General features: G+C 42.8%; 99 protein-coding genes and 3 tRNA genes (2 of these 102 cut by a window edge). 35 read left to right on the top strand and 67 right to left on the bottom strand.

Annotated elements, in window-relative coordinates; all coding sequences use genetic code 11:
- Window positions 1-495 carry the 5' portion of an FhaA domain-containing protein gene (locus QP420_RS00990; protein WP_060786997.1) on the bottom strand. It extends 198 nt beyond the left edge of the window, so the window shows 495 of its 693 coding nt (coding positions 1-495); it begins with the start codon at window positions 493-495; its stop codon lies beyond the left edge, outside the window.
- Window positions 496-714: 219 nt separating this feature from the next.
- On the opposite strand from QP420_RS00990, the gene QP420_RS00985 reads away from it, so the two are divergent.
- Complete coding sequence (locus QP420_RS00985; RefSeq protein ID WP_481616315.1) at window positions 715-1,407, top strand: phosphatase PAP2 family protein; 693 nt, start codon at window positions 715-717, stop codon at window positions 1,405-1,407.
- A gap of 11 nt (window positions 1,408-1,418) precedes the next feature.
- Window positions 1,419-1,829: a large conductance mechanosensitive channel protein MscL gene (gene mscL, locus QP420_RS00980; protein WP_060786999.1), complete on the top strand. Its 411-nt coding sequence runs from the start codon at window positions 1,419-1,421 to the stop codon at window positions 1,827-1,829.
- A 130-nt stretch (window positions 1,830-1,959) separates the two neighbouring features.
- Here the strand turns inward: mscL and QP420_RS00975 are convergent, their stop codons facing one another.
- The 7 genes from QP420_RS00975 to dnaA form a co-directional block, all read right to left on the bottom strand.
- Window positions 1,960-2,451, bottom strand: a complete 492-nt coding sequence (locus QP420_RS00975; protein WP_060787000.1) for a DUF3566 domain-containing protein — start codon at window positions 2,449-2,451, stop codon at window positions 1,960-1,962.
- Window positions 2,444-5,083: a DNA gyrase subunit A gene (gene gyrA / locus QP420_RS00970; protein WP_481616314.1), complete on the bottom strand. Its 2,640-nt coding sequence runs from the start codon at window positions 5,081-5,083 to the stop codon at window positions 2,444-2,446. The genes QP420_RS00975 and gyrA overlap by 8 nt, the downstream gene beginning before the upstream one ends.
- Window positions 5,084-5,154: 71 nt before the next feature.
- Window positions 5,155-7,230, bottom strand: coding sequence for a DNA topoisomerase (ATP-hydrolyzing) subunit B (gene gyrB / locus QP420_RS00965; RefSeq protein ID WP_415688626.1), 2,076 nt, complete (start codon window positions 7,228-7,230; stop codon window positions 5,155-5,157).
- Between the two features lie 150 nt (window positions 7,231-7,380).
- The gene (locus QP420_RS00960; RefSeq protein ID WP_060787003.1) at window positions 7,381-7,872 is read right to left on the bottom strand and encodes a DciA family protein; all 492 of its coding nucleotides are present in this window, start codon (window positions 7,870-7,872) and stop codon (window positions 7,381-7,383) included.
- Window positions 7,869-9,218 (bottom strand): DNA replication/repair protein RecF, encoded by a 1,350-nt coding sequence (gene recF, locus QP420_RS00955; RefSeq protein ID WP_481616313.1) that lies wholly within the window; start codon window positions 9,216-9,218, stop codon window positions 7,869-7,871. The genes QP420_RS00960 and recF overlap by 4 nt, the downstream gene beginning before the upstream one ends.
- A gap of 9 nt (window positions 9,219-9,227) precedes the next feature.
- The gene (gene dnaN, locus QP420_RS00950) at window positions 9,228-10,346 is read right to left on the bottom strand and encodes a DNA polymerase III subunit beta (protein ID WP_060787005.1); all 1,119 of its coding nucleotides are present in this window, start codon (window positions 10,344-10,346) and stop codon (window positions 9,228-9,230) included.
- 418 nt (window positions 10,347-10,764) lie between these two features.
- Entirely contained in the window at window positions 10,765-12,435 is a 1,671-nt protein-coding gene (dnaA, locus tag QP420_RS00945; RefSeq protein ID WP_415695426.1) for a chromosomal replication initiator protein DnaA, read from the bottom strand.
- 417 nt (window positions 12,436-12,852) lie between these two features.
- Here dnaA and rpmH point away from each other — a divergent pair, with 417 nt between their 5' ends.
- The 8 genes from rpmH to QP420_RS00905 all read left to right on the top strand — a co-directional run bounded on the left by rpmH (window position 12,853) and on the right by QP420_RS00905 (window position 19,006).
- Window positions 12,853-12,987, top strand: a complete 135-nt coding sequence (rpmH, locus tag QP420_RS00940; protein ID WP_004114029.1) for a 50S ribosomal protein L34 — start codon at window positions 12,853-12,855, stop codon at window positions 12,985-12,987.
- 20 nt (window positions 12,988-13,007) lie between these two features.
- A complete protein-coding gene (gene rnpA, locus QP420_RS00935; protein WP_464405832.1) occupies window positions 13,008-13,547 on the top strand; it encodes a ribonuclease P protein component in 540 nt (179 codons plus the stop codon).
- Between the two features lie 30 nt (window positions 13,548-13,577).
- A complete protein-coding gene (gene yidD / locus QP420_RS00930; RefSeq protein WP_081090953.1) occupies window positions 13,578-13,898 on the top strand; it encodes a membrane protein insertion efficiency factor YidD in 321 nt (106 codons plus the stop codon).
- Entirely contained in the window at window positions 13,898-14,908 is a 1,011-nt protein-coding gene (gene yidC, locus QP420_RS00925; protein WP_060787008.1) for a membrane protein insertase YidC, read from the top strand. Before yidD ends, yidC begins: the two co-directional genes overlap by 1 nt.
- Window positions 14,909-15,038: 130 nt before the next feature.
- On the top strand, window positions 15,039-15,608 hold the full coding sequence (locus QP420_RS00920; protein ID WP_415688802.1) for a Jag family protein: 570 nt from the start codon (window positions 15,039-15,041) through the stop codon (window positions 15,606-15,608).
- A gap of 78 nt (window positions 15,609-15,686) precedes the next feature.
- Window positions 15,687-16,397 (top strand): 16S rRNA (guanine(527)-N(7))-methyltransferase RsmG, encoded by a 711-nt coding sequence (gene rsmG / locus QP420_RS00915; RefSeq protein ID WP_415688803.1) that lies wholly within the window; start codon window positions 15,687-15,689, stop codon window positions 16,395-16,397.
- Window positions 16,398-16,700: 303 nt separating this feature from the next.
- Window positions 16,701-17,651, top strand: a complete 951-nt coding sequence (locus QP420_RS00910) for a ParA family protein (protein ID WP_415688804.1) — start codon at window positions 16,701-16,703, stop codon at window positions 17,649-17,651.
- Window positions 17,651-19,006, top strand: a complete 1,356-nt coding sequence (locus tag QP420_RS00905) for a ParB/RepB/Spo0J family partition protein (RefSeq protein WP_481616312.1) — start codon at window positions 17,651-17,653, stop codon at window positions 19,004-19,006. Before QP420_RS00910 ends, QP420_RS00905 begins: the two co-directional genes overlap by 1 nt.
- A 97-nt stretch (window positions 19,007-19,103) precedes the next feature.
- Here QP420_RS00905 and trxB read toward each other — a convergent pair whose 3' ends face one another.
- The 5 genes from trxB to QP420_RS00880 form a co-directional block, all read right to left on the bottom strand.
- Window positions 19,104-20,045 carry a thioredoxin-disulfide reductase gene (trxB, locus tag QP420_RS00900; protein WP_060787012.1) on the bottom strand — a complete coding sequence of 314 codons (942 nt, stop codon included), beginning with the start codon at window positions 20,043-20,045 and terminating at the stop codon, window positions 19,104-19,106.
- A 68-nt stretch (window positions 20,046-20,113) separates the two neighbouring features.
- Entirely contained in the window at window positions 20,114-22,654 is a 2,541-nt protein-coding gene (locus QP420_RS00895; RefSeq protein ID WP_481616311.1) for a protein kinase family protein, read from the bottom strand.
- A 211-nt stretch (window positions 22,655-22,865) separates the two neighbouring features.
- Window positions 22,866-24,644, bottom strand: a complete 1,779-nt coding sequence (gene murJ, locus QP420_RS00890) for a murein biosynthesis integral membrane protein MurJ (protein WP_464405845.1) — start codon at window positions 24,642-24,644, stop codon at window positions 22,866-22,868.
- Window positions 24,641-27,073, bottom strand: coding sequence for a DUF6049 family protein (locus QP420_RS00885; RefSeq protein ID WP_481616310.1), 2,433 nt, complete (start codon window positions 27,071-27,073; stop codon window positions 24,641-24,643). Before QP420_RS00885 ends, murJ begins: the two co-directional genes overlap by 4 nt.
- Window positions 27,036-27,800 carry an NUDIX hydrolase gene (locus QP420_RS00880; protein WP_060787016.1) on the bottom strand — a complete coding sequence of 255 codons (765 nt, stop codon included), beginning with the start codon at window positions 27,798-27,800 and terminating at the stop codon, window positions 27,036-27,038. Before QP420_RS00880 ends, QP420_RS00885 begins: the two co-directional genes overlap by 38 nt.
- Before the next feature lie 42 nt (window positions 27,801-27,842).
- Here QP420_RS00880 and QP420_RS00875 point away from each other — a divergent pair, with 42 nt between their 5' ends.
- The gene (locus QP420_RS00875; protein WP_464405847.1) at window positions 27,843-29,312 is read left to right on the top strand and encodes a CCA tRNA nucleotidyltransferase; all 1,470 of its coding nucleotides are present in this window, start codon (window positions 27,843-27,845) and stop codon (window positions 29,310-29,312) included.
- An 11-nt stretch (window positions 29,313-29,323) separates the two neighbouring features.
- Here QP420_RS00875 and QP420_RS00870 read toward each other — a convergent pair whose 3' ends face one another.
- The 6 genes from QP420_RS00870 to QP420_RS00845 all read right to left on the bottom strand — a co-directional run bounded on the left by QP420_RS00870 (window position 29,324) and on the right by QP420_RS00845 (window position 35,874).
- Window positions 29,324-29,947, bottom strand: coding sequence for a LytR C-terminal domain-containing protein (locus QP420_RS00870; RefSeq protein WP_464405849.1), 624 nt, complete (start codon window positions 29,945-29,947; stop codon window positions 29,324-29,326).
- Window positions 29,948-30,061: 114 nt separating this feature from the next.
- Entirely contained in the window at window positions 30,062-30,952 is an 891-nt protein-coding gene (gene rsmA, locus QP420_RS00865) for a 16S rRNA (adenine(1518)-N(6)/adenine(1519)-N(6))-dimethyltransferase RsmA (protein ID WP_060787019.1), read from the bottom strand.
- Window positions 30,953-30,955: 3 nt separating this feature from the next.
- On the bottom strand, window positions 30,956-32,458 hold the full coding sequence (locus QP420_RS00860; protein WP_481616309.1) for an aggregation-promoting factor C-terminal-like domain-containing protein: 1,503 nt from the start codon (window positions 32,456-32,458) through the stop codon (window positions 30,956-30,958).
- A gap of 463 nt (window positions 32,459-32,921) precedes the next feature.
- Window positions 32,922-32,998 (bottom strand) — tRNA-Thr (locus QP420_RS00855).
- A gap of 157 nt (window positions 32,999-33,155) precedes the next feature.
- On the bottom strand, window positions 33,156-34,094 hold the full coding sequence (locus tag QP420_RS00850) for a DsbA family protein (RefSeq protein WP_415688813.1): 939 nt from the start codon (window positions 34,092-34,094) through the stop codon (window positions 33,156-33,158).
- 82 nt (window positions 34,095-34,176) lie between these two features.
- Window positions 34,177-35,874 carry a serine/threonine-protein kinase gene (locus QP420_RS00845; RefSeq protein ID WP_481616308.1) on the bottom strand — a complete coding sequence of 566 codons (1,698 nt, stop codon included), beginning with the start codon at window positions 35,872-35,874 and terminating at the stop codon, window positions 34,177-34,179.
- 347 nt (window positions 35,875-36,221) lie between these two features.
- On the opposite strand from QP420_RS00845, the gene QP420_RS00840 reads away from it, so the two are divergent.
- The 3 genes from QP420_RS00840 (at window position 36,222) to QP420_RS00830 (ending at window position 39,587) form a co-directional block, all read left to right on the top strand.
- Entirely contained in the window at window positions 36,222-37,349 is a 1,128-nt protein-coding gene (locus tag QP420_RS00840; protein WP_004131128.1) for an ABC transporter ATP-binding protein, read from the top strand.
- Between the two features lie 180 nt (window positions 37,350-37,529).
- Window positions 37,530-38,951, top strand: coding sequence for a DUF4032 domain-containing protein (locus tag QP420_RS00835; RefSeq protein WP_481616307.1), 1,422 nt, complete (start codon window positions 37,530-37,532; stop codon window positions 38,949-38,951).
- A gap of 189 nt (window positions 38,952-39,140) precedes the next feature.
- Window positions 39,141-39,587, top strand: a complete 447-nt coding sequence (locus tag QP420_RS00830) for an RbsD/FucU family protein (protein WP_004131125.1) — start codon at window positions 39,141-39,143, stop codon at window positions 39,585-39,587.
- A 165-nt stretch (window positions 39,588-39,752) separates the two neighbouring features.
- On the opposite strand, the gene QP420_RS00825 is transcribed toward QP420_RS00830, so the two are convergent.
- A tRNA-Lys gene (locus QP420_RS00825) sits at window positions 39,753-39,825 on the bottom strand.
- A 59-nt stretch (window positions 39,826-39,884) separates the two neighbouring features.
- Complete coding sequence (locus QP420_RS00820; RefSeq protein ID WP_060787025.1) at window positions 39,885-40,148, bottom strand: mycoredoxin; 264 nt, start codon at window positions 40,146-40,148, stop codon at window positions 39,885-39,887.
- 194 nt (window positions 40,149-40,342) lie between these two features.
- Here QP420_RS00820 and ftsY point away from each other — a divergent pair, with 194 nt between their 5' ends.
- The 6 genes from ftsY to QP420_RS00790 all read left to right on the top strand — a co-directional run bounded on the left by ftsY (window position 40,343) and on the right by QP420_RS00790 (window position 48,824).
- On the top strand, window positions 40,343-41,482 hold the full coding sequence (gene ftsY / locus QP420_RS00815) for a signal recognition particle-docking protein FtsY (protein ID WP_415695438.1): 1,140 nt from the start codon (window positions 40,343-40,345) through the stop codon (window positions 41,480-41,482).
- Between the two features lie 176 nt (window positions 41,483-41,658).
- Complete coding sequence (locus tag QP420_RS00810; RefSeq protein ID WP_481616306.1) at window positions 41,659-43,398, top strand: ammonium transporter; 1,740 nt, start codon at window positions 41,659-41,661, stop codon at window positions 43,396-43,398.
- Between the two features lie 323 nt (window positions 43,399-43,721).
- Window positions 43,722-45,077, top strand: a complete 1,356-nt coding sequence (locus tag QP420_RS00805) for an MATE family efflux transporter (RefSeq protein WP_415695440.1) — start codon at window positions 43,722-43,724, stop codon at window positions 45,075-45,077.
- 102 nt (window positions 45,078-45,179) lie between these two features.
- Window positions 45,180-46,643 carry a replicative DNA helicase gene (dnaB, locus tag QP420_RS00800; RefSeq protein ID WP_060787028.1) on the top strand — a complete coding sequence of 488 codons (1,464 nt, stop codon included), beginning with the start codon at window positions 45,180-45,182 and terminating at the stop codon, window positions 46,641-46,643.
- Window positions 46,627-48,003: a DUF1727 domain-containing protein gene (locus QP420_RS00795; RefSeq protein ID WP_464405981.1), complete on the top strand. Its 1,377-nt coding sequence runs from the start codon at window positions 46,627-46,629 to the stop codon at window positions 48,001-48,003. Before dnaB ends, QP420_RS00795 begins: the two co-directional genes overlap by 17 nt.
- 14 nt (window positions 48,004-48,017) lie before the next feature.
- Window positions 48,018-48,824 (top strand): type 1 glutamine amidotransferase, encoded by an 807-nt coding sequence (locus QP420_RS00790; protein ID WP_481616305.1) that lies wholly within the window; start codon window positions 48,018-48,020, stop codon window positions 48,822-48,824.
- Between the two features lie 132 nt (window positions 48,825-48,956).
- On the opposite strand, the gene upp is transcribed toward QP420_RS00790, so the two are convergent.
- The 3 genes from upp to QP420_RS00775 all read right to left on the bottom strand — a co-directional run bounded on the left by upp (window position 48,957) and on the right by QP420_RS00775 (window position 51,754).
- Complete coding sequence (upp, locus tag QP420_RS00785; protein WP_004120306.1) at window positions 48,957-49,595, bottom strand: uracil phosphoribosyltransferase; 639 nt, start codon at window positions 49,593-49,595, stop codon at window positions 48,957-48,959.
- A 262-nt stretch (window positions 49,596-49,857) separates the two neighbouring features.
- Complete coding sequence (locus tag QP420_RS00780; protein ID WP_481616347.1) at window positions 49,858-50,520, bottom strand: thymidine phosphorylase; 663 nt, start codon at window positions 50,518-50,520, stop codon at window positions 49,858-49,860.
- 46 nt (window positions 50,521-50,566) lie between these two features.
- Window positions 50,567-51,754 carry an NUDIX hydrolase gene (locus QP420_RS00775; protein ID WP_481616304.1) on the bottom strand — a complete coding sequence of 396 codons (1,188 nt, stop codon included), beginning with the start codon at window positions 51,752-51,754 and terminating at the stop codon, window positions 50,567-50,569.
- A gap of 272 nt (window positions 51,755-52,026) precedes the next feature.
- Between QP420_RS00775 and QP420_RS00770 the strand changes: the two genes are divergently transcribed.
- Window positions 52,027-53,394, top strand: coding sequence for an ATP-binding protein (locus QP420_RS00770; protein ID WP_060787034.1), 1,368 nt, complete (start codon window positions 52,027-52,029; stop codon window positions 53,392-53,394).
- A 77-nt stretch (window positions 53,395-53,471) separates the two neighbouring features.
- Here the strand turns inward: QP420_RS00770 and QP420_RS00765 are convergent, their stop codons facing one another.
- The 38 genes from QP420_RS00765 to clpB all read right to left on the bottom strand — a co-directional run bounded on the left by QP420_RS00765 (window position 53,472) and on the right by clpB (window position 95,751).
- Window positions 53,472-55,106 carry an ATP-binding protein gene (locus QP420_RS00765; RefSeq protein ID WP_481616303.1) on the bottom strand — a complete coding sequence of 545 codons (1,635 nt, stop codon included), beginning with the start codon at window positions 55,104-55,106 and terminating at the stop codon, window positions 53,472-53,474.
- 290 nt (window positions 55,107-55,396) lie between these two features.
- Window positions 55,397-56,161, bottom strand: a complete 765-nt coding sequence (gene nucS, locus QP420_RS00760) for an endonuclease NucS (RefSeq protein ID WP_481616302.1) — start codon at window positions 56,159-56,161, stop codon at window positions 55,397-55,399.
- Window positions 56,162-56,203: 42 nt separating this feature from the next.
- Complete coding sequence (locus QP420_RS00755) at window positions 56,204-57,676, bottom strand: amino acid permease (protein WP_060787037.1); 1,473 nt, start codon at window positions 57,674-57,676, stop codon at window positions 56,204-56,206.
- A 65-nt stretch (window positions 57,677-57,741) separates the two neighbouring features.
- Window positions 57,742-60,492: an ABC transporter permease gene (locus QP420_RS00750; protein WP_481616301.1), complete on the bottom strand. Its 2,751-nt coding sequence runs from the start codon at window positions 60,490-60,492 to the stop codon at window positions 57,742-57,744.
- Window positions 60,493-60,511: 19 nt separating this feature from the next.
- Window positions 60,512-61,213, bottom strand: a complete 702-nt coding sequence (locus QP420_RS00745) for an ABC transporter ATP-binding protein (protein WP_481616300.1) — start codon at window positions 61,211-61,213, stop codon at window positions 60,512-60,514.
- 100 nt (window positions 61,214-61,313) lie between these two features.
- A complete protein-coding gene (locus QP420_RS00740) occupies window positions 61,314-61,934 on the bottom strand; it encodes a DUF5701 family protein (protein WP_060787040.1) in 621 nt (206 codons plus the stop codon).
- A gap of 51 nt (window positions 61,935-61,985) precedes the next feature.
- Entirely contained in the window at window positions 61,986-63,056 is a 1,071-nt protein-coding gene (locus QP420_RS00735; protein ID WP_060787041.1) for an aspartate-semialdehyde dehydrogenase, read from the bottom strand.
- Between the two features lie 85 nt (window positions 63,057-63,141).
- Window positions 63,142-63,723, bottom strand: a complete 582-nt coding sequence (locus tag QP420_RS00730; RefSeq protein WP_081090960.1) for an ACT domain-containing protein — start codon at window positions 63,721-63,723, stop codon at window positions 63,142-63,144.
- An 82-nt stretch (window positions 63,724-63,805) separates the two neighbouring features.
- Entirely contained in the window at window positions 63,806-64,570 is a 765-nt protein-coding gene (locus QP420_RS00725) for an aspartate kinase (protein WP_415688826.1), read from the bottom strand.
- A 168-nt stretch (window positions 64,571-64,738) separates the two neighbouring features.
- Window positions 64,739-65,347, bottom strand: a complete 609-nt coding sequence (recR, locus tag QP420_RS00720; RefSeq protein ID WP_415695451.1) for a recombination mediator RecR — start codon at window positions 65,345-65,347, stop codon at window positions 64,739-64,741.
- Window positions 65,348-65,350: 3 nt separating this feature from the next.
- Complete coding sequence (locus tag QP420_RS00715) at window positions 65,351-67,612, bottom strand: DNA polymerase III subunit gamma and tau (RefSeq protein WP_464405878.1); 2,262 nt, start codon at window positions 67,610-67,612, stop codon at window positions 65,351-65,353.
- A 129-nt stretch (window positions 67,613-67,741) separates the two neighbouring features.
- Window positions 67,742-68,146 carry an Rv3654c family TadE-like protein gene (locus QP420_RS00710; protein ID WP_060787045.1) on the bottom strand — a complete coding sequence of 135 codons (405 nt, stop codon included), beginning with the start codon at window positions 68,144-68,146 and terminating at the stop codon, window positions 67,742-67,744.
- A complete protein-coding gene (locus QP420_RS00705) occupies window positions 68,143-68,517 on the bottom strand; it encodes a TadE family protein (protein WP_060787132.1) in 375 nt (124 codons plus the stop codon). The genes QP420_RS00710 and QP420_RS00705 overlap by 4 nt, the downstream gene beginning before the upstream one ends.
- A gap of 235 nt (window positions 68,518-68,752) precedes the next feature.
- Complete coding sequence (locus QP420_RS00700) at window positions 68,753-69,028, bottom strand: DUF4244 domain-containing protein (RefSeq protein WP_060787046.1); 276 nt, start codon at window positions 69,026-69,028, stop codon at window positions 68,753-68,755.
- A gap of 118 nt (window positions 69,029-69,146) precedes the next feature.
- Window positions 69,147-69,764 (bottom strand): type II secretion system F family protein, encoded by a 618-nt coding sequence (locus tag QP420_RS00695; RefSeq protein WP_481616299.1) that lies wholly within the window; start codon window positions 69,762-69,764, stop codon window positions 69,147-69,149.
- 71 nt (window positions 69,765-69,835) lie between these two features.
- The gene (locus QP420_RS00690) at window positions 69,836-70,462 is read right to left on the bottom strand and encodes a type II secretion system F family protein (RefSeq protein ID WP_481616298.1); all 627 of its coding nucleotides are present in this window, start codon (window positions 70,460-70,462) and stop codon (window positions 69,836-69,838) included.
- A 28-nt stretch (window positions 70,463-70,490) separates the two neighbouring features.
- Window positions 70,491-71,525: a TadA family conjugal transfer-associated ATPase gene (locus QP420_RS00685; RefSeq protein WP_060787133.1), complete on the bottom strand. Its 1,035-nt coding sequence runs from the start codon at window positions 71,523-71,525 to the stop codon at window positions 70,491-70,493.
- The gene (locus QP420_RS00680) at window positions 71,506-72,711 is read right to left on the bottom strand and encodes a CpaE/TadZ family protein (RefSeq protein ID WP_481616297.1); all 1,206 of its coding nucleotides are present in this window, start codon (window positions 72,709-72,711) and stop codon (window positions 71,506-71,508) included. The genes QP420_RS00685 and QP420_RS00680 overlap by 20 nt, the downstream gene beginning before the upstream one ends.
- A gap of 132 nt (window positions 72,712-72,843) precedes the next feature.
- Window positions 72,844-74,202 (bottom strand): ClC family H(+)/Cl(-) exchange transporter, encoded by a 1,359-nt coding sequence (locus QP420_RS00675; RefSeq protein WP_481616296.1) that lies wholly within the window; start codon window positions 74,200-74,202, stop codon window positions 72,844-72,846.
- Window positions 74,203-74,313: 111 nt separating this feature from the next.
- The gene (locus tag QP420_RS00670; RefSeq protein ID WP_415695456.1) at window positions 74,314-74,733 is read right to left on the bottom strand and encodes a fluoride efflux transporter FluC; all 420 of its coding nucleotides are present in this window, start codon (window positions 74,731-74,733) and stop codon (window positions 74,314-74,316) included.
- Window positions 74,730-75,287, bottom strand: a complete 558-nt coding sequence (locus QP420_RS00665) for a fluoride efflux transporter FluC (protein WP_481616295.1) — start codon at window positions 75,285-75,287, stop codon at window positions 74,730-74,732. Before QP420_RS00665 ends, QP420_RS00670 begins: the two co-directional genes overlap by 4 nt.
- Before the next feature lie 73 nt (window positions 75,288-75,360).
- Window positions 75,361-76,662, bottom strand: a complete 1,302-nt coding sequence (locus QP420_RS00660) for an adenylosuccinate synthase (RefSeq protein WP_464405887.1) — start codon at window positions 76,660-76,662, stop codon at window positions 75,361-75,363.
- Window positions 76,663-76,793: 131 nt separating this feature from the next.
- Window positions 76,794-77,849 (bottom strand): class II fructose-bisphosphate aldolase, encoded by a 1,056-nt coding sequence (gene fbaA / locus QP420_RS00655; RefSeq protein ID WP_415695459.1) that lies wholly within the window; start codon window positions 77,847-77,849, stop codon window positions 76,794-76,796.
- A 35-nt stretch (window positions 77,850-77,884) separates the two neighbouring features.
- A complete protein-coding gene (locus QP420_RS00650; protein WP_481616346.1) occupies window positions 77,885-78,244 on the bottom strand; it encodes a chorismate mutase in 360 nt (119 codons plus the stop codon).
- 31 nt (window positions 78,245-78,275) lie between these two features.
- On the bottom strand, window positions 78,276-78,773 hold the full coding sequence (locus QP420_RS00645) for an Lrp/AsnC family transcriptional regulator (protein ID WP_481616294.1): 498 nt from the start codon (window positions 78,771-78,773) through the stop codon (window positions 78,276-78,278).
- Window positions 78,774-79,034: 261 nt separating this feature from the next.
- Window positions 79,035-80,918, bottom strand: coding sequence for a transcription termination factor Rho (gene rho / locus QP420_RS00640; RefSeq protein WP_481616293.1), 1,884 nt, complete (start codon window positions 80,916-80,918; stop codon window positions 79,035-79,037).
- A gap of 174 nt (window positions 80,919-81,092) precedes the next feature.
- Window positions 81,093-82,712 carry an NAD(P)/FAD-dependent oxidoreductase gene (locus QP420_RS00635; protein ID WP_464405894.1) on the bottom strand — a complete coding sequence of 540 codons (1,620 nt, stop codon included), beginning with the start codon at window positions 82,710-82,712 and terminating at the stop codon, window positions 81,093-81,095.
- 120 nt (window positions 82,713-82,832) lie between these two features.
- Complete coding sequence (locus tag QP420_RS00630; protein WP_004105898.1) at window positions 82,833-83,147, bottom strand: DUF2469 domain-containing protein; 315 nt, start codon at window positions 83,145-83,147, stop codon at window positions 82,833-82,835.
- A complete protein-coding gene (locus QP420_RS00625; RefSeq protein ID WP_481616292.1) occupies window positions 83,144-84,109 on the bottom strand; it encodes a GNAT family N-acetyltransferase in 966 nt (321 codons plus the stop codon). Before QP420_RS00625 ends, QP420_RS00630 begins: the two co-directional genes overlap by 4 nt.
- Window positions 84,110-84,287: 178 nt before the next feature.
- Entirely contained in the window at window positions 84,288-85,787 is a 1,500-nt protein-coding gene (gatB, locus tag QP420_RS00620) for an Asp-tRNA(Asn)/Glu-tRNA(Gln) amidotransferase subunit GatB (RefSeq protein ID WP_060787060.1), read from the bottom strand.
- A gap of 32 nt (window positions 85,788-85,819) precedes the next feature.
- Window positions 85,820-87,361: an Asp-tRNA(Asn)/Glu-tRNA(Gln) amidotransferase subunit GatA gene (gene gatA / locus QP420_RS00615; RefSeq protein WP_481616291.1), complete on the bottom strand. Its 1,542-nt coding sequence runs from the start codon at window positions 87,359-87,361 to the stop codon at window positions 85,820-85,822.
- Between the two features lie 2 nt (window positions 87,362-87,363).
- Entirely contained in the window at window positions 87,364-87,660 is a 297-nt protein-coding gene (gene gatC / locus QP420_RS00610) for an Asp-tRNA(Asn)/Glu-tRNA(Gln) amidotransferase subunit GatC (protein ID WP_004114131.1), read from the bottom strand.
- 144 nt (window positions 87,661-87,804) lie between these two features.
- A complete protein-coding gene (locus QP420_RS00605; RefSeq protein ID WP_481616290.1) occupies window positions 87,805-88,794 on the bottom strand; it encodes an ABC transporter permease subunit in 990 nt (329 codons plus the stop codon).
- A complete protein-coding gene (locus tag QP420_RS00600) occupies window positions 88,791-89,810 on the bottom strand; it encodes an ATP-binding cassette domain-containing protein (RefSeq protein WP_481616289.1) in 1,020 nt (339 codons plus the stop codon). The genes QP420_RS00605 and QP420_RS00600 overlap by 4 nt, the downstream gene beginning before the upstream one ends.
- A gap of 110 nt (window positions 89,811-89,920) precedes the next feature.
- The gene (locus QP420_RS00595; RefSeq protein WP_481616288.1) at window positions 89,921-90,727 is read right to left on the bottom strand and encodes a TrmH family RNA methyltransferase; all 807 of its coding nucleotides are present in this window, start codon (window positions 90,725-90,727) and stop codon (window positions 89,921-89,923) included.
- A 57-nt stretch (window positions 90,728-90,784) separates the two neighbouring features.
- Window positions 90,785-91,552 (bottom strand): hypothetical protein, encoded by a 768-nt coding sequence (locus tag QP420_RS00590; RefSeq protein WP_481616287.1) that lies wholly within the window; start codon window positions 91,550-91,552, stop codon window positions 90,785-90,787.
- 57 nt (window positions 91,553-91,609) lie between these two features.
- Window positions 91,610-92,950 carry a DNA recombination protein RmuC gene (locus QP420_RS00585; RefSeq protein WP_004105862.1) on the bottom strand — a complete coding sequence of 447 codons (1,341 nt, stop codon included), beginning with the start codon at window positions 92,948-92,950 and terminating at the stop codon, window positions 91,610-91,612.
- 206 nt (window positions 92,951-93,156) lie between these two features.
- Window positions 93,157-95,751 carry an ATP-dependent chaperone ClpB gene (gene clpB, locus QP420_RS00580; RefSeq protein WP_481616286.1) on the bottom strand — a complete coding sequence of 865 codons (2,595 nt, stop codon included), beginning with the start codon at window positions 95,749-95,751 and terminating at the stop codon, window positions 93,157-93,159.
- 231 nt (window positions 95,752-95,982) lie between these two features.
- On the opposite strand from clpB, the gene QP420_RS00575 reads away from it, so the two are divergent.
- A complete protein-coding gene (locus QP420_RS00575; RefSeq protein WP_060787065.1) occupies window positions 95,983-96,798 on the top strand; it encodes a fumarylacetoacetate hydrolase family protein in 816 nt (271 codons plus the stop codon).
- Between the two features lie 23 nt (window positions 96,799-96,821).
- Here the strand turns inward: QP420_RS00575 and QP420_RS00570 are convergent, their stop codons facing one another.
- Genes QP420_RS00570 through QP420_RS00560 form a run of 3 tightly spaced genes read right to left on the bottom strand, consistent with a single transcriptional unit; the run spans window position 96,822 to window position 99,466 of the window.
- Window positions 96,822-97,634 carry a YggS family pyridoxal phosphate-dependent enzyme gene (locus QP420_RS00570; protein ID WP_481616285.1) on the bottom strand — a complete coding sequence of 271 codons (813 nt, stop codon included), beginning with the start codon at window positions 97,632-97,634 and terminating at the stop codon, window positions 96,822-96,824.
- Window positions 97,635-97,668: 34 nt separating this feature from the next.
- Complete coding sequence (locus QP420_RS00565; RefSeq protein ID WP_481616284.1) at window positions 97,669-98,703, bottom strand: glutamyl-Q tRNA(Asp) synthetase; 1,035 nt, start codon at window positions 98,701-98,703, stop codon at window positions 97,669-97,671.
- Window positions 98,704-98,734: 31 nt separating this feature from the next.
- Window positions 98,735-99,466, bottom strand: a complete 732-nt coding sequence (locus QP420_RS00560) for an MIP/aquaporin family protein (RefSeq protein ID WP_060787068.1) — start codon at window positions 99,464-99,466, stop codon at window positions 98,735-98,737.
- 619 nt (window positions 99,467-100,085) lie between these two features.
- Here QP420_RS00560 and QP420_RS00555 point away from each other — a divergent pair.
- Together QP420_RS00555 and QP420_RS00550 are read left to right on the top strand one after the other, a co-directional pair.
- A complete protein-coding gene (locus QP420_RS00555; protein ID WP_415688847.1) occupies window positions 100,086-102,323 on the top strand; it encodes an RNA degradosome polyphosphate kinase in 2,238 nt (745 codons plus the stop codon).
- A gap of 275 nt (window positions 102,324-102,598) precedes the next feature.
- Window positions 102,599-104,020, top strand: coding sequence for a hypothetical protein (locus tag QP420_RS00550; RefSeq protein ID WP_481616283.1), 1,422 nt, complete (start codon window positions 102,599-102,601; stop codon window positions 104,018-104,020).
- A 103-nt stretch (window positions 104,021-104,123) separates the two neighbouring features.
- Here QP420_RS00550 and QP420_RS00545 read toward each other — a convergent pair whose 3' ends face one another.
- The gene (locus QP420_RS00545; RefSeq protein WP_481616282.1) at window positions 104,124-105,119 is read right to left on the bottom strand and encodes an FKBP-type peptidyl-prolyl cis-trans isomerase; all 996 of its coding nucleotides are present in this window, start codon (window positions 105,117-105,119) and stop codon (window positions 104,124-104,126) included.
- Window positions 105,120-105,322: 203 nt separating this feature from the next.
- Between QP420_RS00545 and QP420_RS00540 the strand changes: the two genes are divergently transcribed.
- From QP420_RS00540 to QP420_RS00520, 5 genes are all read left to right on the top strand, one after another.
- The gene (locus tag QP420_RS00540) at window positions 105,323-106,957 is read left to right on the top strand and encodes a hypothetical protein (RefSeq protein ID WP_481616281.1); all 1,635 of its coding nucleotides are present in this window, start codon (window positions 105,323-105,325) and stop codon (window positions 106,955-106,957) included.
- 16 nt (window positions 106,958-106,973) lie between these two features.
- On the top strand, window positions 106,974-107,999 hold the full coding sequence (locus tag QP420_RS00535; protein ID WP_415689262.1) for a DUF8094 domain-containing protein: 1,026 nt from the start codon (window positions 106,974-106,976) through the stop codon (window positions 107,997-107,999).
- A 55-nt stretch (window positions 108,000-108,054) separates the two neighbouring features.
- Window positions 108,055-109,095 (top strand): tetratricopeptide repeat protein, encoded by a 1,041-nt coding sequence (locus QP420_RS00530; RefSeq protein WP_481616280.1) that lies wholly within the window; start codon window positions 108,055-108,057, stop codon window positions 109,093-109,095.
- 95 nt (window positions 109,096-109,190) lie between these two features.
- Window positions 109,191-109,445 carry a hypothetical protein gene (locus QP420_RS00525; protein ID WP_060787074.1) on the top strand — a complete coding sequence of 85 codons (255 nt, stop codon included), beginning with the start codon at window positions 109,191-109,193 and terminating at the stop codon, window positions 109,443-109,445.
- Window positions 109,446-109,447: 2 nt separating this feature from the next.
- Window positions 109,448-109,720: a CopG family transcriptional regulator gene (locus QP420_RS00520; protein ID WP_060787075.1), complete on the top strand. Its 273-nt coding sequence runs from the start codon at window positions 109,448-109,450 to the stop codon at window positions 109,718-109,720.
- Window positions 109,721-109,771: 51 nt separating this feature from the next.
- Here the strand turns inward: QP420_RS00520 and QP420_RS00515 are convergent.
- A tRNA-Met gene (locus QP420_RS00515) sits at window positions 109,772-109,845 on the bottom strand.
- Between the two features lie 361 nt (window positions 109,846-110,206).
- On the opposite strand from QP420_RS00515, the gene atpB reads away from it, so the two are divergent.
- The 6 genes from atpB to QP420_RS00485 form a co-directional block, all read left to right on the top strand.
- On the top strand, window positions 110,207-111,061 hold the full coding sequence (gene atpB, locus QP420_RS00510; protein WP_060787076.1) for a F0F1 ATP synthase subunit A: 855 nt from the start codon (window positions 110,207-110,209) through the stop codon (window positions 111,059-111,061).
- 76 nt (window positions 111,062-111,137) lie between these two features.
- Window positions 111,138-111,371, top strand: coding sequence for an ATP synthase F0 subunit C (gene atpE, locus QP420_RS00505; RefSeq protein WP_004126223.1), 234 nt, complete (start codon window positions 111,138-111,140; stop codon window positions 111,369-111,371).
- A 64-nt stretch (window positions 111,372-111,435) separates the two neighbouring features.
- Entirely contained in the window at window positions 111,436-111,978 is a 543-nt protein-coding gene (locus QP420_RS00500; protein WP_415688854.1) for a F0F1 ATP synthase subunit B, read from the top strand.
- Between the two features lie 107 nt (window positions 111,979-112,085).
- Window positions 112,086-112,667 carry a F0F1 ATP synthase subunit delta gene (locus tag QP420_RS00495; RefSeq protein ID WP_060787078.1) on the top strand — a complete coding sequence of 194 codons (582 nt, stop codon included), beginning with the start codon at window positions 112,086-112,088 and terminating at the stop codon, window positions 112,665-112,667.
- A 16-nt stretch (window positions 112,668-112,683) separates the two neighbouring features.
- On the top strand, window positions 112,684-114,360 hold the full coding sequence (gene atpA, locus QP420_RS00490) for a F0F1 ATP synthase subunit alpha (protein WP_060787079.1): 1,677 nt from the start codon (window positions 112,684-112,686) through the stop codon (window positions 114,358-114,360).
- 3 nt (window positions 114,361-114,363) lie between these two features.
- Window positions 114,364-115,343, top strand: partial view of a F0F1 ATP synthase subunit gamma gene (locus QP420_RS00485; RefSeq protein WP_060787080.1) — the 5' portion only. The gene runs 25 nt beyond the window's last position; only the first 980 of its 1,005 coding nucleotides appear in the window; it begins with the start codon at window positions 114,364-114,366; the stop codon falls past the right edge of the window.

Here is a 115,343-nt window from a genome sequence, read left to right as displayed (position 1 = left end):
AATAACAATATCGCAGCCAGAACCTCTGCCCAATATTGTGCGATCCTTTGTTAACAAATACCTATTTCCATTAATCTCAAGCATTGGATGATTTTCTGACTGCTCTTGAGTTGTTACAGGAACAGCATTCCCTGGAACAGAATCAGAAGTCAAATTAAAGTTACCTTTTGTAAGTTCGGTATCTTCTTCAAAAATAACAGCAACAGGTCCAACAAACGCATAATGCTGACTTTTTGCATATTGTGTAAGATTATCCGCAAGCTCGTTAGCTAACGCTTCACTACCAAGCTGATCAAAATCTGGAGTACTTAGTTTAAAGTGATACTCGTTTGGGGCAACTGTACGATCTCGATCAATTGGCATAGATTGGTTATCAATCTCTCGCTCTAATGCACTGGAAAGATCAACAGGTTGCAAGTCTTTAGATCCGAATTTTGCGAAGACCCCGTTCATTGCACCTTCAACGCTCTTCTCAAGTCGGTCAAGCACGCTCATTGTAAACCCTTTCTATCTTTTCCTCATACTACTCGTCACCTCGTACGGTGTACAACTTACAACTAAATACCAAATACGTGTTTATCTAAATACGTGTTTATCTAAATTCATTTATATACTACATTTTTACAAAATTATGCAAAATAAACAAATAAGCACTTATAAACATTCATTTATAATACACTTTTATTATATATTTCTACGTGTAATCTTTAACATATGGATCAAAAAAATAAATTCTACGACTTTTTGGAAAAAATAAAATTCCAAATAACAAATAATAAAAAGTCTTCTATTGTTATACTTCTTGCGATTTTAATTCCGCTAATAGGTAAAGTTTTGCTTGTTAATAAGGCAGAAAGATTTTTTGAAGCAGGAATAGTGGCATTTTTCCATAACTATTCTCCATCTTTTATAATGGCTTTTTCTAAACTTCTTGCAATAGTTTTTTCTACAAAATCTTGCATTGTTATACTTTGCATTTTGGCAATTGTTTCTTATTTTATTAAACGCGATTGGCGCATAACTCTAGTACAACTGGTAACTTGCCTTCTACCAATGATTTATATTTTTGCAGTTAAATTTATAGTTCATCGTCCTAGACCGTTTATTGGAATAAAAATTAAAGTTCCACCAGACCCAAGTTTTCCAAGTGGTCACACTGCAGCAGCTGTAGCTATTTGTGCAATGGCTCTTATGATTATTTATACAGCCAATAAAGCCTTCTTAAGACTTGGATTAATCATTAGCATTATTGTTGTTATTGTTGTTGCACTTTCTAGACTTATTGTTGCAGCACACTTCCCTACCGATGTTTTAACCTCTGCAATAATGTATCCAATATTAGTTATGTATATTCTTGATTTCTTTAAAAACAATAGTTTTATTAATAATAAAATACTAAAAAGGTAGATTGAAATAAAATGCTTAACGGTTTCAAAAAATTTATTGCACGAGGCAGTGTAATAGACATGGCAGTTGGTGTTGTTATGGGCAGCGCCGTAACTTCTGTTGTTACTTCAATTGTTAAAAATATTATTAATCCGCTTATAGCAATAATTTGCGGAAAGCCAGATCTTGATGGCGTTTTAACAATAACCATAAACGGTGCAACAATTTCGTTTGGAGCTGTTCTTGGAGCAGTCTTAAACTTCCTTATTGTTGCCGCAGCCGTTTATTTTTGCATTGTTCTTCCTATTAACAAATTAAGGGAGATTGGTCTTCCTTTCTTGCAGGTTGAAAAAGAAAAGACCGAGGAAGAAAAACGCAAAGATCGCGAAGAAAAAATGATTAAAATCTTGGAAGATATTCGAGATTTATCTTCTAAAAAATAGTTTTTAACTTATAAATCATTTTTTAAATATCAATCCCCATAAATAATAATCCCCACTAATTCACTTTATGAGTTTAGTGGGGATTAATTATGTTTAATCTTATTTACTTAATTCTAGTTATCGCTTAATTCTAGTCATCACCAAGAGTTAAGTGAATTCCTCCAACTAAGGATCCAACAACGTTATAAAGCAAAGATCCAATCGCAGATAGCAGTGTTATTATCACTATTTCTACAACCGAAAGTATTATTACAGCACTTAAAACAGTTGGCAAAGAAAACACGTCTGCAAGATTAAAACCGTTGCTATCTAAACCTGTTGATGAAACAATCTGAGTTACCTGATCAAATACACCAACCATGTTTAAGAATAGCCACACTAATCCAGCTGCAATAACCTGTATTATTCCTCCAGCAACACTGAGTAAAAATGTTACTTTTGCAACAGACCATGCGTCCACTCTAACTAGCGAAAGGCTCATTCTTCTAGCTCTAGGCTGAGCTGGCTTTCTAAAAGAATATCCATTAGAAGAAGATGAGGCTGTTGCACCTACTGTTCTTGGAGAACTAGTGCTAGATTCACCATTAACTTTGTTATTGGATGTTTCAAAATCCTCACTCATCTAAGTTCCTTTCACTAGTATTTTCTGCTGACTGTTCATTTTGAGATTCATCTTCATCATCTCTTTCTTCATTTCGAGCAATAGAGATGATTTCATCACCCTTGTCTGGCTTAGCAAGAGTTACACCTTGAGTGGTTCTACCCGTGCGCTTAACCTCGTTAACATCGGAACGAATCACTTTACCAGACTTCATAATGGCCATTACTTGATCGGTTTCTTCTACAATCAAGGCACCAACCAAAGAACCGCGTCCTTCTGCAAGCTGTACTGCCTTAACACCGTAGCCGTTTCTGCCTTGCAAGCGATATTCTTCAATAGCGGTACGCTTGGCAAATCCTTCGTTTGTAACAACAAGAAGATCTTTGCTTGTGTCTACAGATACAACATCCATATCCAGCAATTCATCGCCATCTCTAAATCGCATGCCTTGAACGCCTGCAGTCTGGCGACCCATTGGTCGAAGCTGCTCATCATCTGCCCTAAACTTAAGGCTCATACCAAGCTTAGAAACAAGAATAATGTCATCTTCTGGGTTGCACAAAGCTGCACCAATCAGCTCGTCTATTGGCTCTCCAGTTTCTTCATTTGCCATTAGTCGTACAGCAATCAAACCACCTTGACGTGGAGAATCATACTCTTGCAAAGCAGTTTTCTTAACTTTTCCAGAACGAGTTGCCAATACCAAATACTTTGCTACATCATAATTTTGAATTGACAATACCGTCTGAATTGTTTCTCCAGGAGTGAACTGAAGAAGATTTGCAACATGCTGGCCCTTAGAATCTCTTGATCCTTCTGGAAGCTCATATGCTTTAATTCTGTAAACGCGTCCGCGATTAGTAAAGAACAAAAGCCAATTGTGAGTAGACGTTAAGAAGAAGTGATCTACAACATCATCTTCACGAAGCTTTGCTCCCTTAATACCTTTACCACCGCGGTGTTGTGCTCGATATTCATCTGCCTTCGTGCGCTTAATGTAGCCTGCGCGAGTAACTGTTACAACAACGTTTTCTTCGGCAATAAGATCTTCAACATTCATTTCTCCCGAGAATGGAAGAATCTTAGTTCTGCGATCATCGCCATATTTGGCTACGATTTCATCAAGCTCATCGCCAACAATCTTGCGCTGACGTTCTGGGCTTGCAAGAATATCATTATAATCTTCAATCTTGCGCATCAATTCTTCGTGTTCATCAAGAATCTTCTGTCGCTCCAAAGCTGCAAGTCTACGAAGCTGCATTGCAAGAATGGCATCTGCTTGAACTTCGTCAACGTCTAACAAATTCATCAATCCCGAACGGGCAGAATCAACATCTTTAGAAGACCTAATTAATGCCACAACTTCGTCAATCATATCCAAAGCTTTTAAGTAGCCTTGCAAAATATGATCTCGCTCTTCGGCTTCTCGCTTTAAGTAGCGTGTACGCCTATCAATAACTTCAAGCTGGTGGCTTACCCAATGACGAATAAAAGCATCCAAACTCAAAGTTCTAGGAACACCATCAACCAGCGCAAGCATATTTGCACCAAATGTTTGCTGCAATTGCGAATGCTTATAAAGATTGTTAAGAACAACTTTTGGAACAGCATCTCGCTTAAGAACAAGCACTAAACGCTGACCAGTACGACCAGACGTTTCATCGCGCATATCTGCAATGCCCTGAATCTTACCATCTCGCACAGCTTCTCTAATAGAAGCAGCCAAGCGATCAGGATTCACCTGATATGGAAGCTCAGTAACAACCAGGCACATACGACCCTTAATTTCCTCGGTATTAACAACAGCGCGCATTGTAATTAAGCCACGACCTGTACGGTACGCTTGCTCAATTCCCTTATGACCTAAGATTGTTGCACCAGTAGGAAAATCTGGACCTTTAATTCGCTGAATTAATGCCTCAAGAAGCTCGGAATTGCTGGCATCTGGGTGATCCAAAGCCCAGTGAACACCATCTGCAACCTCACGCATATTGTGAGGTGGAATATTGGTTGCCATACCAACAGCAATACCTGCAGAACCATTAACTAAAAGATTTGGAAAACGAGATGGCAAAACCGTTGGCTCTTGTGTTTTTCCATCGTAGTTTGGCAAGAAATCAACAGTATCTTTGTCAATATCTCGAACCATTTCCATAGCAAGAGGTGCCATACGGCATTCTGTATAACGCATTGCTGCTGCAGGATCATCACCTGGGGAACCAAAGTTTCCTTGACCATCTACAAGCAAATATCTCATTGACCAAGATTGAGCCATACGAACCAAAGTGTAGTAAATAGCAGAATCACCGTGTGGGTGATATTTACCCATAACATCGCCAACAACGCGAGAGCACTTGTTGTAACCACGATCAGGCCTATAACCGCCATCGTACATTGCATAAATAACGCGACGATGTACTGGCTTTAAACCATCTCTAACATCTGGCAAAGCGCGCTCAACAATAACAGAAAGTGCATAAGCAAGGTAAGATTCACGCATTTCTTGCTGCAAATCCATGTGCTTTACGCGCGCACCCTTCATTAATCCATAATCGGTGCTATCTGATTCTTGCGGACTTTGTGGTTCCATTGAACCGTCAGGCAGCTGATCTGGCTCTTCGCTATTATTAGCGGCATTTATTTCGTCTACCACTGCAATTCCTTCTTATTTAGCTTTTAAAGTTTATTACCTTAATCTGTTTAATCTACTAACGATTAATATTTTTAAGCGTCAATAAATCTTGCATCGTGAGCATTACGCTGAATAAATAGCCTACGAGGTTCCACTTCGTCTCCCATAAGCATTGAGAATGTTTCATCTGCTCGAGCAGCATCTTCAATATGAATTTGCTTTAAGATTCTATGCTCAGGATCCATTGTTGTTTCCCACAACTCCTGATAGCTCATCTCACCCAAGCCCTTGTATCGCTGAATGCCTTCGCCCTTAGGAAGTTGCCTACCTGCGGCTTTACCTTCTGCCAAAACTCTATCTCGCTCAGCATCTGTATACACAAAGTCATGTGCACCCTTGCTCCACTTTAAACGGTACAAAGGTGGCATAGCAACGTAAACATATCCAGCGGTAATCATAGGACGCATATAGCGGAAGAACAGTGTTAAGTTCAATGTTGCAATATGAGCGCCATCAACATCAGCATCTGCCATAATAATGACTTTGTGATAACGAACTTTGCTTAAATCGAAGTCTTCGCCATAACCGCCGCCAACAGCAGTAATTAAGGATTCAATAGTTTCCGACTTCATCATTCTATCGATTGAAGCACGCTCAGTATTCAAAATCTTACCGCGCAATGGCAAAATTGCCTGCGTAATAGGATCTCGTCCTTGAATTGCGGAGCCGCCTGCAGAATCACCCTCCACTATAAACAGCTCGCACTCTTCTGGATTATTAGACTGGCAATCCTTCAATTTATCTGGCATTCCAGCTGTTTCAAATATTGACTTTCTACGCGTGTTTTCGCGAGCTTTCTTAGCTGCAAGACGCGCACGCGATGCTTCAATAGCTTTTTGAATAATATTCTTTGCTTCACTTGGATGAGCGTCGAACCAATCTCCAAGCTTTTCGGTCATAACTCGCTGAACGAAGGTCTTAGCTTCGGAATTTCCAAGCTTTGTTTTAGTCTGACCTTCAAACTGAGGAGTTGTAAGCTTTACGGAAACAACTGCAGTTAAACCTTCGCGAACATCATCACCAGAAAGATTAGTATCTTTTTCTTTTAATATGTTCTTTTCTCGAGCATAACGATTTACCAAAGATGTTAATGCAGCACGGAATCCTTCTTCGTGAGTACCACCTTCGGTTGTAGAAATAGTATTTGCAAAAGTGTGAACAGCTTCCGAATAAGCAACAGTCCACTGCATAGCAATTTCTGCAGATATACCAATTTCAAGATCTTCTGCTTCAAAATCAATAACATCTGGCTCTACTGGAACAGATTTACGTGATTTAACCAAATAATCAACGTAATCTTTAATTCCGTGATCATATTTGTAGCTAACACTCTGATGCTTTTCTTCGCTAGCTAATTCAGATTCTCCAGTAACTTCATCTCCTGCCTCATCAGGCTTACGCAAATCTGTTAGAGAAATCTTTAATCCCTTATTTAGAAAAGCCATCTGCTGGAATCTAGAGCGCAAAGTTTCAAAATCATAAACAGTTGTTTCAAAAATTGCACCATCTGGCCAGAATGTTACAGAAGTACCAGTAGATTCACCATCTTCCATTGGCTTACCTTTTGCCAATGGAGCCGTTGGATGCTGATTTACATACGTTTGAGTCCAGTGGAATCCCTGGCGACGAACCTCAATTTCTACACGCGTAGAAAGTGCATTTACAACAGATATACCAACGCCGTGCAAACCACCAGAAACAGCGTATCCACCGCCGCCAAACTTTCCACCAGCGTGAAGCTTTGTCATAACTGTTTCAACACCAGAAACACCTTCGCCTGGCACTTCATCAACTGGAATACCTCTACCATCATCAACAACTTTTATAGCATTGTCTGGCAAAATCGTCACTTCAATGTGAGAAGCATAACCAGCCAAAGCCTCATCAACCGAATTATCCACAATCTCATATACAAGGTGATGCAAGCCTCTAGGTCCAGTTGAACCAATATACATACCTGGTCTAATTCGAACCGCTTCCAAACCTTCAAGAACTCGAAGATCGCTAGCATCATAATGTTCAGGAGAAAGTGAATCGTCGAGCTGAGCATCATCGAGCTTATGTTCTTCAACAGAATTTTCCATTGAATTATCTTCAGTGTTTAACACTTTAGATCCCTTCCCGTATTACCTCATGCCGAGAGGCATTTACGAGGTCGATACACGCTAGAAAGCACAAAAACGGGGTTTCTAGCGATTTAACTACATTACATGACATTCTACACACACATAATGACCGCTCTTTATTAAGAGCCTTTATTAGTAATTCTTAATATTAAACCTTCTATTAATTGATTTTTTGCCCATTTTTTGCAAAGAAGGTCCAACTATTTTAACTTCTTTAATTTTTATATCTTTTGAATATTCAAATATTTTTTTCTCAAGCATAGGTTTGCAATAAGTAAGTTGCGTATACCAAACATTTGATTTTGTTCTAACTATTAAAATGCCATCTTTTATTGTGTCAATATAACAATTTAAAGATGCACTTTTTCCAACTATTTTCCACCAATCTTCTCTCATTTTTGCTATAGCAAGTGGTTCATTCCAGTTATTTTGATTGGCATAATTACCCAATAAAGAATAAATATTTTGAGGATCTCTACCTGGTTTTCCAAAACTTTCCCAAGCTTTATAAGCATTTTGTTCATTAACTACTTTTTTTATTGCCTTCTTTTTAATAGGCATAAAAATAAGTTCTGGAAGCTTTCTTGTGTCTAATTTTAATATTTTATTTACGGGAATTTTCATTTAATATCCCCCAAATTATTGGATTCATTTTTAGAATCATCAACATAATCAACGCTATAATCAACGCTATCTTTACGACTATTAATAATATTTTCCAACAAATTTTTATGATTAATATCAATATTATTTTCTAACGATTTATTTTCATTTAACTTTTGATCTTTTGCTATTTTAGAAACATCAATAATAGAGTTTTCTAGCACACTTTTATCTTGTGGTATATCACTTAAAGAAGCAGCAGTAATAAAAACTTGATCCTGATTTTTTGCAAACTCTAAAATTTGCTTTCTTCTAAACTCATCTAGTTGTGCAAAAACATCATCTAAAATAACAATAGGTTTTTTACCATTCTTTTTTTCTAATGACTTAAATAAAGCCATTTTTAAAGCTAATGCAAGAGTCCAGGATTCACCATTGGAAGCAAATTCTTTTGCAGAATAATTATTAATTAATATATTAAAATCATCTCTGTGAGGTCCTATTAGGTTATATCCTCTTGCAACTTCTCCAGTGTAGATTCTTTGAAAATGTTCACTAATTGAAAGTCGAATAGAATCATCATTATTTTCGTTAGAATCAACCTCTTTAAAAGAAGGATCGTATTCTATTAACGCAAAATTAGATGAGTTAGAGAGTTGTTCAACAATATTTGAAAAAACTTCGTTAATTAATTCTATTATTTGTTTGCGTAATTTTGTGAGTATTATTCCAGCTTCTATAAACTTAGCAGTCCATACTTCTAAATCAGAAATTTTATTGTAATTACCTGCATTGTAATTATCCATTGAATTTAATGAATAATTATTAGATAAATTTTTTAAAAGTGCAGATCTTTGCTTTGCAATGTGATTATATTCTTGCAAAACAGGCAAATAGTTTGGTATTAATAATGCTCCAGCTTGATCTAAAAATGTTCTTCTAACAGTAGGATCTGAAACAATCAAATTTTGATCTCTTGGAGTAAAAGAAACACAAGGAATTAAACCGACTATATCTTTCATATATAAAGATTTTTTACCGTTAATTCTTGCTCTATTAGCACCTTTTAAATTAAGACTTAATTCAAAAGTTGTTTCATATAAATTATTCTCACTATTATTTATTGAAGTATTATTAAAATCCTTAACATTTGCTCGTATAGTAGCACAATTATAGCTACGCTCTATTAGTGGCATTAAAGAAGATACTCTGTGACTTGTTCCCGTTGAAATAACTTCTAAAGATTCAACAATATTAGTTTTACCTAAGCCATTTGAACCAATTAAAATATTAATTTTTGGGGAAAAGTTGAGTACACAACTATTCCAAGAGCGAAAATTATCTAATGCAAGTTTTGAAACATACATTTATTCAGCTTAAGGATGCATTGGAACAACAAGATACCTATAATTCATAGATTCATCACCATCTGCTTCTTGTTGACCATTAAATTCAACAGGCTTAATAGCAGAAGTGATTTTTGCATGAATAAAAGGCTCACTAATAGCACTTAATCCTTCAATCAAATAATTAGGATTAAATGCAACAATAATATCTTGCCCATCCATGTCTATATCAATAGTTTCTTTTGCTTTAGATTCAGAATCGTTTCCCGCACTTAAAGTAAGTTCATCTGAAGTAAAAGACATGTAAATTGGAGCATCTTTTTCTGCAACAATAGATACACGCTTTATTGCATTAATTAGCATTTGTCGATTAATAATTGCATGAATAGGATATTCATCAACAAATAAGCGGTCTACAGAAGGAAATTCTCCATCAATAAGTTGAGAAGTACTAACTCTTCCAGAATTTTCAAATCCTAGAATAGAAGGTTCATCACTGTTTAAATTAATAATAATATTTTGATGTTCATCAACTGAGCGAGAAATATCTTTAAGAATGTTTCCCTTAATAAGGGTAGAAACGTTTATATCACTGTGATCTGGAGTCCACTTAAAAGTTGATCGAGCAAGGCGATATCTATCTGTAGCTGTAAAAGTAACAGTATCATCTTCAAAGTGTGCATGAATCCCCGTTAAAACAGGTCTATCTTCTTCTCTAGAAACTGCTACAGAAGCTTGATTTACTGCTTGAACAAAAGTAGGTGCATCAACTTGACCTAGTTTTGAAGGAATTTCTGGTAAATCTGGATATTCACCCTCTGGCATTAATTGCAAGGTAAAGGTTGATTTTCCAGAAGTAATTGTAAGAGTTGTTTCGTTAGAAGATAAATAAGTTTTTTCTGCTGGCAAAGATTTTGTTATATCTGCAAGTAATCTACCTAAAACAAGTACACTACCTGCTTCATCTACACCAGCTTCAATATGATGACGACTAGAAAGTTGATAGTTAAAAGCACAAAGTTGTAGAGTTCCATCTTTTGCTTCTAGTTTTAATCCTGCAAGAATAGGATTAGACGGACGATTATCTATAACTCGAGTAGTCCAAGATAGTGCGTCTGCAAAAGAAGCGGAATTAACTTCAACTTTCATATTTCCTCATTTCTTGTAAAACTATGTTTATTCTATCTCATGGTCTAATGAAAATCTAATTTGTTTAAAAGGCATATTTTAAGAGAAATTATTATTGTTATTTAAAAAATAAAAGTAATAGTAATAATAAAGCTTGTGTAAATGTTGATATGTGCTTAGAAGCGTTTAATTAGAGCCATTATTAACATAAGAAAAATGTGGATAAAATATGCATATTTATGTGCAAAACTAAGTAAGTTATCCACAACAAAAGCTATTTTTTTGAATATCCACATTTTTAAAGCTTTTATAAACAACTTATTCACGATTTTTTCGGCGTTTTCCACCGCTTATTCGCAGGATTTGACCACATTTGTGACTAACTGTGTGGATAACTTTTTTTAAATTAATTCACAGAGTTGTATAGATTTGTGTAAAACTACTTTTTATTTGATGGGTTTTGCTTTAATCTAACAGTCAACTCCATAACGTAGTTATAAATTTCCTGCTTTTCTTGCATCTCACCGCTGATTCGCGTATAAGCATGCATAACCGTTGTGTGATCACGGCCTCCAAAAACTTCACCAATATCAACAAGACTCATACTCGTCATTTCTCGAGCTAAATACATTGCAATTTGACGGGCCAAAGCAACATTCTTAGTTCTAGATCTGCCAACAATCTCGTCAAATGTCATATGGAAATATTTAGCAACTTGGCCAATAATATCCGTTGGGCGAATTTCAATATCGGAAGCAAAGAAATCTTGTAAAGCCTGCTCAGCCAATGCTTTGCTAACAGGTTGATTACTTAAAGATGCAACAGCAGTAACTCTAGTTAAAGCACCTTCGAGTTCGCGAATATTTTCTGTAAAACGCTCCGCAATAAGATCTAAAACATCGCTAGGAACGTTAGAATTGTTCATCGATGCCATCATTCTTAGAATTGCGATTCGCGTTTCTAAATCAGGTGGCTTAATATCAACAGTTAAACCAGATTCAAATCTAGAAATAAGTCTTGCTTCAAATCCTCTAAGATTTTTAGGAGCAACATCCGAAGCAATAACAATTCTTTTACTTGCTTGGTAAAGAGCATTAAATGTGTGGAAGAACTGTTCCAGTGTTGCTTCTTTTCCACCCAAAAACTGAATGTCGTCAATTAAAAGAACATCAACTTCGCGGAATTTTCTGTTAAAGTTAGCGATTTGACCCTGATTTTGACTCGTATTTTGTAAAGCTTCAATAAATTCGTTAGTAAATTCCTCACTGGTAATATAACGAACCTTAAGAGATGAATCTTTAACAAGAGCATAGTTGCCAATAGCATTAAGCAAATGTGTTTTGCCTAAGCCAGATCCGCCGTAAATACATAAAGGATTAAAGTCTTTTCCAGATCCTTCTGCAACAGCTAAAGCAACTGTGCGTGCAAAACGATTAGAATCTCCAGGAACAAAAGTGTCAAAAGTTGCGCAAGTGTTTAAGTGAGTAACAGGGTCCCTTTTTATTGAAGAAGGGATTTTTGCTTGTTGCCCATTAATATCCGAAGCCGCCAAACCAGTGTTTTGCATGGTATTTAGGCCAGTTGCGTAGTCAAAATCTTTTTGAATAGGAGATGAGCTAGAAGATGATAAGTTTTCAACATTGTTAGAAATGTTAGAAATGCTATTTTCCTCATCAAAATCAGATTTTATATTATTTGAAAAATCAGATGAAGAATCAGAAGATTGATTAGATTCTTCTAGAGAAGATGAAAAAGTATTAGATGAATCTTGTGTATTTTTATTAAAATTACTTAAATTAGATTCGCTAGAAGAGCTTTCACTGCTAGTTTCTGTTGTAGGAACAATCTTGAAGGCTGGAAACATGTCTTTTCCAGTGCAAATTTTTAATGATGTAAGCAAAGCAGAACTAAGCTCATTTTGCAAAGCCTGCTGTGTTTCTATGTTAGAAACGCAAAGAACGATTGTTGTTCCAAAAATAGATTCAGGTTTTACGCTTTCAAACCAGCTTTTATCACGGTTGCTTAGAAGAGCATTATGACGTAACACGGCAAGAGTATTTGACCATACAATAGTGGCCTGTGCATTTGGGTCACTAAAGGAATCTGTCATGTTACACCCCCTAAAATCTGGCAGAAACATTTTATGGCTTCTTTACATCTTGCTGAGTGGAAAATATATATTCACACGCGCGCGTAAAGAGTGCTAGTAGAATATGTTTACTCCGACCCTAAGAAGTTATCCACAGCCTCGCGTGTTGAAAATACTCAATTGTGAATAACATGTGTGTAATTTGTGGATAAGATAAAAGCTGTTAATCCACATTTTCCAAGGCTTTTATAAGAGGCTTATATGGCAAAAACAACACAGAAAATTTTAAAGTACAATAAATTTTGACTTTTAAAAACATGCTTTTAAACACGTTTGTAAAAAGATTTTTTGACTATTGGTGAGGGGTAATAGTAATTTAGTATAGCTTGACTCATACGGAGCCGTGCTTTTGCATGGCCAAATACAGGAGCGTTAGTTATGAAGAGGACATTCCAGCCTAACAACCGTCGTCGTCACATGAAGCACGGCTTCCGCGTTCGCATGCGTACGCGTGCTGGCCGCGCCGTGATTAATCGTCGTCGTGCCAAGGGCCGTAAGACACTATCTGCCTGAGATGGGGCGCGTCGTAAAGCATGGATAGGCTGAAAAGCCATCGTGATTTTGTTGCGGTACTCAAAAAACGACGCAAAGTGTGTTCACGGGATATCGTCGCGCATTACAGTATGCGTGGCGATATAGCCGTGTTAAACGCGCTTAACGAAGGCGAAGAAACAAGTCTGAATAAGATTGCCACGGGTTGTAAAGATGATACACTCGCGGCATTTTGTGATACCTTAAAGCAACATCAAAAAAATGGCGTTGCTTTAAGGCTCGGGCTTGCTGTATCTAAAAATGTAGGTAAAGCTGTTGTTAGAAATAAAGTAAAAAGACGCTTTAGAGCAATAGCAAAAGAACATCAATCGTTACTTCCAAATGGTTGTGACGTAGTTCTAAGAGCCAAACCTACTGCAGCTAGTGCTTCGTTTGAATCGTTGAATGAGCAGATTAAAAAGATTTTTGGAAAAATAGCAAGAAATCAAGATAAAAATCAAGAATCCGCAGAAATAAATCACAAATTAAATCAAGCAGCAGAACCGCTTTTAATCAGCGAAAACAACAATAAGTTGATTTAATAAGTTGATTTAAGGAATAGTGATACGGCTATGAGTGGTAGAAAAAGTGTTGTAGCGAATTGGATTATAAAATCCATTCGTTGGTATCAGCGCGCAATTTCTGCCAATAGACCAGCCTGCTGCAGATACTATCCAACGTGCTCAAGATACGCTATAGAAGCCGTTAGCCGCTATGGGGCGTTTAAAGGTGGTATTCTGGCCGTTTTACGGCTGTTGCGCTGTAGACCATGGACTAGCTGCAGTATTGACGATGTACCACGCAAATATTCAATTTTTTATCGTTGCGCTTGGTCTAAAGCGCATGAAGAGCCTCGGTTAACTCCCTTGGCTGAACAAGACAAGGAAAACTAATGTTTAATCAAGATCATTTCTTACTTGATAGCGGATTCTGGGGATGGTTCTATAAGATCCTCACGCCAGTTGAGTGGCTTATGACTCAAGTAATGGCGTTTTTCCACAAGCTATTTGTTCTTATTGGAATGAATGAAATTGGGTTCTCCTGGGTTCTTTCAATTGTCTTTCTTGTGCTTGTTGTGCACGCGTGCATATTCCCTGCCTTCCTTAAAAGCATTAAGGGCATGCGCAATATGCAAGCAATCGCTCCTAAAATGAAGAAAATTCAGCAAAAGTACAAGGGCAAAAACGATTCTGCTAGCAAAGAAGCCATGCAGCGAGAAATGATGAAGCTGTATCAGGAGAATAACGCAAATCCTGCTGGAAGCTGCCTGCCAATGATGATTCAAGGCCCAGCATTTATGAGTATTTGGTATACGCTTTCCGTTATTCCATTTATTGCTAGAGGAAAGCATGCTTCTTTGGGTGCTTTTGATATTGCTACAGCGCAGCAATTCGTTAAAACGCACGTATTTGGCGTTGGTGTTTCCGACACGTTTATGACGGTTCAAGCAGGCGGAAAAGTTGTTATTGTAATCTTTGTTATTTTGATGTGTGCTGCAATGTGGTACATGCAATTTAACAATATTCGTAAGAATCTTCCACCAGAATCTAAGCAAGGCAGCCAGTACACTATGCAGAAGCTTATGATGTGGGGATTCCCGCTTATTTACGTTTTCTCTGCATTTGCTCTTCCATTTGCAATGCTTGTTTACTGGCTTGTAAACAACATTATTAATATGCTTCGCTCTATTTGGCAGGTTTATGCCTTCCCAACTCCTGGTTCTCCAGCTGCGGAAGAAAAAGAAAAGCGAGATTATAAGAAAGAATCTGAGCGTCGCCAGCGTGAAGGTTTGCCTTCTATTGAAGAAGAAAAGCTTCAGCAGGCTCGAGAAGTTGCTAAGCGTAGAGAATCCGAAGGATTCCAGCGTAAGCAGCCTAATCGTAAGCGAAAAACAAGTAAATAACGTTAATACGAAGTAAATATGAATTTATTTATTAGATTTATTAAAATAATTTATAAATTTGGATTTATCTTCAGTTAAACTGTACACAGATTGTGATTCTTGACATTTATTGAAATTAAGGAGTATGTAAATGGCACAAGACGAGACCAGAAGCATTGACCAGCTCAATGAGGAAGCTGATATAGCTGCCGACTATTTAGAAGGACTTCTAGATATTGCCGATTACGAAGGTGATATTGAGATGGGTGTTCGCAACAATAGGCCAATGATTCAGATTGTTGCGGATGATGATTCCGATATTAAGCATTTGATTGGCCGAGATGGAGAGGTTGTTGATGCTTTGCAACAGTTGAGCCGTCTTGCGGTTCAGCAAAAAACTGGCGAAAGATCTCACTTAATTGTAGATGTTGATGGATTCCTTAAGCGTAAGCGCCAATATTTGCGTGATCTTGCGTTGGACGCAGTTGATGAGGTTCGTGAAACCGGCGATCCTGTTGATTTGAAGCCAATGAACTCGTTTGAGCGCAAGGTTGTTCACGATACTGTTAGAGAAGAAGGCTTAAGGTCTAGATCTCACGGAGAAGAACCACATCGCTATGTTAGCGTTTATATGCCAGCAAGCGCTGTAGAAGATGAAGATCTTGATGATGACGTTGACGTAGATGTAGACGTTGACGTAGACGAAGAATACGCTGAATAGTAATTAGCTTGAACAAAAGTAACACAACGGAACAAAAATGTTTTGTTGTGTTACTTTTTATTTGATGATCTTAGTTGTATGGAAGAGATTTTAGGTATGGAACAGGCTGATAATTCACAAAATATAGTGGATGAATTAGATGAATCCCCTTTGCTTGGTGAAGTTTTGGGCGAAGCTCTTGATAAATGCAAGATGTTTCACGTGAAACTTGAGCAAGAAGGGCTTGTTCGAGGTCTTGTTGGCCCTAGAGATATGAGTATTCTTTGGGAAAGACATATTCTAAATTCTGCTGCTGTTGTTCCATTTGTTAAAGAAGTCGTTGAAAAGTCAAATAAAAAGTCGATTGCAGATGTTGGAAGCGGCGGTGGCTTCCCTGGTATTGTTGTGGCTGCTTGTTTGCCAGATTGTAAAGTAACATTAATTGAGCCAATGGAAAGACGAGTTCTTTGGTTAAACGAATGTGTAGAGCTTATGGGCTTAAAAAATGTTACAGTTTTTCACGGAAGATCAGACGAAGTTATTGCTAAAGTTAAGTCTCACGAAATTCCAGCTTTTGATGTAGTTACGTGTAGAGCTGTTGCCCCTATGACAAAATTAGCTGGATGGACTATTCCACTACTAAACAAGAATGGCAAGTTAATTGCTTTAAAGGGAAAGTCTGCACAAGCGGAGATTGATAAAGCCGCAAAGATGATTAAAAAAGTAAAAGGATTAAATCCCCGAGTTGTTGATGCTCCTGTTGCAAAAGGACTTCAATCAACAAGCGTTGTTATAGTTGATAAAGGTTGATTTTGACTACTTGACTATGTCTTTTTTAAAATCAATTATTTATTATTGGTCGTGAATTTTGAAAAGTGTTTCATGTGAAACATCGTAAAACGTTATAAAAAGTGTCATAAAATATGCAGTAAAAAGCGTCATAAACGTCGTAAAATATAGTGTTTCACGTGAAACGGCGAGTTGTTTTTGTAGTGTTTTTGCGGGTCTTATTATGGTGTTTTATGTCCATAGAAGAAAGGAAACTTGAAAATACTACGGTTAAATTGGTTAAAGTTATGGTAATTTCCCATAGGTGGGCAGGGGTGGTATGTAATGGTGGAATCAGCAGAAGATACGATTAGGCGTATTTTTGGTGACTCTGGATCTTCGTTAGGAAGCGAGTTGGCAAATATAACCAGTCGCTTTCATGCCATTGATGGCGTGATTTTCCCTAAGCCAAAAGAAACGCGTTTTATTGCGGTTGCAAATCAAAAAGGTGGAGTTGGAAAAACAAGTTCTGCCGTAAATTTATCAGCTGCAATGGCTGTTGGCGGATCGAAAGTTTTACTTATTGATATGGATCCGCAAGGCAATGCTTCTACAGCAATGAATATTCCCCATTCTTCTGCAGATCTTTCTATTTATGATGTTATAGAAGGAAGAAAAACTATTGCAGAAGTTAAACAAAGCTGTCCAGATATTGCAGGATTAGATGTTGTTCCTGCCTCAATTGAGTTAAGCGGCGCAGAACTTGAAGTTGCTCAAATGGACGACAGAAATAATCTTCTTAAAAATGCTATTGATGATTTCTTGCGTTCTAGCGAAGAACATTACGATTATGTGTTTATTGACTGCCCGCCTTCGCTTGGTCTTTTAGTAATTAATGCAATGTGTGCAGTGCACGAAATGCTTATACCAATTCAAGCAGAATACTATGCGCTAGAAGGATTAGGTCAGCTAATTAGAACTATTGGCTTAGTTCAAAAACACTATAATCCTTCGCTTTTTGTTTCTACAATGCTTGTAACAATGTTTGATAAGCGAACTCTTTTGGGAAGAGAAGTTTTTCAAGAAGTTAAAAAACATTATCCAAATATTGTTCTTAATACCACTATTCCGCGAACTGTTAAGATTCCAGAAGCGCCAAGCTTTAATCAAAGTGTTATAACATATGATCCTCATGGAACTGGTGCGGTATCTTATAGAGAGGCTGCGCTTGAAATAGCTAATAGGTCTGATGCAATTTTGTCTGTTATTGATTCAAAAAGAGAGGGTAACGCATAATGAGCGCAAGTAAATCTCGTTTGGGAAAAGGATTAGGAGCTTTATTCCCTACTCTTCCTGGGGAAGATGATTTTAATGGTTCGGCAACAAAAAAGATTGAAAGTGTTTCACATGAAACAAATGAAAAGAAAGATGAACCTTTAAACGCTGTTTCACGTGAAACTAATGGTGAAATTGTAAAGAAAGATATCCAAGAAAGTGTTCCACGTGAAACTAAATCACCAGCTAAAGTACCTAGCGTAGATAATGCAATTTCCCCGCATTTAAGCCAAAAACAGGGCAAAAATGCTGGTGTTTCACGTGAAACAGTGCCATCAATCGCAAGCAAAAACAAGCATTCAGCAAAGCGAACTTCTATGCCATCAATTGATGACGTTACAAGGCCAATTGACTTTTTCTTTGGTGATTCTGCATCTAAGTCATTTGTCTCTTCAAAGCAAATAGACGAAGAGAACAGCAAAAACAGCGCTGTAGAAAATGATGTAAAAGATAAAAAATCAGGTCAAACGCAAGAGCTTAAGCCTATTGAAGGCGGTTATTTAGAATACTTGGATCCAAGTGATATTGTTCCAAATGCTCATCAGCCACGTACCATTTTTGATGAAGAAGAGCTTCAAGAATTGTCTGCTTCAATCAAGGAAGTTGGCGTTTTGCAGCCTATTGTTGTGCGAAAAATCAAGGATGCTGGTCAAGGTGATCTACAAAAGGCTCATTATGAATTAATAATGGGTGAGCGAAGGTGGAGAGCAACTCAGCTAGCGGGTCTTAAGAAGATTCCAGCGATTGTTAGAACAACCTCCGACGAAAATATGCTTCGAGATGCGCTTTTGGAGAATTTGCACAGAGTTGCATTAAATCCGCTTGAAGAAGCTGCAGCATATGCCCAAATGATTGATGATTTTGGACTAACGCAAATCCAGCTTTCTAAATCTGTTTCTAAGTCTCGCCCTCAAATCGCAAACACCTTGCGACTTTTGAACTTGCCAGCCAGCGTTCAAAAGCATATTGCTTCTGGAGTTCTTTCTGCAGGTCATGCTCGCGCTCTTCTTGCATTAGCTTCCCCAGAAGAAATGGAAGCTCTTGCAAAGCGTATTATTGCAGAAGGATTATCGGTTCGCAGCACGGAAGAGATTGTTTCTATTAAAGTAGATAATGGCGATGATTCTTCTAAGAGAAATAGGGTTAAAAGAAACAACAAGTGGGCATCTTCTCTTGTTAGAAAGCAGCTAGAAGAGCGATTTGCCACAAAAGTTGCCATTAAGGGTACGGAAAATCACGGAAGAATTGAGATTGTGTTTTCGTCGCCAGAAGAAATGCAGAGAATAATCGGCATTTTAGTAAATAAAAACAGCTGATACAGCTGATACATCTGATACGGAAATATATCTAAAATAAAACCCCAATGAGTTGTTAAATCAACCATTGGGGTTTGTTTCACGTGGAACAAAACTATTATTCGTTCAAATCATTTAGATATGCCTGTGCATCAAGAGCGGCTCGGCAGCCCATTCCAGCGGCAGATATTGCCTGGCGATACACGCTATCTACAACGTCTCCAGCTGCAAATACTCCAGGAACCGACGTTTTGGTAGACGCGCCTTGAACAGCAATAGTGCCATCTTCGTTAAGCTTTAAAGCGCCATTTAAGAAGCCAGTAGATGGGGAGTGGCCGATTGCAACAAAAATACCCGATGCGTCAATAGTTTTAACTTCGCCCGTTTTAACATTTTTAACAGTTACGGATTGCGCATCTTCTTCTGATCCGTTTACAGAGCACACAACAGAATCTAAAACAAAATTGATTTTGCTGTTTTCGCGCGCGCGGTCAACCATAATTTTGGATGCGCGGAATGAATCACGCCTATGAATAAGTGTTACAGAAGAACCAAAACGTGTTAAGAAAAGTGCCTCTTCGAAAGCAGAATCTCCTCCGCCTACAACAACAATAGGTTTTTCTCTAAAGAAGAAGCCATCACAAGTTGCACAATAAGAAACTCCACGGCCCGAGTACTCCTGCTCGCCTGGAACACCCAATTTACGCACTTGTGAGCCTGTAGAAACGATTACAGCCTTAGATGTGTAAGTTACGCCGTCGTCTGTTGTAACCGCTTTTAAATCGCCATTAAAGTCTACGGAAACAACATCGTTAAGCAAAATTTGAGCGCCAAATTTTTCAGCTTGCTTTTGCATTGCTTCCATTAAGTCTGGGCCTAAAATGCCGTCCACAAATCCTGGATAATTTTCCACTTCTGTAGTGTTCATAAGTTGGCCGCCTGGAGTTAAGGCGCCAGCAATAACCAGAGGATTATAGCCTGCTCGTGCCAAATATAAAGCAGAAGTATATCCAGCAGGTCCCGAACCAATAATAATTACGTTCTTTTGCATTGCTTCCATAAAATATTCCTAATAATCCTAATATCTTTAATAAATATTCCTAGTAATTTCAATAATCTCAATAAAAGTTAATAAATTTTAACATAGTTTATGTATAGCCCGTTTTGAGGTATAGACCCTTCTGGCACCCACAAGATAAAATCTTGTGCGGTTATAGGCTTCTTAAACTTTACGTCAGTTACGCCGCTTGCATCAAAAGTAAAGTCCGCAACCTTATCTCCAGCGCTTGGGTCATTCTTGGAGTTTGCAATCACATATCCATGGCCGCCCGAAGATCGAATTGAAACAACAAATCGGTACGCTTCTTGCGGTTGTGTTAAGTGCATGTAGTAACCGTACCCGCGCTGATTGCCTGTATTCTCCAAGAATTGCTGAATATCTATAGGGTAAGGCGTGTTGTTAGTAGGCATTTTAGGCTTTGGAACCTGCTTTACCTTTTTGTGTTTATTAAGCTTTTGATGCTTGTTTTTAAGGCTTTTGTTACTTTTATTGTTTTTGTTGTTTTCGCCTGTTTTATTTGCATCCGTTTTGGCGGACTGCTTCTTTTTAGCAGAATCGCTTTTATCTTCTGGAAGAACACCTTGACTTCCAAATGGTACGTTTTCAACGCTTTGCGAATCCCAAGTATTAGATTTTGCAAAGTTAGATGGTGCTTCGTGAGAGTTAAAAAGACTGTGCAAAGATATAGCAAAAACAACAATCATCAATATTGCAACAACGCCGATTGCCAGAACTTTTGTTGAAATTCCGCCAAAAATCTTAGCGTCTGCAATGTCTGTAACGTTTTGCCCAGAACCCTTATTTGCTTTCAATTTTTCTTTATGCTCATGCGGTTGGAAGCTAGGAGGCATGGATGAATAAGACGATAATACAGAAGTTTCGCTGCCATATTCGCCATATGCCTCATTTTCAAGCTCTTCTTGGCGCAACGCTCTAGCGGATTCTTCGCCAGGAGCAACAAAACGCCCATTGCTGTCTACAACTGGAACTCTTCCTGTTGACTCTGCTTCCAACGGAAAGTTTTGTGGTCTAGAAAGCAGTTCGGTATGCTTTGTGTTGTCGCTTAGAAGGTCTTCAAAGTCAAATCTTCTAGGCATTAATGGAGAAGATAAGTCGTTTTTTTGTGAATAATCGTCGCTTGAATTTAATGAATCTAACGAGTTTAGAGCATTTTTGCTACTGTTTTCGTTTGTGTAAGTGTTAGCAGAAGATTCGCTAGCCTCTTTAGACTCACCATTCTTACTAGATTCATCCGCCTCACTCGATTTGCCTGATTTTTTAGACTCATCAGACTTATCTGATTCCTTGGTTTGGTAAGCTTCCCCACTAGAAGATTTACCAGTTGTGTAGCTAGGGAAACTTGTATACGTTGAAGACAAATTGTGGAAAATGGAATCATCGGCATCTAACTCGGTTGGAGCTAAGATATTTGCCATTTCTGCTGCCGCAATATCGTGGAAGTCGTAGTCTGTTCCAGTTGAGTCAGATTCTGGCGTGGAATCAAGATTTTTTGCAGAATTATTGCCATTTCTTTTTAGTAAAGCACTTAAAGCGCCAATGGTTTTACTGGCATTTTTAAGTCCAGTATTTTTACCGTTTTTACCTGACTTTTTGGAGTTTACTTCTTCATCTTTAGCAGTTAAGTCAATCGAATCTAAAACTCCACTAACTTCTTGACTAGATAATTGATTCTCAAGCAAATCTTCGTTCTTAGATAATCCTTCTGGAAAATCAACAAGATCCTCGTCTTTGCAAGGTAAAAGTAATGCTTTTTGAATAGAAGCTTCGCTTGATTTTGCATCGAAAATAATATCTTTTTCGCCAAGATTTTTAACAGGAGTATATGTTCCTAAAAGCGCTAAAAGTTCTCCAATAGATGCCATTGGAATAATATCTGAATTATCTGAATTATCTGCGCAAGAAAGCCCTCTTTTGCAAATCATAACGAATTCACTAGGAACGCCATCTGTAAGTCTTGAAATGTTAAAAACGGCATTATTTTGCGTGTAGCTGGTGCGTGTAAGAAGAGCATATAGAAGTGCAGAAAGCTGATGAGTTGCAATATTTTCTATGCTTTTAGGCAAATTTTGCGCTTGTTCTTTAGCTTGATTTTGCGAAGTGTTTTTAGCTGTAACGTCTTTTAGCAGAGGACTTATTGGTGCGCAAGCTAGTTCTACGCCATTTTTGGTGATTCTTACCGTGTTGGTGGAAATAGCATAATGTGTTACGCCAGAAGAAAGCAGCTTGTTAAGCGCATTTGCAGATTCGGCAACAATAGAGCGTATAGCTTCGTAACTCAATGTAGAGCTATGTGATTTTATGTAGTCGTTTAGCGTTACTCCAGAATCCAATTCGGTTATAATAACTGCAACGTCGTCTACATTGTGAATCTTTAAAACTGGCGTAAATTTGCGGATTCTAGATAGTGCAAGAGTGGAAGATATAGTGTTTACTTCGGGAAGGAATCTGCGATCGCGCACAATAAAAAGCTGACAATCTCTAGCAAGTATGCGGTCGCTAGCTTTCCAAGCTTGAATTCCCGCTTCTTCTCGTAAAGGCGATACTAGAGCGTAGCGATCAAGTATAATGTCTCCCAACTGAGGTTTCATCTACTCCCCATCTTCCTAATGAGCAATGAATATGCGTAAATAATAAATTCCACCAATTATTGTAATCGCAGAATTTAGTAAACGCTCTGCATTTTGCATTTATTGTTATTTAGTTGTTGTTTAGTTGTTTCGATTTAATTATCACTCACTGTATTGATTTATTTTGATTTAATTTTGGTACGTATTTTGCTTATTTAAAATCGTTTTAAAATTATTTTGAGCGAACAATTCGAGATGATTTGTTTTTGTTGGCAGTTTTGCTGCTGCTATTGTTGCTGCCGATATTGCTGCTGTTGTTGGCACTATTCGCGCGTTCAATATTTAGCAAAAATGGCCATTTTATACCGATTTTTTTAAGAACTGGATTAATAATGCTTGCCAATTCGCCTGTTTTTAAAAGCAACAAAGTAGATATGTAAACAACCGCCAAAACAATGGTTATAACTGCGCAGACAAAAATCGCAAGCAGCCATCTGTTAACACCACGAAGGCTTGGTGAATCTAAAGAAATCCATTTGTAAATAAATTCTCTAGCCAAAATTCCAACAACAATCGAAACAACGGAAGCTACAAGCACTTTTAAGTGTGTAACAACAAGTTGCTTATCGTCTAAATTGTTGTTAAATCGAGATCGAATCATTTTAACAAGTGCAGGGAAGGTAAGAATATAGCTAACCGACGCAGCTGCAGCAAGAGCGCCAACCCAATAATTTGCAGGGAGGAACTGTATGCAAGAGAATACAATAAAAAGTTCCACAAGTAGTTGCGCTGCACAAAACATAAACGGATGCTTTCCGTCTTCAAAAGCGTAGAAAGTGCGTTGAATAATCAAGTATGCGCTAGATAATGGCAGTCCAAGCGAAAGCATCATAAGTGGATCTGCCATAAGATATGCCTCTTTTATGCTGATTGAAGGCAGCAGAGCCAAAGAGATAGGCATTGGAATAACAATAAAAGCAACGCTAAAAAAGCACATTAAAATGCTAACGCTTCTAAGACAAGAGCTTAGGTCGGCACGCACTGTTGCTAAATCGTGATTTGTTATGGCTCTAGAAATCTTAGGGAAAACGGCGGTTGCAACCGATACAGCTATAAGCGAGTAGGGAAGAATAAACATTGTGTACGCGTTTTGAAAAGTGGCGTTTCCAGCAACATCAAATTGGCTTAATCCCAATGTTTCTTCGGCTATAGAAGGTGCGCTTGTAGTTATGTGAGTGGTTGCCATTGTAGAAAGCTGACTAACAGCCACTATTGCAAAACTCCAGCCCGCAACAGGCCCCATTGAGCGCAGGCCAATACCGCTAATGCCAAAGCTTGGCCTGTATTTTAATCCGATTTTTTTAAGAGGAATAAACAAAACAAGCGCTTGAGCTGCAACGCCTAAAGTCCAAAAGCCTGCAGTTAGAAGCATTGTAGTGTTGTTCCAAAAATGTGCTGGCTGCCTGCTTGCTCTTCCAAAAATCGCAATAAAAACGCCAAATCCAGTGCAGCTAACAATGTTTGCAGCAACAGAGCTCCAAGCATACATTGCAAATTTGCCTTTAGCGGCTAGAACCTGCCCAAGTACTGTATAAAGTCCATAGAAGAATATTTGAGGCATACACCACAGCGTAAAAGCGTTTGTAAGGGCAATCATGGCTGGATTTGTTCCAACATAGAGCCATGTTAAAACAGGTGTGGCAATTGCCATTAAAACAGTTACGCCTAAAAGCAGAATAATGGCAAATGTTATTAGCTTATTTAGTCTATTTTTTGCATCTTGTTTTTCTAATGTTTTAACAATTTGTGGAACCAGAACAGCGTTAAAAATGCCGCCAGAAACAAGAGTGTAAATAAGCTGTGGAATCATGGATCCAGCCTGGTAGGCATTTGCTGCCAGGCCAGTTGTACCAAGGGCTGCGGCTAGCAGAATGGTTCTAATTTGGCCAGTTATTCTAGAAGCAGCCGTGCCGCTTGCCATTATGATTGAGTTGCGGCCTACTGAATTCATTCGTCTGGATCCTTTTTACGATTAAACTGCCTAAAAAGCCCCAAGGCTCCAAGTGCAAAAGCAAATATTATAATAATCGTACCGCTTTTATCGCTGATTTGCAGTGTGCTTGTAATTGTTGTTTCTTTAGTGCTGCCAAAAACATTACGGTTTCTATCTTCTAAAGCAAAGGTAGCTTTAACTTTGCTAGATGTTGTAGATCTAAGCGGTAAAATCACCTGAGATTCGCTATTTGCTGCGATTTTAACAGGTGTTTTTCTGCGAGCTACTATTTCCATTGAGTTGGTATATGCGGTTAAATATACACTCACTGGGTATGGGTTAGTGTTGCTAATTGTAATAGGCATGGTTGCCGTTTCGCTTACAAGAGTAACGTCTTTTGGAGGAATAATGTGGATTCCAGAAATAAGCATTTTAGCCAAAACGTGAGTGCCGTCTTTATATTGCGACTGATCTTTAACTTCGCTGCTCGATTCACGCAAAGTGCTTGTGTTTGTGGCGCTTGTAGTGTTTGTTGTGTTTGCAGCGCTTGTAGCATTGTTTAGCTCTCTTTGAGCCATAGCATCAAAGAGCTTAAGAAGATTTTCGCTCCAAATTTTGCTATTTTGATTAATCTTTAATTTTGCATTTTGCTTAGCAAGAGATTGAGCGTCTGATTCGTTAGTTTTATGGTTATTAAGTTCATTTTGATCAAGAATGCTATTTATAAATTGATTTACAAGCATTCTATCGGCCACAAGTTTGCCAATCTTTTCTTTGCTGGCGATTGTGGCTTTTCCTTCGATTCCACTTTCTTTAGGAACAGGATTGTACCCAAGGTATTCCTTAGAAATTGGCTTTGATTGCGTTAAAGACTTTAAGTCTAAAAGAGAAATCCAAGGCGATTTTTCTAGCATGCTTACAACGGATTCAATTAATGAAATTGGAGAATCTTGGTTAAACATTATTAGCAAATGCCTTGGAGTGTACGGTTGCTCCATTTGATAGAAAGCGCTTTGAGCTGCAAGTCTGTTAAGAAGACCTGCACTTGTGTACTCTGCAACAGATTGACTGCTTGTAGAACGTCCATTTGCCAAATCGCTAAGTATTTCTTGGCAAGAAAGAACTTTTACGCTTCCCAAAGACGTTTGAACTTCGTAAACGCCGTTTTTTATTGCAAAACGGTTGGCTAGAGCGTCAAATCCGCTAGTGGCCACTACTGTTTTGTATCCATTTGCCGCAGCCTGTTCTAGGGCGCGTAGAGTCCATTTTCCGCCCGTTTGTAGGGCATAGGTATCTAGATTTAGCGGTTTGGTTGTGGAATTTTCTAATATAGACGATTTTTTACTCCAAGAATCCAAGCCAATTCCAGCCAATTTGTAGTAAACATGATTATTGGATTCTGCATAATGACTTATGTCAAAACCATTATTCTGCATAAAAACAGAAGGTGTAAAAGTTGGATTAGCAAACTTAAGAGTGTTTGAGTCTGCTATTGTTTGCAAACTTGGATGTTTTTGAACAAGACTTGTTAAAGCATTAAAGCGCTTTATGCTATCTTTGCTAAGTCTAATTTTTTTATTTGATGTGCTGTTTGCTAAGTTTGATGTGCCGCTTGCAGCGTTTGTTGCAGTATTGTATAAATCTTCCAAAGGGGCATTAATGGCGTTAACAGAAGGCGAAATATTCTGCTTGTTAATTGTGTAACGCCAATCGGAAGATTTAGCGATTATTGGCATTAGCAAAGTCACATTAATTGGCGGAGTTTGAACGTTTTTAACGCCAATATTGGCTCTAGTTACAAACGATTTAACAGAATAATAGTGTTTAAAATCTAAAGAAGAATACGTTATTGAAACGGGCTTTGGGCCCCAATAAAGAATGTTGGAAAGATTTGGATTATTTGCATCAACATCGATTTGTGCGTTATAAGATTTGCCGCGTGCAAGAGCTGGAACGCTAACTTCGCCGATTAGTTGAGGGGTTGGAATTCTAGATTCAGCTTGGCTCCATTTTTGCAGGTCGGTTCTAGACATAAAGGTGTACCAAGGGTTAAAAGTAACCTGAATTTTGCCTTCGGGAAAATCTTTAGAACCGCTGTTTTTAAGCAGAAGACTAATGTGGTATCCGCTTTTATCGGTAAGAATCGAAGTTGACTTTACGATTTTTAGCGAAATTCCTTTGGATTTTGAATTATAAGAATTGTATGTGTTAAATGAATATTTAGCCTCAATAGGATTGTTGAGCGTATTTGAATCGCTTTGGTTAGCGGCCGCCATTTTTGGGGCAAATAAAAACGGAAAAGTCGCAAGTAAAAGTGACATTAAAACGATTGTTACGCAGAGCCTAAAACAAGCATTTTTTTGCGACTTACGCAACTGGTTTTTTGAAAAATCAATCACATTAATCACATTATTCACGGTTTTGCCGCCTATTCGCCTTTTTAGCATACATCCATGCTATTTTTCGCTCGTTTGGGTAACTCAAAATGTCGTTAAGTTCTTTAAAATCAACCCAAATTGCGTCTTCTGCCTCGTGGTCTGGGTCTCCAAGAACAGACAATTCGCCGCTAACATATCTAAGTGCAAAATGGTGAACAAGTTTATGAACTCGCTGGCTTGTTCCAGTAAACCAGTAGTCGATGGTTGCAATTGAGTCAACAACTTCGCCAAGAATGCCCGTTTCTTCGTGAATTTCCCTAACGGCTGTTTGCTGCGGAGTTTCGCCTTTTTCAATATGGCCTTTAGGCAAGCACCATTCCATGTGGCCACTTCGTGAATGTCGAGCTATAACCGCGACACGCCCAAGGGAGTCAAAAACTAATCCGCCAGCAGAATATTCTCGAACAATAGGCAAATCCTGAGCGTCTAAAGAAGCAAAAGTTTTAGGTCCATCGTTAGCTCTTCGCTGAGGCATTAAGGCTGGAGATGGGGTGTCGATTGAAGATATTTGCTGCCTGGATTCAGTTATGTCAACATGAATATTTTCAACAGTGTAGTCGCCAGAAAACCCCGAAATATCAACAAAAATAGACTCGTCTTCTTCAGTTTGTTGAGGCTGTATTTTGCTTTTCATTCTAGCAACATCAAGTGGAGTAACTTGAATGCTTGGAGCGTTTTGGGTATGGCTATCCGAGGCTCTGGCGAGCATGCGTCTTAAGTCTTCTGGAGTAACCATACACTCCACCTTACTCAATCCGCTGTGCATTGGGGTAACGGTATGCTGGAATATAGTTTGATTTTTGCTGAAAGGGTGTTTCTAAGCGTGTCTGTGAATTTTGAAGTTTGGCCAGAAGCCATAGAGCTGGGTAAATTATTTGCTGAACACAATTACGAGCTGGCTCTTGTTGGCGGGCCTGTGCGAGACATGCTTTTGCATAGAGTTTCGCACGATCTTGACTTTTGCACATCTGCTAAGCCAGAAGAGTTTGAGCCAATTCTTAGATCTTGGAGTCATGACGGATTTTGGGATATGGGCCGAAAATTTGGCACTCTTGGCGCGTTGAAGCGCAGAAAAGACGGAACCGAAGTAAAAGTTGAAATAACAACATACAGGTGCGATGCTTACAATCCAGATTCTAGAAAGCCAGAAGTAAAATATGGCGATACTTTGGAAGGTGACTTATCTAGGCGCGATTTTACTGTAAATGCAATGGCTTTGCGCGTGCCAAGTCTAGAATTTGTGGATCCTTTTGGCGGCGCAGGCGACTTATCTAAAGGTATTTTGCGAACTCCAGTAGATCCACGTCAATCTTTTGACGACGATCCTTTAAGAATGATGCGTGCTGTTCGCTTTGTAGCTCAACTTGGATTTAGCATTGAAGCAAACACGGCCGAGGCTATTTTGAACATGGTTTCTAGGCTAGATATTGTTTCTGCGGAGCGCGTTCGAGACGAAATAACAAAGATGCTTCTTTCGGCGAATCCGCGTGCTGGAATTGAGGCTATGGTTGAGTCTGGTATTGCGGATAGGGTTTTGCCAGAAATCCCCGCTTTGCGCTTAGAGATTGACGAGCATCACAGGCATAAGGACGTTTTTGAACATACAATGATGGTTCTTGAGCGAGCTATTGCCTTGGAGACGGACGAGCTTGGAGCGGTTCCTGGGCCTGATCTAACTTTGCGACTTGCAGCTCTTTTGCACGATATTGGCAAGCCGCGTACTAGAAAGTTTGAAGAAGGCGGAAAAGTTAGCTTCCACCATCACGATGTTGTTGGAGCTAAGATGACTCGCAAACGCATGAAGGCTTTGCATTTTGATCATCACATTATTGATGATGTTAGCGAGCTTGTGAATTTGCATTTGCGATTCCACGGTTACGTTGACGAGCCTTGGACGGATTCTGCAGTTAGAAGATACGTTAAGGATTCTGGCCATTTATACGAGCGGCTAAATCGCCTTACTCGCGCAGATGCCACTACTCAAAACAAACGCAAGTCGCTTATGTTTGAGCACGCTATGGACGAGATGGAAGATCGCGTACGCGAATTAAAAAAGCAGGAAGATTTTAACGCAATTCGCCCAGACTTGGATGGCAATGAAATCATGCAATTGCTTGGATTAGAGCCTGGTCCTATTGTTGGTAAAGCGTATAAGCATATGCTGGAATACCGCTTGGATAATGGCCCTGTAGAGCACAGTGTTGCTGTTGAAGAGCTTAAAAACTGGTACGCTAATCAACTTAGCTAAAAGCTAAAATTTTAATTAATAGGCTTGTGATTTGCAGCTTTTGGAAGATCTTTCATATCTTTACTAGCTAGGCAGCCGTTTATTTCCGTAATTGCAGCGCCTGCGGCTGGAACATCGGTTTTAGGGCGAAGATTGCTAAATGTGGCTCCTAAAACAACGTCAATAAGCTTGTCTTGACGATCATCCATTCGCAAAATAGCGTCTTTAAAATTGGTTACTAGCGTATAGGCTTCATTAATTGACTTTTTGCCAAAATAGATTGTTGTTCTTTTAACGCTTGTTTCGCTGTTTCCAACTTCGATTAAGTTAAAACCGCGATTTCTAAGGCCTTCTCCAACAGCGCGCGCAAATCCACGGAATTTTGTTCCGTTTAGAACGCGTATTGAAACAGCGCGATTGTCTATATATGGCGCCTTATTTTCATCTTTATTTTTTACAGGGCACGGTGCTTGTATGCCGTAATTTGGATCTACCTCTGGAGTTTTTGGGGCAGCAATACCAAAAAGATGACATTGCACAATAAGAGCAAGAACAAATGCGATTCCAACGCCTATAGCAACAGACGAAAGTACAAATCGTTTTCTTTGATACATGAACTCTCTTCGAGCTAGTCGCTCGTCGTAAAACTGCGTCATGCTAACTTCCGATCTGTTCTGTGTGCTTGTATTGTGCGCCTTGTGTGCATATATGCGTATGCATAAGTGTTAGCTATTTTACTTACTATGCATGACGGTTTGCAGCAGTGCGCTTTAATCTTCAAAAGCTTTAGAAAGAGCTAAAAACTCGTTGCAAGTTAAAGTTTCGCCTCGTCTAGTTGAATCAATCTTAGAAAGTTCGTAAGCTTCTTTAGGAACAATGCCCTTTAGTGCTGCGTTTAGAGTTTTTCTTCGCTGCTGAAATGCTGCGTCAATAATCTTAAACACTTTTTCTTTTTCTTGCTCGCTGCCTTTTGGATTATCGTTTCTTTTAAAATACACGAGTGCAGAATCAACGTTTGGAGCAGGCCAAAATACGTTCCTGCCAATCAATCCAGCTTTTTGAGCAGTACCGTACCAAGCCAACTTTACGCTTGGAGTGCCGTATGTTTTACTGCCAGGCTGTGCGCATAGGCGATCGGCCACCTCTTTTTGAACCATTACAAGAAAACTTGTAAGGTTGCTGAATTTTTCTAAAAGAGTAAGAATAATCGGAGTTGCAACATTGTATGGAAGATTTGCAACAAGAGTAAAATGTGGAGCTTTTGCTAAATCTGGGACGTCTTGAGCGTTTACTTCTAGTGCGTCTTTAAGAATCACATTAAAGCGCTCTAAGGCATTAGGCATAAATTCTTTAATGGTAATTGGTAAACGCTTAGCAAGCGGAGGATCTATTTCTACAGATGTAAGATTTGCGCCAGTTTGCAAAATCGCAAGTGTAAGCGAGCCAAGGCCAGGGCCTACTTCCATAACAAAATCGCCTGAATTAATCTTTGATGCAGCAACTATTTTTTTAACTGTTCCTGGGTCAATAACAAAATTTTGACCAAACTTTTTTGTAGGCTTAATCCCCTCTTGTGCTGCAATCGCGCGAATATCGGCCGCTCCAAGAAGGCATCCTTCTTGATTGGCAATATTTTCTTTAGTCAATTTAATACCATCCAAACTCTAATACCATCTAAACTTTTCTGAATGCTTCCAAGCTTCGCTAGGGTTACCGTATTTGCTTTTAATGTAACTAAGACCCCAAGTTATTTGTATTGATGCGTCTTCGTGCCAATTTGCTCCTGCGCTTGCCATTTTATTTGCTGGAAGTGATTGTGGTATTCCGTATGCGCCAGAGCTTTTATTTTCCGCATTCCAACGCCAATTCGATTCTCTGTTCCACAATTTAACAAGATCTTCCCACATTTCACCTGTCCATTTAAGTTGAGCGCATGCTGCTTGAGCATAGAGTTTTGCTTGTTCTGGAGTTGCGTGAACCATGCTGTTTGCGTTATCGGCTGGAGCTGGGGCTGGAGGGGCTGGAGCTTGGTTTGCAGCAGGTTCTTGTGCAGGTGCTGGAGCAGGAGCAGGTGCTGGAGCTTGTGCTTTATCTGCACCTTGCGCAGGTTTTGCATCTTTCGAAGAATTTTGCTGATTAGCGTTTTTATCTTGTTGTGCGTTTTTATTTTGCGCGTTTGGCTGCTGGCTTGGCTGATTTGAGCCATTTTGTTGAGGATTGTTTTTCTGCGATTGATTTTGATTATTTGGTTTTTTGTTTTCTTCTGCCTTTTTTATGCTCTTGTTTGCTTTAGGCGCATTTTGCGTTTTAGGTGCAGATTTTGCCCCAATTGCAACAATTTTATCAATCGACGGCTTAATAATTGACTGTTTTATTAGCGTTGCGCTTGTAGCTTTGCCATCTACATAAGTTACGTTATATAAATCTACGCGCTCGCCATTTACGCCCTCTTGCCTAATGGCACTTGCTCCCGCTGCAAGATTTGGGTCGTTTACAGTTCTAGTACTAAATGGAATAACAACGTTTCTAGATTCTTTTCCGTGAGTTACTCTAAGAATGCGAAGCAATGTTTTTCCATCTTCTTCGCTAACAGTAACCTTGTCTTCTTTGCCTAAAACTATTCCTAGAGAATCAAGAATAGAGCTTGCTGGCAGAGTTCCGTCTGGAACTACTCTAGATTTGTTATCGCAAATAACGGTGACTGGCCCTTTTTTGTTTATAGACAATCCGCCTGTAAGCTTGTTGTAAATGTTTTGCAGATTAACGGTGATTTTTGCAGCGTGATCTGCATTTGCTTGGAAGAATCCAATTAATTGATCAACGCTTGTTGCAACAGTCCAAAATGGTATTGTTACACCGTCTACTGTAATAGAAGTTTGATATGCGCTTCTAACTGTAATTGTTGAGTGATTTGCAAGAATTTCACCAGAAGTACTAATTACTTGGTCGTGAGTTTTAACTGGTATTTTTTGCTCTTGTAGAAGTTTTTGGGTGGTAGATGCATAAGTTGTAACAATTCTTGTTTTACCATTTACAATTAGGGCTACAGATTTTCGCGCAGAAAATGCAAAAATCCCAACGCTAGAAATAACAAGAGCTAAAACGCATATAAAGATACGTATTCGTCTCATTACTACAAACCGCTGAGGCGTCCATCTGCGAGTCATTCACCCTCACTTTCAATGCAAAACCAAGTTTTAATTATAGCAATGATTGTAATTAGCCAAAAGAAGACTGTATTTTGCCAAATTTTGCTAATTAAGTTAAAACTTGTGCAAGTTTTACAGCAACTCTAAGCGATAAGTCAAAATATAAGTTAAAAAGTGGGGGCAGGGAAGAAGGGGATTTTTCCTGCCCCCATTGAGGAGGAGCTGGTTGGGGGACGCTCCATCCTCTCACTCGGGAACCCTGAGTTGGGGGAAGGCTCCCGAGAACTTACTCAAGCAAAGTAATCAGCATAAAGTGTTTTTGTAAGCTTTACGGTTCATCATACAATAAACCTACTTATAACCTACTATCTTATTGTTGTTATTGTAAATTTACTAAAAACTTCTTTACATGCCTATAACTCATAATATTCATACAAGTGGATTTTTATAATTCAGACTGTTTCTAGGCCATAAACATAAATGGAGCCTCCTGCCGGGATCGAACCGGCGACCTGCCGCTTACAAGGCGGCCGCTCTGGCCATCTGAGCTAAGGAGGCGAGTTCTTGTGCGTAATTAAATAACTTGCGCGCAAAACATTGATTAGTGTATCAGCACCCGCTGCCAAGTGCAACTTTTCGGCGCCAACACACTAATCATAGTTTTAATTGATGTTCAACCAATAAAATTTCTAGTCAAAATTTCTAGTCAAAATACCTAGTTAATAGGATTTGGCTGATCTTTATCGGTTACCTTTGGCATAACACCTTCAACGCCAACCTTAGATTTGTCTAATCCAATAGATTTAAGAATTGCGTCTGGAGTGCTAAGATTCCTATCGCTTACAGCGTTCATGTCTAGCAACTTGCCATTAATCGTTGTTGTAGGAGTTGTCATAGCGCCCTTGTTTTTGCCGCTAACATTCCACAAAGCTTCGCGATTTGGAGTATCGGCGTTAATTGCCTTTTGCCAAGCAAGATAATTCCTATCGAACGCCTTGCTTGCCACTTCCGTGCTTACACCAGCGTTTACAGCTTGCTCAATAAGCTTTTCGTTACTAACTGGCTTGTAATCCTGGCCTTCTTCTGGCTGGAAGGTTTCGGCAAAAATGTTGTTAATAAACTGAAGCAAGTGCAAAGGATTGTCGTCGTTAGACGAAATATACGCGATTGCGCCAGTTACGCGAGTTGAGTAGTGGTCGCTAGAAACCTCATCCAAGAACGACATTGGGTGAAGCTCAAGGTTAATCTGACCTGCCTTCATCATTGCAATAAGCATTTGATCGGCGTCGCGATTAAAATTGCCACAACCAGGGCACAGTGGATCCGCATAAACAGCTATTGTTGGGGCATTTGGAGCCGTTGTGTTGTAGCCATTTTTGCTGATTAAAATTCCGCCCATCTCGTTTGCGTACTTAGGTTTTTGATTAGCCGTGAGCCTTTGAACGGCTCTTCTTGACTGCTGAGCTTGTTCGGCCTTCTTTTGATTTTCCGCATTAGTGGCGTTAAGGGCTGTAATTCCGATTGCTGCAATCATGCCAATCAAAATAGCAACAACAACTATTCCAACAATGGCCTGCTGCCTTAGCTCTTTGGCTTTGCTTGCGCGCAGCTCCTGATTTTGTTGATTTTGCCCGCTTGCGCTGGTGTTAGGCATGCTAATCCTTTCCCCTGCTTTTATAAATAACAGTTATAAGTAAATTTCTAAAAGAATAGTCTAGTTTACGGTATCAACGGGATTAATCGATGCTAGAAACTTGCGATTTTCCCGCGCCGCAAATGGCCCCTAAACCTACTCTAAAAATTTTCGTTCGTCCTAATGCAAAAGAAATAATCCACCCAAGAATAATTCCAATAATGTATCCAATCGAAGTTGGAGAACAAACGTCTGGAGCATAAGTTGGCAAAAATAGTTTAAAGTTTAATATTTTAAATGCAATTAATTGGTTTGAAGCGTTAATCAAAATTGGATATACGTATGCGCCAATAACGCCTGTTATTAAAATTGTAAGCAATCTTGGTATTGAGTATAAAATTGCGCGTATAAAATGCCATGGAATGCTTGCGATTCTTATTAACAAGTCTTTTCCGCCGATTGAATCGTTTGCGGATTTTCGCCGCAGATTTGCGCAAACGTTATACCCAATCGTTGCAGTTAAAAGCATAAAAACAAGGTTTATAGCAATTGCGTCTACAACGGAGAGTGCTGCAACTAAAGAAGAAAGCACTGCAAATATTACAAATGCGATTGTTCCGCGGAACAGATATTTTCTTGTTGTTTGATGCGGATTATTCTCTTGGACTGATTCTTCTTGGTAATCCTGATTTTGCAAATCATTTTGATTCTGTAAATCATCTTGATTCTGCAAATCTACATCTTGCTGATTAAGTTGATTAATAACCTTTGTTGAGCTAACAGAATCTGGTTCAAACTGAGTTGTGTTAATACTAGAATCGCTAGGAAGCCACATTTTTCTAGGATTTTCTGGCATAATCCTAGTGCGTAAAAGCTGATTGGGTACAGTTGTGCCATCGTCTTTATAATCAAAAGGGTAGTCAGATTCCTGTAAAGCCAGAGGATTCAAAGCATCTTGGTAAATAGCTTGCTCTAGTTGTTCTGGAGTGCAGCGCTCGCTTTTTTTAGGATTTAACGCGGATTTAAACGCTTGCATTGTTTTTATAGGAAGTCCATTAAGATTTGCGTTTCCCGAAGCGGCTCTTTCTAGAACTGCCATTATTGGTTTAGTTCCAAAAACGGGCTTTCCTGTGGCTGCAAAAGCAAGAACGGCTGCAACGCTCCACCAATCAGTAGCTTCACTAGACTCGCCGCCTTCAATAATTTCTGGAGCAATAAAACCAGGAGTTCCCATTACAAGGCCAGTTCGCGTAACATGCGACTCCCCCTGGCCCATAGATATTCCAAAATCAACCAAAACGGGGCCAGTAGTGGAAACCATAATATTTGTTGGCTTAATATCTCGATGAATTATGCCTGCGTTATGAACTGCCTTAACGGCGTCGATTAGCTTGTGTGCAAGTCGCTCTAAATCGCCTGCAACGTATGGGCCGTTAAGCTCAACATCTTCTTTAAGATTGTGCCCATCAATAAGTTCGGTAACTATAAATGCGATTGAAGCATCAAGCTCCATGTCTACTATCGAGCACACGCCTTCGTGGTGAATCTTTTTTAAAGCCAGCGCTTCTCGCTTAAGCCTAAGTCTTGCCTGTTCTTGCGGATTGCTAATTTGTGTGGAATCTAAATTATTGTCTTCGTTTTCTAGCATCGATGCGCGCAAAATCTTCATTGCATAAAAATGGCCTCCGTCGTCGCGAACGCGCCAAACTGAGCCCATAGCGCCGCCGCCTAATCGTTCTATTAGCGTGTATCCGCCAATGTTTTGGCCAGAGCGCAAGTCAAACATGCTCACATCTTCCATAATGCATTATGTTAGTGGGCGGCTATGCCAATTTATCTTTTGACAGTAAACACGCGATTTTATAAACAAATGTTTAGATATTTGGATTAAATCAATCGCATTTATTGACCTTTGTTTATGCGCGATTTTTATACCCGACACGCCGAGATGTTAGAAAATACTGTGATTTTGCTGTTTTTACAGGATAAACATGATATATTGAATCATGGCTCAACGAAGAGAACCTTCAATGAACCATGTAAGTAAATGTGGACGATTGACGCCGCCGATGTAGGACTTGGGGTCTTGAGTGCACACCCTTCACAACGGATCGTTCGGCACGTACCTGCCGATGAAAGGAAAATATCATGGCAGAAGTTGTATTTGATCATGTTACTCGAATCTACCCAGGCAACGATAAGCCATCGGTTGATGATTTGAACATGACTATTAAGGATGGCGAGTTCCTTGTACTCGTTGGTCCATCTGGTTGCGGTAAGTCCACAACTCTACGAATGTTGGCTGGTTTGGAAGAGGTTAACAAAGGTCGCATTCTTATTGGTGGTCAAGATGTTACTACAATGCAGCCAAAAGATCGCGATATTGCAATGGTGTTCCAGAACTACGCACTGTATCCACATATGACTGTTGCAGACAACATGGGCTTTGCTCTTAAGATTGCAGGCGTAAACAAGGAAGAAATCCGCAAGCGCGTTGAAAAAGCTGCTGAGGTTTTGGATTTGACCGAGTACTTGGATCGTAAGCCAAAGGCTTTGTCTGGTGGTCAGCGTCAGCGTGTTGCAATGGGTCGCGCAATTGTTCGTGAACCAAAGGTCTTCCTTATGGATGAGCCTCTTTCCAACCTCGACGCAAAGCTCCGCGTACAGACTCGTACGCAGATTGCAGCATTGCAGCGTCAGCTTGGTGTTACTACCCTGTACGTTACACACGATCAGACCGAAGCTTTGACCATGGGTGACCGCATTGCTGTTATTAAGCTTGGTATTTTGCAGCAGGTTGGTGCTCCAACCGAGCTTTATGACCGCCCAGCAAACGTGTTCGTGGCAGGCTTTATTGGCTCCCCATCTATGAACATTAACCAGCATCCAGTGGTTGACGGCAAGGCTCAGATTGGCGAAGATTCTATTACTCTTCCAGCAGAAGCTGTTGATAAGCTTACCGAGGAAGATAAGGGTCAGATTATTGTTGGCTTCCGTCCAGAAGATGCAAGCTTGGCAACTTCCGACGATCCAAACGCCTTCTCCTTAAAGGTTGTAAATGTGGAAGATCTTGGCTCCGACGGTTACATCTACGGAAACATCATCACCGATGGCTCTCCAGAAGAGGCATCTACAATGATGAGCGACCAGAACAAGCTCACAACGATTCGCGTGAATCCTCGTGCGCTTCCAAAGGTTGGTGACGTTGTAAAGATTAAGATTGATCCATCCAAGATGCACCTGTTTGCACCTTCTACGGAGTTGCGTTTGAACTAATGCGTTTTCTTGAGCGCTTGCTTCTTGCTTAAGCGCTCAAGATTTCTGTATAAGGGTATGGCGGGGTTCGCTAGGCGAGCCCCGTTTTTGCATGATTTAGTCGTTTTTAATTTATATTTATATTTAATTTATATTTATATTTGATTATTTGCGTTCAGCTTTACGGGTAGACTAGATTTTATGGAATGGAATGATACTCCTTCAATGGATCCACGTGCTGTAAAAGCAACATCGGTATCTGCACAAGACGAGACCATATCTTCTGCAGAGCCGCAAGCGTTGAAGATTACTGCTGCAAGCTCTAATCCTCAAATGTTTATGCTTCCTTGGGAGCTGCCACTTTCTCAATGGCCTACAAATCTTTTTGTTAATCTTCCACGAGGCATATCTAGGCACGTTGTGCGATTTGTACACGTAGGCGACGAAGTGTACGCAATGAAGGAAATCACTCGTCAAGTAGCAGAGCGCGAATATGAGCTTTTAAGGCGTTTGCGCAAGTTGGAACTTCCAACAGTTAAGCCTATAGCGGTTGTGGCTGGTAGAAAAGATAAAAATGGTGAGCCGCTTGAAGCAATGCTTGTTACTCGCCATCTTAAATTCTCACTGCCGTACCGTGCGCTATTTGCTAGAACTCTGCGTCCAGACACAGCGGAACGCTTGATTGATGCTCTTGCTGTTCTTATGGTTCGCTTGCATCTTTCGGGATTCTATTGGGGAGATGTTTCGCTTTCTAACGTTCTGTTTTTGCGAGATGCAGATGCGTTTACAGCATTTTTGGTAGATGCGGAAACTGGTGATTTGCACGGAAGCCTTACCGAAGGCCAGCGCGAATACGATATTGATTTAGCGCGCACAAATATAATCGGCGAGCTAATGGACTTAAGTTCTGGTCAGCTTTTGCCTGGAGAAGTTGACGAAATTAGCATTGGAAACAGGCTTGTAGACCGATACCATTCGCTTTGGAGCACGCTTACAGACGTAGATAAGTTTAGCCCAGACGAAATGTGGCGTATTGAGCGCCGCGTGAATCGCCTTAACGAGCTTGGCTTTGATGTAGACGAGCTTGAGATGAAGACTTCCGAAGATGGTCGAAGAGTTTTGGTTCGTCCACGAGTGGTGGATGCTGGATATGCTTCGCGCAAGCTTCTTCGACTAACTGGTTTAGATGTGCAAGAAAATCAGGCTCGTAGGTTGCTTAATGATTTAGACGCTTATCGTACGTCTACATGGCGCCAAGGCGAAGAGCTGGAGATTGTTGCTACAGACTGGATGCGAGAAGTATTTGAACCTACTGTTCGCATGATTCCACCTGAGTTTAGGTCGCAGATTCAGCCAGCGCAGTTCTTCCACGAAGTTTTGGATCACCGTTGGTTTATGGCAGAGCGCGTTGGCCATGATGTTTCTATGCAAGATGCAGTAACAAGCTACATTAAGAACGTTTTGCCGCAATACAAGATGGATAAGCGCGTTTTGGCTGCGATTAATGCGGATGCGGATTCTGGCGTTGTAGACGACGAATACACGTATTCCACTCCTGCGCCTGCTGCTGCCGCAAGTGACGATGACGAGTACGATCAAGACGCAAGCGTTTGGGCAAGCTGAGTATTTTTGCATCTGCTTTACTTTTGTTTAGTGAAGTGTGGAATTATTCTCTTTGAAATGTGGAATAATTCGTATTTATTTTAGGAATTTTGTTAATTTCTTTTGTGAATGGTGATAGAATTTTCTTGTTAGTTGTCAACGATTGCCAACTAATCATAGTTATTTATCAATTAATCAAGGGAGATTATTATGTTAAAAGGTGTAGATTCTATAATTCCTCCAGCATTGCTGAAGGTTCTTTGCGAAATGGGCCATGGAGATGTTTTAGTATTGGCCGATGGAAATTTTCCAACTGAATCTGTAGGAAAAGACGCTATAGTTGTACGCTGCGATGGTCATGGAACTTCGGAATTGCTAACTGCAATCTTAAAGTTGATGCCACTTGATCAATACACCGATAAGCCAGCTACACTTATGGAAGTTGTTCCAGGAGACCCTTGCGAAACTCCAATCTGGAAAGAATATGAAGATATTATTGCTAAATACGATAAGCGTGGAGCCAGCACTTTAGGCACTCTTGAAAGATTTGCGTTCTACGATGAGGCAAAGAAGGCATATTGTGTTGTTGCCACGGGCGAGCGTGCTCAATACGCTAACATTATGCTGCGTAAGGGCGTGGTGTTTGCTGGAGAGTAGCGTAAATAGGTAAATAAGTTTATATTTATATGCTATTTATCTGTTATTTATTTGTTATCTGTTTGTAGAGATATAAAAAATTTAAGTGTTATAGCATAAAAGCACTGCATGCAACAAGATGATTTGGAATTTAAGAACCATCTGCTACGTGCAGTGCTTATTTTGTGCCCCCTGTGGGACTCGAACCCACAACCCAAGACTTAAAAGGACTCTGCTCTGCCAATTGAGCTAAAGGGGCAACAAATGCCTAGTGTACTACATTTTGGAGACTAATCCAACACGTTGAATATTGGCGTGTTAATCTGCAAGTTGGCCTAATTGAATAAGCTTATTTTTGATTTGACTTGCGGATGGCTCAACCATAAAGCTGCCGTCGCTAAAAGTTACAACTGGAATATGCTTTTGGCCGCTAATTTCAACAGCCTTTTGAGCAGCTCCGTCTTCGGATTCAATATTGTGCCAAGTAAAAGCAACATTAAACTGGTTTAGTGCAGCTTTTGCGCGAATGCAGTCGCCACACCAATCGGCTCCGTAAACATTGACCAATGGCAGATTTTCCATAAATAAACACCCCAATTCAGTTTGATTTTAAAGTGGCCTATAAAGCTACACTTAAAGCGCTAAATATCGGCTTGTAAAATTATTGTATTAGAACACCAATATTTGCGTGATTTTTACTAAGTGATCAACAATTTTGACTATAATTTAAGAAAATTCCCTTTAATGTGTCCCTTTAATTTCATAGGCTTATTTATATGAACATGGTTATGGACTTAAATTTGATTATGTGGTTTGCTATTGGCGCGGTTGTTTTAGCTGTTGCTTTAGTGGCTGTAGCTGTTGTTTTGCGAATTGTTAGCAAATCGCGAGGCCCTGTAATACCTACTAGCAAAGAAGACCCATTAACTAGTAGCGCCGAAAATAATAGTAGCGCCGAAAACAATGTTAACTCTAGTGTGCAATTGCCAGAAAACGCAACATCTAGAATGGCTAGGCTTAGGGGCAAGCTTGCCAATAGTCAAAATCCTTTTGGTCGTGCTCTATTCAACATTTTAAGCAAAGATAATCTTAGTGAAGATGATTGGCAAGATGTAGAAGACACGCTTTTAATGGCAGATGTTGGCACTCAGGCAAGCGAAGAACTTGTTAATGCACTTAAAAAAGACGCTAAGATTTCTGCGGCTGCAGACGCTCAAGAAGTTCGTGAAACGCTTCGCACAAAACTGTTGGATATTGTTGGCAGCAAAACCGATAGAAGCCTAAAAGCAGATTTGCAAGATGCAAATAAGCCAAGCGTAATAATGATGGTTGGTGTAAATGGCACTGGAAAAACCACTACTGCTGGCAAGCTTGCGCGACTAATGGTTGCTAAAAAACGTTCGGTAATTCTTGCTGCTGCAGATACTTTCCGCGCGGCTGCTGCCGATCAGCTTGAAACTTGGGCAAATGCCGCAGGCGTTAAAATTGTTCGCAGCCAAAAAGACGGTGCAGACCCAGCGTCTGTAGCTTTTGACGGGGCTACAGCTGCCAAAGAAGCAAATGCAGATGTTTTGATTGTAGACACGGCTGGAAGGTTGCAAAATAAGGCAAATCTTATGGATGAGCTTGGCAAAATTCGCCGTGTGATTGAAAAAACCGTTCCAGTAGACGAAGTTCTTTTAGTTCTTGATGCTACAACTGGGCAAAATGGCATGGTGCAGGCAAAAGTTTTTGCTCAGGCAATTGGAATTACTGGCGTAGTGTTAACAAAGCTAGACGGCTCTGCAAAGGGCGGAATCGTGATTTCTGTTCAGCGCGAGCTTGGAGTTCCAGTAAAGCTTGTTGGTTTAGGAGAAGGCCCAGACGATCTTGCGCCGTTTGATCCAGAAAGCTTTGTAGACGGCATTTTGGCTTGAGTTGATTTTGGTTTTGGCCGATTTTAGTCGGTTTTGGTCGATTTTAGCTTGAGTCTATTAGAATATAAACAGATATTAGTTTATTAGTTCGCAGATTTTAGTCTGCAGAATTAGTTTGCATTGGTTTGCATATGTTAGTTCGCAACCACCGATGGCTGCGTATTGTGAGGTGAAACATGACCGCAATGGATCCGCAATGGGCATTACTGGCTGCTGCCTTAGTGTTTATAATTACGCCAGGAATCGCGCTGTTTTACGGCGGCCGCGAGCGCGCAACATCAATGGTTAATATGATGATGCTTTCCGCTGGCGCAATTGCGGTAACAACTATAGTTTGGACGCTTTGGGGCTGGTCAATGGCCTTTGCTGGCAAAGACATGATTGGCGGAGTTGTTGGCGACCCAGTAAGTGGTTTACTGTTGCGCGATTCAATGGTTGCCGATCACGGCATTTTTACCTCAATGGATGCAAACACGGGCCTTGCTGGTGGCATTCCAGCGGCGTTTAGACTTGCGTGCGCGGTTGTTGCTGTGGCTCTTATAACTGGCGCTCTTGCTGGCCGTGTGCGCTACGCGATTTGGCTAATCTTTGTAGCCGTTTGGGTAACTCTTGTGTTTGCACCTCTTGCTCATATGGTTTGCGGAGGCGGATTGCTTTCGCCAAATGGCGCTATATCTCAGGCTCTTGGAATTCAAGTTCACGATTTTGCAGGCGGATCTTTGCTGCATGTAGCCGCGGCTGTTTCGGCGTTGTCGATTGTGCTTATTATTGGCGGTCACGCACATTTTCCGCTAAAAAAGTTCGTTTTAAGCACTAAATCTTTAACAGCTTTGGGCGTTGGCAATATTGAGCATAAGGGCAATTTGGTTCGCGCGCTTTGGTCGGAAGTTGCAAAGTCTAATAAGACCAATAATGCGGCAGATTCTAGCGCAGACTTTAAAACTAAGGGCGATTCTTCTTTAAGCAATGCTGGAGAATCGGCGGTTAGTGGCCATTTGCCAGCAGCTTCTTCGCGCGCCCCGCACAACGTTCCATTTGTTGTTCTTGGAATTTTCATCATCTGGTTTGGCTGGCTTGGATTAATGATTGGCTCTTCTGCAGGTCTTCCAGGAGTTGCTGGCTATGCGTGGGTTAGCTCAACTATTACAGCATCGGCATCTATGCTTGCTTGGGGCGTTACCGAACGCCTGCGCTCGGGGTGCTTTAGCGCTGTTGGTGCGGCTAGTGGAATCATGGCTGGTTTGGCAGCTAGCGCGGCCGCTGCAGACGTCATCGCGCCTTTGTGGGCGGTTATACTGGGTGTGATTGTTGGTGTTGCTACATGCCTTGCTACACATTCTGAGACTTTTTCTCGCTACGATGGCGCTCTCCATGTTGTGAGCGTAAATGGCATTGCTGCGTTTATTGGAATTTTAGCAGTTGGATTATTTGCGGATGCAAGTGGATTGCTTTCTACTGGCGATTGGCATCAGCTTATTGCGCAAATCTGCCTTCTTGCAATCACCATTCTTTACGCGGGAGCTGTTAGCGCGTTGCTGGCGTTTGGTTTAGAGAAGCTTTTTGGGTGGAGAATATCGGAAGCTAAAGAGCGTAAGGGCGTTGATTTAGCAGATCAAGGTGAACGTGCGTATGACTTTTCTAGCATTGCTCAGGCTAGAGCTGGGTCTGTTGCGGAAGCTGTGGAGGCTGTGGAAGCGGCTGAAGCGGCTGAGGCTGCTGAGGCGGCGGATTCTAATGTTGAATTAAGCGAAGAGCAAATCGAAGCTGTTCAAGAGGCCATTAATGCTCAAGAAGAATCTGATTTGAATGTTAAAGACGAGTCTAAAGAAGATACTGGCGAGTCTGATGATTCTAGCGATGATTCTAGCGATGATTCTAGCGATAAACCTAAAGATGAATCCAAAAAATCTAACTGAAAGAGTCAAAACAGAATATTCTTTGAAAGTTATGCACAATTAGTATAAAAATTATGCTTTTATTTGCGTAAATTGACGAAGATATGACACACACGGATTGCGCAATGTGGATAAAACTTTTAGTTATCCACATTTTAGGCGTGTTGCTGTGTATATCTATAAAAGTTATACACAAATGGGGGATAACTTTGTGGATATCCTGCGGATAACTTTTTTGAAATCAAATCTAGTTTGCAATTCAAAAAAATTTATGATAGCAGATTATAAGCAATCAGCATAAGAAGATTTGAATAATCCAAGATGGAGCAGAACGGGTTACTAATATGAGCAATCAGAGCGAAGATGTTGATAAAAAAGACCTACTAAAACATATATTTTCGCTAGCAATTCCAACATTCGGTCAGCTGATTGCAGAGCCAGCGTTTGTTTTAATAGACACGGCAATAGTTGGGCATTTAGGTAAAACGCAGCTTGCGGGACTTTCAATAGGTTCAACCGTGCTTTTAACAACAACGGGATTATGCCTGTTTTTGGCGTACAACACAACAAGCCAAGTGGCAAGGCTTTTGGGAGCTGGCAAAAATCGCCAAGGTTTAAGCGTTGGAATGGATGGATTGTGGCTGGCACTTGGGCTGGGTATTGTTTTAACGCTTGCATTAATGGTGTTTGCGCGCCCACTTTGCCAAAGCTTTGGTGCAAGCGGGGAAACGCTTAGAAATGCTGTAATCTACACTCAAACTGTTATGCCAGGCTTGCCTGCAATGCTGCTAATTTACGCGGCAAATGGCATTTTTAGAGGTCTTAGCAAAGTAAGAATCACACTTTTTGCAGCAGTGAGTGGGGCTGTAGTAAATACGATTTTAGATATTCTATTTGTGTTTGGAATGAACCTTGGCATTGCTGGGTCGGGAATTGCCACAATGCTAGCACAGTGGTATATGGGTGTTGTTTTAACGGTGCCAGCGATTTTTTGGGCGGCTCGAGAAAAAGCGCGGCTTAGCCCGCGTGCGCGTAGCATACTTAAAAGCGCTGGAAGTGGAATTCCGCTGTTTATACGCACACTGGCGTTGCGTGCGTGCATGGTGGCAACCGTTGCGGCGGCTGCACGTCTTGGAACAAACACGCTAGCTGCATATCAGGTTGCAAATTCTTGCTGGAATTTTGTTATGAATATATTAGACGCTATAGGGATTGCGGCTCAAACAATAGTCGCCTCTGCGCTTGGAGCTGGATTAGTAAAACGCGCTAATGTAATAACAAAAATTTGTGCGCAGGTAGGTGCGTTAAGTAGCGTAATTGTTGGAATTCTAATGATACTTGCAGGTTGGTTATGTTCGCCGCTGTTTAGCCCAAATGCCGAAGTTCAGCTTTTGGTTTCAATAGGAATGACGATTCTTGGAATTTTCTTGCCGCTATCTGGGTTTATGTGGGCGCTAGACGGAGTGTTAATCGGAGCTGGAGATCACAAATATTTGGCTAAATCGTGCTCTATTACGGCGGTTGTGTATCTTCTTGTAATTAGCGCGGTTTGTGTGGTAAATGTGGCGCTTTTTGCGGGAGATGTTACTAAAACAATATCGCTTTGGGCTTCTCTTAATGTTGTTTATATTGGCGGGCGAGCTCTTGGAAATTCGCTTAGAGTTAAAACGGACGATTGGATGAAGTGCGCAACCTTGTGATTTGCGTAAACTACAGTTTGTGCATTGCGGCTTGTGTTGACTTATGTTGTCTAATATCAACTTGTGTTGGCATGCTCCGTGCAGGCGTTTATACTCGATTTTATGGCAGATAATGATATGTGGCAGTCAAGTAGAAATGACGCGAACCGATTAAACAACGCTAATGGGAATGTTAGCTTGTTTGACAAGGTTCCACCTCATGACGAAGACGCGGAAATGGCCGTTTTAGGCGGAATGCTAATGAGCAAAGATGCCATTGGCGAAGTTTCGCAAATTCTAGAAACTTCCGACTTTTACGTTCCAAAGCATCAGACGATTTACGATGCGATTATAAATTTGTTCTCGGGGTCGCAGCCGGTAGACGTTGTTCTAGTTGCAAATGAGCTTCTAAAAGACGAAAACTTAGAGAAGATTGGTGGAGCAGACTATTTGCACAGCCTAGTGGCCTGCGTGCCGACGGCTGCAAATGCGCTATATTACGCGGATATTGTGCATAAAAACGCGATTTTGCGAAACGTGATTGCTGCTGGAACAAAGATTGCGCAAATGGGCTATTCGGCCACTGGAGATCAAGCGGAAGACGTGGTAAATCTTGCGCAATCCGAGGTTTACGAGATGAGTTCTGGCAAGGTTCATCAGGATTATTCCGCTATTGGACCTGTTGTTCAAGACGCTCTCGAGCAGTTAGACAAGTTGCAAAGCAACGAGATTGAAAAAGGCGTTCCAACAGGATTTAGGGATATTGACGACATGACGCAAGGCTTGCAGCCTGGGCAGATGGTAGTGGTAGCTGGTAGGCCTGCAATGGGAAAGTCAACTCTTGGAATTGACTTTGCGCGTTCTGCTGCGCTGCATCACAATATGACAACAATCGTGTTCTCGCTAGAAATGAACAAGCTGGAGCTTGCGCAAAGAATAATCGCAGCCGAAACAGATATTCCAATGACGGCAATGCATCGCGGAACTCCAGAAGACATTACAACCGATAGGTGGACTAAGCTAAACGCGTTTTGGTCAAAAATGAAGGACGCGCCGCTGTTTATAGACGATAGCCCAAATATGAGTCTTATGGAAATCCGCGCAAAATGCAGGAGACTAAAGCAGACGAACGACCTAAAGCTAGTTGTAATCGATTACTTGCAACTTATGACTTCGGGTAAAAGGGTTGAATCGAGGCAGCAAGAGGTCTCCGAGTTTTCTCGCGCGTTAAAGCTGCTAGCAAAAGAGCTAGAAGTGCCAGTTGTTGCGCTAAGCCAGCTGAACCGCGGCCCAGAAATGCGAAATGATAAAAAGCCGCAGCTTTCGGATTTGCGCGAATCGGGTTCTATTGAGCAAGATGCAGACGTTGTGTTTCTTGTGCACAGGCCTGATTTTTACAACAAAGAAGATCGCCCTGGCGAAGCAGACATTATTATGGCAAAGCATCGTAATGGCCCTACGGAAACGTTTAATTTAGCTTTTCTTGGAGCAACGTCTAAGTTTAAAGATATGCCGCAAGGCTACCAACCGCAGTCGTATGCGCAGGGTAACGATACTGTTGGAGGCTATGATGGCCCTTCTGCTTGATGCGTTGATGCCAGCCGTAGGAAAGCTGGTTCGGGCGGTTTCTAGGGCTTTGCATCATGGCGGAAGCGCTTTGCCGGGCAAAGTTGTAGAAACACTAGACCCAGGGTTTTTAGCAAGAACGCTGGGAAAATTGCCTTATGGTGTTGTGCTAATTTCTGGAACCAATGGCAAAACCACTACAACGCGTATGGTTTCCTCTATGCTTAGAGACGCTGGATTGCGCGTGTTTACAAATCCTACGGGGTCTAATTTTACGCGCGGAGTTGTGGCGGCGCTTGTGCAGAAAATGCCAGTTTTTGGCGCAAAGTTAGATGCAGATATAGCTGTTTTAGAGCTTGACGAAGCCTATGCGGTGCATTTTGTAAAACAGATAAGTCCGCGCTACTCGCTGCTTTTAAACGTTATGCGAGATCAGTTAGATAGATTTGGCGAGATTGATACTACGGCTAAATTGTTGAGCAATGTGGCTCGTGCAACTAAGCGAGTGGTTGTGCTAAACCGCGAAGATCCAAGAATTTTGGCTTTAGCAGATGTAATTTCTTCGGGCGCTAGCGTGCGCTATTTTGGTTTGGATGATTCGCTAAAAAGCATGTTCCCAACCGACGACGATTTGCACAATGATTTGTCTGGCGATTTTAATGGCGATTCGCGTAGTGATTCGCGTAGTGATTCGCGCAATCTTCCACAAGCAGATGTTGTTTTGGCAAAAGTTGATGGCAATAAAGCCGATTTTTTGATTGATGGGAATAGAAAAACCACCAGCGTTAAGTTGCGAGGCGTGTACAACGTTTTTAATGCGGCCGCTGCCGCTACAGTTGTTCGCGCTATTTTGTCGGATGCTGCTAAAAAAGATGCGTCGCTTACAAAATTTAATGACGATGCGCTTATGGAAGCGATTTCTCGCGTAACGCCAGCGTTTGGGCGAGGCGAGATAATCGAAGTTAACGGAGCTGCCGTGGAGCTTGTTTTAGTGAAAAATCCTATTGGATTTAGACTTGCGCTTGCTTCGGATAATGTGCAAAATCACGACACAATGATTGCGATTTGCGACGAATACGCGGACGGGCGAGACATGAGCTGGCTGTGGGACGTTGATTTTACGTGCTTTAGCGGCACTGGAGTTGCTTGCGTTTCTGGCACTCGTGCATGGGATATGGCTTTGCGTTTGCAATACGACAAAGTTGCTTCTAGAAATGTGAACACTAACTTAGAAGAAGACGCTAAAGCCTTTGTAAATGGCGATTTTAGTAGCAATGCTAAAAACGCAAAACGCATATATTGCACATACACTGCCATGCTTCGCGTGCGAGCTATGTTGGGGCAAATCGCAAGCGTTAAAGACGTTGGTGTTGGAAAGTAAAGAAAGTAGCCGTTATGAATAATATGAGTGATGTTAATGATATTAGTCAAGCGGATGTTACTAATAAAGACGCAAACCGCGTGCTAGATATTGTGTCGCTGTATCCAAAAGACATGAATATTTACGGCGACTACGGCAATGTGCTTACGATTATGCGCCGAGCGGAATTGTACGGCTACAAGCCCGTGTTGCACGAGTATAACGTTGGAGATGCTTGGCCAAAGCGAGTAGATATGATTCTTGGCGGCGGCGGACAAGATCATGGTCAAAGCAGAGTTACTGAGGATTTGTTTACGCGTGCAGACGCGATTCGCGAGCTTGCAAAAAATGGCGTTCCAATGCTTATGATTTGCGGGCTTTACCAGCTTTTTGGAGAGTACTTTGAGACTATTGAGGGGCAAAAGCTTAAAGGCATAGGTGTACTCGGCGAGCATACGATTGGCCAAGATGTGCGCATGATTGGAAATCTAGTAGAGCATAGCGCCGATTTTGGCGATATTGTTGGCTACGAGAATCATTCTGGGCGCACAAGCTTGCAAGATGGCACTCAGCCGCTTGGATTGGTTGATGGCGAAGATTGCGGGAATAATGGTAAAGACCGCACGGAAGGCGCTAGAAAATACAACGTTATTGGCACTTATATGCACGGTTCGGTTTTGCCAAAAAATCCGCGTTTGGCTGACTTTTTGATCCGCACTGCTGCGCAAAATCGTTATGGAGAATTTGAGCCAAAGCAAACAGACGCCCAGCGCGCGGAGCTTGCCAAATTAGACGAATTAGCAGATTGCGCTCGCAAAATCGCCATAACTCGTCCGCGGTAAGAGATTTATCTGCGCTAAATTTGTCAACGCTAAATACAAAAGCCTGCTGAAATCGCAAAGTGTTGCAAAATCAGCAGGCTTTTTGTTGTCTAGCTTTTGATTCTAGTTTTCGTTTGATTTAGCTAGTGACTATTAGTCAATCAAGCCGTACAAGCGATCGCCAGCGTCGCCAAGACCTGGAACAATATAAGCTTTGTCGTTCAGATGCTCATCTACAGCGCAAACAACAACCTTAAAGTCAATAGAAGGATCAATCTCCTTCTCAATGCGCTCCAAGCCTTCTGGCGCTGCCAAAATGTTAATAGCGGTAACATCTTTAGCGCCGCGCTCTGCCAAATAATGCGTAGCGGCAATAAGAGTGCCGCCAGTAGCAAGCATTGGGTCAAGAAGGAAGCATTGACGACCAGTCAAATCTTCTGGCAAACGGTTAGCATAAGTGACGATGTCGAGCGTCTGCTCGTCTCGCTTCATGCCAAGGAATCCAACCTCAGCGGTTGGAAGAAGGCGAGTCATGCCGTCGAGCATACCAAGACCAGCGCGCAAAACCGGCACAACCATTGGGCGTGGGCGGTTTAAATGCTTGCCAGTCATCTTGCAAATAGGAGTTTCAATCTCTCGATCGCTAACTTCTAGATTGCGGGTTGCTTCGTATGCTTCGAGTGTTACCAATTCGGAAACTAACTCGCGGAAAATGTTAGATGGTGTATTCTTATCTCGCAAAACGGTGAGCTTGTGGTCCACCAGCGGATGATGTAAAACATGAAGATCCATACCTTCTAGATTAGTGCAAGCATTGCACGTTAAGCTAGCGGCGTGCCGTGAATATTTAGAAAAAATATAAACAAGTGTTAATGAAGGTTGAATTTTGTGAATTGCTGGAGAATATTAAATATTTTAAAAACGCTGACTTGCGAAAGCGCCTGTCGGCGCAAACGCCGCTCGCAGCGGCAAAAAATGGAGCCCGGGGCTTAAGCACAAGCCAGCGTCACTCCCGAGTATACATGCTTTTCGATTTCAGCGCGCCGCGAATAATCTAATCAAGCTTGCCTGCCTGCCATAATTTTGCGCCGCTAGCAAAGTCTAAAGAAAGCGCGTGCATGTTAGCGCAGGTGTGTAAAATGTTGGCAATTTTTTGCGCGTTGTTGCTGCTAGAGTCTTGCGCATTTTGGCTTAGTTTTTTTGCGTACGCACGCATTCCTCGCGAAATAATCGCGCTAAATGCACAAGCTCTGTATAGCGCAACAGCAAAATCGCCAGTAAACGCGCCAGAAAGAATCGAGTCTGCAAGTCGCGCAATATCTTCTCCTGTAGGAGCCTCGTCAACTCCAGTAATTGCCGAAGCACTAGTGGCTTCTGGCTCGCCAAGACGCCAATATGCAGCGTAGGCATCGCCATTCTTGCGCAGCGATGTTCGAAGCAAATACAGCCTCCAAAGCATTCCAGGAAGAGACTGAGCTTCTGCTTTACTCCACAAATCCGCAATAATCTCAATGCCTTCGTTTTCTACCAAGTTGAGCACGCGCTCAACAATCTCGGGAGTCTGCGTTTTATGAACGCGATTTAGCAAAACAGCTGCCGACGTGCGGCTAATTTCGTTTACAATTTGTGGGTCTGTGCCGCCTTCAATTTGCGCGAGCATTGCTGGATCCATTTGCGCTGGCCTGCTAGGGCGATTGGAGCCTATTGGGCTTGGCATAAACGCGGACCTGCTAGAGTGAATTGAACCCGATTGCGAATTAATATTAGTAGACAATTGGCAAAACCTTTTCTATGTTTACAATTTTAGGGCCTTTTTCGGTGCTTACAATGTGCAAAATCACTGCGCTTCCTGTAGGCATGTATGGCGATTTTTGGCTGAGTATGCGTTTATTTGCTTTTGGCTTAGAAATATCCCTTAAATGCGCAAAAAATGTTCCAATAATTGGGCGATGCAAGCACATAACTGTTGTTGTTGCGGTTGTTGTTTCTGTTGTGTTGCCATCGTTAGTTGTATCTATAAGATTTTTGATTTCACTTGTTAGCACGTTTAGAGTTGATTTTGGATTTTTGTCGTGAAAATCTTCTGTAAGTTCCGCCACTTTTTCTATGTTGATTGAAGAGTTTTTTGCAAAAGCGTCTACAGTTTCCAAGCATCGCTTCCAAGGAGAAGAAATGATTTTGTCTGGCGCGTAGCAAGCAAGTTCGCGGCCAAGCGCGTAGGATGCTGCAGAACCAAGTGGTGTGATTGGGCGAGTGGCCTCGCTGCCTTGCCAAGCTTTTCTCGATTCCGCTTTGCCGTGTCGTACAAGAATCAACGTTTTATAATTTGCTTGCCCAGACTTGATTCGCTCAAGGAATGCGTCTAAAACAAGTTGATCACTATCGTGCGTAAGTTTTTTGCGCGCTTTTTCAGGCGTGAGCCAAATAACATTGCCGATTTCCGTAGGCTTTGCTGGTTTTATTGGACCAAATGCTGGTAAGCGTTTTAATGCTGCACTTTCGCTTATTTCTTGCATCATCCAGTAGTGGATTCGCTTAATTACTTCTGGCTGACTGTTGTTTTGTGCGCTGCTTTTTGCTGACGATTTTTTGCCTTCGTTTTCGAGCGGATACTCGATTTGTGCAATATGTGGTCCAAGTGTAACTGCGTAGCCAGTCTCTTCGCCAACTTCGCGCACAGCAGTGTGACGATGCGATTCATTCGCCTCGTTCTTGCCTTTTGGCCAGCTCCAATCGTTGTATTTTGGGCGGTAAACAAGGCAAAGTTCTATGTTGCTTTCGTTTAACACTTGATTACAAGCGTTGGATTCGCTGCCAACATTACCGAAATCTTTATTTGGATTTGTGCTGTTCGGATTGCTTGACTTGCTTTCTTTGCTAGCAGTTTTGCGCAAGCGGTAGATGATTCCGCCAGCTGCTTCAACATATCTCTTCGCTACTGTTGCACTCATATTCACTATCTTAGCGTTTTTCTTTTGTAACTTTTAGTTGTGCTTTAATGTTTTATATTTTTAATGTTTTATATCTTGTACACAGTCATTACTTGTATAAACGTGCGAAGCAAAAGTGCTGTTATTGTTTGCCAATACTCCAATTCTCCCAAAACTGGCAAATTATGGCGTAAAAAACATCCTAAAACTGGCAAATTATTATTCAAAAAACATCCTAAAACTGGCAAATAATGCTATAATCGTTGTAATATCAACATTAAAAAGAGTAAGCCATGGAACGACTAGCATTACAAAAATTAATTGCCTGGAATAGCAAGCCGAATCGTAAGCCGCTAATTATATGGGGTGCGCGTCAGGTTGGCAAAACGTATCTAGTAAAAGAACTTTTTGCGGAAAAATATTATAAAAATAGTTATATTTACATCGATCTTAAAAAAGAAGATGAGGTTCGTAACTTTTGCGAAAGCACAGCAAACGCAGAAAAGATTATAGAATACTTGTCTTTGCGATTTTCCAAGGCTATAGATGAAGGCACTTTGCTGATTTTTGACGAGATCCAAGAATGCCCAAATATTATTTCGTCGCTTAAATATTTTTGCCAAGATTTTAGAAGAATTCACGTAATTGCAACGGGTTCAATGGTGCGAATCAAATTGCATCGCGAAGCTCACAAGCAAAATTCGTCTAAATCAGCAGTTGGCCAATTCCTCTTTCCAGTAGGCAAAATTGACCAGATAACAATCTATCCAATGACTTTTGGTGAGTTCCTACTAAACAATAACAGTCTTCTATATTCAAAGGTGCGCGAAGCATATGATTCTAAGCAAGCGCTGCCTACAGAAATTCACAATCTTGCGTTAAATGAAGTGTATAAATATTTGCTGATTGGGGGTATGCCAGAAGCAGTAGGAGCATATATTGAGCGCAAAGATTTACTAGAATCGCGTGAGGTTTTGCGCTCGCTTTATGACAATTATCTTGCAGATATGGAGTTGTATCAAGCAAGTAGCGAATCGATTTTAAGATCTCGACTTTTATTTGAGAATATTTTTAGAGAGCTTAACAAGGAATCAAAAAACTTTTCAGCTGGTCTTATTAAAAAAGATAGTAGAACTAGAGATTTTGCGACATCCATTCAATGGCTGCTTATGACTCATATTGTTAATCAGTCGTTCCAGCTTAAAGAGCATATAACTATGCCACTTATGCAAGAGAATGAAAGCAATTTCCGACTATTTTTGTGCGATATTGGCATGTTCTCGTATCAAAGCGGAGTTAATGCAGCATCTTTTATTTCAAACGAAAGAGACAATACGCTATCTGGTATTTTCTTCGAAAATTACGTTGCAAACGAACTTAGCGCAAATGGTTTAAAACTGTTTTATTGGCGCGGGAAATCAGATTCAGAATTGGAATTTATAATTGAATCAAATAATAAGCTTTTCCCGATTGATGTTAAAAAAGGCAGAGGAACTCTTAATTCTTTAAATAAGTTTGCAATGCACAACAAGTTTGAGTTTGCAATAAAAGTTTCTAAAAATAATTATGGCTATGATGCAAATCAGAAAATCGCGACTATGCCATTTTATTTTATGACGTTCGTGGCTAGCGATTTGGCTGCTGGAACGCTTGAGATTTAGTGTAAACAAGTGTCACGTACGGGAGTGTCACGTGCGGGAGTGCGGCTGCGCGGAGTTTAGTATTGGCTCATAGCAAATCAGTTGCCAGTTTTCATATATTTACGCTGTCTACTTGTTATTTTTCCTAGTGCTTTTACTTTATTTTCTGCAATTAGCTTGCGCAAATGTCGTCTGACTGTTTCTGGAGACTTTTGAGTCAGTTCAGCTAATTCTGGAGTCGTTATTGTAGAGTCAACAGGTATAAGTGCTAGCAAAATATCGTCATTTAATAGATTCCTTTTGCTATCTTCTTGTGTGCGTTCCTCTTGAGTGTAATTTTCCAATGTTTGTCTAGTTTGTTTAGTATTAGCAAGTTCCTCAACATAGTTTTTGTTAGAATCCATTATCTCAGAGCGGTTTGTGTGATCTACGTAATTTACATAATTCATGTTGCGAGGAAGTTTTGCTTTTGCGCGCTGCAAAATCACGCTAAAAGAGCCCAGCTTAGGTATAAATTGTGGTTTTGGCAGCGACCATGCTTGCATTTCGTTAATCATAAACGCAATTCCGCTGCCTTGACCTTCAACTGGGCCTGCTCCAATTCTATTTGCTTCGATTGGAGTATATTGTGCCAATTGCATAAGAGCAGAGTTTCTGCACTTCGATTCGCCGTCATCAATGTTGTCAAGCGTTTTTCCTCCCCATAATCCTCCAGGATTTGTTATAACAACTCTGTTGGGGAAAATATCAACACTTACAGGCTGACCTTGAAAATATTCGTGGTATTCTCTGTGAATTACTGCATTAGCTATGGCTTCGCGTAGAACTTCGCGTGGAATCTCTGATTCTTCTATGCGTTCAACGCCATTAATAAATGTGCTAACTCGAAGATTTTTAATAACCGCATTTACGGCATCTTCAATCATTTCAGATATTGCGCCGCTACATTCTTCGCGATCTATAAAACGCTGTACTCCAGTCGAAGATTTTTCTGTTCCTGCGTGAGCTGTTACGTCAATAAATAATCGCGGGAAAAATTGCTGTGGATAGTTTCCAAGAGTTAAAAGTCCTGCCATTCGCACGCGCCCTTGCCTATCTGTAATATTAAGACGCGTGAGCTTTTCATCTTCTGTTGTAGTTCCGCGTAAAGCTTTGGAATTTGCTCGTCTTGTTATAAGGTTTTCGACTAAGTCCTTGTTTAAATCAGATTTTGTAGCTTCTTTAACGATCGATAAATCTATATCGCTTGGGCGCAGCGCGTTTTCTATTTCGTAAACTTCGTCATTCGACATACGAATGTCTTTATCGTCAACGCGTTTGTAGCTTCCGCCTTTACTTCCTTTAGCTGTAATGTAGCATGGCTTTTTGTCGGTAGTGTTTTCGTAGATTTTTATAGCCAGGATTTGATAGTTATTGTCTACGATTACTCTTTCTAAGTCATATTTTGGGGGGTATGTTAGTCGTGCTCCATTGACTCCGCCATCGCCTATCCCTTCAATAAATTGATCGCGAACTTTTTTAATATCGAAGTTTTTTGTTGGGGAAAAATTATTGCTTTCATCTAATCCGAGTAGTAGTGTGCCGCCATTTGTGTTAGCGAATGCGCTTACTGTTTCCCACACGCTTACGCTGAGCTTTGCATCACAGCTTTTTGCTTCATAGTTGGAGTCGTCGGTTTTTTGCATGCGCAGTCGTTCTATGGCGTCTTTTATCTGTTCATTTAGGATTGCCATTTTTGACTCCTCGGTTAACTGTGATTTGCCAATGCTTAAATGCTGTTACTGTTACTGTCACTGTCATAATATCACAGTCATGACTGTGATAAAAGTGTTATGACTGTCATTTTTCTCGTTCGTGACAGTGAATTTCGTATATATGACTGTCATCTACTATATTTTGACTGTGAGCTTACGCATTTTGACCGAGATGTGTCGACTTATGACTGTCATTCTGCCTGACGTGACTGTGTGGATGCGTGGCTGTGTGGATGCGCTAGGATAGCGATTTGTGGTTTGCGAGCATCCTAAAAAAGTCGCAGCTCGTCCGAATTTGCACCGCGCATATCGTCATAATCCAAAATAAGGCAAGTAAATCCTCTATCTTGCGCAAGAGTGCGTGCTTGTGCGCTAATCGTTTGCGCCGCAAAAATGCCGCGAACGGGTTTAAGAAGCGGGTCGCGGTTTAGTAACTCGCAATATCGCGTAAGCTGCTCAACGCCGTCAATACCGCCATTTCGTTTAATCTCAATGGCAACGTGAACGCCGTTAGAATCCTTAGCCATAATATCCACTGGACCAATCGCAGTAGGGTATTCGCGGCGAACAAGCTTTGCGCCTTTACCAATGCGTTCAATCTGCTCTGCTAAATAATGCTGCAAATGCTCTTCCACTCCGTCTTTAACAAGGCCTGGGTCTTCGCCTAAATCGTAAGAAGAATCGCTGTAAACATGCTGCAAAACAATGCGAAGTATGTCGTTGCCTTTTTTGGCTGCGATTTTTAAAATCGTTCCGTCTGCAAAAACAGACTCGGAGCTAGATTTTGCTTCGGCTTTTGCTTTAGATTTTGCTTCGGCTTTTGCTTCGGCTTTTGCTTCGCCCTCACTAGATTTTCCTTCAACGCGCATTGTGCAAGGCGCAACCATCCAATTTAGCGGCTTGTATGATCCAAGCTCCGAAAAAATGAGTACGCTTCCGTCTTCTTTAATTAGCAAGACGCGTTTAGACATTGGAAGACTTGCATTAAGCCTACCCGTGTATTCTGCACTACAATCCGCAACAATAATTCGCACACAAAAAGCGTAGCATAAATCGCGTAACTACTTGCACAAAAACTATCTGCCCAAAGCCGCCGCTAAATCGCGATTCTGCCAGCGCTGGTGCAGTGCGCAATAGCCTCCAAAAAGCAAGAGCCAAATAAGTCCGCCAATCGCAGATCCGCGAGTGTCTTCGCTAATAAATAGCGTTATGTAAACAAACACAAAGAATGCAATCGTTAGTGAATTAAGCAGCTTATAGTGCGGCATAACAAAGCCGTCTGGCATAAAATCAGCCGAAGCGCGGTACTTTCTGTGCGTAACCATAATCAAAATGTAAATCATGATTATTACTGCCGAAGACGCAGAAGCAAACACAATAAACGCGCCATGCACTCCAGGAATTGAGTTAATAAGCGGCGAGAAAAGAATTAGCGCAGCGGAGAAAATGATTGCCCTTGCAGGAACCTTAGTACGCGAAACTTTGCGCAAATGTGAAAGAGCAGGGGAATTAGATTCCAGAGCAATTTGATACATGTGCCTTCCTGCAGAATAAAGCAGCGAATTAAGCGCAGAAGATGCGGCCGTGATTACTACAAAGAACACAAGCGCTGAAGCCCAATGAAGCCCCGCATATTGGAAAACCATAATAAACGGAGACATGTAAACGCCTTTAGAATCGGTAGCTTTAAATTGTTGCCAAGGAACAATTAACATGATTGAAGCAAGCGCTCCAACGTAGAAAATCAAGATTCGCATAATAATCTCGTTAATTGCCTTTGGTAAAACTTGGCGAGGATTCTTAGTTTCCGATACGGTAACGCCTACAAACTCAATAAGCTGGTATGCGTAGAACACCATTTGGAAGCTCATCAAAAATGCCAGCCATCCATTTGGCATAAGCGAGAAGTTGTTGAAAATATTGTCAAAGCCTGCGTGGCCTGCAGGATTTACAACGCCACTAATCTCCGTTGCAGGGTAATGGTAGCCAATAATAACCATTACGGCGGCAGTTGCAATAAGGGCAACGATTAGCGTTATTTTGATCATTGAGAACCAAAACTCTGTTTCACCAAACAGCTTAACCGCAATCAGATTTATGCATACCAAAGCGCCCAAAAATGCCACTTCTATAAGCCATTTCCATCCGCTAACGTCTATTCCAAAAGTTTGGAAGAATGTAATACAATACGTACTAACGGCTGTAATCTCGCTCATGCCAATAAGCACAAGCACTATCCAATACGACCATCCTGCAAAATTGCCCCAGCCTTTGCCTAAATATTTCGTAATAAAGCTAATAAAAGTGTGCTGGTTTGGGTCTTTATACATTAGTTCGCCAATGCCACGCATAAGCAAAAACATGATTAGGCCAACGATTATGTATACAAACATAATGCTAGGGCCTGTAAGACTAATGGATTTGCCAGAACCCAAGAATAGGCCAGTGCCGATTGTTCCACCTATAGCAATGAATTGAACGTGTCTTTTTGTAAGGCTGCGCTCCATCTTGTTAGTGTGACCATTGTTAGTTTGGTCAATATCACTCATTGCTATAACTCCATTCTTTTAGACTTGAGCTTTCAATTTTATAAGAACCCGTAAATATTGGATTATTATTCCACGCTTTTAAGCGAGCTTACGGGGTCAATGCGGTCTAGTGCTGGGCTGGTTGACCATTGAACAATAAGAGCAAAAATCAGCGTTGCAAAGCCAGCAATCGCATAGCTTAGCCAAGATACCTCGACTTCAAAATACAGCGCTGGCATTCGCAAGGCGTTTGTTAGCAAGCCAGCAACTAGTCTTCCTAGTGGTAAACCAACTAGAACGCCTATTACGGTGAGTGCAAACATTTCTTTATGCACGTAGGCATGAACTTCTTTTTGATAGAACCCAAGAACTTTCAACGTAGCTATCTCTCGAGATCTTTCCGAAATATTGGTGCTTGCAAGCGTAAAGAGTACGGCCAGTGCCAAACCAGCGGCCAGAGTCACTATAAGCGCAACAACTGCATTCATTAAATCGAAGCTAAAAGCGTGTTTCATACGCGTAATGCTCATAACAGCAAGAACACCTTCTCGGTTAGCAACATTATCGGCGTAACGCATTTTTGCGTCGTCTTTTCCGCAAAGTTGTAGCATTAAAGCGTTGTGCTTAATGGTTTTTCCATTCTTAAAGCCGAATATTTTTTCGTAGCAGCGCGAAGTCATGTATATATTTGATCCAATAAGATTGCGAACTACGGCTCGCAACTTTACTTTTGCGCGTTTAAAGTTGGAATTAGTTATTTTAATATAATCTCCGCGAGAAACGTTAAGCGATGATGCTGCGCTTTGAGAAAGAAGAGGCCCGTCATCGTTAAGCGAAATAGTTTGCAAATTGTTATTAACGTCTTGAAGATTAACCATTTTAGACAACGTTGCTGAATCTTTAACAACTACAATTTGCACGCTTTCGGAATCTTCAACGCTTCTAGCGTTGGATTTGTTGGATTTTCCGCTATTCACATTGCTTTTTGCGATTTCTCCAGAGCTGATGTAGGCAGGCAAAATGGTATCAACAAGATTGTTGGATTTATCTTTTTGCATGCTTTTCTTCATATTTTGGAATGCATCTGGAGTGGAAATAGAAATCATGTCGTAGTGGTAAATGCCGTCATACTGGCGAATGCCAAGGGTTGCAACGGTATCGTTTAGTGCCAGTGCGCACACAATTAACGCCGTGCACCCAGCTACGCCGCCAATTGTCATGCATAATCTGCCTTTAAAACGAGCCAGATTTCTTATAGATACCTTGTTTAAAAAGCTTAGGCGATTCCAAATAAATGGCAGACGTTCAAGAAGTACGCGAGCGCCCGCTTTTGGTGATTTTGGACGCAGCAATGTTGCTGGAACCTGCCTTGTTTCCCTCCAACTTACGATTATTGTGCATATGGCAACTGGTATTACAAACGCGAGCACACAAAGCGAGCCGTAAAGCCAGTCGTAGCGTAAAACAACTCCTGGAACTGTGTATAATCCGCGCAAAATCTTAAGCAACAAGGATGGTATTGCTAAGAATCCTAGAATATCGCCGATTCCGCCGCCTATAAAGCAGGCGAAAATCGCAAAGAAAGCATGTCTTGTTACAGCTGCGCAGCGGCCATAGCCTAGGCTTAAGTAGGTTCCGATTAGTCCTCGTTCCTCTTCTACCATTCTTGCCATTGCCGTTAGGCTCATCATCATTGCCACTATAAGGAACAGCACTGGAAAAGCGTAGCCTAGTGATTGAATCGAAGCCACATCCGAGCGCAATCGTGTGTAGCTGCCATTTTCTATGCGTGTAGCAATATGCCATCTTGCTTGAGGAACAAGTTTTTGCACTTCTGGCTTAATTTTTGCGTAAATCTGCGCACGAGCCTTAGTTAGCACCGAGGCAGGCGCATTTTTTAGCATTGCAGTGGAAGCTATAGTCTGATTTACTTTTTGATTTGTCTGGTCTTCTATAACTTGATTTCTGCGCGTTTTTTGGCAATCGCTTTGTACGCTATTTTTAATCTGATTTGAAGCATCTGCCACAATTGCGCGATACTTTTGCGAAAAATTATTAACGCGGCTAGGCTTTGCTAATCGCACCGATATAGATGTGTATGGGTGGTTATTAGTGCTTTTGCTAGCAGCAGATGTGAAAATTGAATATCTCGATATAACAGAGTTACGGAAAGCTTTTGACTGATACCCGTTTGGATTGTCTAAATCGTTAACATCCAACACGCTTCCCGTAATTAAAATCTTATATTTTTGCTTTTGATTAGTACCATTAGCTAAACCAGAGTTTTGTTGTACGTTTAAAAACAGCGTGCTACCTATATGCAAGCCACTATCGTGCAAAAATCGTTCAGTTACGGCAGCTTGGCGATTATTAGTTGGCATATTGCCGCGCAGTAGATGCAGTCGATTTAGATTTTTAGAATTGTGATTATATTGAACGAGGTTCATTGCGTAAGACAAACTGTCATTATTTAGCGGGTGGGCGGTGGCTTTAAAAGACTTTTCGCCCTCGGCTTCGCTAACAATGGGCAATTTTTTGATTGCTTTAACATCGTTGTTGGTTAATCCAAGAGTAGATACGATTTGTAAGTCGTAAGCTTTGAGATTTGTGTAAACATTGTTTGCACCAAGAAGCATGTCGTTGCAGCCTGCGTAGATGCCTGTCATAACAGCAACTCCAAGCATTGCTATAACGGCGAGTACGCAAAAACGGCGCCATTCATGAATCCACATTCGTACGGCGCTAATAAAAACTATTGGCAAAATGGAGTGTGCGCGCTTAGTGCGAATCGCAGTTTTACGCTTGATTATCTTGGATTTTACGGTTTTGTTATTCACTATAAATCACCACTCTGCATCACCACTCAATGTCTGCGATTGCAGCGGGATTTTCTTGAACAGTTTCACTTACGACTTTTCCAGAATGGAATCGCACAACTTTGTGTGCCATAGGAGCAATCGCCGCGTTATGCGTAATAATAAGAACCGTCATGCCTTCTTTTTGGCAAATATCTTGAAGTAATTGCAAAACAGCTTTTCCAGTTTCGTAATCTAATGCGCCCGTTGGCTCGTCGCATAAAAGCAGCTTAGGTTTTTTAGCTAGTGCACGCGCAATAGAAACTCGCTGCTGCTCGCCGCCCGAAAGCTGGGCTGGAAAATTGTTAAGTCTGTTTTCCAAACCTACGTCAATAAGTGTTTGAGCTGGGTCAAAATGATCTGAGCAAATTTGGGAAGCAAGCTCCACGTTTTCTAATGCCGTTAAATTTGGAACAAGATTGTAGAACTGAAAAACAAATCCAATATCTTCTCTGCGATACTTTACAAGTCCACGGCCATTGAGCTTTGTAACATTTAAATCGCCAACAGTTACGCTACCGCTTGTTGCTGTATCCATGCCGCCTAAAATATTCAATGCCGTAGTTTTTCCAGCTCCCGAAGCGCCTAAAATAACGGTTAGTTTGCCGCGCTCGGCTGTAAAACTGGCATCATCTAGCGCTCGCACGACGCCTGTACCAGATGGGTACTCTTTTACAACATGATCAAATGTTATGTACGCCACAATGCACCTTGCTTACTGATTGTTTAATTATGTTTTGCTATTAATTCTTAATTTTAATTTATTATGTAATTTTAATTTATTAGGTAATATTTGATTCTATTTATTGAAACAGTGATACTCCTCGTCGAGCAATGCAATATGCGTTACCAAGCCAAGTGTGCCTTGAATTTGGCCAAACAGCACCGAGACGCGCGGCGCCTTGACTTATCCAGATGCTTGGAACCCTTCCGTCGGAGCTTTTTGATCCTAAAAGATTAAAGCCATTCTTGCTTTCAAGCCAATCAGGGTGCTGCGTGGCAATTGCCAATCCTTCTTCTAAAGTCAAAGGAAGGCGTTCATCGGAGTCAATAAGCTTTCTGGCAACATCTGGCTCGCGATTTAAATACGATGTACCCGTATGTGGGTCGATCGCAAGGTAAAATGGCCCTTCTGGAGGCTCAAAACCATCTTGCGGCAAAAAGCTAGCAATATCTCTAGGAGGCATTGTTGTAAAGCCAGCCATTCTTTCAATGCTGGTTCGAGAAATCAAAGACTCTGGCGAAACCAGCTCGCGAGTAGGCACAAGAAGAATGTTTGTTCCCAAATCACTTTGCTCTAGCGCGCGAATAAGTGGCAATGCTAAAGCGCGGAACGACGCTGCGCTCATATCGGCAACGTCTGGGTAACCAAGAGCAACAATGCGGTCAAGTTGCTTTTGTATTTCTTGCGAGGCTATAGACATATTTATATTTTACGTAAAATTTTCTACAATTGCGAGTCTGGCTCAACTTAATTAATACGCGATTAGACTGCGATTTTTAGCTACGATTTCCGCCAGTTGTACAGCGTTAAGAGCCGCGCCCTTGCGAAGATTGTCGTTTGTAACAAACATTGCCAAACCGCGTTTTCCGTCAACTGCCTGGTCTTGGCGAATGCGGCCAACGTAGCTTGCAGACTTTCCTGCAGCAAGCTGAGGCGTAGGAATATCGTCTAGCGCAACGCCATCGGCCGATTTTAACACCTCGCGAGCCATATCTGGTGTTACATCGCGCTCAAATTCGGCATTAATGCTCATTCCGTGGCCTGTAAAAACGCCTACACGCACGCAAGTGCAGCTTGCTGCAAGGTTTGGAAGGTGCAAAATCTTACGACTTTCGTTGCGAAGCTTTTGCTCTTCGTCGGTTTCTTGCGATCCGTCATCAACAATCGCGCCAATAAATGGAACAACGTTGAATGCGATTGTGCGCGCAACTTTGGTTGGCTGCGGAAAATCAATCGCATCTCCGTCAAACACAAGCTTATCTGCGCCCTGATCTAAAGCCGCTTGCGCTTCGTTCATAAGTTGCAACGCGCCAGCTCTGCCAGCTCCCGAAACCGCCTGGTAAGAAGATACAATAAGTCGTTTTAAGCCAAAAGCTTTCGAAAGCGGATTTAAAACAGGCATGCACGCCATTGTTGTGCAATTTGGATTAGCAACTATTCCACGCGGAATATCGTTCAAATCTTGCGGATTTACCTCTGCAACCACAAGTGGAACATCGTTATGCATGCGCCATTGCGAAGAGTTGTCGATTACTATTGCGCCCGCATCCGCAAATCGCGGCGCCCACACTTTGGACGTTCCGCCGCCTGCAGAGAAAATCGCAATGTCAATTCCGCTTAAATCTGCTTTTTCTACGTCTTCTACAACAACATCTTTGCCTCGGTAGTTTAAAACTGTTCCAGCGGAGTGTGCGGAAGCCAAAAATCGCAAGTTTTTAATTGGAAAGTCGCGCTCATCTAAAACTCGGCGCATAACCATTCCAACTTGGCCAGTGGCACCTAAAACCGCAAGGTTTACGCCTGTGTTGCTTATAATTGCCATTTTGTCTCCCTTATTTTGCGATTTTTTTATTTTGTGTGATTGATTTTGTGTGATTTTCCCTGGTTTTACGCGATTTTACGCGATTCTAGCGGCCGCTTCCTCCGTAAACAACAGCTTCCACTTTGCTTGCGTCTAATCCGTAGGCGGTGTGAAGCGCGCGAACCGCCTCGTCGAGCTGCTTTACTGGAACAATTGCTGCAATGCGAATCTCTGATGTGGAAATCATAAGAATATTAATTCCGTGATCGCTTAGCGCTGTAAAGAATGTGGCGGCAAGCCCAGAATAAGTTTTCATTCCAACGCCAACAACTGCGACTTTTCCAACCGAAGGGTCTACATCCATAGACGTAAATTGCAACTCTCCGCGCGCGCCTTGCAAAACCTTGCAAACGGCATCTAATGCCGAGCTTGGGGCGGTAAGAGATATGTCTGCTGTTTCGGTGGATGCGCTTGCCTGAGCAATCATGTCTATGTTAACGTCTGCAGCAGCAAGAGTTGTAAATACTTTTGCAGCGTTTCCAGGCTTATCGGGAACGCCTCGAAGAGTAATCATGGACTCGCTTCTATCGTGTGCAACGCCAGAAATCACAGGGGTCTCTGGGCCTAAGTCTGGGAATAAATCGCCCATTGTGGATCGAATATCAATGTTTGCCATTTTATTTGCCATTTTTGCCGCCTTCTATCTATTGTCTTTGCTTATTTACTGTGTGTTATGTTGTGCTTTATGTCTATGTCTTTTTAATAAATAATTAACTTAGATTTGGCAGGCTCTTTGGATCCACTCCGTTAGGAACAACCAAAGTGCCATTTCTGTGCGAAAACGAGCTGCGAACATGCAATGGCATGCTAAATCGTTGTGCATATTCAACACATCGCAATGCCAAAACGCGCGATCCGCAAGACGACATCTCTAGCATTGAGTCGTAGTCAATAACGGGGATTCGCTTTGCTGTTGGAACGATTCTAGGGTCTGCGGTAAAAACGCCGTCAACGTCTGTGTAAATCTCGCAAATATCCGCGCCCAATGCTACTGCCAGCGCAACAGCAGAAGTATCTGACCCGCCTCGGCCAAGCGTTGTGTCGTCGCCAACTTCGCTAATTCCTTGGAATCCTGCAACAATTGCAACGCTGCCTTTTTTAAGCGCGTGCGTAACGCGATCTGGCTTAACAGCGCGAATATGAGCCGCTCCAAATTGAGCGTCTGTCATAAATCCAGCTTGCGAACCAGTAAAAGAGTAGGCGTGCGACCCCTGCGCGTGAATGGCCATTGCCAGAAGGCTCATGGAAATGCGCTCGCCCGCAGTCATAAGCATATCCATTTCTCTGGCTGGCGGATGCGCATTTACACTCATTGCCTGATCAATTAAGTTGTCTGTGGTGTCTCCCATAGCTGAAACAACAACCGCAACGTCGTTTCCAGCCGCTTTTGTGTCTAAAATTCTTTTGGCTACGCGCTGGATTGCGTCCGTGTCTTCTACAGAAGAACCGCCGTATTTCTGCACTATAAGAGCCACTTTAACCCCTTATGTTCAGGTTATGCTTCTAAAGCATGCACGTTAGAAGAACTAATCTAAAATCAGACTACCAAGCGTGCTCTATTTATTTTTATTTTTATTTTGCAATACGTTAGTGGTGTATATTCTGGTGCGCGGCGGCTTTCGATTTTTCCGCGATGGGAATTCCTATACCTCTCGTCTGCCTTCAAACGCTCTTCCAAGCGTAACTTCGTCCGCATATTCAAGATCTCCGCCAACTGGCAATCCGCTTGCGAGCCTAGTCACTTTTATGTCAAGCGGCTCAAGCAGTCGCGCCAAATACGTAACTGTTGCTTCGCCTTCAATATTTGGATCGAGCGCTAAAATAACCTCTTTTACTTGTGCGTCTTTTAAGCGCTCAAGTAGTTGCGTTATTTTTAAGTCTGCAGGCCCCACGTTTGCCATTGGATTAATCGCTCCGCCTAAAACGTGATAAACGCCCGCGTACTCGTGCGTGCGCTCAATGCTCATAATGTCTTTTGGCTCTTCTACAACGCAGATTTTTGTGTGGTCTCTTCTAGGGTCTAGGCAAACAACGCACGGGCTTTGCTCGCACACGTTTCCGCAAATTTCGCAGAACCGCACGTTCTCTTTTAAGTCGTTAATTGAGTCGATTAGTTCTTGCGCTTGCGCGTTAGAAGACGAAAGTATGTAAAATGCGATTCTTTGTGCGCCTTTTGGGCCAATTCCAGGAAGACTAGAAAATGCGTCTATAACTCTGCCAATTGCGCCTTCGTACGATGACACATTATGCACTTTTTACTCCTCTTGCTTTCGCCTGCGCGCGTGTGCGTTTTTAGGATTATTTGGGTCGCTTGCGCCGAATTCTTTTACAGATTTGACTTCAAACATTTTTTCTAAGTCGTCTATGCCAATGTTTGTTGCAGATTCTAAAGACGCGTCTTGCATTGAGCATTCGTCTTCTTGAGCGCCATTTATGACTTCATCTTGCTGCGATTGTGCTGGCGATGCGGCTGGCGATTGCTCCTGCTCTATTGATTGCGATTGCGCTTGCTGCACGTGTTGTGTTTCTTGCGATTCTTGCAGTGCTTGTGCTTGCGCTTGTGCCTGTGCTTGTGCCTGTGCTGCCGCAAGTGCATCTCCCATTGGTGCAGACGCCATGCTTGCCCATGCGTCATCTTGCGATGCGTCTAAAGAACTATCTAAAGAACTATCTAAAGGGCTATCGCCGCCTAAAGGGCTACCTGAAGGCTCACCTAAAGGGTTATCTAAAGGGCTATCGTCAGCCAACTCGCTTTCTTCGCTGGCTGTTTTGCCAAATCCTTTTACAATTCCAGCCTTGCGCATAAGCAACTCGCGCTTAACTTGAGCAAGCTTTTGAGAATCCATTTTTGCTACGGATTCAACTTTTTGGCCATTTTCTGCAACAGAATCAGGCGCTATTGAAACGTCTTTGCCAAAAACGTCTTTTACTTTGCTCATAACAACAACGGGTACTTTTTTGCCATCGTAAGGAGCAGTTGTGCAAATCGCAAGCGCAAAAGCATGCTGGCTTATAGGCTCGTCAAAAGTTAGAACAAGCTTTCTTTTTAGCGGATTACTTTCGTCTAATCTAACCTTTGGAACATGATTTCGCTCTACGTATTCGCGAACATCGTTTGGAAGATCTTTAACCAGATTATTCCACGCCTCGTCAACGTCTAAAATCTTAGCTGGCTGATCAAGCTGTGCTTCTGCTTGCGATTGTATCTGTTCTGGCTGTATTTGTTCTGGCTGTATTTCTTCTTTTTGTATCTGTTCTTGTGCTGGCTCTTGCGTCTGCGTCTGCTTCATCTGTGGCGGCACTTGCTTATTGTTCTGTTCTTTGTTTGCCGAGCCAATAAAATGCTTTACGTTAGTTTTTGGCGCTTCAACATTTTTTGCATAAATCTGCGTTTGAGCATTTTCGGTAGAATCTGTTCTAGTGCAAAGCAGGCGCGCAACAAGAATTTCAAGATTCATTCTAGGCGAAACAGCATTTGCCATTCCCGCAAAAGCATTATTTACGATTTCTGCCATTCTAGACAAGTTGCTCAAAGTAAGCTGACTTGACTGGCGTTGTAAATCTTGCATGTCTTCTGGAGATAAATCTCCCAACAAGTTTTTAGCGCTATTAACTCCTGCAGAAGCCAATAGCAACAAATCGCGCAAGCGACCAAGCAAATCTTCTACAAACTTGCGACTATCGAAGCCTCCAACAATAACCTTTTGCACAGTTTCGTAAAGTTTTGCTCCGTCTTTTTCAATAAGAGCATCAACAACGTCTCCAATTAAGTTAGAAGGCGTAAATCCAAGAAGCGCAACAGCAGAATCTAGTGATATAGCGCCATTTACGGAGCCAATCATCAACTGGTCCAATACCGAAAGCGTATCTCGCATTGATCCGCCGCCTGCGCGCATAGCAAGACGCAGAACGCCTTTTTGTGCTTGAATTCCCTCTTTTTGGCAAATGCTCTCTAAGTAAGGACCCATTACTTCTGGTGGAACAAGCCTAAACGGGTAGTGGTGAGTTCTAGAGCGAATTGTTCCAATCACCTTATCTGGTTCTGTTGTAGCAAAAATAAACATAACGTGCTCAGGCGGCTCTTCCACAATCTTAAGCAAAGCGTTAAAGCCTTGCGGAGTAACCATATGAGCCTCGTCTAGAATAAAAATCTTGTATCTATCTCTAGCTGGCGCAAATCCTGCGCGCTCGCGCAGTTCTCTAGCGTCATCAACACCGTTGTGGCTTGCTGCATCTATTTCTACAACGTCTATAGAACCTGGGCCGCCTGTTGCAAGATCTTTGCAGCTTTGGCATTTTCCGCATGGCTTAGAGGTTGGGCCTTGTTCGCAATTAATGCATCGCGCTAAAATGCGTGCCGAACTTGTTTTTCCGCATCCGCGAGGCCCCGAAAATAGATAAGCGTGCGTTATTTTGCCTTGATCAAGTGCTCTAATAAGCGGAACTGTAACCTGATTCTGACCAATAACACCTTCAAAAGTGTCTGGTCTATATCTTCGATACAACGCAAGTGCCATAATAACCTACCGCCAACTAGACATTAACTTGAATCCACTTAATCTTGCTTAAGCAAGCTTCTGTTTTATTTTAATCTTTTAATCAAACATGCAACGTTTCCGCACGCTATTACATGCTACATTATGCGTTTACTTGCTACAATCCACTAAGCCTGCTTTAGCGCTTACGCTTATACTATTTGCCATTGGAAGGTGTAAAGGAACGCTTAACTTTAGCGATATGTCGTTGTCTTTTTCAACACAAGACTCGATTTTTGCATTGTTTGCTCTAGCTGTGTTTTGTGCGATTTTGCAGGCGTCTCCTTGCATGTTTTGTATGGCAACAGCTCCAGATATTGCCGCCGCATTTGCTAGCGCGTATGCGCGGTGTTTAGAAACAAGAATTGACCCAATAACAGCGCAAAGAACCAGCATAGAGCAGATTGCGGTTACCAATCCTATGCCTAGCATAGTTCCAGAACCGCAATCCGCCCCGTTCAAATGCTTAAAACAAAAACATTGCGTTATTAATCGCTTAGTTCTTTTTGATCTCATATTAAAACCTGACTAATGCGTGCTTCAATAGATAATGGCAAAACCTTCAGCGGGTCTGGCACAACTGGGCAACTAACAACAATATTTGCCATATTTCCAACATATTCAACTTTTACAGAACTATTGTTTCCAGATACTTTATGCACTATGTTTTGTGCTTCTTTAGAATCGTGTGTGGATGCTACATAATAGGCAACCTGGCCTGCTGCGTCGTTGCAATTCATTGTATTTACAACTGATTTCCCTACAAAAATTAACACCACAGTAAGAATTACAACTGCAGGCAAAATAATCGCAAATTCTGCGGTTACTGCCCCAAAATCTTTAGTATCTTTAATATTTTTAGCAAATTTAGCGACTTTAGTGCGCATAGTTAATTCTGTATCTTTTTTATTTGCATCCTTCTTATTAAAAATGTTCAAAAATATATAATTCTTCATTTTTTCTCATTTCTTTTGCATTAGTTAAATCTCCATTTATTAGTGTTTGTGCTAGTTCTTTAGTGCTTTTAATCAATTCAAATTTTGTAAATCTTATATCATCAAGAGCTTCGCAATGTTTCACGCAATGTTTCACGCAATCTATTTTGGTATATCGCTTATTGCCCTAGCTAACGTGCAAAGCTCTTTTAACTAGTTCGCCAATAGCGGTGCGTACAGCATTTGATTTAGCAACTGCAATAAGAACAGCAGCAAAAGCCGTAGCAGCTATAAGAACAACCGCATATTCTGCAGTAACCGCTCCTTCATCTAGCTGCTTTAGGTTGTGATTCAAGCGATTTTGCACGCTATTGCATGCTTGTTCTGCTTTAATCAGCCCTTCGTTTGCCTTTATTGCAAATGTGCAACAAAGGTTTGAAAATGTGTTAGCAATTTTTTTCATGTTACTTACCTTCCTTTCTTTTTATTGTTTATTTTTTTTTTATTTATGTACCCGTTTGGGGCACAAATTTTATACGCGACTTTTGCGCTGGATTATAAATTTGCAAAAACCTTTGATATTAGTGCATAAATGATGCAACAGTTGGCAAAATTCCAACAAAAATAAACGCTGGCAAAAAGCACAATCCAACGGGCAAAAGAAGACGAACGGAAAGTCTAGAACTTTCTTTCTTTGCAATGTTCTTCATCGATTGCTCATAGTTTTGTAAAACGGCGTTAAGCACTGGAACTGGCGAGCTTCCATAACTCCAGGACTCGCTTAAAGAGTTTTTTAGCCACGCACTTAAAACTAAAGAAGAATAAGAGTTTTTATCTTTTTTATTAAAGTACACGTGTGGCGCGCTCCATGCTTCTCGCCAAGTGCTACCAGAAATAAGCGCTTTAGAAACTCGTTTTAGCCAGATTCCCTTAGAAGCGGGCAGCGCGCAGCCAACTGCGTCAAGTGCTCTAGTTATTGCAACACCACTTTTTAGCGCCACTATTATCATTTGCAAACCAAGAATCGGGTCTATATCGTTTATTGTGTTCTGCCTAAACTCGTAAGTCTCTTGCATAAAAATAGCAGGTTTGCATGCGCGATTATACAGTGAGCTAACTGCCACCTGCTTAGAAAAAAGTTTGCACAAAACAATTATGTATGCAACTAAAATAATCCAAATAATAATTGCCTTTAGCATTTAACCTCCTATATAAGCTTTAAGTTTTAACGTAAAAACTTTTAACTGTTGGTAACTGTTGCCAATTCGCTCTAAGCTCCACTAAGGTAAGGAGTGCTCATCGCGTTTTTAGAGGAATTAAGAATGCGCGCAACCCAAATAATGCCAATTGTGTAAAAGGTCATTCCAACGCCTAAAAGCGTATAGCCCTTGTAGCTTGTAAGAATCATTAATATTGGGTTTGCCCCTAAAAGTTGGCCTGTTAAAAGTGATAAAAAGGGAAGAGCAATAAGCAACTTTATAGTGGCTTTTGGCATTGCAAAAACCTCCTCGCTTAAGTCGTCAACTCTTTTATTTGCGTAGTAAGAATCCGAAACAGCTTGAACGCAATCTGCCATAGGGCAGCCAATTGAGTTGCTTAAGTTGTACACGCACATAAGCGACTGTGCAATTCTGCGCGCATCTTTTTGCTCTTTGGTCTTTTTAGAAGTTTTTGCATTTTTAAAAGACTTAGCTACATCAGCGGTATTATTGCTTGACTCTAGTCTAGAATTAATCCACTTTAATATGGATTCTGCATTTATCTGCTGGCTGTACGCCTTGCTGCTTACGATGCTGGTGTTGCTATTTCGTTCAGTGCTGCCTCTAATAATCGATTCAAAAGAAGACCCCGATTTTAAAGATGCAACAAGAGATGCTAGCGATTCTTCAATACCCATATCAAATCCTTTGTTAGCTTTTTAACAGTTAAGCCTTTAAAACAATTTGCGAATTTAGAGGCAAATGCCATTTGGTTGCAAAATCTTTCCACGCTAAAGTGGTCTCTATTTGTGAGTCTTTAACTCTTAAAACAGGAACACCTTCTAACGCGCCAGAATCATTTGACTTTAGCAATCCAAGTTCTTTTACAACGCGCGCTCCATTTACCCGCTCAACGTGAATAACAACGTCGAATGCATCTGCAGCTAGAGCGCAAAGTGCCATTGGCTCTAGCCCTGCAAGCAAACCCAGGGCCATTAATCGTGCTGGAACCTTTTGCACTTTATCGGCGTGCAAAGTTGTCATTCCTCCCTTGTGACCGCATGTAAAAACGCGCAGCAAATCAGCTATTTCCTTGCCTCTACACTCGCCCAAAATAATTCTGTCGGGGCGCATACGCAAAGTGGCCTTTACAAGATCTGGCAAATCAATGCAGCCAGCACCTTCAACATTTGCTTCCCTTGTGGCTAAAGAAACGTGATCGTTGGAAACAGAGCCCAATTCTCGTGTTTCTTCAACAGTTACTATTCTGTCTTTTGGATTGCAAGAAGCTAAAAGAGCCTTCATAAGCGTTGTTTTGCCCGAACCTGTACTGCCTGTAATCAAAATATTTGCGCGGCTTTCAACCAGCAAATAAAGAATTCTAGATAGCTCAATTGGAAACATGCCTTTGCTGCTTAACTCCGTTAAACAATAGCGTTTTAGCGCTGGAAAACGAATCGAAATAGCAGCTCCGCTTAAAACTATTGGGGCAATAAGCGCGTGAATGCGCACTCCTAGCGGGCTAGAAGCGTCTGCAATTGGGCATGCGTCGTCTAATCTTTTACCTAATTGAGCGCACAGCCAAACAGCATATTCGCGCAAAACGCTGGGATTATCAAACGGAATCCTTGGATTGTATTCTTGTAGGCCTAATCCAAAATCCACCCAAACGCGGCCAGTATCTGTAACAACAATATCAGTTGTTTTAGGATTGTTTGCAAGATCTTGCAAAACGCCAAAATCAATATCTTGTAGAACCATGTTTACCGCCCAATATTTTTGAAAATCTTCCATATTTACAAGATTGATTGCCTTGCGCAGTAGACGCCATTAAACCCGATTCGCGAGAAGTGCCAAGCAGCCAAGTGGTGATTTTCCCCACGGTTGCTTGCGCACATTTAGGTACGCTTCTAATTCCATACCCGCCAATTATGTCTTCGTACATTTTAGAATCGTGGCCAATTGGCCCTTCTACATTGCAAAGTAAATAATCGCAAGCTTCCCCAACTTCTACAGGGCAAAATCTGCTAGAAAGTCCGCGTGGGTTTAAACCTGCAACAATAGAAGTGAGATTCTTGGCGTAATTTTTATTATCTAACTCTAGATTTCGCCAATGCGCTCGCAATCGTGCAAGGCCTAAAACGCTAAGCTCTGCTGCAAAAATTGTTGGGACCTCTGCCAAAGTTGGAAGATCTTTTAAAAGCTTTCTTGCCGAAAGCCCAGATCCAATGTCTACAATTACAACGTCGCAGGCTTTAGCAAGACCTCTAATTGCGGCCTCAATAACCCATGGCTTAGGCTCCTGATTTTTCCAAGGCGAATAAGCCAAAATATCCACATTGTTCCAGTGCAAAAGCTCGCAGCGCAAAACGTAGCCGTCTAATCTGCCTAAAGGAGCTTGAACCTCTTGCAATCTTCTGCCTTCATCTTGCTCTAATCCAAGCAAAACATCTAAACCGCCATTTGAAATATCTGCATCGATTAAAGCTACAACGTATTTTTTACTAGCTATATTGCTTGCCAGAAGCGCAAGAGTAGTGCTTAAACCAATTCCGCTATTTGCTGCAGAACCAATTACAACATTTTTTGGAAAAGGCTTTAGCGAATAGTTCAAGCTTCCAATAGTTTCTTGAACAACATGATTATTGCAATTGTTGTTATTATTGCGATTTTCGCCACTATTGCGATTGTCTTGAAGCGCACGATTATTTATAACGCCAAAATCTTTGCTAACCGCAGGGCTTGCAAGAAAATCAGAACTGCGATTAAAAGACGCAATAATAGTTGAGTCTTCACTCTTATTTGCCTGATTAACTTGGCTAACAATGTTAACTTGCTTAGCTTGGTTAATCGCGTTTTTAAGCGCGCTTGCCTGAGGTGGGTACGTGTTAAGTGCCCTAGCTACGCACGAAGGTGCATCGTAATTATCAATATTCATATTGCTCATGCAGCTATTGAATAGCATGCAAAACAAATAAGCAATACTTTTGTAAAAATGTGGTTAAAGGCTTAATAAACGTTGCAATTCCGCCAAAAAGTTATCCACATTGCTGTTTTAGCTTATTGCTGTATAAGCGTATTAGCGCACAAGCTTTGGATTGGAAGCCATATATCTTTCCAGAAGCTCACCGTAGATTGGTTTAGTGTGCAAAATGTCGGATACAAGAAGCGCAATAAACGCAGAGGCGGCAACTGGCAGAGTGTGAATCATTGTTCCCGACATTTCTACGGTTAGCAAAATCGAAGTGAGCGGAGCTTTTACCGAAGCCGAAAGCGTGCCAGCCATAACGCACACTGTAAAAATCGGCATTAGTTTTGCGTTAATGCCAAGTAGAGGAGTGTTTATAATTGCTCGCGAAGCAACACCGCCTGCAAGCGCTCCAACAGCCAGAATTGGCATAAAAATACCGCCAGGAGCGCCGCATCCAAAGCTTGTAGAAGTAAACAGCATTTTTGCAACAAACAGAAGGCACAGAAGCGCTATGCTTACCTTTCCATATTCGGAAAGTTTAACAAGATTTGAGCCTCCACCAAGAACCTCTGGCAAATATAAGCCAACAGGAATTGCGATTAAACATGCTACAGATACAGGAGCCCATTTAGGCAAATATTTATACAGCGTTTGTAATCCAAGTAAAGAGCGGTTCATTAAAGATCCAACAAGACCTGCAAAAATGCCAAGCGGAATCAGCCAAAAATGAAGTGCCATTGGCAAGTCTGGAATCATTCCAAAGTCTAAAACAGGGCGAAGTCCAAAGCATGTTTGAGACACAAAGTCAGCACAAATAGATGCTACTGCTGCTCCCATAAGAACCGTTGAAGATAGCCCGTGCTGAACTTCTTCCATAGCAAACATAAGCCCAGAAAGTGGGGCACTAAAGGCAGCAGATAAGCCAGCTGCTGCTCCAGCGGTTACAACATAGTGTTCTTGTGTATCGTTTTTATTGCCTTTTCTAAAAATTCTAGACATCATTTGCGCGCCGCAAGCTCCGATTTGAATCGAAGGGCCTTCGCGCCCAAGAGACAAGCCAAATAGCGACCCCAACAATCCGCCTACAAATCGTACAGGCAAAATGGTGTTCCAACACATTTTTAGTCCGCGCTGAACATATCCAACAACTTGCGGAATACCGCTTCCAGATGCCATACTTTCTTTGCGACTCATCCAGCCAATAAAAAGTCCAGCAACAATCGCAAAAACCACACACGGTACAATCCAAAGCATGTTTTGCAACATTCGCGCATACATCCATCGCGCAAAATCGGTTCCGCACTCAATCCCGAGTCTATAAGTTGCTACAAGTGCGCCCGAAACAAGGCCAACAACTGCGCCCGCAAGAACCATCTTCCATCTAAGATGCTTAAGTGTTTTAAGAATGCGATCCGAAAAGTCGCGCAAAAAGTCGCGTATAGAACCGCCTACGTTCTTTAAAGTCACAATAAACCTATTCTTAAATCAAATCGCAAACAAATACACAAAGCATTCTAACATTTTTAATAACACAATAAATATCAATTAATAAAATACATAAATTAATAAAATTAAAAACTAAGACGTTAGAAGCAAAAACAGTACAAAACACGTTCCAGCGTATGCAATAAATGCGCACAAGAATGGCACTATTAGTTCGCTAACAAAAAGCCATAGTCCAAGCTTGATTTTCTTTAGCTTAAACAGGCTTACGACTTCTAAGATTGCGGTTGAAAACGTTGAGAATCCGCCTAAGAATCCCAAAGCGCAACTGTAAACAATAGCTGAAGCAAAAGTTAAATTGTATATAATTGCAGAGCTTAGGGATGTAACTAAGCCAATTATAAAAGATGCAAAAGCGTTGATTAGCAAGGTTGCGATTGGAAAATCGTGGTTATAAACGCGCCCTATTGCATCAGATACTGCGCAACGAAGAACGGCGCCAAGTCCTGCAAAAACAAGAGGCAGCCAAAAAAGAGCGTATGCGTAAAACATCATTTTGCACCGCCTTTGTTAGCATCTATTTGATTGCTGATTTTTGCATCGCCAGCATTTTTTACGCTGTTATTGCCATTAAAAGCAAAAATTCTATCTCCGATTAGGCTTCCAGCAAGCACTGCTAAAACGCCAAAAATCATAGATAATGCCATAATTGCAATTACTTTTACAATGTTCATTGCGGTAAATGCGGAGTATGCGCCCTCAAAGGCAAAAGTGGACATTGTTGAAAGCGCGCCGCAGAATCCTGTGCACAAACCGTATTTTATTAAGTCTCTATTTTTGCAGAGCAATCTATTTGCAACAAGAGAACTCACTAAAGCAAGAATAAAACATGCCAAAACGTTAGACAAAAGAGTTGCAAAAGTAAAGCGGCTAAAAAGCATAGAATATCCCGAATCCCAATGCATGCCATGCGTAAAAACGCCTATTTCACTACGCACAAAAGCGCCGAGCACGCCGCCAACAAACACAACAAAATAGATTTTTGCACCAAGTGTTTTATGTGGTTGTGCTGAGGGCAAGTCTGGGTGATTTCTGCTTGGAATACTCATAGCTTTAGCCGCCTTAAATCGAAGTTTAATCAGCCTTAGTCAGCCTTAACTAGCCATTAATGCATTAATAGCATTAATCAATCAGTGAATGAACACTAATAATGTGGTCGCGCTGAGGGCCGGTACCAATTGCCGAAATGCGGCAATTGGAAAGCTCTTCCAAGCGCTTTACGTAGCTTTGAGTATTGGCAGGCAAGTCTTCAAACTTGTGGACTTTAGAAATATCTTCACTCCAGCCTGGAAGCATCTCGTAAACTGGCTTAGCGCTAGCAAACAGAGACTGATCTACTGGCATCTCGTTTACGCGCTCAACGCTTCCGTCTGCTAAAGTCACATCGTAAGCTACGCAAACTGGAATCTCTTTTAAGCCAGTCAAAACATCTAGCTTTGTAAGAACAATATCTGTTAGGCCATTTACGCGAGTTGCATAGCGGCTAACAACAGAGTCAAACCATCCGCAACGGCGAGGGCGACCAGTTGTTACGCCATATTCGTGACCTTGCTCGCGCAGCCAATCGCCACTTTCGTCCAAAAGCTCTGTAGGGAACGGGCCTTCGCCAACGCGCGTAATGTAGGCCTTAGCAACGCCGATTACGCGATTAATGCGAGTAGGGCCAACGCCCGTACCCGTGCAAGCGCCGCCAGCCGTAGGATTAGAAGACGTTACAAATGGGTATGTTCCGTGATCAACGTCTAGCATAGTTGCCTGGCCGCCTTCAAAAAGCACGGTTTTGCCATTTTCCATTGCCTGGTTTAGTACAAGCGAAGTATCGGCAACGTATGGCTTTAGTCGCTTTCCAAGCTCTACAAGTTGGCTGGTAACAATATCAATGTCAATTGGGTGCTGGTTGTAAAGCTTAACAAGCATCTGATTCTTTTGATGCAAGCTGGCTTCTACCTTATCTCGCAAATGATCTGCGTTAAACAAATCGTGCACGCGAATACCAACGCGATTAATCTTATCTGCGTAAGTTGGGCCAATTCCGCGACCCGTTGTGCCAATCTTGTGTTTTCCAAGGAATCGCTCTGTAACTTTATCGATTACGCGATGATACGGTGTAATAACATGCGCCGACTCGCTAACAAGCAACCTCGAGCAATCAACGCCGCGAGATTCAAGCGCGTCAATCTCTTCAAAAAGAACTTCTGGGTCTATAACAACGCCGTTTCCAATAACAGGAGTTACGTTTGCGCTGATTATGCCGCTAGGGAGTAAGTGCAGTGCGTAAGATTCGTTTCCTACAACAACAGTGTGGCCAGCGTTATTGCCGCCATTAAAACGTGCAACAATATCTACCTTAGAACCAATTAAATCAGTTGCTTTACCTTTGCCTTCGTCACCCCATTGAGCGCCAATAAGCACAATTCCAGGCATGCTGCACCTCCATTTTTGGGCTAACGTTGCCCAAACAAACACAATTCCTACGTGTTAAGATTAGCGCAAAGCCAATACCGAATAATGCTAATAAATATTTGCGATTGCGCTATTTTAGAGCTGTTTTAAAGCTATTTTAAAGCTTTTCCAGCGGAACCAAGCTGTATGCAAGCTTCTACAACACGCTGAGCCATGGCTTTTTCTGCTTCTTTGCCCCAAGACCTTGGGTCGTAAAGCTTTTTTGCCCCAACTTCGCCGTCGATTTTAAGAACCGAGTCGTAGTTGTGGAACATGTGGTCTGCGATTGCGCGCGTAAAAGCATATTGCGTATCTGTGTCAATATTCATTTTTACAACGCCATATTTTACAGCTTGCGCGATTTCTTCGGCCGTAGAGCCAGACCCGCCATGGAACACCAGCAAAAATGGCTTTGTTGGCACACCAAACTTGCGATTGCACAAATCAAGCTTGTACTTGTTGTACACCGCGCTTTGAATGTTGTCTAGCAATTGTGGCCTAAGCTTAACAACACCTGGTTTGTATGCGCCATGCACGTTTCCAAACGTAAAAGCGGCCATGTACTTTGCGCGGTCTTCTAAACCTAATCGCTCAACAACGCGCATAGCGTCTTGGGGAGTGGAGTACAACTTTTCGTCAATATCTGCTCTGTGGCCGTCTTCTTCGCCGCCAACTGCGCCGATTTCAATCTCTAAAATTGTGTGCGCTTTTGCCGAAGCCTCTAGCAATTCTTCGGCAATATCTAGATTATGCTCAAGTTTAACCGTGGAACCGTCCCACATATGCGACTGGAAAATCGGCTCTTCGCCGTGTGCAACTTGATCTGCCTCGTGCGCAAGAAGTGGCTTAATCCAATCGTCTAAATAAGGCTCTGCACAATGATCCGTGTGCAATGCAACGCTAATATTTGGGTATTGTGCTGCAACTTGATGCGCGAATTGCGCAAATGCGATTGATCCAACAACGCGATTATTTACGCACTGACCCGAAAAATATGCGGACCCTCCAACAGATACTTGAATAATACCGTCGCTTTGAGCTTCGGCAAATCCTTGGAGTGCGGCGTTTAATGTTTGCGTGCTAGTAACGTTAATCGCAGGGTAGGCATAGCCGCCTTTGCTTGCGGCATCAAGCATTTGTGCGTAACGTTCAACGGTTGCAATAGTCATACTCTTATTATTGCTCTAAGCGCGCATATTTTTAGCTATTTTTGATTATCTTTGATTTCTTGATGACGTTTTTTTGCTGCAGTTACTACAAAATGTAGATATTCGAGTGCGATTTCTTCTTTTAATCCAGATTCTTCGGCAATCTTTTTTAGTCGACTTGCCTGGCGGTTTTCTCGCGATTTATCTTCTGTAGCAAGATTTGCGCGCGCTTTTATTAATCCGACTTTTTCTGTGACTTTAAAACGCTCAGCTAAAAGCGCAACAATCGCATTGTCAATATTGTCAATCGACTGACGCAACGCAAAAATCTCGCTTACTGAATCGCAGTCATCGCTACAATCTGATTCAGTCAAACGCTTGCGCGCGTCAATCGATTCTTTAGAAGAGTTGCACATGTTTTTGCACACAATATTGCACACAATATTTCTAGTCGAAATAAGTTTGCAAAACCATTGTTGTTTCCGTGCTAACTGGAACAATGCGGTGAATTGTGTTAATTAATTCTTCCAGCTTGCTAGGAGTTGCAACACGAACAACAAGCATAAAGCTTGGGCTTCCTGTAATCGAATAGCAGGCTTCAATGCCTTCAATGTCTTTTAGCTTGTTTGGAATGCTAGATTCTTGCTCAAAGTCAAGAGGAGTAACCGCTACGAACGCGCTTACAGGCAAACCTCTGCGTTCGTAATCAATCAAAGCACGATACCCAGTTATAATTCCGCGTCGTTCGAGCTTTTGAACCCTGGATTGCACTGCGGAAACAGATAATCCAGATGCTTTAGCTAGCTTGGTTAGTGTTGCACGGCCATCGTGCTCAAGAATGTCTACAATAATTGCGTCTGTAGAATCTATTGGAGCAGCTGTGCTCGCGCTGGCTTCCAAGCCAGAAGGAATATTGTTTTCAATCCTATGAGAGCTTCCTGTCATACGACCTCCATCCTCATGCAGCGCATCTAAAATCTTTGTTTTTCTTCTTCGACTTTAGCTGCGCCCCCTGCAGTTTATCTAATCGTATCGTATTTTTTAATGAAAAAGAACAAAATTAGATAAAAAATCACGGTTTTTCACATTATTTAACACATGTTTACACATCTAAACGTCTGACGGTTTGAGATATTTGTATAAAAAATACCCCTCGATTTTTACCAAGGGGTATTTTTAATCTAAATTTTAACTATTTTTGCGCGGTTAAGCTGCGACTGTGCCTGTGCCGCCATTAGTTGAGTTATTGGCTTGCTGAACAATCGCCGCAAGAAAATCGCGATTAGAAGCGGTCTTCTTTAAGCGCGGCACCAAAGTCTGATAAGCCTGCTCTGGCTCCAAACCGCCGAACAATCGCCTCAAGCGATAAATAATCGGCAATTCCTGCGCTGGAGTAATCAGCTCTTCGCGGCGCGTACCAGAAGAATTAATATCTACAGCTGGGAACAGTCGCTTATCGGCCAAGTCGCGGCTCAAACGCAGCTCCATGTTTCCAGTGCCCTTAAACTCTTCGAAAATAACTTCATCCATCTTTGAACCAGTTTCCACCAAAGCGGAAGAAATAATAGTCAAAGAACCGCCATTTTCAATGTTTCGCGCGGCACCAAAGAACTTCTTAGGTGGGTAAAGCGCCTGAGCGTCCACGCCGCCAGAAAGAATGCGGCCAGAAGCAGGGGCGGCAATATTGTATGCGCGAGCAAGGCGAGTCATGGAATCAAGAAGCACAACAACGTCTTGTCCAAGCTCCACAAGCCTCTTAGCACGCTCAATCGCAAGCTCTGCAACGGTAGTGTGGTCTGTAGCTGGACGGTCGAATGTAGAAGAAATAACCTCTCCCTGAACGGTGCGTTCCATGTCGGTAACTTCTTCTGGGCGTTCGTCTACAAGAACAACCATCAAATGTACTTCTGGATTGTTAACAGCAATAGCGTTAGCAATATTTTGCAAGGTGATTGTTTTACCAGCCTTAGGAGGCGAGACAATCAAGCCACGCTGACCTTTACCAATAGGAGCTACAAGATCAATAATGCGTCCAAGCATGCGATTTGGTGTAGTCTCTTGCTTTAAGCGTTCCTGCGGATACAAAGGAGTTAACTTAGCAAATTGCGGACGATTCTGAGATTCTTCAACGCTCATGCCGTTAATGCTGTCAACGCTTTGCAAAGGAACAAACTTTTGGCGCTGATTTCTGCGGTCTCCTTCGCGAGGTGCGCGAATGGAACCTTGAACAGCATCTCCCTTGCGCAAGCCGTATTTTTTGATTTGGCTCATAGAAACGTAAACGTCGTTTGGGCCAGGCAAATAGCCAGAAGTGCGCACAAAAGCGTAGGAGTCAAGAACGTCCACAATACCAGCAACTGGAACGAGCTCTTCTTTTGGTTCTTCGCGGCGTGGAGCTGGCTCGTGAATTTCTTGCTCTTCACGAATATCGGCTCGCTCCTGACGCAAATTGCGCTCTGCATTACGTTCTGCATTGCGTTCGGAGTTGCGTTCTGCTCTAGAATCGTAGTCATTTCTGTCTCGTCCGCGTAATCTGCGCTGGAATCTATCGCCTCTGTCGCTTCTATCGGATCTATCTGCTCTAGAATCGTAGTCATTCTCTTCGTTAGATCTAGAAGCAGAGCGCATTCTACGCGATTCTAAGTCTCGGTTTGATGCGGAATCAGAAGGCTTTTCGCTTGGTAAAGTAGCAAGAATCTGGTCTAAATCAGCAACCGATTCTTCTGCTTTAGCAAAATTATTGCCACTGTTTGCGCGAGAGTTATTTTCGCGCACGCTATCTGCAGCATCCGCTTTGTGATAACGCTGAGGCTGGTTATCTCGTGCAAAATTGTGACGACGCACAATCTTATCCGCATCATTTGAATTAGAAGACTCATCATCGTTTAGTGAAAAACGATTTGTTCTTACAGAGTTTTTAGGAACATGAACGCTAACACCAGCTGGCGCATCCCCACCATTTCGCGCAGCAGTTAGCGTAGCAACCAAATCTGGCTTGCGCATTGTAGACGTGCCGCGCAGACCCATTTGCTTCGCAAGATCCTTAAGCTCCGAAAGCTTCATATCATCAAGATTTTGGCTTGTTGCCACAGTTATGCCTTTCCCTAACTCCAAGAAATAGACTGCTTGGAGCTTTACATGGAAGATTACGGAAAATCCGTTGTGAATATAACGATAGACACATATCAATGTGTATTAATCGCCGATAAATGTATGCTACTACACTCGTACGACTCACAACAACACGGCGTGGCAAGCCAAGCGCTACTTCTTTTCGTGATACGATTTCTCGGTATTAACAGACCAAACGTTATCTTTAGATTGCTTTCCGTTGTTAATATTTTGAACAGCTTCAATAGCAGTTGCCATTGAGTGATCCTGGTTATTGTAGCGGTGCTGGCCATTTCTACCAACGCAATACAAGTTGCCAAAAGCGTCCAAATACTTAACAAGATCAGGCATCTGAGCGTAAGTGTCAAAGTATGCAGGATATGCCTTTGGAACGCGTTCGCGATGAGCATCTAAAACGTCGTCTTCGCTTTCAATAACCTGCATGCGAATCAACTCGTCAATTGCATTTTTGCGAGCTTCTTCGTCACTCATATTCCAAAAATCGTCGCCTTCACTGCAGAAGTATTCAAGGCCAATCCAAACAGTGTTGTCAACGTCTTTAACAAGGTATGGGCTCCAGTTGTTAAAGATTTGCAAGCGTCCAACCTTATAGCCAGGGTCTTGCACGTAAATCCAGCAATCTGGAACAATAGGAGGATTGCCAAGAGTTGGAATATCGGTTGTGTTGCGCAAGCGCATGCGCTTAACAAGCAAGCCAACAGTCACAAAATCGCGGTAAGGCAAGCCTGATGCAACCTTTTGCAAATCTTGTGGAACTTCCGCATTATTGTTGCCATCTGCGCCTTGCTCAAGAGCTGCAACCAAATCTTTAATTGGCATAGACGAAATAAACTGATCTGCATGAAGCTCACTGCGCTCGCCATTTTGATTTTCAACAACAACGCTGCAAATCTTGCCGTCTGCCTGCTTTATGGCCACAACCTTAGAGCCAGTTAAAACAGTGGCACCATTTTCGCGGCAGCGGCGTTCAACGGTTTCCCAAAGCTGGCCTGGACCAAGCTTTGGATACCAGAATTCTTCAATAAGCGAAGTCTCAACTTCTTTCTGGCTTGCCTTATTCTTAGGCATAAGCTTAGAAATAGCGTTTTTTAAAACCTCAACAATGCTTAGGCCCTTAACACGCTGAGCGCCCCAATCGGCAGAAATCTGGCTTGGGTGCCTACCCCAAAGCTTCTCGGTATAACCTTCAAAGAACATGGAGTAAAGCTTTTTGCCAAAGCGATTAATGTAAAAGTTTTCGAGGTTTGTTTCTGGAAGCTTATGAATCATGGACCAAAGGTAGCTAAAACCAACCTTCATAGTCAGCACAAAGCCCATAGAACGCAAAGTTGCTGCAGAAAGAGAGATAGGGTAGTCAAAGAAATGGTGATTCCAGAAGATTCTAGAAACGCGATGACGCTTAAGCATAACTTCATCTTCGACTTCTGGGTCTGGGCCTCCAGCCTCTAAATCATGATGCCTGCCAAGCTTCTTGTCATCGTAAGAAGGAGCGCCCTGCAATGGCAACATTTCACGCCACCACTGCATAATGCGATCGTCTTTAGAGAAGAATCGGTGACCGCCAATATCCATTCGGTTTCCGTTATATTTTACGGTACGCGAAATGCCGCCGAACTCGCTAGTTGCCTCAAGAACGGTTACATCGTACTTGCTAGCGCCGCCATCTTTTACAAGCTCCCAAGCGGCCGTCAACCCTGCCGGACCGCCACCAATAATCACTACAGATTGTTTCTGGGATTGTGTATCAGTCAATTTTCCTCCATACCTAAAAACAATTTTTCAAAGTCTAAAACAACAAATTACAAACAATCATTTGCTGTTAGAATATCTACTACTTAGAATTCAAGCCAATCCATACGTAGCATACTCTTATCACGCGATAGATTCTGGAATATCGATATCCGTTTTTTGAACTTCTTCCACATTTACGTCTTTAAACGTAACAATTCGAACGTTTTTTACAAATCGCGAAGGTCGGTAAACATCCCACACCCAAGCGTCTGTTAATTGAACGTCGAAGTACACATCTTGACCCGCGGAACGCACGTTAAAATCAACCTTATTTGCCAAGTAAAATCGGCGCTCTGTTTCTACAACGTATGTAAAAAGCTTAATAACGTCACGATATTCCTTATACAACGCAAGCTCGGCGTCGGTTTCGTAATTGTCGAGATCTTCGGCGCTCATAGATTCCCCTCCGTTGTTGCATTTTTTGCATCTGTTGCGGTTGATTCTTCGCTCGATTGATTGCGTTTGCGGCCTCGTCCTATAATACGCCACCATGCGCGCTTAGAGGTATCTTCTGCCTGCTTAACGTTAGATTCAGCAGGTTCGTAGCCTAATGATTTGTTAGAATCGCTATTTTTAACAGGAATCGCAATCGAATGCTCGTGTGCGCTTAAAGCCTCGCAAACGCCAGGATTATCTTCAATAACGTGGAGTCCAAAAGCGTCTAGAGAGCGAATGGCATCATACTCATCTACAAGAGTGTCCATTACTACAAAATCTTGATATTTTTGGCTTTGAGAATCCCACAGAGCGTCGCGAGCAGTTCCCGTTTTCATAAATCCAAGCGATTGATATACCGAAAGCGAGCGCGCGTTTGCTGCTGGAACACCAACCCAGATTCTATGCAATGCAAGACCAACCTCGCTTGGCGCAAAGCCGTATGTCATAACTCTAGGCATTGCATCCCTGGAATACCCACGACCCCTATAATCGCGTCCCAGAATCACCTGAATTCTAGCGGATTTAGACCAACCGTCAATGTCAATCAAAAAAATCATTCCAATAATATCGCCATTGGTGTTTTTAGCATCATCAATAAAATCTGGCACAATCGACCATGCGATTGTTGGGCGCGATTGAGCGTCGCCAGCGGCGGCATTCTGATTAGATTTTTCCTCAGTGCTTCCAGCCGAAGACCACTGCACCGAACGATTTACCCACGCATGAACCATTGCGCGTTCCGACTGTGAATCTTTGCCGGTTATAACGGCTGCTCCGTCAAAAGCATGCAATGCGTCCATCTTCGCCAAATCTTCGATGGCTGCTGGCCTAAGTCGTGCCATTTCGCCGCGGATTGGCGGAATCACAATACTTTCTGGAAGCTCTCGGCGGCTTGTAGAATCAGCATTGAATCCCTGCATATTCACCTTTTCCGTAGAATCGACTTACGTGTTGCAAAAGCATACAAAAAGCGTACAACGATTAGTAAAAAACCGTGATATAAAATCACACTTTTTGCACCCTATACAATGCTATAAAACACAAGGTTAAAAAGCAAAGTATAAAGCGCAAAAAGTGCAAAGTAAAAGCTAATCTAAACTAGCCTTTGATTTTTGCCATTACAATCTTAGTAACAGCCTTAGCGTCTGCCTGACCTTTAGTTGCGCGCATAACAGCGCCAATAATTGCACCCATCGGCTTCATGTTTCCAGCCTTGAGCTTTTCGGCAACTTCTGGGTCGGCTGCAAGAGCAGCATCAACAGCGGCTTCCAAAGCGCCGTCGTCGTTCATAACCTTAAAGCCGTGCTTCTTAACAACTTCATCTGGAGTGCCTTCGCCAGCCAAAACGCCTGCAACAGTTTGCTTAGCAAGCTTATCGTTAAGATTGCCGCTTGCAATTAGCTTTTCAACTTGCGCAACGTCTTGCGGAGTAATAGGCAATTCTTCCAAAGTGACTCCACGAGTGTTCGCTTCGCGAGCAAGCTCACCAAGCCACCACTTTTTAGCACCTGCTGCAGTTGCACCAGCCTTAACGGTTTCTTCAACCAAATCAAGAGCATCCGCGTTAAGAATATCGCGCATTTCAAGATCGCTAATACCCCATTCGCTTTGCAAGCGGTTACGGCGCTCGCGAGGCATTTCTGGCATTTGTGCCTTCATTTGCTCAATATGCTCTTTAGTAATGTGAAGCATAACCAAATCTGGGTCTGGGAAGTAGCGATAATCGTCGGCGTCGGACTTTACGCGGCCGCCAGCAGTAGTCTGAGTTGCCTCATCCCAGTGGCGTGTCTCCTGCAAAATCTCGCCGCCTTCGCTCAAAATAGCAGCCTGGCGACGAATCTCGTATTGCAGCGTCTTCTCAATTCCGCGGAATGTGTTCACATTCTTAGTTTCGGAACGCGTGCCGAATGGATCGGTTGGCTTTCTGCGGAGCGAAACGTTTACGTCTGCGCGCATATTGCCCTGCTCCATGCGAGCGTGGGAGATGTTAAGCGCGCGAACAATATCGCGAATAGCGCGCATGTATGCGCCTGCGATTTCTGGGGCGCGGCTTCCAGCACCTTCGATTGGCTTAGTTACAATCTCGATTAAAGGCACGCCTGCGCGATTGTAATCAACCAAAGAATGATTTGCGCCTTCAATACGGCCGTCTGCGCCGCCAACGTGCGTATTCTTACCAGCATCATCTTCAATGTGAGCGCGCTCAATCGGAACGCGGAACACAGTGCCATCTTCCAGCTCAACATCCAAGTAACCATTGCCATTAGTAGGCTTATCATACTGGGAGATCTGATAATCACGAGGCATATCTGGGTAGAAGTAGTTCTTACGAGCGAACTGGCTCCACTCGGCAATCTCGCAATGCAACGCTAAGCCAAGCTTAATTGCATAATCAACTGCAGTCTTGTTTACAACTGGCAAAGAGCCTGGTAAACCAAGGCTTACAGGTGTTAGCTGAGTGTTTGGTTCGCCGCCAAAAGATACTTCCGCTGGGCAGAACAGCTTTGTGCGCGTGCTAAGCTCAACGTGAGTTTCCAAGCCGAAAACTGGGTCAAATTGCTCCACAGCATCGGCGTATTTCATAAGTTTTTCAGCCATGAGAATCCTTCTTACTTAAGCTTTGCTTAACTTTACTTAGCCAATGAATCGAGCCAGCCAGCTTTAAGCGACTTCCAGATTGGGCCGCTCCACTTTTCTTCGAGCGCTGCTTCCAACGCTGCTGCAGGCTTGTACATCTTTTCATCATGGCATTGCGGAGCAATAATCTGAATGCCAACAGGCAGGCCATCGTCGCTTAAGCCAGCTGGGAGGCTCAAAGCTGGAACGCCAGCCATGTTTGCAGGAATCGTAGCAATATCGTTCATGTACATGGAGAGTGGATCGTTCATCTTCTCGCCAAACTTAAATGCCGTTGTAGGGCTTGTTGGGGAAACGAGAACATCTACCTTATTAAACGCTTCTTCAAAGTCACGAATAATAAGCGTACGAACCTTTTGTGCAGAGCCATACCAAGCATCGTAGTAGCCAGCGGAAAGTGCGTAAGTGCCGAGAATAATACGGCGCTTTACTTCGTCGCCAAAGCCAGCTTCGCGAGTTGCAGCCATCATGTTTGCTGCAGTTTGAGGCTTATCTGCTGGCGGCATTACGCGCAAACCGTAGCGCATGCCATCGTAGCGAGCCAAGTTGGAGCTAACTTCGGAAGGCATGATTATGTAGTATGCAGATAGCGAGTAAGGGAAGTGAGGGCAGGAGACTTCTGTTACTTCTGCGCCCATATCTTTAAGCAATTGCACAGCCTCATTAAAGCGTGCTTCAACGCCTGGCTGGAAGCCTTCGCCACTAAGCTCTTTAACAAGACCAACTTTTACGCCCTTCAAATCGCGGCGAGCGCCTTCACGCGCAGCCTTAGCCATTGGAGGAACAGGAGCTGGAATCGAAGTTGAATCGCGCTTATCGTTGCCACCAATAATTTCTTGCAAAAGTGCAGAGTCAAGAACGGTACGAGAAACAGGGCCAATCTGGTCTAGAGAGCTTGCCATAGCGATTGCGCCAAAACGGCTAACTCCGCCGTAAGTTGGCTTTGCGCCGACTGTACCAGTTAAAGCGCCTGGCTGGCGAATGGAGCCACCAGTATCTGTACCCAAAGCAATAGGAGCCTCAAATGCAGCCACGGCCGCAGCAGAGCCACCGCCAGAGCCGCCAGGAACGCGCTCAGTATCCCAAGGGTTGCAAGTAGTTTGGTAAGCGGAATGCTCGGTAGAAGAACCTTGAGCAAACTCATCCAAATTAGTCTTGCCAAGAATTGGCATGCCAGCTGCCTTGAGCTTTTCAATAACAGTAGCGTCGTAAGGTGGAACCCAGCCTTCAAGAATCTTAGATGCTGCAGTGGTTGGAATGCCCTTAGTAACAATCATGTCTTTAATGGCAATTGGAACGCCTGCAAGCTCAGGTAAGCCTTCAGCTTCGCCATTAGCATTCTTTTTATCAAAAGCATCTGCTTGCTCAAGTGCAATATCTGCAGAAACGTGCAAGAATGCTTTGATTTCTGGTTCGGCTGCTTCGATTACTGCCAAGTGAGCTTCAACAAGCTCGCGGCTAGAAACTTCTTTAGCTTTTACAGCTTTTGCCATATCGGCAGCAGAAAGCTTTACTAAATCTTGAGTATTAGTCATGTTTATTCCTCCCCCAAAATTCGAGGTGCTACAAACATGCCAGACTCGCTTCTAGGAGCGCCAGAAAGCGCTTCTTCTTGAGTCAATGGTGTAGCAGGCTCGTCTGGGCGCAAATACGCTTCAAGAGGTACTGGATTTGCAGTAGGTGGCACATCTTCGCCAGCAACTTCCTGCACTTTGTTAATAGATTCTGCAATGACGTTTAATTCGCCTTGCAAGCGACTGATTTCTTCGTCGCTAAGCGCAATCTGGGATAGAACGCCCAGATGCTCAATTTCTTCGCGTGTGAATGTTGGCATAACCTCAACTATATGTGTGATGCGTGACCTTTGCTATAGCAAAAATTATGCAAAAAGGGCTTTATCTTGTAGTCAAATCTTTTGAATCTACAGAGTAAAGCCCTTATTGTTTTTGCAAAATTATTTGCAGAATATTTAAATATTTTAGATATCGCGATGCTTTTCAACAACGTGGCCAATTGCATACATGATTACGCCCCAAGCGAGAACCACCAAGCCTGATTGCCACCATGTGAAAATATATGCGTTTGGTGGAAGCTGTGCACCCGAATTAGGGGAGCCGCCCAAGAATTTCTCCACCGCTGTGGCTGGCAAAAGCTGTATAAGTATTGAATTCCACTTCGCGAAATTGCTCGCAAACATAATAATGCTAAGAACACTAGGCAAAATCATCACGGCTCCAATAACGCACATAATTCCGCCAGCAGTTGACTTGCAAATCATGCCAAAGCCGTACGCCATTGCTGCTACAACAACCATAATTGCAGGAGATCCAAGAAACAGCGTAAGAGGCAATTTCCACGCGTTGCTTCCAGATAATCCAGAAGTGCTGTCTCCTATAAAAGCTAATTCTGCAGCGCCTAGCGAAACTGCCATTGCAATAAGTTGCACCACAAAAACGTAGATTGCGACCGCAATAAACTTAGCCGTAAAGAACATACCCCTTCGAGGTACAGCTGTAAGAGAAGCCTGAATCGAAGTTGTAGAATGCTCCGCGGTTACAGCAAGCACTGCAAAAATCGCTAGAACAATCAAAGATACAGAAGCAAAGCTAATAACTAAGTGGAAAATGCTATCTTGAGATGCAATAAGGCTACTTTTATTGCTCGGCCCAACAGTAATTGCAGCGCTTGATCTATCTTGACTTGCCCCATTCTTAATGTCAACTTTAGACATTGCTTTTTGCACAAGCGCGATAATAAAACTAAAAATTACTGGCAAAACAATAGTCAATGCCATGCACCACCATGTGGATGCAAGCCCGCGCAACTTAACAATCTCGGATTTAAGCGTGTGCATAAACGTGAGGCGCAAGTGCTGAGCGTTCATGCTGCGGCCTGTTTTATACGCGTTGGATTGGTGTGCGTTGAACTCAGAAGATTGCACTTGTTGGTTTGCTACTTGCTCACTCATTTTGCACTCCCATCATTATTAGATTGCGTTGCGCTTTGCTCACTCGGCTTTTGTTTACTCGGCTTCGAGCCGCTGCTAGGAACAGCCTTCGTTACATACTGCTCTTGGCCATGCGTAAGAGCCAAATATGCTTCCTCAAGTGATGCGTGCTCTTGATTTAGCTGGTAAACCAAAATTTGATTATCCGCAATTTCGCGAGCAAGCTGATTAAGCTCACAACCTGTTACCCTAAAAAGCTCGCCTTCTTGAACATCTTGAGGAGTGCGAGTATCTTGCAAAATCTTGCATTCAGGATTATTTTGAGCAAGCACAGACTTTAGTTTTTCGCCTTCTGGAGTTACAAGTCGCACAGCGTGCTGCGAATGTGCGTCAACAAAGTCTTGTACTGTTGTGCGCTCCAAAATTTCGCCATGAGCAATAATCACAAGGTTATCTGCAGTAAGCGCAACTTCGCTCATTAAGTGCGAGCTAAGTAGTATTGCGCGGCCTTCGCTTGCGTAATACTTGCATAATTCACGAACCCACTTAACGCCTTCTGGATCTAAGCCGTTAATTGGCTCGTCCAAAATAAGATTGTGTGGATCTGCTAAAAGCGCTGCAGCAATGGAAAGACGCTGGCTCATGCCAAGCGAGAAGGAGCCTGCTTTGCGGGTTTTAACACTTGATAAACCAGTAATATCAATCACTTCGTCAACGCGCTTTTTTGATATTCCGTGAGTTAAAGCCAGTGAATACAGGTGATTGTAAGCCGTACGACCCCTGTGAGCAGACTTTGCGTCAAGAACTGCGCCAACTTCTGTCATTGGGGATGCGATTTTTGTGTATTCTTTTCCGTCAATAAGAGAAGTGCCACTATTGGCATGAATAAGATTTAACGCACAACGCATGGTAGTAGATTTACCAGCGCCGTTAGGGCCTAAAAAGCCAGTGACTTTACCGTCTTCGGCGACGAAAGAAACGTCATTAAGCGCTGTTTTTTCGCCAAAACGCTTTGTAATATGTTGAAATTCTAACATAAATTAACAATATCACAAATAAAAAAAATACACCTAAAATGTAAGTGTTTATGAGTACAGGCTGCTGCATTTTGTAATGCGATTGTTTATTTGCTTGTTTGTAGCTTGTATCAGCAATTTGTTGCTGCATGTTGCGCAATCCACGCGTGCATGGAAACAGCCGCAGCAGCTCCTGCGTTTAGCGAGCGAACAGAGCCAAATTGCGAAATATAAACAACGTCATCCGCCATCTCTAGCGCTTTTTTAGAAAGACCTGGACCTTCTGCACCAAAAAGCATAAGGCAACGTTTAGGGAACTTGTAGTTTTCCATAGCAACAGCGCCTGGAATAATATCTAGCGCTATAACGCGCGCGTTTTTAGCGTCTTGTTCCTTAATATTTGCAATTTTTTCGGCTTCTTTATTGCCTTCTGCTTGCGCTTTAAGCAAAAGTTGATGCGCTTCTTCTGCTTCTTTAAGCATATTTTCGCGCCAATTAGTTACTAGAGTTTCAATAGTTGGGCAGCACTCAACGTATTGGTATAGCTCGGTCATTAACGAGCCTTTACGATTCCATTTATGAGGCCCTACGATATACACTTTTTTCGCAGTAAACGCGTTTGCAGTGCGAACCATAGAGCCTATGTTGAAATCGTGAGTCCAATTTTCTACAGCTACTTCAAACTCGTGACGGCCTTTAGAATCGAGATCCGCTTTTATGGCTTCTACTTTCCAGTACCGGTAGCGGTCTAAAACGTTACGCTGGTCGCCTTCGTCTAGTAATTCAGTGCTAAACCGCGCATCGTAATTTGGCGATTCTGGATTATCTGGACGAGGCTCACCTGGATGCTCTTCTTCCCACGAGCCAACTCCTATAGGTCGGAATTCTGGCTCATCGGAAGCTTTTGCAGCCAAAGTAATTGGATTCGGTTCGTGCATGTGTGAGTTTTGCTCCGTTTAATACTTTTGCTTAGTATTGGCAGCTAGTATTTGCAACTAGTCTTGGCAGCCGTCTGTTGCGCAATCTCCTGTGCAACCTGACTTGCAATGACCGCCACAGCAGTTATCTTCACAGCATGGCTCAGTGCAACCATCATGAGCACAATCACCAGTGCATTTAACCTCACAATGACCGCCACAGCAATTGTCGTTGCAGCAATCGTCGTGATCTGCATCTGCACGTAATTCTTCTTCACCGAAAGCTTGAACAAATGCCATTTTAGTACTCTCCTCACTTATTGGATTTACTAATTGAAGATGCCTTGTGCCTTGTTCGTCGGCGTCAACACCACCAATTAATGCAACTATAGCACGAATTTGCGCGCCTTGCTGATTAACAATACCAAAATCAAGACTTAATTCATTTCCGTGTCGTAAAGTCACAAGCGAAGAAGTTTGAACATACGATTTTTCAGAAAGCCAAGAGTCAAGCAATAATACTCGCTTGCCTTTAACTGACGGACCTTTTGTTGCAGGAAAAACAAAATCCATAACAAAGCCGTCGAGTGCAATTCCTTTACGTTCTGCAGCATGAATAAGCGCAAAAACCATTGGAACTGCAGCAGCAGTTAACGCACCAACAGCGTCAACATCGCGCTCTAACGAATACCCAGCTTTCTCAATTGCGTCAAAAAGAACATCACCAACCAACTTGGAGCCGCGCTGATTAAAAGTAACAGAAAACAGTTCACTAAATGGTTTCGCACTCATATCCGCACAAAGCATGCGCTTAAGTTCCGCACGTTCCTCTTGTAATTCTGCCATTTTGCACTCCTTAGCGTTTAGAGTTGTTCAATTTTTGATGCTTTGATGTTTTTATGCTTAACGATCTTCTACTGATACTTCTGGAGCGCTCAGCTCTTTAACGTCAGCTTTATCGGAATCTATAAGATCTATTGAAGCAATAACTTTACTTTGGTCTAACTTCTGAAGTTTACGCGCTGTTACCAACACTCGCGACTCAAGCGAAGAAGCAAACTTATTGTAAGCTGCAACTGTTCTTGCCAAAGATACGCCAAGTTTTGAAGCATTTTCCCCAAGAACCGCAAAGCGATCATATAATTCTCGAGATAAATCGAAAAGTTCTTTTGCATCATCTGTAAGACTTTGCTGCTGCCATGCGTACGCAACAGACTTAAGCACAGCCCACAAAGTAACTGGTGAAGTAAGTGCTACTTTTTGCGCAAAAGCATCATCCATAAGCGTTGGATCCGCTTCAAGAGCTGCCTGAAGCAACGCTTCGTTTGGAATAAATGCAACTACAAAATCTGGCGCTGTTTCAAAAGCCTGCCAATACGCTTTAGCTCCCAATACTCGCACGTGTTCTCGCAAAGCCTTAGCGTGCGCTTTTAGAAGCTCGCTCCTTCTAGCTAATTCTTCGTCACTTGCGTTATCTGGGATTTCGCAAGCGCGCTGATAATCCGCATACGGAACTTTTGCATCAACTGGAATTGTTTTGCCTCCTGGCAGATGCACAACCATATCCGGCCTCTGCTGTTCGCCATTTACTCCAGTTACAACAACCTGCGTATCAAAATCAACATGCTCAAGCAAGCCTGCAGATTCAACAATATTCTTTAGTTGAGCCTCGCCCCAAGCTCCGCGAACCTTATTATTTCGCAATGCTGCAGAAAGCGAACTCGTTTCGCGGTCAAGCCTTGTTTGCTGCTCACTTAGGCCTTTAAGCTGAGTGCTTAGCACACCCATTTCTTGCTTACGCCCTTCTTCAATCTGCGAAACTTTATTCTTCAATGCTTCGAGATTGTCTTTTACTGGAGCAAGCGCTTCCAAAACTTTACCTTGCTCTTTCAAAGTTTTTTCACGATTTAACCGTTCGCGTTCTTCTCGCTCTGCGCGCAATTGTTCTTCGCGATTCACTCGCAATTGCTCTGCCTGCTGCGCTTTAGCAAGTTCTGCTTCAACAAATTTCAATCGCTCAGCAAGCTGCTCTGCTTGTGTGCGATACCGTATAGCCTGATTGCCATTTTCTTGAGCTTGAGCGCGCGCTTGTTCATACTGCGAGCGCAATTCGTTAAATTCGCGTTGGTTTACGCCATTAGCGCCTTGCGTTCCAGAGTTGTGCTTAACAATAGCCAGCACAACAATGGCGGTTATTACAACAGCAACCACCATTAAAACAAACATCACAATATTATCGAACATACGTTCTATTAAACACTATTGATTCGACTTTTGAAGCATAACTAGACACGCGCATTATTGCATAGAAAAATAAGCGTTATGCAACAAAAATAGCGTGCCGTCTACTGGAAAATAATCCAATAAACAGCACGCTTTGTTTTATTTGACTACATTATTTGTCTACATTATTTGTCTACATTATTTAACTACATTGAAGAATGCAGGAACTACGCAATCTTGAGAGTTACATGGTCGTCGTTCTCTGCGCAATCTGCGACTACGTGAGCGCCATCATGCACCTTGCCAGAAAGCAGCAATCGAGCAAGCTGATCGCCAATTTCCGTTTGAACCAATCTACGCAACGGACGAGCACCGTAAACTGGATCATAGCCATGCTCCGCAAGCCAAGCGCGAGCAGAATCACTCACATCCAAGCTAATGCGGCGGTCGCTCAAGCGTGCAGCCACTTGACGAACTTGAATATCCACAATTCCACCAAGCTCTTCGCGGCTCAACGGATGGAACATAACAAGCTCATCCAAACGGTTAATGAACTCTGGCTTAAACTCAGCGTGAACAGCGTTCATAACAGCCTTGCGTTTAGCAGCATCATCCAAGCCCTCTTGCACAAGGAATTGCGAACCCAAGTTTGATGTCATAATCAAAATCGTATTCGTAAAATCAACCGTTCTACCCTGACCGTCAGTCAAACGACCATCATCCAAAACCTGCAACAAAACGTCGAATACTTCTGGATGCGCCTTCTCAACTTCGTCAAAAAGCACTACAGAATACGGACGTCTACGCACAGCTTCAGTAAGCTGGCCGCCTTCCTCGTAGCCAATGTAACCAGGAGCAGCACCGATTAGACGCGAAACGGAAGCCTTTTCCATGTACTCGCTCATATCAATGCGAACCATTGCACGCTCGTCGTCAAACAAGAAGTCGGCAAGAGCCTTCGCAAGCTCCGTTTTACCAACGCCAGTAGGACCCAAGAATAGGAACGAACCGGTCGGGCGATTCGGGTCTGCAATTCCAGCGCGGCTCCTGCGCACAGCATCCGCTATAGCCTGGATTGCTTCGCTTTGACCAACCACGCGCTTAGAAAGCTCCTTTTCCATGTTGAGCAGCTTCTCATTTTCGCCTTGCATCAAGCGACCAACAGGAATGCCCGTCCATTCGCTAACAACTCCTGCAATAGAATCAGCATCAACCTGATCCGGAACCATCGGCTCTTTCGCTTCACTCTTAGCATTAGCAGCCTGTGATTCCGCTTCTTCCAAAGCTTTTTGAATGCTTGGGATTTCGCCATACAAAATACGGCTTGCTTGCTCCAAGTTGCCTTCGCGTGTGAATTTGTCGGCTTCTACGCGCTTAGCATCGAGTTGCGCTCGCAAATCACCAACCTTGTTATGACCAGCCTTTTCCGCATCCCAACGCGCTTTCAATCCAGTAAGCTTTTCGCGTGAGTTTGCTAATTCTTCCTGCAACTTTTCTAAGCGTTCGCGCGCAGCAGCATCTTCCGCCTTCTTTAATTGCATTTCTTCCATTTCAAGACGCGTAACTTTGCGCTGCAATTCGTCGATCTCTTCTGGCTGAGAATCAAGCTCCATACGCAAGTGAGCTGCCGCTTCATCCACCAAATCAATCGCCTTATCTGGAAGCTGTCTGCCAGTAATGTAGCGGTTTGAAAGCGTTGCTGCAGCTACGATTGCATCGTCACTAATAGTCACCTTGTGGTGCGCTTCGTAACGTTGCTTAAGTCCACGCAAAATCGTCACCGTATCTTCAACAGACGGCTCGCCAACAAACACTTGCTGGAATCTGCGCTCAAGGGCGGAATCCTTTTCAATATGCTCGCGATACTCGTTAAGCGTAGTTGCACCAACCAAGCGCAGCTCACCGCGCGCAAGCATTGGCTTAAGCATATTGCCAGCATCCATTGAACCTTCTGCAGAGCCTGCGCCAACAACAGTGTGAATCTCATCAATAAACGTAATAATTTGACCGTCCGATTGCTGAATTTCCTTCAACACTGCCTTTAAGCGTTCCTCAAATTCGCCGCGATACTTCGAACCTGCAACCATCGAAGCCAAATCGAGACTGATAAGACGCTTGTTTTGCAAAGTCGTAGGCACATCTCCTGCAACGATTCGCTGAGCCAATCCTTCTACAACTGCCGTTTTGCCAACGCCTGGCTCGCCAATTAGCACAGGATTATTCTTAGTTCTGCGAGAAAGAATTTGAATCACGCGGCGAATCTCCTGGTCGCGCCCAATTACTGGGTCGAGCTTTCCTTCGCGAGCGCGCGCAGTCATATCAACCGAATACTTTTCGAGCGCTTTGTAGTTGCCTTCCGCGTCTGGGCTGGTAACTTTCGCACCTCCGCGCACAGTCGGCACAGCCTTGCGCAACGCATCTGCAGAAACATTGTGCCTTTTGAAGATATCTGCAACAGCATTCGGCGCGCTTGCAACCATGCCAATAAGCATGTGCTCCGTAGAAACGTATTCATCTGCCATTGCGCGCATTTCTTTTTCTGCCTGGCTTAGCGCAGTCAAAAGCTGACGACTTGCATCTGGCTTAGTTGTAGTTGAGCCAGTAGATGAAGGCAATGCCACTAATGCGTTGCGAATTTCTGCTCCGATTTGTTGCGCGTCTGCCCCTGCATGAGCAATAAGCGCGCGCACTACGCCTTGCTCTTGGCGAAGTAAGGCATCTGCCAAATGTAACGTATCTACTTGCGCATTGCCAGCCGCCGCCGCGCTTTGTACAGCATCGCTTAATGCATCTTGCGCTAAGGTTGTAAACTTTTGTTCCATATTTACCCCCATTTGCACCGCTATTCTGCGGATTTTAGGTGATTTGCGTGCGCTTTTTGCAATTGCGCTCAAACCACATTCTGTCAATTTCTAAAACTTGAGTCTACTACACTCAAGTTTTGTTTTCAAGATGTTTGTGGCGTTTCCTTAAATCTTCGTAAGCTTCCGACTTTTCCTAAGTATCTTTCTAAGTATTTTCCTAAGTATCAAATATGTCGTAATCTTAAAAATATGAGAATTGCACGTTTTTCCTATAATGAAGTTCCGCAGTACGCTTTCGTTCAAAAAGACGAAGCAGATGGCAAGGATTATTTAGTAGCGCTGGAAGGCCATCCACTAAGCCCTCAAGGAGTTAAACCAACAGGTAAGCGCTACGAGTTAGACGCCGACGGAGTGCGCCTGCTTGCACCAGTGATTCCTTCAAAAGTCTACGGATTGGCAAAAAACTACGATACGCGTTCTGCTGAAGAGCGCGCATCTTCTGCTGCGGCCGCGTCGCATACTGCAGCAGATATGGTGATTTTTACAAAGCCGAGCACATCTGTAATAGGACCTGACGATCCGATTGTTATTCCTGCTTTTTCGAACGATATGAATTTTGAGCCAGAAGTGGCTGTTGTTATGGGCAAAATCGCCAAAAATGTGTCGGTAGATAAGGCAATGGACTACGTTTTTGGCTTTACATGTGTAAATGACGTAACTTTGCGTGATTGCGCAGGCAGCGACCCAATGTTTACGCGTGCAAAAGGATTCGACACGTCTTGCCCTCTTGGTCCATGGATTACAACCGAGCTAAATTGGCGCGATTCCCATATCTCATTTACGCTTAATGGCAAAGATGTGCCAGAGGCGAGCGGCACTACAGCACGATTGATTCACAGCATTCCAGAGCAAATTGCTGCGATTTCAAGCTTCTCAACGCTTCTTCCAGGAGATGTTATTTTGACTGGAACGCCGTACCCAGCAGGAACTTTGCACGCTGGCGACGAAGCGATTGTGCACGTAGATGGCATTGGTTCGCTGCGCAATGTGATTATGCATGCGTGAGAAATTATTGATTTGATTTAAGACTACACAAATGCGCGCGGGCCAAAGATTGCCGAACCGATCCTAACCATTGTTGAGCCTTCGGCAATCGCCCACGCAAAATCGCCAGACATTCCCATTGAAAGCTCCAGTTTTGTAGAGTTTCCATCATGATCTTGCGAGAGTTGCTCACTTACACAATCCCTGATTTCTCGCAATGCAGCAAAACCGCTTCTAACTATTTTTTCATCATTCACGCGCGCTCCGAGCGTCATAAATCCGCACAAATTAAGCGCTGGCAAGCTGGATACCGCGAGAGCTTCGTCAATTGCGCGTTCTGGCGCGCACCCCGATTTTGTAACTTCTCCCGAAACGTTCACTTCCAGCATAACGTCTACGCAAAGTCCCAAATTTTGCGCGCGAGCAGATATTTTTTGCGCAAGATCAATGCCATCAACCGACTGAATACCATTTGCGAGTGGCAAGACTTTGTTTATTTTATTGCTTTGCAGCTGACCTATTAAATAGAGCGGAATTTCGCTATTTATACTGCCATTCACGCCAACGCTTAAATTCTCGCGAGCAGCTTCCTTGCGTAAAATCTCGGCTTTTGCAACAATTTCTTGCGGTCGATTTTCCCCAATTACGCGCACTCCAGCTTTAAGCGCCGCCATAATCTCCCCAACATCGCGCGTTTTAGTTGCAGCAAGCAGTGTAACCGACTCAGGTTTGCGCCCATAATGCGATTCGGCTTGAGCAATGGCGTCTTGCACGCTGTGCACACCATCGGCAATTTGACGCGCACGAACACAATCGACCTCAGTATTCGCCAAATCTTTTTGCGTCATATATGCCATTTATTGCCCCAATCTATCGGTATAAACACATAGTTTAGTCGAGGAAGGGCACGGATTTGTCTGCTAGGTTTGCGCGAATAGAGTCCCACGGCGTTTCGTCGTTTTTAAACAACGTAAGAGCTTCGGCTGCGCTCATATCTACTGGTTGATTTTGCCCAGGGTTCTTGTATCCCAAAAGATACATGCAATAGCCAATCATGCGCTCGGCGCTCCAGCCAGATTCACGAAGCGCACCAACATCTAGTGAATGCTTGCTTTTTGCGAGTCGCTCGCCTTGAGCGTTATCAATTAGTGGCAAATGCGCAAATTTTGGCTGCACATAATGCACGCCGTGAGCCGCAAAAAATCCCGACTTTTCCAGCAACTCACCAATCCAAATTTGAAGCGCCGCCGAACGAAGCAAATCGCGTCCGCGTACAATGTCATTTACTCCGCTCAAAACATCGTCAACAACAACCGCAAGTTGGTAAGAAAATACGCCATCCGCGCGGCGAATCACCATGTCTCCCAAATCGCGATCAATATTAAACGATTGTGCGCCAAAAATCGCGTCTATAAAACTCACATTCGCTTGCGGCGAATCAGCCGAGGGAACAGCAAGTCGCAAAGAATGTTGCTGATTATTTTGCAAACGCTTTTCGATTTGCGCTAAGCCTTCCGCATTTTTGCGAAGATTTCTGCACGTACCCGGGTAGCGTATAAAGCTGTCGCCTTCTTGCGGAGCTGCGATTGCGCGAATATCGGAACGCGAGCAAAAACACGGGTAAATCAGGGAATTTCCGTCGCCGTCTTGCAAAGATTCTAGAGCTTCAAGAGCTTCTTGGTAGATTGCATTGCGATTATGCTGATAAGTCGGCTCGCCAACCCAATCAAGACCAGCCCACTTCAAATCGTCAATCACTCGCGCGCTAGCATCTTTTGGCATTCTAGCAATGTCCAGATCTTCCAGGCGCAAAATCATGCTTCCACCTTGCGACTTTGCAGAAAGCCAAGCCGCAAGCATAGCAACCATGTTTCCAATATGCATGCGCCCAGAAGGAGTGGGTGCGAATCTACCAATTACGCTCATTTATTATGCTCTAAATTTTGCAAAATTTAATTTACGCAAATAGCGACTTAAAAATAAGCACGCCCAAGATTGCACCAGCAGTAGGGGCTACGACTGGAATCCACGCCTCGCACCAGCGAGAAGAACCCTTGTGTGGGATTGGCAAAATGGCGTGAAGCAAGCGTGGCATAATGTCTCGAGCAGGATTCAAAGCAGGGCCAGTAGGGCCTCCCATAGAAGTCACCAATCCCCAAACAACAAAGCCAACTACGATTGAAGCTCCTGCCAAATTCTTTTCTCCCCAAGGAGAAGTTAGGCAGCAAAGAGCCGCCAAAACAAGTACGAGCGTGCCAAAGAATTCGTTGAGGAAGTAGTTAAGCTTGTTATTGTAAGCGTCCGTAGTGCAGAAGGTGCCAAGAATCGCTTCCGGCTCCTCAGTCTCGTTGTAATGTGGCAAATAAGTTACGTATACAATAAGCTGGCCAACCAATGCGCCCAAAAGCTGAGCCACAATATATGGAAGCACGTTTTGCCAAGGGAACATGCCGTTTACAGCTTGTGCAATTGTCATAGCAGGATTTATGTGTGCGCCAGAAATTCCGCCAAACATTAGCACTGGGAACATAACGCCAAAACCGTAGCCCATAGCAATGTTTAGCCAACCTGCATGATGGCCTTTAGTGTTTTTAAGTTCAACGTTGGCAACGGCCCCATTGCCAAAAATCATAAGAATGGCAGTGCCAATAAACTCGGCTGCCAACATTACTGTAAACGAGTGTTGCATGGTTCTTCGATCCTTCTTAATTGTTTTGCTGTTTTTGCTGCTATCTATAAATCATTTTCAAAGAAGCTAAGAAAATGAATTCCAACAGTATTATTCCAATATTTTTCCAACAATTATTCTTTGATAGTTTCCCTTAAGAGCCAGACAGTCGCGTGTGTTGTGGGTGGGGCGTAGGCAGCCAGTGTTCGCCAGCACTCAAAATTCCCGCGCATCAAAAGAGGCTCGCCACCTTGACGAGCCTCTTGCTACAAAAACAACTTAGCGGATTCATCTGCACAACATCCTCGTTGCAACGGTAAAAGTCTTAAGTATCCGTTCAACGTAATTGGAATCTAACATCCATACATTTCTGTGGGTTACCGCTCTTTTAATTTGTTCTTGTGATTCTTATTATCGCCATTTTTGCTTTAAGAGTAAAGCGCAAAATCGCTTTTGTTAACATATTGTAATTAGTGTTCAATCGCACATAAAAAGTCGCCAGTTTTGCATCATTTTGTTAACATGCAATGGTTGTCATGTTCAAATGCGTTCGCATATTGCCGCTATCGGCGTGTCGAGGTCTTTGCTGCTGCCGACACTCAGTCGCGCACATCCCTTACAGCGCATACAATTACGGAGTATGGTACAAATTTTTGACGCTCCCTCAAAGGCGATTCTGCGCGGCCAGATTGCAGAACACATCGCCGAAGACGAAAAGGCAGAAAAGCGTGAAGCTCGTGAGGGCGAGCTACCGTTGCCAAAAGATCGCTTCTTTGACCGCGAACTCAGCTGGTTAAAGTTCAATCGCCGCGTGCTTGAGCTAGCGCAAAATACCGATTTACCACTTCTTGAACGTGCTAACTTTGCAGCCATCTTTGCCTCCAACTTAGACGAGTTCTTTATGGTTCGAGTTGCAGGCTTAAAGCGCAGAATCGACTCTGGAATCGCAGTAACCGCGGCAAGTGGTCTTAGCCCGCGTCAACAGTTGCGCGCAATTAGCGAGGTTACGCATCGTCGTCAAGATGAGCATGCGCATTATGTTATTGACCACATTTTGCCAGAACTTGCTAAGCAGCGCATTGTTATGCTCAGTTGGGATAAGCTTACGCAATCCGAAAAAGATAGGCTTTCAGACTATTATCGCAAGCAGGTTTTCCCAGTATTAACGCCACTTGCGGTGGATCCTGCTCACCCGTTCCCATATATTTCTGGCAAGTCAATCAACTTGGCTGTTATTGTAGAAAATCCAAATTCTGGAAAATCGCATTTTGCTCGCGTAAAGATTCCAGATAATTTGAATCGTCTTGTTCCAGTTGATGATTTAACAGACGAAGAAGGTCGCGAAGAGCGCTACGGATTCATCACTATGGAAAAGTTGATTGCAGCACATTTGGAATCGCTTTTCCCAGGCATGATTATTAAGGAAGCGCGATCTTTCCGCGTTACGCGTAACGAAGATATTGACGTTGAGGAAGACGATGCAGAAAACTTGCTCAACGCTATGGAAAAGGAGCTTTTGCGTCGCCGTTTTGGGCCGCCTATTCGTCTTGAGATTTCCGACGAAGCTAGCCCATTCTTGTCTCAGCTGCTGGCTAATCAATTGCGCGTAAGCCCAGAGGAAGTCTATCGTTTGCCTTCTCCGCTAGATATGACGGTTCTTTTTGAGTTGCAAGCGCTTGATCGCCCAGATTTAAAGTATCGTCCGTTTATTCCTACTACAAATCGCCAGATTGCAGAAGTGGAAACCAGCCACGCGCAAGATATTTTCGCTTCGATTCGCGAGCACGATATTTTGCTGCATCACCCTTACGATTCGTTCTCTACTTCTGTTCAGGCGTTCTTGGCGCAGGCTGCGGCAGATCCAAAGGTGCTTGCAATTAAGCAAACGCTGTACCGCACGTCTAGTAATTCGCCAATTATCGACGCTCTTGTAGACGCGGCGCATGCTGGCAAGCAGGTTCTTGCGCTTGTTGAGATTAAAGCGCGATTCGACGAAGACGCCAACATTGCTTGGGCGCGCAAGCTTGAGCGCGCAGGCGTTCACGTTGTGTATGGCATTGTTGGATTGAAGACTCATTGCAAGCTTTCGCTTGTGGTTCGTCAAGAAGCCGAAGGATTGCGCCGATATTGCCACGTTGGTACTGGTAACTATAACCCTAAGACGGCTCGCCTTTACACAGATTTGGGCTTGCTTACTTGCGATCCTGTAGTTGGCCAAGATTTGACTCGTTTGTTTAATCAGCTTTCGGGTTACGCTCCAAAGTCTAGTTTCCATCGCTTGCTTGTAGCTCCTCGCACAGTTCGAACGGGTATTATTGAGCGAATTCGCAGGGAAGAGACGGCTGCTCTTGCTGGTAAAGAAGCGTGGATTAAGATTAAGGTCAATTCTGTTGTTGACGAAAAGACGATTGATGCCTTGTATCGCGCGGCTCAAGCTGGCGTAAAGATTGACATTGTGGAGCGTGGAATTTGCTCGCTAAAGCCTGGTATTGAAGGCTTGAGTGAGAATATTCGCGTTCGTTCTATTCTTGGCAGGTTCCTTGAGCACAGCCGAATCTACGCTTTTGCTAATTCTTGCGGTCCGCAAATTGGCGACGGCCCTGCAAGTGGCCCAGAAGTGTGGATTGGCTCGGCCGATTTGATGCATCGTAATCTTGATAGGCGCGTTGAAACGCTGGTTCGCATAAGTGCTCCAGACCAGGTGGAAGCGTTGATTCAGTACATTGATTTGCAAATGGCGGATTCAACGGTTTCTTGGTGGATGGATGGCGACGGCACATACACGTTGCATTCTCGCGATGCAGAAGGCAGACCGTTGGTAGATAGTCAAGAGTACTTGATTCATACACATACGCGTAAGCCGCGCGGTGTTAATTAGCTTACGATTAGCCAAAAGCCAGGGCATTTAGCTCTGGCTTTTTTGCGCTCCGACCTGCCTTATCGCTTAAAGCGTAGCGCGCAAACAATTTTCCGCTTTTTGTAGCTCTACCACACCAAAATCAGCAACAAAAAGCGGAAAATCCGCATTTCGGCGTCATTGTTGGTCTGAGCATAATTAGATGTAGAATTAAGCAAACGTTTAAGCGTTTACAAATAAAAAAGATAGTCAAAGAATAAAGCAGAGAATAACAAGAAGATAGCGAAGGGAATTCTATGAATCGCAATTTTACAGGCTCGAATGTTCTTGCAAAATCTAATATTTTTACAAAATTGATTTTACAAAGACTCGTAGTTTTAATAACGTGCTTAACTATGTGCGCGTGCTGCTTGATTGCATCTGCAAATCCTGCATCCGCCAAGGCTTCTAGCAAATCTGCCGAATCAGACAATTATGCTAATCTGCAAAACAACACAAACGTTAGTCTTGCAAAACTCTACGGAACAACCGATGGCGTTGGTCTTATTAAAAAACAGTTATCTAAGATAGATTACGAAGATAAATCCTTCGCCGAAGGAAACCTTGCATTCCATTTGTATTACAGTATGTTGATGGCGTCAAACGCTACGCGAATGGCAAGTAAAACAGGCAAATTAGACGCTCCTAGTGAAAAACTTCTTAAATCTGTAAAAGAAGATCTTAGAGGATTCTATTACGGCTTTGCTTTGCAAATAACAGCAAGGGCTGTTGATGAAGCGCGCGCTCTAGAAAAGCAATGGAAGCGTATAGATGCTGCAAAAACACCTGAACAGATTAAAGATGCGTACAAAGGTCTTACAGACGCAGTGCGATTCCACATTAGGAATAGCTTCCCGGGGTCACAAGATGTTGCAAAAGGTATGCAAAACTTGCACTCTAATAGTTTTAAAGACCCAGCTCCAACGCGTTCGCCATTTGCTGGATACAAGGCGTACTCGCTAGATTCCAGCAATGATGAAGAAACAAATTACGATTACTTTAAGCCAGCTCCAGCACCTAAAACACTAAAAGAGCTTAACCCGAACATTAAAAACACATTGACTTTAATGAACAATATGGGTGTTGAGGCAGGAATGCCGAACGCTTTTTATATTAACACAGATAAGATTTTCCCTAACGCTACTCAACAGCAGCTTCAACGTGTGTTCTCGGGAAGTGAGCTGGTTGTGTACCTTTATAAGGGAGATGCAGAAAAACCTAGCGCGGTAGAGGCTGCAAACACCAAAGACGCTAAGCCTAAGATGCTGAATCATACTAATGGCAACGATTTTCTTTGCGCAAACTTTGAATCGGAAACCTCCAAGAAGGCATATTTTAGTGTTAACTTACCAAATGATTGCGCTGGCGTTTATACGCTTTTGATAACAAACGAAGAAGGTAGGCAGATTGCCTGGGCGAAGCTAAATATTGCAAAGCATGGGCAAAGCGTGGGAGATGTTGATGCAGGTGCTGCGATTGCAACTGGATCTAAGCAAGCTGCGGATGTTGCGGCTGCTACGACTGGCGCATCTGGCGCTGCTGCTGGCAGCAATAGGCCTAATATTGCTGTTATCTGTGCTGTTGTTGCAGTGTGCGTAATTGTGGCTGCAGCGGGAGCTGGTTTTGCGTTACATATGCGTCGCGTGCGCGACGACCTGCATTCGCGCGCTACGCTCTAAGCGAAAAGGCAGGTCGGAGCGCGTACAAAAATGCCGCGCAAGATTTATTCAAGCGCGGCATAACATTAATCGCAGTTTAATCGCGAGTTAAATCGCAACTAAATCACGAAGCGTAGAGAATGTCTACAACAAAGTAAAGCGTTGAATTTGCAGGAATTGTTACGTTTCCTTGTGCGTCCTTCTTATCTTCTTTGCCATAGCCATCTTCTGGAGGAATTACCAAAAGAACTTGGGATCCAACTTTCTTTCCAGCCAGACCCTTAGTCCATCCTGGAATCACTTGACCAGCTAGCGAGAAGTCCGCAGGTGTTCCGCGCTTCCATGACGAATCAAACTGATGTAATTTGCCGTCTTTATCGGTAGTCCAGCCAGTGTAATGGGCGGTTACAGTGCTTTCTTTGGTTACCTCTTTGCCGGTTCCCTCAATCAAAGTTTGAGAAACAAGCTTTCCGTCTGGAACATAGTTATTTTTATCTAACGATGGCTCTCCAGATTTACTAAGAGTTACCTTTGGCAGATTTTCAGGAATATCCTTAACCTTGCTGCCCGTTGCGCGGTCAAGAGTCTTCATTGAAGAAACAAGAGTTAACACCATTACGTACGCGTCTTGCTTAGTTTGAGGATTTGCCGGCACGCCAAAGGCGATTGTGGAATTAATCTTCCTTCCCCTAAGCAGCGTGTAGTAAGACTTGTTTGTAACGCCCTTTTTAACAACGATTGAGCAGTCTGGCTTGCCTTGCTTCCAGGTGCTCATAAGTTCTTTGCCATTTTTAGCGTTGTACACAATGCCATTAGCGCATACGCGACTATTTTCTGGGATTTTAGCGCCATTGCCGTTTTGCAAAATGGCGTAAGAATTTGGCTTAACATCTATAGGGGTTGTTAATTCAACTTTTGGCTGCTTGCCTAAGTCTCCACTTGCCTTAACGCCGTTTAAAACTTGCATTCCAGCAGCGTTTGCGGCAGCATCTGCCATACCATTGCTTGACTCGCTGTTTGCGCTGCAAGATGCCAAGCAGAAGCACATAGCAATCGCGCTTGCGCCACAAATTGCTCGAGTTATAACGGATTTAGTTAAATTTAATCTGGTTTTTGTCATAAGTTTAAGCCTATAACTTGCGCATGATTTTAAATGTTTTAGCGCCAAAATCGCTTAAGCAAAATCGCTTAGTCTTATAAAAGATTAATGAGGATTGTAGAATAGATAAAAGTAGATACAATATAACGAATTTAGAATCAGCTTTAATATGCCTGCGTGCGTTGCTGCGATTAGCGGCAGTGCAGGTTTAAGAAAGAGGTTTAATGCAACATCCTACAAAACGAGCTAAGGTCATGCGGGGCATTGTGGCGCCTATTTTTGGGCTACTCGCTGTTCTTAGTATTGTTCTTGGTGTGCTTAATGCAACGGTTTGGAAGCCGAGTTCGATTGTTTCGGCGCATACAAACGTGTATGGCTCTAGATACATTGTTACGGATCCAGGTGTTTTAAACCTTGTTGATTATCGCGTAAGAATCAGCGTTGCGGCGCTTAATACTCGCAAGCCTATTTGCGTTGCGGTTGGCTTGGCTAAAGACGTGCGCGGATGGGTGCAGGGGCATTCCGTGCAAAGAATAACTGGTCTTGATAATTGGAGTAATCTTTCTACCGCTGTTATGAAGGTAGACAACGCAGGTGCAGATGGAGGCAATGATTCGGTTGCTGCTCAAACTAGTGCGAATGCTACTGATTCTAAGGCTTCTAAAGATGTTGATTTTAAAGATTCAGATTTGTGGACTAATGCCACTTGCCAAATGGGCTTGGCAAAGCTGTTTGTAAATGCTGCCGATTTTGAGCAGGCGGGCAATGCGGCGGATTTGGCTATAAAACAGGAATCGCAAGATAATACGCAATCTCATGCATCGCATCAAAAATTGCCATCGGCTTTGCGAGCAAAAATTGCCCGTAGAGCTTTGATTATTGACCTTGGCAAGAATTCTCCCGAAGCTTTTGTTGAATTGCGCTGGCGCAGGCATAATCTACCTGATTTTGCAACTCCTTTGTATTTTGTAGGCGCTTTGTTTATTCTGCTTTGCGGGCTTTCTGCTTCTGTGTTTGCAATGGCGCCGCATCGCAGGCGAAATAAGCGACTTGTTGCAAGCAGAACGGGCTTGATTAGCGTTGAGAATGTTAGCCAAGAAGAAGTTAAGATCTCGGAGGCCTTGGCTGGAACTTTGGCTGGCATTTTTGGCAGCGCAAAGCGCAAAAAGTCTAGGCACAAGGGCAGTTCTGGGGCGCATGCAAGGCACGGAGTTCACGCAAGAACGCGTACCGCAAAGTCTCAAGCGGCTGTTGATTCTTCTATAAGCGTAAAGTCTGGTCTAAATTCTTCCCCTACTGCGGCTTTAGATGAAACAACTGTTATTTCTAAAGACGATTTGCAGTCTTACTTTGCTAGGTTTGCCAGCGAATCTGGGGTTGCTTTTAATGGCGATTTGGCTGGCGAGGATAAGGCGGCGGTGGCTGGCGATTCTTCCGCGGAGTCTGGCGATGTTGAATCTGCGGGAAATTCAGCGGATAGTTCAGCGGATAGTAAGGAAAGTGCTCAGAAAGAGCCAAACTCACAAAACTCACAAAAAGCACAAAAATCCGAAAATGGCCGCGCAAAAAATCGCTACAAGAATGAGTCCCGTTACGGCAGTAGCAGCGGCAACCGCAACCGCAAGGCCAATCGCGGCAAGGCTGCGGCGGCTGGAGATTCGGCATCTAGCGATTCGGCTAGTGCAAAGCCAGGCGGCAAGCGCGATGCTCGCAGTCAAAAGCAAGGAAGAAATCGCAAGTACAGAGATAGAGGATTTGATAACCGCTCCAACAGGGGCTCCAATAGTGGCTCCAACAGTGGCACTAACAACGGCTCCTCCAACACCAACTCAAAATCTTCAAAAAACCGCAAAAAGTAACGTTATTTTGGAAAGTATGACTATGTTTTATGCGCATAAAATCAAGCATTACGCACGTTTTGCATGTGCGTCGGTAATTGCTTCGGCAATGTGCCTTACGCTTTGCGCTTGCGAAGGCCAAGTTCCTAAAGCAGAAGAAGGCTCTAGCATTAAGGAGATTCCAGACGTAACTCCAATCAAAGAAAAAGATATACGTTTAAGAGTTTTGCGCTCCTTAGAGAAGGCCAACGAAGAGAAAAACGCAAGCAACCTTGAGGAATACATGAGCGGCCCTTCGGCTCTTGTGCGTGCAAGCGAGCTGGCGATTGCTGCAAAAACAGGCAAATTGGACGCAAAAACCACTATTCCTCGCGAAGTTGCTCAAACAATTGTGCCAACAAACGCAAGCTGGCCGCGCGATTTAATGACGATTACCACAACAACAAAAGATCAGCAATCTAAGCGCCTGTTGGTGATTCGCCAAGATAGCGCGCGCTCAAATTACAAACTTTGGGCGGTAGCAAGGCTTTTCCCAGGCGTTCACTTGCCAAAATTCCCAGTTCCTTCAATCGGAGCTTCTATGGGGAAGGCCAATGATTCTGGTTTGATTATGACTCCGCAGGCGGCTGCAACTGCATATGCAGATGTTTTACAAAGGGGCGAATCAAGCAAGTTTGCAAAGTATTTTGCTGCAGACTACTTGCGATCAAAGTTAGAGGAGCTTTCTAAAACCGTTCAAGCGGGAATGGAGCGAAACAAGGGCTCTCAGGAGCAGGTTTTTGTTCCCGTAACAAATCAGATTAGCGTTATGCGCGCAAGCGATGGAAGTGATTTGGTTGTTGCTCGTATTGATTCAGTTTGGACTAGAAAAGCTGGCGAAGGCCGCGAATCTAGGCCAGCTTCCGATGAAGAAAAAGCCCTGTTCGGCGACGCTAAGGCCACTTCTACAATGCGTGTAACCTATGTGAACGTTATAGCTATGGTTGTGCCTCCTGCTGGGTCTGGTGCAAGTATTATTCCAGTTGGTGCGGAACGTCAGCCTATAAAAGTAGAGGCGTTGTAGAGTTTTAGCATGTACAGCGTTGAATCGCGTACAAAATTCAAGTAAAAGAGGAAATATGGTTGATTCGCAATCCATGGGCATGAATCCAGGTGGATTTTCACTTGCTGGTGCAGTTGATCTAGAAGGCGTAAAGCGCAAAGCGGAGGCTCTTGCAAAGCGCGAAGCCGCCGAAAAATCTGGCAAGCCTCAGTCTAAAATGCCACTCGCAGGCGGGTATGTGATTGATGTTAACGATCAGACTTTCCAGGCAATGGTTCAGACTTCCGTAAGTTTTCCAATTATCTTGCTTGTTTGGCAAAAAAGTGATGAAACTTCTTATGATTTAGCGCAAAATCTTGCGGATTCTATTACTGCCCTAGATGGTCGAATGCAACTTGCGAGAATTGACGCGGATCAAAGCCCATCGATTGCTCAAGCTTTGCGAGCTCAGCAACTTCCTGCGATTTATGGTCTTGTTGGTGGAAGGCCAATGCCTATTTGTCAAGGTTTGCCTAGCGCGGATGAATTGCAGCAAATCTGTAACGAAATTTTGCCGCAGCTGGTTAAGGTTGCAGAAAAGTCTGGTGTAGCTGGAACTGCTCCATATGTTGATTCAGCGGAATCTAAAGCAGATTCTTCAGATTCTTCAGATTCGGCAGATGCTGACGCAGACGATAATTCTGCGGATTCTGGCGATTTCTCCAACGTTCCTCCTGAGCATAAGGCAGCTCGTGCTGCGGCCGTTAGTGGCGATTATGCGCTAGCTGCAAGTGAGTATGAAAAAGTATTGCAGGCTAATCCAAATGACTTATTAGCTGCTCGCGAACGCGCTAAAGCCTTGCTTCTTAGCAGGAATACAAACACAAATGTGGAGGCTGTGCGCAAATCTGCTGGAGATAATCCTGGCGAGGTTTCTGCTCAGCTTGCTGTGGCAGATGTAGATATGATTGACGGCCACATTGACGATGCTTTTGGCAGGCTTCTTGATTTTCTTGCTTCTCACAAAGATTGCGCAGAGGTGATTAAAGACCGCATGCTCGAGTATTTTGCAATGCTTCCTGCTGGCGATGAGCGTTTGAATCGCGCTCGCCGTCGTCTTGCAATCCTTCTCTATTGATATATCAGATAGTTGTATTACTTGAGTAATTTTTTGGTAATACCTCGGTGATAATCTAGTATCAATAGTCTTCGGCTTATGCGAGGTGTTTGTGAATGAGGGTTTATATATTGCCGCGCGTTCATAAGAGGCATCCAGAACTCACCGATGAAGATGTTCTTACAGCATTTCATAGTGTGATGGTTGATGCGCGCAGAAATAATGAAACCTGGGTATGTATTGGTCTTGATTCTCGTGGTAGAAATGTTGAGATTGTATACAAGCAGATTGGTGAAGATGTGTTGATATATCACGCAATGACTCCGCCAACTAAAAAGATTAAAACTGAGTTAGCTAAAAGAAGGTATTGAAAATGAACGAGGAGAATCTGCTGAGAAAATTTGGAATGACATCCGAACAAATTGATAAGGATGTTGAGGTTTTGGAAGATGAGAACCAAGATGATGGAGTAATAGGACCTGTATACTATGGGCTGCATATGGCTTCTGCACAAGATGAACCTTTAGTTAGTATGACAATAAAACTCCCTAAAGCTCAGCTTGAAAGCATAACGAGGGCGTCGAAAAATTATCATATAAGTAGAAGCGAATATGTTCGCCGAAAGCTTGCAGGTGCTGTTAGCTAATAAAAAAGCCAAGACGCGCATTCGTGAGAAGTATGCGATTCTTGGCTTTAGTAGCGGGGCATGGATTTGAACCATGGACCTCTGGGTTATGAGCCCAGCGAGCTACCGAGCTGCTCCACCCCGCGTCGGCTGCTTTTTAGCAGCTCTATCTACGATAGGGGCAAATTTAGATTTGTCAAGTCTTCGGCGTGTTTCCCGCAAAAGCGGTTTAATTCTAAACAAATGTGGAGTACAATAAACAAGTGACTAGAGATTTGCATACTTTATAAGCGCAAAACTCGTTAATAATCAACAATATAACTCAAATGTACAAACCAAGAGTAGAATCAGCATTTTAGAGATATATTTTCGTTTAGTATCACACCAACGAATAGATTTACAGAGTTTGCCGTTTATGCAACCCAGCTTTAAGAGGATTAGTATTAAAGGTTTAGTATTAATTAAACGTGAGTAGCGATATAAACGACGCCTTACAAGGAGGAGCTGATGAGTGGAGCTATTGAAGCGTTAGCTAACACTGTGCATTCGGCAACATTGCTGGCTTCAGAACAGCCAGAGTTGCCTAAGATTGATGAGTTTTTGCCTCCAGAGATTTTATTCCAAGGCACGCCATTTGCAATGAACCGCATTATTTTGGTGCGCGTGCTTATGGCTGTAATCGTTATGATTATTTTTGGCATTGGTGCCGCTCGCGCAAAAGTAGTTCCTACGCGATTCCAAAGTGTGCTAGAAATCCTAATGGACTTTGTGCGATTTAACATTGTGTATGAGATGATTGGCGAAGAACGTGGCAAGCGCTATGTGCCAATGATGTCTACGTTATTTATAACAATTTTCTTCTTTAATCTTTGTTCTGTGATTCCAGGATTGAATATGGCTGCAACCGCAACCATTACTGGTCCGCTTGTATTTGCTTTATGGGTTGTGTGCCAATATCTTATTGCTGGCATTCGCGAAAAAGGTTTTTTGCGATTCTTCCGTGAAGCATTATTCCCAGCGGGCGTGCCATGGCCGATTTACTTTATTCTTTCGCCATTGCAGCTCATAGAATTAATAATTGTGCGACCACTTTCGCTTACAATCCGTTTGTTTGCGAATATGATTGCTGGCCATTTGCTGGTGGCCACTTGCTTAGTATTCACCAACTTCTTTGTGGTGGATTCCAGCAATAAACTCCTTGCCTTCGGCGGTGCATTATGGCTGCTTGGTGGCATTCTGTTTACCCTATTCGAAATTATGGTAGCAGGATTGCAGGCATTTATTTTTACCGTGCTTGCGTCCGTCTACATTTCGGAAAGCTACCCAGAGGAAGAAGAAAAATCTGCTGTTGCTGTTGCCTGATAGCATAGCTTAAATCTTCAGATTTTACACATCTTACGGGTTTATACTGGTTACTGTTTTAACAGAAAGGAAACCAATGAATAACATCATCGCTCTAGCAGGATTGGTCGGTAACCTGAGCATCCTTGGCTTTGCTGTTGCAACAATCTCTCCTGCACTTGGTATGGCAATCGTTGTTGCTAAGGCTATGGAGTCCACTGCACGTCAGCCAGAAGTTGGCAATCGTATTCAGCTGTTTATGTTTGTTGGCTTGGCATTTATCGAGGTTCTGGGCTTGCTCGGATTCGTTGCCTACATTATGGGAAAGTGAACCGAACGAAACAACTCGTTCCAGCACAAATACAAAAGTGTTGAAGGAATAGAAAGGACAAGCCATGGCACATGCATCTGAGAGTAATGGTTTGGCGTTGTTCTTGCCTGAGCCTTATGACTTAGTGTGGTCGTTAATTGTTTTGGTAGTTCTTGCAGCATTTTTCTACAAGTTTGTTATGCCTAAATTCCAGGCAATTCTTGATGAGCGTGCAGAAAAAATCGAAGGCGGAATGGCCAAAGCAGCAAACATGCAGCGTGAAGCTGATGAGTTAAAGAGCAAGATGGAAGAAGAGCTTGCTCAGGCTCAAGCAGATGCTGCAAAGACTCGTGAACAGGCTCGTGCACAGGCTTCTAAGATTGTTGATGAAGCGAGACAGCGCGCAGAAAAAGATGCTGCAAAAATCATTAGTGAAGCTCAGTGTTCCATTGAAGCTCAGCATAAGCACGCCATGTCTAGCCTCCAAGGAGAAGTCTCGGTTCTCGCTGCAGCGTTAGCTGGCAAGATTCTTGCATCTAAGCTAGATGACGATGCCGTAGGCTCTAAAATCATTGATCATGTGATTGATGAAGTCTCAAGTGTTAAGGATTCGGGTCAAAACAAGTAGCTAAAACAAGCGGTTTCACTAAGTTTTACATTTTAGTTTTAATCTAAGTTAAATCTTGGTGATGCTTGATTCCGCTACTTAAGTTTTGCATAAATGAGGAGGTACGAATGCCAGAAAAGGCATCGCGAGTAAGCGAAAACTTGTCGCGTTCTTCGCTTGCGCAAGCCATTTCAGATGCTCACGACGAAGCTCAGCGTATATCTGATGAGCTTTCAACAATGATGGATATGCTGGAAAAATATCCTGAGCTTTCTGACGCCATTACCGATCCAAATAGGTCTTCGGAAGACAAATCAAGATTGATTGATGAGCTTATTGGAGGTAAGGCGCATCCTGTTGTGTTGCGCATTATGCACTATCTTGTAGGAACATGGCATGGCGGCGCTGAAAGCGGCAAAACGGGCAGCTTTGGCGGCGCGTGGTCTGGTTTTGAGCGTGAAGCGGGCGAAACTTTGGTTACTGTTACAACCGCTCAGCCTCTTACAGATAAGCAGATTAAGCGTTTGATTGAGATTTACAGCAATAAGTTGGGTCATCGTGCATACATAAACCCAATCGTAGATCCAAACGTGCTTGGCGGTATGCGTATACGTATCGGCGATCAAGTAACAGATCGCACAATGCTGATGCAACTTAAGCAGTTGCAGCGTTCTGCGCGAAATGGTGCTTGGACACAGGCAGTGAAATAGTTAAATAAGGAGAATTATGGCGGAACTATCTATTGATCCCGCCCTTATACGCAAGGCACTTGACGGGTTTGTTGACTCGTACAAGCCGGCAGACATGCCAACGCAAGAAGTTGGCTATGTTGTTACGGCTGGTGACGGCATTGCGCATGTGGCTGGTTTAACTGGCTGCATGGCAAACGAGCTGCTCACCTTTGAGAACGACACCCTTGGCCTAGCGTTTAACCTTGATGCTCACGAAATCGGCGTTGTTATTCTAGGCGATTTTACGGGCATTGAGGAAGGGCAGGAAGTTTACCGCACTGGCGAAGTGTTGTCTGTGCCAGTGGGAGACGCCTATCTTGGTCGTACCGTGGATCCATTGGGTAATCCAATTGATGGTCTTGGTGCGATTGAGTGCAAGGAGCGTCGTATTCTTGAAGCCCAGGCTCCAGACGTGATTCATCGTCACCCTGTGGACGAGCCTTTGTCTACTGGTTTAAAGGCCATTGACGCAATGACGCCAATTGGTCGCGGTCAGCGTCAGTTGATTATTGGCGATCGTCAAACTGGTAAAACAGCAATCGCAATCGATACGATTATCAATCAGCGTTCAAACTGGGAAAGTGGCGATCCAAAAAAGCAGGTTCGTTGCATTTATGTAGCAATCGGCCAAAAGGGTTCAACAATTGCTTCCGTACGTCAGAGCCTCGAAGAAGCAGGCGCTATGAAGTACACAACAATCGTTGCAAGCCCAGCTTCGGATTCTGCAGGCTTTAAGTACATTGCTCCATACACTGGTTCTGCAATTGGCCAGCATTGGATGTACAACGGCAAGCACGTTTTGATTGTTTTCGACGACTTGTCTAAGCAAGCAGAAGCATATCGTTCGATTTCTTTGCTTCTTCGTCGTCCACCTGGGCGTGAAGCATACCCAGGCGATGTGTTCTATCTTCACTCTCGTCTGCTAGAAAGATGTGCAAAGCTTTCCGACGATATGGGCGGCGGCTCAATGACTGGCTTGCCAATTATTGAGACCAAGGCAAATGACGTTTCTGCATACATTCCAACCAACGTAATTTCTATTACAGATGGTCAGATCTTCTTGCAGTCCGATTTGTTCAACGCAGGTCAGCGTCCAGCAGTCGATGTTGGTATTTCTGTGTCTCGTGTTGGTGGCGCAGCTCAGGCTAAGGCTTTGAAGAAGGTCTCTGGCATGCTTAAGATTTCGTTGGCTCGTTACAAGTCTTTGGAATCCTTTGCAATGTTTGCTTCCGATTTGGATGCGGCCTCCAAGGCTCAGCTCACTCGTGGCGCCCGCTTAACCGAGTTGCTTAAGCAGAAGCAGTTCTCGCCTCGTTCCATGGAGCAAGAGGTTGTTTCTGTGTGGGCTGGTACTCACGGCAAGCTAGACGACATTCCTGTAAAAGACGTGCTTCGCTTTGAAAGCGAGATGTTGGACTACCTCGATAAGGGAACCGACATTTTGCAAGTGATTCGCGATACCGAGGACTTTACCAAAGAAACAGAAGCAAAGCTTGATGCCGCAATCGAAGATTTCCGTAAGTCGTTTAAGACTTCTGCAGGAAAGCCTTTGATTGTTAAGGATTCTTTGCCTCCTGCCGAAAATCCTGCTCCTGTTGAGAAGGAAAAGCTTGTTGCAAAGCCAAAGTCGGATGGTCGCGATTCAAGCAATCACGAGTCTGAGGGGAAGTAGCGTATGTCTTCCCAACTTGCATTGAAATCGAGAATTATTTCCACACAGTCTTTGGGCAAAATCTTTAAGGCTCAGGAAATGATTGCGTCTTCGCATATTGCAAAAGCGCGAGATATTGCGCTTAACGCTAAGCCATACAGCGACGCAATTTTCGATGCTGTGCAGGCGTTGGTAGCTCATCACGAAGCAAACATTAAGCATCCAATCTTTGGAAAAGAGCGTGCGGGTAATCGCGTAGCCGTGTTGGCGTTGACTTCCGACCGTGGAATGGCTGGCGCGTTTACGTCTTCGATTATTCGAGAAACAGAGGCGCTGCTTACAAAGCTAGACGCCGAAGGAAAGCACGCCGAGCTGTACGTGTATGGTCGAAGAGGTGCAACCTACTACAAGTATCGCAACCGCGACGTTGCAGGCACTTGGGAAGGTTCTACGGATCATCCTGATGTAACAATCGCAGAGCGAATCTCCGATACTTTAATGGATGCGTACATGACTCCCGAAGAAGAAGGTGGAGTTAGCGAGCTTTACATTGTGTTCACTGAGTTTGTAAACATGGTGAGACAAAAGGTTCGTACGCTTCGCATGCTTCCAGTTGAGCTGGTTCCGTTAAAAGACGGCGAAGAGTTTGCTATGCATAGGCCAGATTACGAGGCAGCCTCGGGTCCTTCGGCTTCGCTTTCGTCTACGGGTGCGGTTTCGGCTCGAGAAGAAGCGGTTAGTCGCAGCAACCCAGACGCTGTGGAATATTGCTTTGAGCCTAGCCCAGACGAGGTTTTGGATGCGGTTTTGCCAAAGTATATTCAATCGCGTATTCACGAGTGTTTGCTTACATCTGCAGCATCCGAAACAGCTAGCAGGCAGAACGCTATGCATACGGCTACAGACAACGCCCGCAACTTGGTGGATGATTTAACGAGAAAGCTAAATGCTTCTCGCCAGGCTTCCATCACACAAGAACTTACCGAGATTATCGGCAGCGCTGA

Source organism: Bifidobacterium sp. UMB1197 (assembly GCF_030217745.1).
Taxonomy (GTDB): Bacteria; Actinomycetota; Actinomycetes; order Actinomycetales; family Bifidobacteriaceae; genus Bifidobacterium; species Bifidobacterium vaginale_B.
Note: the sequence above shows the minus strand (reverse complement) of the source record. Positions and strands in the feature narration are given on the sequence as shown.

Excerpts from the sequence above, each read along its gene's own strand:
- QP420_RS00985 (WP_481616315.1), top strand. The coding sequence starts at position 715 with ATGGATCAAAAAAATAAATTCTACGACTTTTTGGAAAAAATAAAATTC.
- mscL (WP_060786999.1), top strand. The coding sequence starts at position 1,419 with ATGCTTAACGGTTTCAAAAAATTTATTGCACGAGGCAGTGTAATAGAC.
- QP420_RS00975 (WP_060787000.1), bottom strand. The coding sequence starts at position 2,451 with ATGAGTGAGGATTTTGAAACATCCAATAACAAAGTTAATGGTGAATCT.
- QP420_RS00960 (WP_060787003.1), bottom strand. The coding sequence starts at position 7,872 with ATGAAAATTCCCGTAAATAAAATATTAAAATTAGACACAAGAAAGCTT.
- recF (WP_481616313.1), bottom strand. The coding sequence starts at position 9,218 with ATGTATGTTTCAAAACTTGCATTAGATAATTTTCGCTCTTGGAATAGT.
- dnaN (WP_060787005.1), bottom strand. The coding sequence starts at position 10,346 with ATGAAAGTTGAAGTTAATTCCGCTTCTTTTGCAGACGCACTATCTTGG.
- dnaA (WP_415695426.1), bottom strand. The coding sequence starts at position 12,435 with ATGACAGATTCCTTTAGTGACCCAAATGCACAGGCCACTATTGTATGG.
- rpmH (WP_004114029.1), top strand. The coding sequence starts at position 12,853 with ATGAAGAGGACATTCCAGCCTAACAACCGTCGTCGTCACATGAAGCAC.
- rnpA (WP_464405832.1), top strand. The coding sequence starts at position 13,008 with ATGGATAGGCTGAAAAGCCATCGTGATTTTGTTGCGGTACTCAAAAAA.
- yidD (WP_081090953.1), top strand. The coding sequence starts at position 13,578 with ATGAGTGGTAGAAAAAGTGTTGTAGCGAATTGGATTATAAAATCCATT.
- yidC (WP_060787008.1), top strand. The coding sequence starts at position 13,898 with ATGTTTAATCAAGATCATTTCTTACTTGATAGCGGATTCTGGGGATGG.
- QP420_RS00920 (WP_415688802.1), top strand. The coding sequence starts at position 15,039 with ATGGCACAAGACGAGACCAGAAGCATTGACCAGCTCAATGAGGAAGCT.
- rsmG (WP_415688803.1), top strand. The coding sequence starts at position 15,687 with ATGGAAGAGATTTTAGGTATGGAACAGGCTGATAATTCACAAAATATA.
- QP420_RS00910 (WP_415688804.1), top strand. The coding sequence starts at position 16,701 with ATGGTGGAATCAGCAGAAGATACGATTAGGCGTATTTTTGGTGACTCT.
- QP420_RS00905 (WP_481616312.1), top strand. The coding sequence starts at position 17,651 with ATGAGCGCAAGTAAATCTCGTTTGGGAAAAGGATTAGGAGCTTTATTC.
- trxB (WP_060787012.1), bottom strand. The coding sequence starts at position 20,045 with ATGGAAGCAATGCAAAAGAACGTAATTATTATTGGTTCGGGACCTGCT.
- QP420_RS00895 (WP_481616311.1), bottom strand. The coding sequence starts at position 22,654 with ATGAAACCTCAGTTGGGAGACATTATACTTGATCGCTACGCTCTAGTA.
- murJ (WP_464405845.1), bottom strand. The coding sequence starts at position 24,644 with ATGAATTCAGTAGGCCGCAACTCAATCATAATGGCAAGCGGCACGGCT.
- QP420_RS00885 (WP_481616310.1), bottom strand. The coding sequence starts at position 27,073 with ATGCTAAAAAGGCGAATAGGCGGCAAAACCGTGAATAATGTGATTAAT.
- QP420_RS00880 (WP_060787016.1), bottom strand. The coding sequence starts at position 27,800 with ATGGTTACTCCAGAAGACTTAAGACGCATGCTCGCCAGAGCCTCGGAT.
- QP420_RS00875 (WP_464405847.1), top strand. The coding sequence starts at position 27,843 with ATGCTGGAATATAGTTTGATTTTTGCTGAAAGGGTGTTTCTAAGCGTG.
- QP420_RS00870 (WP_464405849.1), bottom strand. The coding sequence starts at position 29,947 with ATGACGCAGTTTTACGACGAGCGACTAGCTCGAAGAGAGTTCATGTAT.
- QP420_RS00860 (WP_481616309.1), bottom strand. The coding sequence starts at position 32,458 with ATGACTCGCAGATGGACGCCTCAGCGGTTTGTAGTAATGAGACGAATA.
- QP420_RS00850 (WP_415688813.1), bottom strand. The coding sequence starts at position 34,094 with ATGCCTAACACCAGCGCAAGCGGGCAAAATCAACAAAATCAGGAGCTG.
- QP420_RS00845 (WP_481616308.1), bottom strand. The coding sequence starts at position 35,874 with ATGGAAGATGTGAGCATGTTTGACTTGCGCTCTGGCCAAAACATTGGC.
- QP420_RS00840 (WP_004131128.1), top strand. The coding sequence starts at position 36,222 with ATGGCAGAAGTTGTATTTGATCATGTTACTCGAATCTACCCAGGCAAC.
- QP420_RS00835 (WP_481616307.1), top strand. The coding sequence starts at position 37,530 with ATGGAATGGAATGATACTCCTTCAATGGATCCACGTGCTGTAAAAGCA.
- QP420_RS00830 (WP_004131125.1), top strand. The coding sequence starts at position 39,141 with ATGTTAAAAGGTGTAGATTCTATAATTCCTCCAGCATTGCTGAAGGTT.
- QP420_RS00820 (WP_060787025.1), bottom strand. The coding sequence starts at position 40,148 with ATGGAAAATCTGCCATTGGTCAATGTTTACGGAGCCGATTGGTGTGGC.
- ftsY (WP_415695438.1), top strand. The coding sequence starts at position 40,343 with ATGAACATGGTTATGGACTTAAATTTGATTATGTGGTTTGCTATTGGC.
- QP420_RS00810 (WP_481616306.1), top strand. The coding sequence starts at position 41,659 with ATGACCGCAATGGATCCGCAATGGGCATTACTGGCTGCTGCCTTAGTG.
- QP420_RS00805 (WP_415695440.1), top strand. The coding sequence starts at position 43,722 with ATGAGCAATCAGAGCGAAGATGTTGATAAAAAAGACCTACTAAAACAT.
- dnaB (WP_060787028.1), top strand. The coding sequence starts at position 45,180 with ATGGCAGATAATGATATGTGGCAGTCAAGTAGAAATGACGCGAACCGA.
- QP420_RS00795 (WP_464405981.1), top strand. The coding sequence starts at position 46,627 with ATGGCCCTTCTGCTTGATGCGTTGATGCCAGCCGTAGGAAAGCTGGTT.
- QP420_RS00790 (WP_481616305.1), top strand. The coding sequence starts at position 48,018 with ATGAATAATATGAGTGATGTTAATGATATTAGTCAAGCGGATGTTACT.
- upp (WP_004120306.1), bottom strand. The coding sequence starts at position 49,595 with ATGGATCTTCATGTTTTACATCATCCGCTGGTGGACCACAAGCTCACC.
- QP420_RS00780 (WP_481616347.1), bottom strand. The coding sequence starts at position 50,520 with ATGCCAAGCCCAATAGGCTCCAATCGCCCTAGCAGGCCAGCGCAAATG.
- QP420_RS00775 (WP_481616304.1), bottom strand. The coding sequence starts at position 51,754 with ATGAGTGCAACAGTAGCGAAGAGATATGTTGAAGCAGCTGGCGGAATC.
- QP420_RS00770 (WP_060787034.1), top strand. The coding sequence starts at position 52,027 with ATGGAACGACTAGCATTACAAAAATTAATTGCCTGGAATAGCAAGCCG.
- QP420_RS00765 (WP_481616303.1), bottom strand. The coding sequence starts at position 55,106 with ATGGCAATCCTAAATGAACAGATAAAAGACGCCATAGAACGACTGCGC.
- QP420_RS00755 (WP_060787037.1), bottom strand. The coding sequence starts at position 57,676 with ATGAGTGATATTGACCAAACTAACAATGGTCACACTAACAAGATGGAG.
- QP420_RS00740 (WP_060787040.1), bottom strand. The coding sequence starts at position 61,934 with ATGTCTATAGCCTCGCAAGAAATACAAAAGCAACTTGACCGCATTGTT.
- QP420_RS00735 (WP_060787041.1), bottom strand. The coding sequence starts at position 63,056 with ATGGCAATTATAAGCAACACAGGCGTAAACCTTGCGGTTTTAGGTGCC.
- QP420_RS00730 (WP_081090960.1), bottom strand. The coding sequence starts at position 63,723 with ATGGCAAATAAAATGGCAAACATTGATATTCGATCCACAATGGGCGAT.
- QP420_RS00715 (WP_464405878.1), bottom strand. The coding sequence starts at position 67,612 with ATGGCACTTGCGTTGTATCGAAGATATAGACCAGACACTTTTGAAGGT.
- QP420_RS00710 (WP_060787045.1), bottom strand. The coding sequence starts at position 68,146 with ATGAGATCAAAAAGAACTAAGCGATTAATAACGCAATGTTTTTGTTTT.
- QP420_RS00705 (WP_060787132.1), bottom strand. The coding sequence starts at position 68,517 with ATGCGCACTAAAGTCGCTAAATTTGCTAAAAATATTAAAGATACTAAA.
- QP420_RS00700 (WP_060787046.1), bottom strand. The coding sequence starts at position 69,028 with ATGAAAAAAATTGCTAACACATTTTCAAACCTTTGTTGCACATTTGCA.
- QP420_RS00695 (WP_481616299.1), bottom strand. The coding sequence starts at position 69,764 with ATGCTAAAGGCAATTATTATTTGGATTATTTTAGTTGCATACATAATT.
- QP420_RS00690 (WP_481616298.1), bottom strand. The coding sequence starts at position 70,462 with ATGGGTATTGAAGAATCGCTAGCATCTCTTGTTGCATCTTTAAAATCG.
- QP420_RS00685 (WP_060787133.1), bottom strand. The coding sequence starts at position 71,525 with ATGGTTCTACAAGATATTGATTTTGGCGTTTTGCAAGATCTTGCAAAC.
- QP420_RS00680 (WP_481616297.1), bottom strand. The coding sequence starts at position 72,711 with ATGAGCAATATGAATATTGATAATTACGATGCACCTTCGTGCGTAGCT.
- QP420_RS00670 (WP_415695456.1), bottom strand. The coding sequence starts at position 74,733 with ATGATGTTTTACGCATACGCTCTTTTTTGGCTGCCTCTTGTTTTTGCA.
- QP420_RS00665 (WP_481616295.1), bottom strand. The coding sequence starts at position 75,287 with ATGAGTATTCCAAGCAGAAATCACCCAGACTTGCCCTCAGCACAACCA.
- QP420_RS00660 (WP_464405887.1), bottom strand. The coding sequence starts at position 76,662 with ATGCCTGGAATTGTGCTTATTGGCGCTCAATGGGGTGACGAAGGCAAA.
- fbaA (WP_415695459.1), bottom strand. The coding sequence starts at position 77,849 with ATGACTATTGCAACCGTTGAACGTTACGCACAAATGCTTGATGCCGCA.
- QP420_RS00650 (WP_481616346.1), bottom strand. The coding sequence starts at position 78,244 with ATGTGCAACTCTTCTAAAGAATCGATTGACGCGCGCAAGCGTTTGACT.
- QP420_RS00645 (WP_481616294.1), bottom strand. The coding sequence starts at position 78,773 with ATGACAGGAAGCTCTCATAGGATTGAAAACAATATTCCTTCTGGCTTG.
- QP420_RS00630 (WP_004105898.1), bottom strand. The coding sequence starts at position 83,147 with ATGAGCGCCGAAGATCTCGACAATTACGAAACCGACGCCGAGCTTGCG.
- QP420_RS00625 (WP_481616292.1), bottom strand. The coding sequence starts at position 84,109 with ATGCAGGGATTCAATGCTGATTCTACAAGCCGCCGAGAGCTTCCAGAA.
- gatB (WP_060787060.1), bottom strand. The coding sequence starts at position 85,787 with ATGGCTGAAAAACTTATGAAATACGCCGATGCTGTGGAGCAATTTGAC.
- gatA (WP_481616291.1), bottom strand. The coding sequence starts at position 87,361 with ATGACTAATACTCAAGATTTAGTAAAGCTTTCTGCTGCCGATATGGCA.
- gatC (WP_004114131.1), bottom strand. The coding sequence starts at position 87,660 with ATGCCAACATTCACACGCGAAGAAATTGAGCATCTGGGCGTTCTATCC.
- QP420_RS00605 (WP_481616290.1), bottom strand. The coding sequence starts at position 88,794 with ATGAGTGAGCAAGTAGCAAACCAACAAGTGCAATCTTCTGAGTTCAAC.
- QP420_RS00600 (WP_481616289.1), bottom strand. The coding sequence starts at position 89,810 with ATGTTAGAATTTCAACATATTACAAAGCGTTTTGGCGAAAAAACAGCG.
- QP420_RS00595 (WP_481616288.1), bottom strand. The coding sequence starts at position 90,727 with ATGCACGAACCGAATCCAATTACTTTGGCTGCAAAAGCTTCCGATGAG.
- QP420_RS00590 (WP_481616287.1), bottom strand. The coding sequence starts at position 91,552 with ATGGCAGAATTACAAGAGGAACGTGCGGAACTTAAGCGCATGCTTTGT.
- QP420_RS00585 (WP_004105862.1), bottom strand. The coding sequence starts at position 92,950 with ATGTTCGATAATATTGTGATGTTTGTTTTAATGGTGGTTGCTGTTGTA.
- clpB (WP_481616286.1), bottom strand. The coding sequence starts at position 95,751 with ATGGAACAAAAGTTTACAACCTTAGCGCAAGATGCATTAAGCGATGCT.
- QP420_RS00575 (WP_060787065.1), top strand. The coding sequence starts at position 95,983 with ATGAGAATTGCACGTTTTTCCTATAATGAAGTTCCGCAGTACGCTTTC.
- QP420_RS00570 (WP_481616285.1), bottom strand. The coding sequence starts at position 97,634 with ATGGCATATATGACGCAAAAAGATTTGGCGAATACTGAGGTCGATTGT.
- QP420_RS00565 (WP_481616284.1), bottom strand. The coding sequence starts at position 98,703 with ATGAGCGTAATTGGTAGATTCGCACCCACTCCTTCTGGGCGCATGCAT.
- QP420_RS00560 (WP_060787068.1), bottom strand. The coding sequence starts at position 99,466 with ATGCAACACTCGTTTACAGTAATGTTGGCAGCCGAGTTTATTGGCACT.
- QP420_RS00555 (WP_415688847.1), top strand. The coding sequence starts at position 100,086 with ATGGTACAAATTTTTGACGCTCCCTCAAAGGCGATTCTGCGCGGCCAG.
- QP420_RS00550 (WP_481616283.1), top strand. The coding sequence starts at position 102,599 with ATGAATCGCAATTTTACAGGCTCGAATGTTCTTGCAAAATCTAATATT.
- QP420_RS00545 (WP_481616282.1), bottom strand. The coding sequence starts at position 105,119 with ATGACAAAAACCAGATTAAATTTAACTAAATCCGTTATAACTCGAGCA.
- QP420_RS00540 (WP_481616281.1), top strand. The coding sequence starts at position 105,323 with ATGCAACATCCTACAAAACGAGCTAAGGTCATGCGGGGCATTGTGGCG.
- QP420_RS00535 (WP_415689262.1), top strand. The coding sequence starts at position 106,974 with ATGACTATGTTTTATGCGCATAAAATCAAGCATTACGCACGTTTTGCA.
- QP420_RS00530 (WP_481616280.1), top strand. The coding sequence starts at position 108,055 with ATGGTTGATTCGCAATCCATGGGCATGAATCCAGGTGGATTTTCACTT.
- QP420_RS00525 (WP_060787074.1), top strand. The coding sequence starts at position 109,191 with ATGAGGGTTTATATATTGCCGCGCGTTCATAAGAGGCATCCAGAACTC.
- QP420_RS00520 (WP_060787075.1), top strand. The coding sequence starts at position 109,448 with ATGAACGAGGAGAATCTGCTGAGAAAATTTGGAATGACATCCGAACAA.
- atpB (WP_060787076.1), top strand. The coding sequence starts at position 110,207 with ATGAGTGGAGCTATTGAAGCGTTAGCTAACACTGTGCATTCGGCAACA.
- atpE (WP_004126223.1), top strand. The coding sequence starts at position 111,138 with ATGAATAACATCATCGCTCTAGCAGGATTGGTCGGTAACCTGAGCATC.
- QP420_RS00500 (WP_415688854.1), top strand. The coding sequence starts at position 111,436 with ATGGCACATGCATCTGAGAGTAATGGTTTGGCGTTGTTCTTGCCTGAG.
- QP420_RS00495 (WP_060787078.1), top strand. The coding sequence starts at position 112,086 with ATGCCAGAAAAGGCATCGCGAGTAAGCGAAAACTTGTCGCGTTCTTCG.
- atpA (WP_060787079.1), top strand. The coding sequence starts at position 112,684 with ATGGCGGAACTATCTATTGATCCCGCCCTTATACGCAAGGCACTTGAC.